63 protein-coding genes and 2 pseudogenes (1 of these 65 running past the window's edge) are annotated in these 86,116 nt (G+C 63.7%); 40 read left to right on the top strand and 25 right to left on the bottom strand.

Annotation, left to right across the window (positions count from 1 at the left end; genetic code table 11):
- Positions 1–924, bottom strand: a pseudogene (locus CHB97_RS12550) (heme utilization protein); the annotation flags it as partial.
- A 444-nt stretch (positions 925–1,368) separates the two neighbouring features.
- On the opposite strand from CHB97_RS12550, the gene CHB97_RS12545 reads away from it, so the two are divergent.
- Together CHB97_RS12545 and CHB97_RS12540 are read left to right on the top strand one after the other, a co-directional pair.
- Complete coding sequence (locus tag CHB97_RS12545; RefSeq protein ID WP_089288309.1) at positions 1,369–3,492, top strand: peptidase domain-containing ABC transporter; 2,124 nt, start codon at positions 1,369–1,371, stop codon at positions 3,490–3,492.
- Positions 3,493–3,503: 11 nt separating this feature from the next.
- Positions 3,504–4,916 carry an HlyD family type I secretion periplasmic adaptor subunit gene (locus CHB97_RS12540; RefSeq protein ID WP_160105804.1) on the top strand — a complete coding sequence of 471 codons (1,413 nt, stop codon included), beginning with the start codon at positions 3,504–3,506 and terminating at the stop codon, positions 4,914–4,916.
- 472 nt (positions 4,917–5,388) lie between these two features.
- Here CHB97_RS12540 and CHB97_RS12535 read toward each other — a convergent pair whose 3' ends face one another.
- The 3 genes from CHB97_RS12535 to CHB97_RS12525 are packed head-to-tail and all read right to left on the bottom strand — an operon-like array spanning position 5,389 to position 10,268.
- On the bottom strand, positions 5,389–7,230 hold the full coding sequence (locus CHB97_RS12535) for a tetratricopeptide repeat protein (RefSeq protein ID WP_244562529.1): 1,842 nt from the start codon (positions 7,228–7,230) through the stop codon (positions 5,389–5,391).
- A 38-nt stretch (positions 7,231–7,268) separates the two neighbouring features.
- Positions 7,269–9,248, bottom strand: a complete 1,980-nt coding sequence (locus CHB97_RS12530) for a hypothetical protein (protein ID WP_160105800.1) — start codon at positions 9,246–9,248, stop codon at positions 7,269–7,271.
- A 54-nt stretch (positions 9,249–9,302) separates the two neighbouring features.
- Complete coding sequence (locus CHB97_RS12525) at positions 9,303–10,268, bottom strand: UDP-glucuronic acid decarboxylase family protein (RefSeq protein ID WP_089288305.1); 966 nt, start codon at positions 10,266–10,268, stop codon at positions 9,303–9,305.
- Between the two features lie 198 nt (positions 10,269–10,466).
- On the opposite strand from CHB97_RS12525, the gene CHB97_RS12520 reads away from it, so the two are divergent.
- Positions 10,467–11,165 (top strand): hypothetical protein, encoded by a 699-nt coding sequence (locus tag CHB97_RS12520; RefSeq protein WP_143271318.1) that lies wholly within the window; start codon positions 10,467–10,469, stop codon positions 11,163–11,165.
- A 6-nt stretch (positions 11,166–11,171) separates the two neighbouring features.
- Here the strand turns inward: CHB97_RS12520 and CHB97_RS12515 are convergent, their stop codons facing one another.
- Entirely contained in the window at positions 11,172–11,573 is a 402-nt protein-coding gene (locus CHB97_RS12515; protein ID WP_089288303.1) for a hypothetical protein, read from the bottom strand.
- A gap of 355 nt (positions 11,574–11,928) precedes the next feature.
- Between CHB97_RS12515 and CHB97_RS12510 the strand changes: the two genes are divergently transcribed.
- Positions 11,929–13,026: a methyl-accepting chemotaxis protein gene (locus CHB97_RS12510; protein ID WP_089288302.1), complete on the top strand. Its 1,098-nt coding sequence runs from the start codon at positions 11,929–11,931 to the stop codon at positions 13,024–13,026.
- Positions 13,027–13,079: 53 nt separating this feature from the next.
- Here CHB97_RS12510 and CHB97_RS12505 read toward each other — a convergent pair whose 3' ends face one another.
- Both CHB97_RS12505 and CHB97_RS12500 read right to left on the bottom strand, forming a co-directional pair.
- Positions 13,080–14,684, bottom strand: a complete 1,605-nt coding sequence (locus CHB97_RS12505; protein WP_244559515.1) for an alkaline phosphatase — start codon at positions 14,682–14,684, stop codon at positions 13,080–13,082.
- Between the two features lie 113 nt (positions 14,685–14,797).
- Complete coding sequence (locus CHB97_RS12500; RefSeq protein ID WP_089288329.1) at positions 14,798–16,855, bottom strand: PhoX family phosphatase; 2,058 nt, start codon at positions 16,853–16,855, stop codon at positions 14,798–14,800.
- 260 nt (positions 16,856–17,115) lie between these two features.
- On the opposite strand from CHB97_RS12500, the gene CHB97_RS12495 reads away from it, so the two are divergent.
- The 4 genes from CHB97_RS12495 to CHB97_RS12480 are packed head-to-tail and all read left to right on the top strand — an operon-like array spanning position 17,116 to position 21,827.
- Entirely contained in the window at positions 17,116–18,129 is a 1,014-nt protein-coding gene (locus tag CHB97_RS12495) for a BMP family protein (protein ID WP_089288301.1), read from the top strand.
- Positions 18,130–18,168: 39 nt separating this feature from the next.
- Positions 18,169–19,740 carry an ABC transporter ATP-binding protein gene (locus tag CHB97_RS12490; RefSeq protein WP_244559514.1) on the top strand — a complete coding sequence of 524 codons (1,572 nt, stop codon included), beginning with the start codon at positions 18,169–18,171 and terminating at the stop codon, positions 19,738–19,740.
- A gap of 1 nt (position 19,741) precedes the next feature.
- Complete coding sequence (locus CHB97_RS12485) at positions 19,742–20,851, top strand: ABC transporter permease (protein ID WP_089288299.1); 1,110 nt, start codon at positions 19,742–19,744, stop codon at positions 20,849–20,851.
- A 4-nt stretch (positions 20,852–20,855) separates the two neighbouring features.
- Complete coding sequence (locus tag CHB97_RS12480) at positions 20,856–21,827, top strand: ABC transporter permease (RefSeq protein ID WP_089288328.1); 972 nt, start codon at positions 20,856–20,858, stop codon at positions 21,825–21,827.
- Between the two features lie 24 nt (positions 21,828–21,851).
- Here the strand turns inward: CHB97_RS12480 and CHB97_RS12475 are convergent, their stop codons facing one another.
- The 3 genes from CHB97_RS12475 to CHB97_RS12465 form a co-directional block, all read right to left on the bottom strand.
- Positions 21,852–22,502: a response regulator transcription factor gene (locus CHB97_RS12475; RefSeq protein WP_089288298.1), complete on the bottom strand. Its 651-nt coding sequence runs from the start codon at positions 22,500–22,502 to the stop codon at positions 21,852–21,854.
- Between the two features lie 227 nt (positions 22,503–22,729).
- On the bottom strand, positions 22,730–24,451 hold the full coding sequence (locus tag CHB97_RS12470) for an MFS transporter (protein ID WP_089288297.1): 1,722 nt from the start codon (positions 24,449–24,451) through the stop codon (positions 22,730–22,732).
- Positions 24,452–25,207: 756 nt separating this feature from the next.
- A complete protein-coding gene (locus CHB97_RS12465; RefSeq protein WP_089288296.1) occupies positions 25,208–25,591 on the bottom strand; it encodes a hypothetical protein in 384 nt (127 codons plus the stop codon).
- A gap of 669 nt (positions 25,592–26,260) precedes the next feature.
- Between CHB97_RS12465 and CHB97_RS12460 the strand changes: the two genes are divergently transcribed.
- The 6 genes from CHB97_RS12460 to cheB are packed head-to-tail and all read left to right on the top strand — an operon-like array spanning position 26,261 to position 33,757.
- Positions 26,261–26,758 (top strand): chemotaxis protein CheW, encoded by a 498-nt coding sequence (locus CHB97_RS12460; RefSeq protein ID WP_200819916.1) that lies wholly within the window; start codon positions 26,261–26,263, stop codon positions 26,756–26,758.
- On the top strand, positions 26,755–28,206 hold the full coding sequence (locus CHB97_RS12455; protein ID WP_089288295.1) for a protein-glutamate O-methyltransferase CheR: 1,452 nt from the start codon (positions 26,755–26,757) through the stop codon (positions 28,204–28,206). Before CHB97_RS12460 ends, CHB97_RS12455 begins: the two co-directional genes overlap by 4 nt.
- Positions 28,203–28,823, top strand: a complete 621-nt coding sequence (locus tag CHB97_RS12450) for a chemotaxis protein CheW (RefSeq protein WP_089288294.1) — start codon at positions 28,203–28,205, stop codon at positions 28,821–28,823. The genes CHB97_RS12455 and CHB97_RS12450 overlap by 4 nt, the downstream gene beginning before the upstream one ends.
- 2 nt (positions 28,824–28,825) lie before the next feature.
- Entirely contained in the window at positions 28,826–30,436 is a 1,611-nt protein-coding gene (locus CHB97_RS12445; RefSeq protein WP_160105798.1) for a methyl-accepting chemotaxis protein, read from the top strand.
- 22 nt (positions 30,437–30,458) lie between these two features.
- Entirely contained in the window at positions 30,459–32,699 is a 2,241-nt protein-coding gene (locus CHB97_RS12440) for a response regulator (RefSeq protein ID WP_089288292.1), read from the top strand.
- 11 nt (positions 32,700–32,710) lie between these two features.
- Positions 32,711–33,757: a chemotaxis-specific protein-glutamate methyltransferase CheB gene (gene cheB / locus CHB97_RS12435; RefSeq protein ID WP_089288291.1), complete on the top strand. Its 1,047-nt coding sequence runs from the start codon at positions 32,711–32,713 to the stop codon at positions 33,755–33,757.
- Positions 33,758–33,778: 21 nt separating this feature from the next.
- Here the strand turns inward: cheB and CHB97_RS12430 are convergent, their stop codons facing one another.
- Together CHB97_RS12430 and CHB97_RS12425 are read right to left on the bottom strand one after the other, a co-directional pair.
- On the bottom strand, positions 33,779–34,030 hold the full coding sequence (locus CHB97_RS12430) for a BrnA antitoxin family protein (RefSeq protein WP_089288290.1): 252 nt from the start codon (positions 34,028–34,030) through the stop codon (positions 33,779–33,781).
- 281 nt (positions 34,031–34,311) lie between these two features.
- The gene (locus CHB97_RS12425; protein ID WP_089288289.1) at positions 34,312–35,238 is read right to left on the bottom strand and encodes a LysR family transcriptional regulator; all 927 of its coding nucleotides are present in this window, start codon (positions 35,236–35,238) and stop codon (positions 34,312–34,314) included.
- A 96-nt stretch (positions 35,239–35,334) separates the two neighbouring features.
- On the opposite strand from CHB97_RS12425, the pseudogene CHB97_RS26820 reads away from it, so the two are divergent.
- A pseudogene (locus CHB97_RS26820) lies at positions 35,335–35,682 on the top strand (DUF4260 domain-containing protein); the annotation flags it as partial.
- Between the two features lie 18 nt (positions 35,683–35,700).
- Here CHB97_RS26820 and CHB97_RS12415 read toward each other — a convergent pair.
- Genes CHB97_RS12415 through CHB97_RS12390 form a run of 6 tightly spaced genes read right to left on the bottom strand, consistent with a single transcriptional unit; the run spans position 35,701 to position 43,786 of the window.
- Positions 35,701–36,417: a class I SAM-dependent methyltransferase gene (locus CHB97_RS12415; protein WP_200819915.1), complete on the bottom strand. Its 717-nt coding sequence runs from the start codon at positions 36,415–36,417 to the stop codon at positions 35,701–35,703.
- A complete protein-coding gene (locus CHB97_RS12410; protein ID WP_089288287.1) occupies positions 36,414–37,460 on the bottom strand; it encodes a glycosyltransferase in 1,047 nt (348 codons plus the stop codon). Before CHB97_RS12410 ends, CHB97_RS12415 begins: the two co-directional genes overlap by 4 nt.
- A complete protein-coding gene (locus tag CHB97_RS12405) occupies positions 37,457–38,914 on the bottom strand; it encodes a B12-binding domain-containing radical SAM protein (protein WP_089288286.1) in 1,458 nt (485 codons plus the stop codon). The genes CHB97_RS12410 and CHB97_RS12405 overlap by 4 nt, the downstream gene beginning before the upstream one ends.
- Positions 38,911–39,717, bottom strand: a complete 807-nt coding sequence (locus tag CHB97_RS12400) for a class I SAM-dependent methyltransferase (protein WP_089288285.1) — start codon at positions 39,715–39,717, stop codon at positions 38,911–38,913. The genes CHB97_RS12405 and CHB97_RS12400 overlap by 4 nt, the downstream gene beginning before the upstream one ends.
- Positions 39,714–42,254: a radical SAM protein gene (locus CHB97_RS12395; RefSeq protein WP_089288284.1), complete on the bottom strand. Its 2,541-nt coding sequence runs from the start codon at positions 42,252–42,254 to the stop codon at positions 39,714–39,716. Before CHB97_RS12395 ends, CHB97_RS12400 begins: the two co-directional genes overlap by 4 nt.
- Positions 42,251–43,786 carry a B12-binding domain-containing radical SAM protein gene (locus tag CHB97_RS12390; RefSeq protein WP_200819914.1) on the bottom strand — a complete coding sequence of 512 codons (1,536 nt, stop codon included), beginning with the start codon at positions 43,784–43,786 and terminating at the stop codon, positions 42,251–42,253. Before CHB97_RS12390 ends, CHB97_RS12395 begins: the two co-directional genes overlap by 4 nt.
- Before the next feature lie 258 nt (positions 43,787–44,044).
- On the opposite strand from CHB97_RS12390, the gene CHB97_RS12385 reads away from it, so the two are divergent.
- Genes CHB97_RS12385 through CHB97_RS12375 form a run of 3 tightly spaced genes read left to right on the top strand, consistent with a single transcriptional unit; the run spans position 44,045 to position 48,595 of the window.
- On the top strand, positions 44,045–45,235 hold the full coding sequence (locus tag CHB97_RS12385) for an efflux RND transporter periplasmic adaptor subunit (protein WP_089288283.1): 1,191 nt from the start codon (positions 44,045–44,047) through the stop codon (positions 45,233–45,235).
- Complete coding sequence (locus CHB97_RS12380) at positions 45,232–47,184, top strand: MacB family efflux pump subunit (RefSeq protein WP_089288282.1); 1,953 nt, start codon at positions 45,232–45,234, stop codon at positions 47,182–47,184. Before CHB97_RS12385 ends, CHB97_RS12380 begins: the two co-directional genes overlap by 4 nt.
- Before the next feature lie 7 nt (positions 47,185–47,191).
- Positions 47,192–48,595, top strand: a complete 1,404-nt coding sequence (locus CHB97_RS12375) for an efflux transporter outer membrane subunit (RefSeq protein WP_160105796.1) — start codon at positions 47,192–47,194, stop codon at positions 48,593–48,595.
- Between the two features lie 55 nt (positions 48,596–48,650).
- Here the strand turns inward: CHB97_RS12375 and CHB97_RS12370 are convergent, their stop codons facing one another.
- Positions 48,651–49,424 (bottom strand): ferredoxin--NADP reductase, encoded by a 774-nt coding sequence (locus CHB97_RS12370; RefSeq protein WP_089288280.1) that lies wholly within the window; start codon positions 49,422–49,424, stop codon positions 48,651–48,653.
- 351 nt (positions 49,425–49,775) lie between these two features.
- On the opposite strand from CHB97_RS12370, the gene cysG reads away from it, so the two are divergent.
- From cysG to cysC, 7 genes are read left to right on the top strand one after another with little or no spacing between them, the layout of a single operon-like run.
- Positions 49,776–51,182, top strand: a complete 1,407-nt coding sequence (gene cysG / locus CHB97_RS12365) for a siroheme synthase CysG (RefSeq protein WP_200819913.1) — start codon at positions 49,776–49,778, stop codon at positions 51,180–51,182.
- 28 nt (positions 51,183–51,210) lie between these two features.
- The gene (locus tag CHB97_RS12360) at positions 51,211–51,537 is read left to right on the top strand and encodes a DUF2849 domain-containing protein (protein ID WP_089288279.1); all 327 of its coding nucleotides are present in this window, start codon (positions 51,211–51,213) and stop codon (positions 51,535–51,537) included.
- 31 nt (positions 51,538–51,568) lie between these two features.
- A complete protein-coding gene (locus CHB97_RS12355) occupies positions 51,569–53,284 on the top strand; it encodes a nitrite/sulfite reductase (RefSeq protein WP_089288278.1) in 1,716 nt (571 codons plus the stop codon).
- Entirely contained in the window at positions 53,271–53,780 is a 510-nt protein-coding gene (locus CHB97_RS12350) for a DUF934 domain-containing protein (protein ID WP_089288277.1), read from the top strand. The genes CHB97_RS12355 and CHB97_RS12350 overlap by 14 nt, the downstream gene beginning before the upstream one ends.
- Positions 53,777–54,490, top strand: coding sequence for a phosphoadenylyl-sulfate reductase (locus tag CHB97_RS12345; RefSeq protein ID WP_371333025.1), 714 nt, complete (start codon positions 53,777–53,779; stop codon positions 54,488–54,490). Before CHB97_RS12350 ends, CHB97_RS12345 begins: the two co-directional genes overlap by 4 nt.
- A gap of 17 nt (positions 54,491–54,507) precedes the next feature.
- Positions 54,508–55,326 carry a sulfate adenylyltransferase subunit CysD gene (gene cysD / locus CHB97_RS12340; protein ID WP_029012744.1) on the top strand — a complete coding sequence of 273 codons (819 nt, stop codon included), beginning with the start codon at positions 54,508–54,510 and terminating at the stop codon, positions 55,324–55,326.
- Between the two features lie 24 nt (positions 55,327–55,350).
- The gene (gene cysC, locus CHB97_RS12335; RefSeq protein WP_089288276.1) at positions 55,351–57,276 is read left to right on the top strand and encodes an adenylyl-sulfate kinase; all 1,926 of its coding nucleotides are present in this window, start codon (positions 55,351–55,353) and stop codon (positions 57,274–57,276) included.
- A 36-nt stretch (positions 57,277–57,312) separates the two neighbouring features.
- Here cysC and CHB97_RS12330 read toward each other — a convergent pair whose 3' ends face one another.
- A complete protein-coding gene (locus CHB97_RS12330; RefSeq protein WP_160105794.1) occupies positions 57,313–60,447 on the bottom strand; it encodes a ligand-binding sensor domain-containing diguanylate cyclase in 3,135 nt (1,044 codons plus the stop codon).
- Positions 60,448–60,924: 477 nt separating this feature from the next.
- Here CHB97_RS12330 and CHB97_RS12325 point away from each other — a divergent pair, with 477 nt between their 5' ends.
- The 6 genes from CHB97_RS12325 to CHB97_RS12300 all read left to right on the top strand — a co-directional run bounded on the left by CHB97_RS12325 (position 60,925) and on the right by CHB97_RS12300 (position 67,139).
- Positions 60,925–62,178 carry a diguanylate cyclase gene (locus tag CHB97_RS12325; protein ID WP_160105792.1) on the top strand — a complete coding sequence of 418 codons (1,254 nt, stop codon included), beginning with the start codon at positions 60,925–60,927 and terminating at the stop codon, positions 62,176–62,178.
- Positions 62,178–63,029 carry a metallophosphoesterase gene (locus tag CHB97_RS12320; RefSeq protein ID WP_089288273.1) on the top strand — a complete coding sequence of 284 codons (852 nt, stop codon included), beginning with the start codon at positions 62,178–62,180 and terminating at the stop codon, positions 63,027–63,029. Before CHB97_RS12325 ends, CHB97_RS12320 begins: the two co-directional genes overlap by 1 nt.
- A gap of 37 nt (positions 63,030–63,066) precedes the next feature.
- Positions 63,067–63,282 carry a hypothetical protein gene (locus CHB97_RS12315; RefSeq protein WP_089288272.1) on the top strand — a complete coding sequence of 72 codons (216 nt, stop codon included), beginning with the start codon at positions 63,067–63,069 and terminating at the stop codon, positions 63,280–63,282.
- A gap of 151 nt (positions 63,283–63,433) precedes the next feature.
- Positions 63,434–64,723: a 4-aminobutyrate--2-oxoglutarate transaminase gene (gene gabT / locus CHB97_RS12310; RefSeq protein WP_089288271.1), complete on the top strand. Its 1,290-nt coding sequence runs from the start codon at positions 63,434–63,436 to the stop codon at positions 64,721–64,723.
- Between the two features lie 28 nt (positions 64,724–64,751).
- Complete coding sequence (locus CHB97_RS12305) at positions 64,752–66,212, top strand: NAD-dependent succinate-semialdehyde dehydrogenase (RefSeq protein ID WP_089288270.1); 1,461 nt, start codon at positions 64,752–64,754, stop codon at positions 66,210–66,212.
- A 24-nt stretch (positions 66,213–66,236) separates the two neighbouring features.
- A complete protein-coding gene (locus CHB97_RS12300; protein WP_089288269.1) occupies positions 66,237–67,139 on the top strand; it encodes a LysR substrate-binding domain-containing protein in 903 nt (300 codons plus the stop codon).
- 417 nt (positions 67,140–67,556) lie between these two features.
- Here the strand turns inward: CHB97_RS12300 and CHB97_RS12295 are convergent, their stop codons facing one another.
- Complete coding sequence (locus tag CHB97_RS12295; RefSeq protein WP_089288268.1) at positions 67,557–67,991, bottom strand: helix-turn-helix domain-containing protein; 435 nt, start codon at positions 67,989–67,991, stop codon at positions 67,557–67,559.
- 588 nt (positions 67,992–68,579) lie between these two features.
- Between CHB97_RS12295 and CHB97_RS12290 the strand changes: the two genes are divergently transcribed.
- The 6 genes from CHB97_RS12290 to CHB97_RS12265 all read left to right on the top strand — a co-directional run bounded on the left by CHB97_RS12290 (position 68,580) and on the right by CHB97_RS12265 (position 74,015).
- Complete coding sequence (locus CHB97_RS12290; RefSeq protein ID WP_160105790.1) at positions 68,580–70,256, top strand: methyl-accepting chemotaxis protein; 1,677 nt, start codon at positions 68,580–68,582, stop codon at positions 70,254–70,256.
- Positions 70,253–70,453: a hypothetical protein gene (locus CHB97_RS12285; RefSeq protein WP_089288266.1), complete on the top strand. Its 201-nt coding sequence runs from the start codon at positions 70,253–70,255 to the stop codon at positions 70,451–70,453. Before CHB97_RS12290 ends, CHB97_RS12285 begins: the two co-directional genes overlap by 4 nt.
- Before the next feature lie 74 nt (positions 70,454–70,527).
- A complete protein-coding gene (locus CHB97_RS12280; protein ID WP_089288265.1) occupies positions 70,528–70,938 on the top strand; it encodes a hypothetical protein in 411 nt (136 codons plus the stop codon).
- A gap of 72 nt (positions 70,939–71,010) precedes the next feature.
- A complete protein-coding gene (locus CHB97_RS12275) occupies positions 71,011–71,568 on the top strand; it encodes a cupredoxin domain-containing protein (protein WP_143270857.1) in 558 nt (185 codons plus the stop codon).
- A 12-nt stretch (positions 71,569–71,580) separates the two neighbouring features.
- Positions 71,581–73,287, top strand: a complete 1,707-nt coding sequence (locus CHB97_RS12270) for a copper resistance system multicopper oxidase (protein ID WP_089288264.1) — start codon at positions 71,581–71,583, stop codon at positions 73,285–73,287.
- Positions 73,288–73,301: 14 nt separating this feature from the next.
- Positions 73,302–74,015: a copper resistance protein B gene (locus CHB97_RS12265; RefSeq protein WP_089288263.1), complete on the top strand. Its 714-nt coding sequence runs from the start codon at positions 73,302–73,304 to the stop codon at positions 74,013–74,015.
- Between the two features lie 249 nt (positions 74,016–74,264).
- On the opposite strand, the gene CHB97_RS12260 is transcribed toward CHB97_RS12265, so the two are convergent.
- Positions 74,265–77,738, bottom strand: coding sequence for an autotransporter domain-containing protein (locus CHB97_RS12260; protein ID WP_089288262.1), 3,474 nt, complete (start codon positions 77,736–77,738; stop codon positions 74,265–74,267).
- Between the two features lie 259 nt (positions 77,739–77,997).
- On the opposite strand from CHB97_RS12260, the gene CHB97_RS12255 reads away from it, so the two are divergent.
- Positions 77,998–79,341 carry an MFS transporter gene (locus CHB97_RS12255; protein WP_089288261.1) on the top strand — a complete coding sequence of 448 codons (1,344 nt, stop codon included), beginning with the start codon at positions 77,998–78,000 and terminating at the stop codon, positions 79,339–79,341.
- Between the two features lie 37 nt (positions 79,342–79,378).
- Here the strand turns inward: CHB97_RS12255 and CHB97_RS12250 are convergent, their stop codons facing one another.
- A complete protein-coding gene (locus tag CHB97_RS12250; protein ID WP_089288260.1) occupies positions 79,379–80,998 on the bottom strand; it encodes a tyrosinase family protein in 1,620 nt (539 codons plus the stop codon).
- Between the two features lie 242 nt (positions 80,999–81,240).
- Complete coding sequence (locus CHB97_RS12245; RefSeq protein WP_244559513.1) at positions 81,241–82,080, bottom strand: IclR family transcriptional regulator; 840 nt, start codon at positions 82,078–82,080, stop codon at positions 81,241–81,243.
- Positions 82,081–82,444: 364 nt separating this feature from the next.
- On the opposite strand from CHB97_RS12245, the gene CHB97_RS12240 reads away from it, so the two are divergent.
- Both CHB97_RS12240 and CHB97_RS12235 read left to right on the top strand, forming a co-directional pair.
- Positions 82,445–83,455: a sulfotransferase family protein gene (locus tag CHB97_RS12240; RefSeq protein WP_244559512.1), complete on the top strand. Its 1,011-nt coding sequence runs from the start codon at positions 82,445–82,447 to the stop codon at positions 83,453–83,455.
- A 63-nt stretch (positions 83,456–83,518) separates the two neighbouring features.
- Positions 83,519–85,207, top strand: a complete 1,689-nt coding sequence (locus CHB97_RS12235; RefSeq protein WP_089288258.1) for a methyl-accepting chemotaxis protein — start codon at positions 83,519–83,521, stop codon at positions 85,205–85,207.
- Between the two features lie 52 nt (positions 85,208–85,259).
- On the opposite strand, the gene CHB97_RS12230 is transcribed toward CHB97_RS12235, so the two are convergent.
- Positions 85,260–86,116, bottom strand: the 3' portion of a protein-coding gene (locus CHB97_RS12230; protein WP_089288257.1) for an oligogalacturonate lyase family protein. Its footprint extends 448 nt past the window's final position; only the last 857 of its 1,305 coding nucleotides appear in the window; the start codon falls outside the window, past its right edge — the gene reads right to left on this strand; its stop codon occupies positions 85,260–85,262.

The following is an 86,116-nucleotide window of genomic DNA, read 5'->3' as shown; positions in this document are numbered from 1 at the left end:
AATCTGGGCCGAGGTCAGCGAACGCAGCTGGTTCGTCGTCAGATTGCCAATCTGGTCCGTCGTCAGCGCGCCCATCTGGGTGCTGCTCAGGCCCGCAATCTGGCTTGTCAGCAAGCCGGACAATTGCGTCGTCGTCAGCGCAATCACGGCCGTCGTCGTCAGTGCATTCAGCTGGGCCGTCGTCAGACCCGGCATCTGCGTGGCGACCAAGCCCGACAACTGGGTCGAGGTCAGGGTCGCAAAGTCCGCGGTCTCAAGACCCCGGATCTGCGTCGTCGTCAGCGCACCAAGCTGCTCGGAGGTCAGAGCGGCCGTCTGATCGGTAGTAAAGCCGGTCAGCTGGGCCGTCGTCAGACCACGGATCTGCGTCGCCGTCAGCGCCGCGAGATCCGTCGTCTCCATCGCGTTAAGCTGATCAGTTGACAGCGCGGCAAGCTGACCCGTCGTCAGACCTGGAAGCTGATCCGTGGTCAATGCCACGAGGTCTGTCGTCTCAATGCCGCGAATTTGGGTGGTCGTCAGCGAACCAACCTGCGTCGTCGTCAGCGCCGCGACCTGGGTGATCGTCAGACCTGCAACCTGCGCCGTCGTCAGCGCACGCACCCAATTGGTGGTCAGGGCGGCCACCTGATCGGTAGCAAGAGCCCCAATCTGGGTCGTAGACAGGCTGGCGATGTTGCTGGTCGTCAAGGCCGAAAGAAGCGTCGACGAAAGCCCGGCCACAGCAGTCGTACTGAATCCTACCACCTGGGTGGAGGCGAGACTGGCCATCTGTGATGTGGCCAAAGCCTGCAGCTGCTCTGTGGTTATGGCACCCACCTGCGTCGAACTGAGCGACCGCAACTGGGTCGAGGTCAGCGATGCGATAGTGGTGGTGTTCAACGCTGCAATTTGCGTTGTCGTGAGGAAAGACAAGACCGACATGGCTGTTGCTCCGACGCCCAGGTTTACTTGGAGGAACAAGTCAAGACACGGTGCTGCCACACCATCGCCTGCGACTTTACAAGTCCACCCCCGCAGATAGACTCTAAACCCAAGACAACTGGAGCCTGACGCCGGATACACACAGCTAGCGTGAAGCGCGCTACGCGCACCCACCGACAGCCGAGTCATTCCCCTTTTGGAGTAAGGCACCCAAATTTTTTGGGCCTGTTTGGATAGAATACCCCTTTTGTGCAGGAGTCAAGGCGCAATTCTATTGAGGATTTATGTCGAGCCGACAGAACGCAGAATTGAGGCTCTCCAGTTCACGGTCGGGAAGGATAAATCCGACTATGAGGAGTTTTCTCTCGTGAAATGCGGAGAATCCCATTAATTTCGGATTGATAGGTTTACCCCTCGGAAAATAGGCCTCCCTTGTCCCCCCATATGTCGGCCTTGCGCTGCCTTTTCCTGATTGCCATGCATCATGGGATTCAGCTTGCGCCAGAAGAGCTTCCCGTCAGTGGCGCCAATGATATCAAGGGATCCACCCTGAAAGCCATGCGGGCGGTGGGCCTGAAGGGGCGGGTATTGGAGCGCTGCAGCTGGGAAAAGGCGGGCCAGCTTGGAACCGCCTACCCCGCCTTTGCGATTCGTAAGGATGGCACCTGGGTGGTTTTGGCCCATGTGGTTACGGCGGCCGACGGGCAGCGTTTCGCCGCGATATTGGACCCGACTATCGAACATGAAGGTGTGAAGCTGCTGACCGCTGAGCAGTTCATGGCGGACTGGAGCGGCACGCTTGTCATCTGCAAGCGGGTCTATACGCTGACGGATGAGAATCAGCCCTTCGGCTTGCGCTGGTTCATGCCCGAAATTGTTCGCCATGCCAGATTGTTCCGCGGGGTCGCCATCGCCGCCCTGATGGCCAATCTTATCGGGCTGGGCATCCCTTTGCTTTTCCAGGTTCTCATTGACAAAGTCGTCAGCCATCAAAGCTATCAGACCCTGTTTGCGGTCGTTCTGATCTTCATCATCCTGACAGTGTTCGACGGCTTCTTCAGTTATGTGCGCCAGAACCTGATGCTGCTGGCGTCAAACAAGATTGACGCCAGACTCACCTCCCGCACGTTTCAGCATCTGCTGGGCCTGCCCCTGTCCTTCTTTGAAACCAATACAGCGGGGGTGCTGGTACGGCACCTGCAGCAAACAGAGAAGCTGCGGCATTTCCTGACCGGTCGGTTGTTCCAGGTTATCCTGGATGCGGCCACTTTGCCGATTCTCATTGTTCTGTTGGTCTTCTATTCAGGTACTTTAACCTGTGTTGTGATGGCATTTTCTGTCGCCATCGCCTGCGTCATCGGCGGTATGGTGCCACGCTTTCGTGCCGAGCTGGATCGTCTCTACCAAACGGAAGGCGCACGCCAAGCCCATTTGGTTGAAACCATCCATGGGATGCGGGCCGTCAAATCACTGGTGCTGGAGCCATTGCGTCAGCGTGAGTGGGACAACAAGGTGGCGCAGGCCGTGCGTCGGCATGCCTCCGTCGGCCGGATCGCGGCGCTGGGTACTGTCACGACCGGCGGCTTGGAAAAACTGATGCAGATCAGTGTATTGGCTGTCGGTGCTGTAGAAGTTTTTAATGGAAGCCTCAGCCTTGGTGCGCTGGTCGCTTTCAATATGTTGTCGGGCCGCGTGACCGGTCCTCTCGTTCAGATGGTCGCCTTGATCAATGAGTATCAGGAAGCCTCCTTGTCGGTGAAGATGTTGGGAACCGTAATGAATTCGGTTCCGGAACGATCAACCCGGACCCGTCCATCGCGGCCTGTCATCACCGGCAATATTAATTTCGACAGCGTAACGTTCCGCTATAATCCTGCATCAAACCCGGCATTGAAGCAGGTCTCATTCGCCGTTGAAGAGGGGCAGGTCATCGGGGTTGTCGGTCGTTCCGGCTCGGGAAAGACAACGATCACGCGGCTGATTCAGGCGATTCACAGCCCCCAGGAAGGCATGATTCAGCTGAACGGGGTTGATCTGCGCTATATTGATCTTAATCACTTGCGCCGCTCCATCGGCGTCGTGCTTCAAGACAACTTGCTGTTCCGCGGCACCATTCGGGACAATATCGCCGCCGCGCGGCCGGACGCCCAGATGCCGGAGATCTTGGAGGCGGCACGGATGGCAGGCGCAGACGAATTCATCAATCGATTGCCGATGGCCTATGATACGTTCGTGGAAGAAAACGCAGCGAATTTCTCTGGTGGACAGCGGCAACGAATCGCCATCGCGCGGGCCTTGCTTACACGCCCCCGATTGCTGATCTTTGACGAGGCGACCAGCGCCCTTGATCCGGAAAGCGAAGCAATAGTTCAGCGAAACCTGTCCGATATTGCCCGGGGGCGCACCATGATCATTGTGTCTCACCGCCTCTCCTCCCTGGTCACAGCGGACAAAATCATTGTGCTGGAACAGGGCGAGTTGGTGGATTTCGCGCCCCATTCCGTGCTGCTTGAACGCTGTGAGATTTATCGGCACCTATGGCAAACCCAGACGCAGCACATCCAATGAACGCGCCCCTGATGAAGAAGCTGGTTCCGGCCATCCTGCGGCGGCGTCCTGCTGCGGGTCCGCCAACAATGGTGACCCCAGAGGCTTTGCCCTTTCAGGAAGACCTGGAAGAGGTGATTGCCGAGCCGCCCCCCCCGATTCTAGGCAGCCCCCATCTGGCAGTCGCCGGCTTGTTCGTTCTATTGATCATCGTTTCCGGCATCGTCGAAGTCGACACGGTGGTGGCCGGCTCCGGCCGCCTGCTGTCGGAGAGCCCGGCCATTGTTCTCCAGCCCCTCGAACGGTCCATCGTTCGGGAAATCAATGTCAAACCTGGGGACGCGGTTAAAAAGGGGCAGGTGCTGGCAACCTTGGATCCAACCTTCGCCGGCGCTGATCAAGCCAGCCTCACGGCCCAGCAGAAATCCTTGATCGCCCAATTGCAAAGGCTGCAGGTAGAGGTTTCCGGGCAGCCTTTGCCGGCTGCGATGGAGCAATCCAACGACCCGGACATCCTTTTGCAGGTCAATCTCTATACGCAGCGGCAAGCCCAGTATAATTCCACACTTGCCTCGTTTGACGGAGAGATTGCCAATCTCAAGGCCAGCCTGCGTACAGCCCAGGATGATCGCGGCTCCTTGAGCGAGCAGCTTGCGGTGGCACGGGATGTTGAGAATTTGCGCGACGAACTTTTCCGCGGACAGACAGGCTCGCGGCTGCAGCTGCTTGATGCCCGGTCCACGCGGCTGCAGGTGGAGCGCAGTCTGCAGAATACCATCAACAAGCTGAACGAACTGAATTCAAGCCTGTCCGCGAAATTGGCACAGCGGCAGTCATTTATTGACCAATGGCAACGGGAGTTGCTGGAGGAACTGGTGCGGGTGCGCACACAGGCCGTACAGATTGACGAAGCCTTGACTAAGGCGGTGCGAATCAGCGACTTGGTCAAGCTGACAGCCCCGCAGGATGGTATTGTTCTGGAAGTCGCCAAGCGATCGGCAGGATCGGTTGCCCGTGAGGCTGAGGCCCTGATCTCCATGGTGCCCAGCAATGTGCCGCTGATGGCGGAGATCACCATCCGGTCATCCGATGTCGGCTATACTAAGCCAGGTGATGTGGTCGAAGTGAAGGTCGATGCCTTCCCCTTCCAACGTCATGGCATGCTTAAAGGCAAGTTGCTGTCAGTCAGTCAGGAATCCTTTGCCCCAAATGGGGCCATTGAGCAGACAGACGCGCAGCGTGCTCCCCTGCCCGCTGACGGTGGGGCGGTGCATCGGGGCCGGATTGAATTGCTGTCAACCCATCTGACCAACATGCCGGACGGGGCACAAGTGAGCCCCGGCATGACCGTGCGCGCCGAAATCAAAGTGGGGCATCGGACAATCCTGTCCTACTTCCTCTATCCGATCACCCGCGGTTTCAGCGAAGCCATACGGGAACCCTGAGAGTCCGTCTGAAAAATTTTCCTTCTTTCTCAACATCTTAATGTTTTAATCCCGTCACCCATGCTGCGGCCGGGGTCCAGTTTCGTAGAGCAAAGCGCCTGTGATTCTGGACCCCGGCCACAGCACGGGTGACGGTAGCGTTTGAAGATAAGACGTGTAAGACGTTGAGATAACGTGAAACTTTCCGGACGGACTCTGATACCAATCTCCCTTGATCGTGACCGATCCAGGGAGATTTCGCGTTCCCTCACGCGCCGGGCGCTGCCTCCGGCGGGTTGGTATGATACCATATCCTGTGTCATTCGAATCGCTGACCGGCCAGGAAGTGCCGGCATATTCCGCCGCCAACCTGTTTCAGGCACCTTTTAGCGCTGAAGCCGCCCTTACCGCCGATCCATCTCCCGGTTAATTAAGCACAGCAGGATTGGCTGAAGGCGAAAATCGCCGCCAGCCAATCCCATAGGGCCTGCGATCACGAAGGACGTTTCAGAACCCGTTCCATCGCCGCCTCAAACTGACGGGTGAACCGTTCAGTATTGCCGATGCTGCGCATCCAGGCCTCACCGCCATCCAGCTGTGACCGCAAGGAACGATAACGCACCGGGTCATGCGCCAATGACACAGCCAGATCGACGTAATCCGCGCGGTTGGTGGTGACCAGTTCAGGCAACCCGACGGCCGTCAGCAAGGCGCTGGCCATACGGGATGCAAACGTCTCCCCCTGCAATGTCAGCAAGGGCAGCCCCACGCGCAGGGCATCACTGGCCACGGTACCGGCATTATAAGGCGTGGTATCCAGGAACAGGTCGGCCAGAGCCATGCGAGCCCGATAATGATCGGGCGCAACCCGGCCGGCAAAGATTAGCCTTTCCGGCCCGATTCCCCGATTGGCAGCCTGCAGAAGGATATTCTGCCTAGCCTTTTCATTATCACTCACCAGCCACAACAGACCATGTTCCACCCGACGCAGGATTTCCATCCAGGCATCGAACATCTCTTCATTCAGCTTGTAATGATTGGAAAAGGAACAGAAGATAAATTTGTCCGCCGGCAATTTCTCTTCTTCCCGACTGACCGGCGGAAGATTAGGCGGACGGCTGTCATTCGCTTGGTAAAGATCATCAAGATAAAGCGGCTTTGGGTGGTACTGGTGCGCGATTTCCGGCGGAATGACATGCCGATCGGCGATAAGATAATCCAATTCAGGGATGGGCAGGCCGCCAATATATCCCAGATATGTTGCCTGCACCGGCGCCGGCTTCCAGCGCAGGGTTTCCATCCGGGCCCCCTTGGTCAAGCCGTTGAGATCGATCAGAATATCAATCTCGTCCGCACGAATGCGCTGGGCAACCTCAGCGTCGCTGAGATGGTTGACCGGAATATGGTGATCCAGGGCGGCAATGACCCGGCGCCGAATGTCGCTGCCATCCTCTCGGGACGAGCAATAACCAAAAACCTCGTACTTAGACCGATCGTGGCGCTCAAACAATTCAACAATCAAAAAGCTCATCGCATGAGCACAGAAATCTGACGACATATAGCCGATGCGGATACGGTCATGCCGATATCCCTGGGGCGGTGCCAGCAGCTGCGGGGCGGCCGGGACTTTACGGTTCAGCCATTCCGCCGTTATTTGCATCTGATCTTCAACACGATCAAACAAGGAGAGCGCCGCCAGGGGACCGCAATGGCGCTTTACCTCTGCCGGTGTCATGCCGGGAAGCGCGGGACCGAAAACCGGCCAGGCGCAGATGGCCTGCCGGTTGAGACTCCAATGCTGTATCGCATCAGGCTGATGCGGATTGGTCAGCAAGGAGCGATAAAGCGTCTGCTGCGACGCATCAAGGTCACGCTTTTCCTCCAGGACGCGGCCGATCTGATTGAGCAGCATGGTCCGCGCCTCATCAGGCTGCAAAGCGCCCTGCCAGATCGCCAGCGCGCCGTCGAGGTCACCCGATCCGCTCTTGATAATCCCCAGATTATAGGAGGCCTGATACAGATCGGGCTTCAGCAGCAATGCGTTCTGGTACGCGGTGATGGCGGTCGTCCGATCACCGGCAGCAGAAAGCTCGACACCCAGATTGAACCAGATGCCGGCCGCACCGACCGCTGTGTTGCCATGAACCTCCAGCCACAGCTTATAAATTTCCACTGCAATCGCCGGCGTATAGGGTCGGGCCGCAGCGACCAACGCACTCAACTGGGCAAAGTCAAGCTGCGGCATGATGCTGCGCAGCCACACCTGTTCCCCCAATGGCATGGCAGCCACATTGGGGCGACGGATGATCAGGGTAAATTGCGGGGCAAATTCCATGGTCACGGCCATGTCTCCATCTATCCGTCAGAATCGGTTCAAAGCGGGGTGGGGGCAGGCCACAGGCGCTGATCATAGGGTATGGGAGAATAGCTGTGCCGACGGGCCAATGCGGCCCGATAGCGTTCTTCATAATCGGAAATAAAGCTGAATTCCGCCGTTTCGTGATCCAGCGCGGCCCCAATCTCCAGATAGAGATCAAGATTGGTCAGATCGGGTTGCGGCACCCTGCCCTCCTGCCATTCCTGCCAGAGATGTTCACACAACGCCTCCATCTCCCGAACGAACAGGTCAGTATCAAACAGCACGCAACTGTCCCGCTGCGCCCGCAGCTTGTCCCGCACCGCCTGCCGCCGCGCCTGGTCACGCCCCAGTTCCACCGCCAGACGCACATAGGAATCCGGGCTGTCACAAACCAGCTCGGGCATACCGGCAGCCCGGACCAGGCTGGCGCAAACGCGGGAGGCAAAGTTCCGCCCTGGGACGGTAATCACCGGCACACCCATCCACAAGGCATCAGACGCCGTGGTATGTGCCCCATAAGGCAGACTGTCCAGGAAGAGGTCGGCCAGGGCATAGCGTGCCAGATGCGCCGCGTTCGGCAGGCTGGGCGCAAAGATCAGACGCGCCGGATCAACCCCCAGACGCTCCGCCTCCTCACGCAGGCGTTGCTCCACAACCTCCTGGCCACACAAGACCCAGAGCACTGAATTATCGACCTGCCTCAACACCTCCATCCAGCGGGCGAAGGTGAAAGGCGAGATTTTCTGCGACCCATTGAAGCTGCAAAAGACCACGGCATCTTCCGGCAAGCCCGCCTCTGCACGCGTCGGCGTTTTCGGGTCTATGACACGCCGCCGGTCATTGGGTTGGTAACAAGGCAGCCGCACGACTTTTTCCGAACAATATTTTTCCAGGGCCGGCGGGATGATGGTGTCGTCAGCAATAATGTACTGATGATAGGGCGTGCCCATCGTGCCGGCATAGCCAAGCCAGTTCACAATCACCGGTGCCGGCCGCCGCGCCAACATGCGGGTACGGCCGTCCTTGGTATGACCATTGATATCGATCAGAATATCAATCTGCTTTTCACGGATCAGCGCCGCCGCCTGCTCATCATCCAGCCCATTAATGTCAAACCAATGCTCCACGCTGTCGCGGATACGGGCCTTGATTGGATCCTCTGCCTGGAAGCCGCAGAAAAAGGCAAAGACTTCCACCTTACTGCGGTCATGCAGGGCCAACATCTCCGCCGTCAGATAGCCGATGGCATGGGCCCGCAAGTCCGATGACAGATAGCCTATGCGCAGTCGGCCGTCAGCGGCGCGGGGGCGGTCACGATATTCCTCCAGGTCATGAAATGTCTGGGCCCACCCCACTTCCTTGCGACTATAATCAAACGCGGCGGCCAGATTGAGCATCGGGTCATCGGTATAGATCGCCATGCTCAGCGGGGCCAGGACGCCGATCATCTGTGGCGCGGTCAATCCCGCCACGGGGTTGATGACCGGCCAACGGCAAAGGCGCTGGCGGGCCGAAACGTAATGCTGAATGACTTCGCGCTGATCGGCATGGGTTTCCAGCGAAAGGCGGAGCACATCCTCCGACTCCGGTGTCCGGTTCAGCTTGGTCAGCACGCGCGCCCGCTGCTTCAGGGCGGTCATCCGGTAGTTCATGGCCGCATCATTGACCGACCCGGTCAGATTGACGGCATTGTCCCAAAATTGCAGGGCCAGCTCATCCGCGCCCAGCCGTTCCAGCACAGAACCGAGATTGATATGGGCGGGAACCAGATCCGGCTTCACCCGGATCGCTTCATTATAAGCATGCAAGGCGGCCTGATCATGACGGAGATCACCCAGCAGCACCCCGTAATTGAACAGAACAACCGATAACAATGGATCATTCGGATGACAATCGATCCATGTCTTGTAAAGACTGACTGCTTCATTCGTGGTGCCGCTTGCCACCAGTTTGTTGGCACCGGCCATGACATCGAGCGCGCTTAGATGCTGCACTTCCATTCCCCGTTATCTACGGATCGCGCCAAAAAAGTCTCTGCCCCCCATTGCTCAGGCCGTGAAGGCACCCTGGCGCAACTGGTCGGCGAAATAGGCAATGGTGCGCGTCAACCCTTCCTCCAGATGAATGGTAGGGGCCCAGTTCAGCAGGGTCCGGGCCTTGGTGATATCCGGGCACCGCTGCAGGGGATCGTCCTGCGGCAGGGGTTTGACAATGAAATCTGATTTGGTACCGGTCAGACGCACCACCGCCTCCGCCAACTGGCGGATGGTATATTCACCAGGATTGCCGATATTGATCGGCCCTGTCACCTCATCCGGGGCCGCCATCAGGCGAATAAACCCTTCAATGAGATCATCGACATAGCAGAAGGAACGCGTCTGCGAACCATCACCATAGATTGTGATCGGATCCCCCTGAAGGGCCTGGACGATAAAATTGGACACGACTCGTCCGTCGTTGGGATGCATACGCGGGCCGTAAGTATTGAAGATACGGGCAACCCGGATATTGACCCCATTCTGCCGGTGATAATCGAAAAACAGCGTTTCTGCGCAGCGCTTGCCCTCATCGTAGCAGGCGCGGGGACCGATGGGATTGACGTTGCCGCGATATTCCTCCGTCTGGGGATGAACAGTCGGATCGCCATAAACTTCGGATGTGGAGGCCTGAAAGATCTTTGCCTTGGTCCGCTTGGCCAGCCCCAGCAGGTTGATCGCACCATGCACCGAGGTTTTGGTCGTCTGCACCGGGTTGAACTGGTAATGGATGGGCGAGGCCGGGCAGGCAAGATTGTAAATCTCATCCACCTCAACGAAGAGGGGGAAGGTGATGTCGTGGCGCATCACCTCAAAGTGCGGATTGGACAACAGGTGCAGGATATTATCGCGTGAACCCGTGAAAAAATTATCCACACATAATACATCGGCCCCATCAGCCAGCAAACGCTCACAAAGATGCGAGCCAAGAAAACCAGCCCCACCCGCGACGAGAACCCGCTTGCGTGCACGCTTCATGACGATCCTTATGGTTTATCTGCCGCCTTTGGCATTGAAGAATCTCGGGGCCACCGACCCCTAAGCCTTTTGTTTATACCCACAGTTGATGGTGGATGCCACGACTTAAGCTGAAATGCCAAGGTTAAGGCGGATGATTGGGACTTGGCACCTTTGGCGACCAACAGTATTGGTTGCCCACGGATCAAGGGGGTGACTGTGGTCAGGGTTCTGCGGAATATCGGGATCGGTTTATTGCTGCTGGGGTTGGCCGGTTGTACGACGCACAGCCCACCGGCGGCACCCGCCGACCCGGAACTGGTATTCTGGGAAAGCATCCGCAACAGCCAGAATCCGGCGGAATTTCAGGCCTATCTTAATGCCTATCCCCACGGGCGTTTTGCTGAACTGGCACGTCTGCGCGTCAAACCATCCCCGGCGCCCGCCCCCAGCCCCACCCCGGCGGCGCCCAAGAAGCCTGCGGCCAAGCCACAGGCCAAGAACAATGTCCGCCCGCCGCCGCCTGCCCATCGCCAGGGGGAGCCGGCCATTGTGGATGCCCCGGCCCCGCCGGTGATGTGGGCGAAGATCGAAGCCTTGAACGGGGAGGCGGGGCCGGCCCTGCGCAGCCAGCTGATGGATTGCTGGACGCCCCCCGCCGTCCCGGCCGGCAACGGCAATATGCGGGCGGAGATCGGGGTTTATTTCGATGATGCGGGCCAAGTGCGCGGCGCTGCCTTTTTGGCCGGCAACAAGGATATGAGTGATCCGATCTTCGCCAGCTTCGTCCAAAGCGCCCTGGCCGCCCCGATGGATGCGGCCTGCCGGACAAGCCTGCGCCTGCCCAAACAGGCCGGTGATGCGGACAACCAGCGCCGGGGCGTGGTGATGCTGTTCGCCCTGGACAGCCCGCCGTGACGCGCCTCAGCGCAGGGCGTTGCTGATCAGGTAATTGGCATAATCCACCGGCTTCAGCCGGATGGGTGCCCGCTCGCTCTCCCCTTCCAAGGCGCGGGCCAGCACGATATGGCGCTGCACGTCATTATCCGTCAGCTTGTACAGTCCCAGTTCCCCCTTGATGCGGGGATAGTAGGTGGGGTCCACCTGCTTCTGCCGCTTTGCCAGACGTTCCAGCACTGCGCTCTCGTCCAGATCGGTTTCCACCTGCTTCAGCAGCTTCCAATCGGTTTCACCCGCCATGCCCTTGGCCAGCAGGGCCGCCGGGTCGCCGTCGCAGACCCCAACCTTGAAGATATTCTTGCCCAGCCCGACATCAGAGGCCCATTGGCAGATATTGGCGCTGCGCGCCACATAGAGTGCGGCCATTCCCGTTTCCCTTGGCGAGGGCCGGCACACGAACCGGCATCTGTCTTGCGCTATAGCATGAAAATGGCCTGTGTCCAGCCGTTCCACGCCCCGATTCTTCAATCGGGAGCGCCGTACCAGTGCCGCCCAGAAATCAGGCAATCGAGACCAGCGGCGCCGCCAAAGCAGGCAACACCGCCCGGAAACACTGAAAAACCCGTATCTTAAATTTCCTTTCCTTATCGTTAAGTGCCTAATATTTGGACTGGTTATTCATAAAATCACTGATAATATTCAAACTCTGAAAGCTCCAGCAAAGGAGCACCTTAATAATAATCGTAACAAATCAATCCAACAGGTACAGCGCGTGACGAGCATGACGATGAATCTGGCGCGACCAGAACTGAATTCAACCTTTACCAGCGGCAATGCGGCCTCACCGGAAACCATCATTGCCCTGGCCCGTGAAGTGGCCGACGTTTCAGCGCAGCGCACCGGCGCCATCGGTGACATTACCCGTCGCACGAAAATACTGGCCCTGAATGCCAAGATCGAGGCGGCGCGGGCCGGCAGCCATGGCGCCGGCTTCGGTGTTGTTGCGGCGGAGGTACAATCGATTTCCAGCGAGATCGATGAAGCCGCCAGCCGGATGCGGGATGAGATTGTCGGCAGTGCCCACCGGCTGCATCGGCTGGGGCAGGAACTGGTGGGCTCCATCCGGGGGCAACGCCTGGCCGATCTGGCGCTGAACATGATCGATATTATCGACCGCAATCTCTATGAACGCTCCTGCGATGTGCGCTGGTGGGCCACCGACAGCGCCATGGTCCAGGCCCTGGAAGCACCTTCGGCAGCAACGGCGACCTATGCGGCCGAACGGCTGGGCGTGATCTTGAAATCCTACACCGTTTATCTGGATATCTGGGTGGTGGATGCCAATGGACAGGTCATCGCCAACGGCCGCCCCCAGCGCTATGGGGTGCGGGGCCAGTCGGTGGCCGACCAGGATTGGTTCCGCAACGCCATGGCCACCCGCCATGGTGGGGAATTCGCCGTGGCCGATGTGGCGATCAATCCGGCCCTGGCGGGGCAACCGGTCGCCACCTATGCCACAGCCATCCGCGCCGGCGGGGCAGAAACAGGCCGTCCGCTGGGTGTGCTGGGCATCTTCTTTGATTGGGCCCCCCAGGCCGGAACCGTGGTCGATGGCGTGCGGCTGACGGAGGATGAACGGCTGAGCAACCGCACCAAATGCCTGATCGTGGACAGCAATTTCCGGGTGCTGGCAGCCTCTGACCGGGCTCTTTTGGCCACAGGAACCTATCCGCTGAAAACCGGCGGGCGCGATACGGGTTATTATCAGGCCGACGACGGCACCATGGTGGCCTTCGCCCTGACGCCCGGCTATGAAACCTACAAGGGGTTGGGCTGGTATGGCCTGATCGTGCAGAAGCCGCTGGAAACCGTGGCATAAAGGTTCTTTGCCCTGACGCGCCGACAGGGTCGGCGCGTCAGCATGGTTGGGGCTCAGGCCTTCTGAACCCCCGGCTTCTTGGGATCAACGGCAAATTTAGCGCGGGTGGAGAGCTTGCCCCCCCGCTCCGTCACCTTGTCCAACACCTTGAATTCCATCTCGAACCGCTTGTGGTTCACGTCACAGATGCCATAGCCGCGCTGATCATTGATCAGCTTGATATGCGGGTTTTCCGCCAGCATCCCCTTGGCATTGGGGCGCATGTCGCTGCCATCCCCGCCCGAGGAGATGGAGGTGACGACGAACTCCGTCGCCACGACGGGCGTCGACGGGTCCATCGGATCCAGCTTGAGGTCGCCGGCGAAATTCTGGTGCTCATCGCCGGTCAGCACCACCGTATTGCGGATGTTATTGTCGCTGAGATGCCGCAGCAGCCGCTTGCGGGCCACGCGATAGGGATCCCAGCTATCCATGTTGCGGATATCCTCCGGCCCCGGCTCCCGGTCGCAGGCCATCATCATCACCTGCTGGGCCAGGCTGTTCCAGCGCGCAGTGGATTTGGCCATATTGTCAAACAGCCAGGCTTCCTGCCGGTCGCCCAGCACGGTCAGGGCGGGGTCATCCACCGCCGGACAGGCGGGACGGAAACCATCATTGCAGGGCTGGTCGCTGCGATATTGGCGGGTGTCCAGCACATGCATGTCCAGCAGGTCACCAAAGGTAAAGCGGCGGAACAACTGGATATCCGGCCCATTGGGAATGGAACTGCGGCGCAGCGGCATATGTTCATAATAGGCCTGGGCGGCGGCGGCCCGGCGCAGGCGGAAAATTTCTGGCGGCGTGCCGTCCTTATCGAAATCGCTGACCCAATTATCGACGATTTCGTGATCGTCCCAGACGGTGATCCAACTGGCCGCCATATGGGCCTGCTGCAGATCGGTATCCATCTTATAGACGGCGTAACGGCGCCGGTAATCATCCAACGAAAAGGATTCCGGCAATCCTGTCAGGCGAGGCGTCGGCTCGGCCCGGTTGGTATTGCGGCTGAAATAGAAGGGGCGACCGCCGCTTTCATAAATGTAATCGCCATAATGATAGACGAAATCCAGCTCTTCCCGCGCCAGCAGATTATAGGCGGTGAAGAAACCCTGTTCGTAATTCTGGCAGCCGACCACGCCGAAGCGCAGCTTCTGCAAAGGCGCGCCAGCCGCCGGCGCCGTGCGCGCCACGCCTTGCGGCGACCGCTCCCCGCCGCAGCGGAAACGGTAATAATAGGGGCGGCCGGGCTGCAGCCCCGTCACTTCCACATGCACGGCATGGCCCAGTTCGGGATGGGCCTTGGCTTGCCCCTTGGCGGCGATATTCTTGAACTGGTCGTCGGTCGAGACTTCCCAGTTAACCAGGATGACTTCCTTGGCCATGCCGTAATCGGGTTCCAACGGGCGCGGGGCCAGCCTTGTCCAGATGACGAAACCATCCGGCCAGGGATCACCGGAAGCGACACCCAACTGGAACGGATAATCCAGGAAATTCATCTGCCCGAAGGCCGGGCGCACCATGGATGGCACCGCCAGGGCCGCCACGGCGGCACCGCCGGCAAGGCGCAGCAACTGGCGGCGGGTGGCAAGCAGGGGCGCGGGCAGGACGGGCTTCATCATCGAACCTGACAGAAAGAGAAAAGGCGGCCCATGAAGACCGCCGCCAAAGGGCTTCTGCCATCAAAGACATGGCGAAGACAAGGGGGCGTGCGACCGCACGCCCCCTGGATAGGTTACACCCCGATCGGCCCGCCGCCCTTGCGGCTGACCACCACCACGGACGGGCGCGGCGGCAGAGTGGGCTTGAAATCCGGCCAGCGGGTGCCGGGATCGGCGAAGGTGGCGCGGCCGCCGCTCTTCGTCACCTTCTCCACCCCATCGGCACCGGGGTGCTGGACGGAAAGGAACAGGGCCGAATCATCCGGGTTGAAGCTGGGGCCGGTCATCTCCGCCCCGATCGGCACGCGGAAGAACATGCGGGCGGTGCCGCGCAGCGGGCCTTCGGTTTCCACCGCCCAGATGCCATCGGCATCCCCGCTGGTCCATTGCCACTTATTGCCCTGGTCGGTGCCCACCCACAGGCGGCCCATGCTGTCGAAGGCGCAATTATCCGGGCAGGCGAACCAGCCATTGGCCGTGGTGGCGGCGTTGAAGCTGGCACCCGTCTTCGGATCGGCCGGGTTGCCGGCCTTCAGCAGGATTTCCCACTTATAGGTGCTGGCCGTATGGTCATCGCCGGGCGGCAGCATTTCCACGATATGGCCCCAGCTATTGGCCGGACGCGGATTGGCCGGGTTCACCTGGGCCTGCACCGGGTGGATCGGGTCAGCCTTGGCCCGGTCATCATTGTTGGTCAGCATCACATAGACGCGGCCGGTCTTGGGATTGACCTCGATATCCTCCGGCCGGTCCATGCGGGTGGCACCCAGATGGGTAGCGGCCAGCCGCGCGCTGATCAGCACATCGCCCTGATCCTTGAAGCCATTGGCGGCTGTCAGCGGCCCCTGGCCATGCACCAGCGGCAGCCAGGTAACGCTGCCATCGGCATCGAAGCGGGCAACGGACAGCGTGCCCTCCTCCAGCAGTTTCATGTTGGCCTTGCGGTCGGCCGGGTTGAACTTGCCCTTGGAGACGAAGCGATAGACATGCTCGAACTTCTGATCATCGCCCATATAGACGATGACATGGCCATCCTTGTTCAGATGCACCCCCGCCCCTTCATGCTTGAAGCGGCCGAGCGCCGTCAGCTTGCGCGGGGTGCTGGTGGGATCATAGGGATCGATTTCCACGATCCAGCCGAACCGGTTGGCCTCATAAGGCTCCTTGTTGACATCGAACCGCTCATCGAACCGGCCCCATTGATAGAAGGGGGACGGGATGGTCATGCGGTCATAATTGCGCTGTTCCGGGTGGGACTGGTCGATCTTGCCCATGAAATAGCCGTCGACATTCTCCTCTCCCGACAGAACCGTGCCCCAGGGGGTGACACCGCCGGCACAGTTATTCATCATGCCGATGACGGTACGGCCCGACGGGTCGGCCTTGGTCTTCATGCGGGCATGGCCGGCGGCGGGGCCGGTGATCGTCATCGCCGTCTTCAGGGCGCTGATGCGGCGGTTATATTTGCTGCCGCGCACATAGGCCCATTTGCCATCCTTGCCGCGCTTGATCTCGACGATGGAGCCGCCATGGGCGGCCATCTCGATCTCCGCCATCTCTTTCGTGATCGCTTCGGGGGCGTAACGATCCTGGCCTTCCGGCACCAGGCCGGGGAACATCAGTTCGGCAATCGTATATTCATGGTTCACCCACAGCAGGCCGTGATCGGCGCTGTTGGACCCCAGCGGCAGCGGCATGAAGGCGGTGAAGTCGTTATTATAGCCGAACTGCTTCAACTGGCTGTCGGCCGTCTGCTTATAGGGGTCGAATTCCGGGCTGTCGGCGAACAAGGGCTCCCCCCAGCGCAGCAGCACATCGGCATCATGGCCGGCGGCGACATGGTGGTGATCATCCACCCCGCGCGTGATTTCCTCAAACACAAAGCTGAAACCGTCCTTGCCCGCCTTGCCAGCGGCGGGGGCGGCCTGGGCGGCGGCATCGGCGATCCCGTCGGGCAGCGGTACGGCCGGACCAAAGGCGGCGATGGCCGCCGTACCCAGCAGGCCGCGCAGGATGTTGCGGCGGCCGAGACGCTGTTGCACCACCTCGCCGAAGGTCGGTTCGCTCTCCGGGCTGCTGCCGCGATTCTGGACCGCTTCGAACTCTTCCAGGGTGATGCTGTCAACGGACATGGGCCGGAAACTCCAATAGGCCGGAACCGGGCCAAGGGCCGGGCCGGTGGCGTCAAACATATGTCGCCGCTTATAGCCCCATGATGCTACAGTTATTTGACAGTCTGGCCGGCCGGCATCCTCTGTCCGGCCGCGAAACAAAATATCCACCACATCTTGCCCCCGCCCGACGAACTGGCTAGCTTGTGCGGCTGGTGTGATGGTGGCGTCCCAACCTTTGCGAGGGTGGGCGCGTACAGCCTTTTTTCGGAACGGTGCCGATGAATTTTTTTCGCCGTGCCGCCTGCGCGGCCGCTCTGACCCTGTCTGTTGTCGCAGCCGCCCCCGGCGCTGAATCCGAGAAGACATTTGCCCCTGCCATCGTCTTTGACATGGGCGGCCGGTTCGACAAATCCTTCAATGAAGGGGCCAACCAGGGGGCGGAGCGATTCCGGGCCGATACCGGGGTCAATTTCCGCTGGTTTGAGATCACCAACGAGGCGCAGCGGGAACAGTTCCTGCGGCGGCTGGCCGCGCGCAACGCCAAGGTGATCGTCGCCGTCGGCTTTTCCATGGCGCCATCGGTGGAAAAGGTGGCCCGGGAATATCCCGATGTCCGCTTCACCCTGATCGACGGGGTGGTCGACCTGCCCAATGTGCAGTCGGTGGAATTCGCCGAACATGAGGGTTCCTATCTGGTCGGCGTGCTGGCGGCCATGGCGTCAAAGACCGGTACGGTCGGATTCGTCGGCGGCATGGATATTCCGCTGATCCGCCGGTTCGTCTGCGGCTATGAGCAGGGCGTGAAGGCGACCAGGGCCGATGCCAAGGTGATTTCGAACATGGCCGGTTCAACGCCGACCGCCTGGGCCGACCCGACGCGTGGCAGCGAACTGGCGAAAAGCCAGATGGACCGGGGCGCGGATGTGATTTTCGCCGCCGCCGGCCAGACCGGCCTGGGCGTGCTGCAGGCCGCCGCCGATGCCGGCAAGCAGGGCATCGGCGTGGACAGCAACCAGAACCACCTGTTTCCCGGCCATGTGCTGACCAGCATGATCAAGCGGGTGGATGTGGCGGCCTATAACGCCTTCAAGGGCGTGATGGACGGCACCTGGAAACCCGGCCATCAACGGCTGGGCCTGACAGAGGAAGGCGTGGGCTGGGCCCTGGATGAGAATAACCGGTCCCTGATCACCCCGGAAATGCTGGCCGCCGTGACCAAGGCGGCGGATGAAATCAAGGCCGGCACCCGCCATGTCGTGAATTACAGCGACAAAGATAGCTGCGTCTATTAAGGCCCATCGGTTGAACACCCAACACCACGGATGCACGCAGTGACCGTCACGCCGGCCCCGCATTCTGCCCCGAAACCCGCCCATGAATGGGCGGTGGAGCTTGTCGGCATCGACAAGCGCTTCGGCCCTGTCCATGCCAACAAGGACGTCACGCTTCGCTTCGCCCCTGCCTCCATCCACGGGCTGGTGGGGGAGAACGGGGCTGGCAAATCGACCTTGATGAGCATCCTGTACGGCTTCTACCAAGCCGATAGCGGCCAGATTCTGGTGCGGGGCCGGGAAGTGGCGATCAAGGGATCGCAAGACGCCATCGGCCTTGGCATCGGCATGGTGCACCAGCATTTCATGCTGGTGGAAACCTTCACCGTGCTGGAAAATCTGCTGCTGGGGCACGAGGGCGGGCCGCTGCTGGCCCCCGCCGTGGCCCGCGCCCGCAAGGAGGTGGAGGCGCTGGAGCGCACCTTCGGCCTGGAAGTGCCGCTGGATGCGCTGGTCTCCGACCTGCCGGTGGGCGTGCAGCAGCGGGTGGAAATCCTGAAGGCGCTCTATCGTGGCGCCGATGTGCTGATCCTGGACGAACCGACGGCCGTGCTTTCCCCGCCAGAGGTGGCGCAACTGTTCCGCATTCTGGAACGGTTGCGGGCGGAGGGGCGCACCGTGGTGCTGATCACCCATAAGCTGAAGGAAATCATGGCCATCACCGACCATGTGTCGGTGCTGCGCCGGGGGGCGGTGGTGGCGGAATTTGCCACGGCGGAGACCAACCGGCAGCAATTGGCCGATGCCATGGTGGGCCGCAAGGCCAATCTGGAGGTGGAAAAGGCCCCGGCGGCGGCCGGGCCCGTGCTGCTGGCAGCCGAAGGCGTGAATGTGGTGGATGCGCGCGGCGTCACCACCTTGAAGAATGCCAGCCTGACCGTGCGGGCCGGGGAGATTGTCGGCGTGGCCGGCGTGGCCGGCAATGGCCAGTCGGAATTGCTGGAAGTGCTGTCCGGCATGTTGCCCTTTGCCAGCGGTACGCTGACGATAAAGGGGGAGACGCTGAAAGCCGGCAGCGCCTATGACCCGGCCGATGCCCGGCGGCGCGGTCTGGCCCATGTGCCGGAAGACCGGCTGAAACTGGCCGTGGTGAAGGAGTTTCCTGCCGCACAGAGCGCCATCCTGGGCTATCACGACGATAAGCCGCTGGGGCGTGGCTGGCGGCTGGATTGGAAGCGGGTCACCGCCAAGACGGCGGAACTGATGGAACGGTTCGATGTGCGCCCGCGCGATCCGTCGCTGCGCACCGCCCTGTTCTCCGGCGGCAACCAGCAGAAGCTGGTGATGGCGCGGGAGATGGAGAAGGAGCCAGACATTCTGCTGGTCGGCCAGCCAACGCGCGGGGTGGATATCGGCGCCATCGCCTTCATCCACAAGCAATTGGTGGGCTTGCGCGACCGGGGCAAGGCGATCCTGCTGGTTTCCGCCGAACTGGATGAAATCATGGCCCTGTCGGACCGCATCCTGGTGATGTGCGATGGGGAGATTGTCGGCGAATTGTCCGCCGCAGAGGCCACGGAAAGCCGTATCGGCAGCATGATGGCCGGCGTCAGCGCCGGCGAGGAACAGTAAGATGAGTGCGGGAACCGGATCGGATAATCTGCCCTGGTGGGCAACGGCTGTGCTGCTGCCCGTCATCAATGTCGTGCTGGCGCTGATCGTCTCGGCCATCGTCATCCTGGCCATCGGCGAAGACCCGCTGGGGGCCATGTGGACGATGGTGCAGGGCGCACTCGGCACCAGTGAGGGGCTGGGCTATACGCTCTATTATGCCACCAGCCTGATTTTCACGGCGCTGGCCGTGGCGGTCGCCTTCCATGGCGGGCTGTTCAATATCGGGGGTGAGGGGCAGGCCTATCTGGGCGGGCTGGGCGTGGGCCTGGTCTGTCTGGCCGTGGGCGACATGCCCTGGTATCTGGTGCTGCCGCTTTCCGTGCTGGGCGGGGCCGCCTTTGGCGGCCTCTGGGGCGCCATTCCAGGATATCTGCAGGCCTATCGCGGCAGCCATGTCGTGATCACCACCATCATGTTCAACTTCATCGCCTCCTCGCTGATGGTTTACCTGATGGTGAATGTGCTGATCCGGCCGGGCCAGATGTCGCCGGAAAGCGCGCAGTTCGACAAGGCGACCTTCCTGCCGCTGGTGCAGGATATGGCGGCCGCCATCGGCATCCAGATGAACCCGTCGCCGCTGAATTTCTCCCTGTTTCTGGCGCTGGCTGCCTGTGTGCTGGTCTGGGCCTTCATCTGGCATACGCGCTGGGGCTTTGCCCTGCGCACCGTGGGCGCCAATGAAAATGCCGCCCGCTATGCCGGGATCGACCCGAAAAAGGTGATCATCATCGCCATGGCCCTGTCCGGCGCGCTGGCCGGCCTGCTGGGCGTGAATGAAATCCATGGCGTGCAGCATCGTCTGTTGCTGAATTTCCCGGCGGGCATGGGTTTCACCGGCATCGCCGTGGCCCTGATGGGCCGCAACCATCCCGCCGGCATCGTGCCCGCCGCCATCCTGTTCGGGATGCTGTACCAGGGCGGGACGGAGCTGATTTTTGACTATCCGTCCATCAGCCGCGAGCTGGTGGTGGTAATCCAGGGCGTGGTGATCCTGTTCGCCGGCGCCCTGGAACATATGTTCCGGCCGGCACTGGTCCGGCTGTTCACGCCAAAGCCGGCGGGGGTGTGAGATGATGGACAGCTATTTCTGGCTGCTTTCCCTGCTGGACAGCATGTTTCGTCTGGCGACCCCGCTGCTGCTGGCGGCCCTGGCGGGCTTCTTCTCCGAACGGGCCGGGGTGGTGGATATCGGGCTGGAGGGCAAGATGCTGATGGCGGCGTTCGCCGCCGCCGCCACCGCCGCCTTCACCGGGTCCGCCGGGCTGGGCCTGCTGGCCGCCATCGGCGCATCGCTGGTGTTGGCGCTGCTGCACGGTTTTGCCTGCATCACCCATCGCGGCAATCAGGTGGTCTCCGGCGTGGCGCTGAACATCACCGCCATGGGGCTGACGGCCGTTCTGGGCAATGCCTGGTTCGAAATGGGGGGCCGTACCCCCAACCTGCCGGCCACGGCCCGTTTTGGCGAACTGACCCTGCCGCTGGCGGAGACGCTGCGCGGCATTCCGGTGCTGGGATCGTTTTATTACGAGGTGATCAGCGGCCATAATATCCTGGTCTATCTGGCCATGGCGCTGGTGCCGCTGACGGCCTGGGTGGCCTATCGCACCCGTTTCGGCCTGCGCCTGCGCGCCGTGGGCGAAAACCCAGCCGCCGTGGATACGGCGGGCATTTCCGTGCCGGCCCTGCGTTATCAGGCGGTGCTGATCGCCGGCCTGCTGTGCGGCATTGCCGGCGCCTATCTTTCCACCGCACAAGGGGCGGGCTTCCAGACCAATATGACCGCCGGCAAGGGCTATCTGGCGCTGGCCGCCCTGATCCTGGGCAAGTGGAAGCCGGTGCCCACCCTGCTGGCCTGCCTGCTGTTCGCCGCCGCCGACGCGCTGCAAACCCGCCTGCAAGGCGTGGTGATGCCGGGGCTGGGTGAAGTGCCGGTGCAACTGATTGAGGCGCTGCCCTATCTGCTGACCGTGCTGCTGCTGGCCGGCTTCATGGGCAAGGCCATTCCGCCCAAGGCTAGCGGCCGGCCTTATGTGAAGGAACGGTAAGGGCGTTCAAAAAACGGCGTGGGCTCAAGCCTCCGCCGTCTCTCCCCCACCGGAAAGCGCCAGCTTGCTGGCCACAATGGCCGCCTGGGTACGGCTGACCACACCCAGGCGGCGCAGGATGACGGTGACATGGGCCTTCACCGTCGTTTCCACCACGCCCATCTCATAGGCGATCTGCTTGTTCAGCTTGCCCTCCGCGATGCCACCCAGCACGCGCAATTGCTGCGGCGTCAGGCCGGCCACGCGGGCGGCCATGTCACCATCGCCCGGCACGGCCGGGCCTTGGGTGGGCGGCAGCCAGATATTGCCATCCATCACCGCCTTGATCGCCTCGCCAATATGGGTGATGGGGGCGGATTTCGGCACAAAGCCAGAGGCACCATAGTCCATGGCGCGCTGAATGGTGGTGGCATCCTCCATCGCGGAGACCACAATCACCGGCACGGCAGGAAATTCGTTACGCAGCAAGGCCAGCCCGATCAGCCCGTTCATGCCGGGCATATGCAGGTCCAGCAGCACGGCATCGATATTATCTTCTCGCTTCAAGGCCGCCTCCACCTCCGGGAAGTTCGCCGCCTCCACTGTTGTCAGTCCCGTAATGGCACCGGTCACCGATTGGCACAGGGCCGCGCGCATCAACGGATGATCGTCGGCCACCAGAATGCGGAATGCCATACCCTGATCCCCTCCCCTGGGATGCTCACCGGGGCTTCGTCGCCCCATTCTTTCTTCAGGTAACGACCAAGTATCGCCATTATGGACAAGGGGGCCACCCATTATCCACGGTCGGCGGCTGATCTTAAGGGTGGATCGGCCCAATACGGAAGGGGGAATGGCGATAAAAAGAAAGGCGGACCGCAACCGCGGCCCGCCCAGGCTGGAGCATCAGGGGAATGGGACGATCAATCGTCGGCGTAGATGTCGATGTCCTTGGTTTCCTTCACAAACAGCGCACCGATGACGAAGGTCACGGAAGCGATGATGATCGGGTACCACAGGCCATCATAGATATTGCCGGTGGCCGCCACGATGGCGAATGAGGTGGTGGGCAGGAAGCCGCCGAACCAGCCATTGCCGATATGATAGGGCAAGGACATGGACGTGTAGCGGATGCGGGTGGGGAACATCTCCACCAGCATGGCGGCGATCGGCCCGTAGACCATGGTGACATAGATGACCAGGATGGTCAGCAGCACCACCACCATGACATAGTTGACCTGGGCCGGGTCAGCCTTAGGCGGATAACCGGCGGCCTTCAGCGCATCGGCCACAGCCTTTTCAAAGGCGGCACCAGCGGCCTTGGGGTCGGTCGGGCCGGCATGGCTGCTGGGACCGTGGGAGAGGGAAACCTCCGTCTTGGTGGCGACGCCGGTGGCGTCATAACTGTCGATCACCGTTGTGCCGACGCGGATCTGGGCCAGGGTGCCGGCGGGGGCCGCCTCGTTGCTATAGGGCACACCCTTCTTCACCAAAGCCGCCTTGGCGATATCGCAAGAGCTGGTGAATTTGCTGGTACCAACCGGGTTGAACTGCACAGAGCACTGGGCCGGATCAGCCACCACAACGATGGGGGAGGTGGCAACCGCCTGTTCCAGCGCCGGGTTGGCGAAGTGGGTGATGCCCTTGAACAGCGGAAAATAGGTGATGACGGCGATGGCAAGGCCCGCCAGGATGATCGGCTTGCGGCCGATCCGGTCGGACAGGGTACCAAAGATGATGAAGAAGGGGGTGCCGATCAGCAGGGCCGCAGCAATCATCAGGTTCGCGGCAGCCGCATCTACCTTCAGCGTCTGGGTCAGGAAGAACAGGGCATAGAACTGGCCCGTGTACCAGACCACTGCCTGACCGGCGACCAGACCGAACAGGGCCAGCAGCACGACCTTCAGGTTCTTCCAGTTGCCGAAAGCTTCCGTCAGCGGCGCCTTGGAATGCTTGCCCTCTTCCTTCATCTTCTTGAAGGCCGGGCTTTCATTCAGCATCAGACGGATCCAGACCGACACGCCCAGCAGCAGGATGGAGACCAGGAACGGGATACGCCAGCCCCAGGTGTCAAAATCCTCCGCGGACATTGACATGCGGCAGCCCAGGATCACCAGCAGCGACAGGAACAGGCCCAAGGTTGCCGTGGTTTGAATCCAGGCCGTATAGTTGCCGCGGCGACCATGCGGGGCATGTTCGGCCACATAGGTGGCGGCACCGCCATATTCACCGCCCAGCGCCAGACCTTGCAGCATACGCAGGGTGATCAGGATCACCGGGGCCGCAATGCCGATGCTGGCATAGTTGGGCAGGATACCGACGATGAAGGTCGAGGCACCCATGATCAGGATGGTGACCAGGAACGTATATTTACGGCCGATCATGTCGCCCAGACGACCGAACACCAGCGCGCCGAACGGGCGCACGGCGAAGCCGGCCGCAAAGGCCAGCAGGGCGAAAATGTAAGCCGCCGTCTCATTCACACCTGAGAAGAACTGCTTGGCGATCACCGCCGCCAGCGAACCATAAAGGTAGAAGTCGTACCATTCGAAAACGGTGCCGAGCGAAGAGGCGAAAATCACCTTCTTCTCTTCCTTGGTCATGGGGGCGGGGGTTACCGCACCACCTGCTGTTACATTTGCCATATGCCCTCCCAGAAGTCGCGACGTGTCTCGGACGTTCATCGCTCGGCGTCTTATGAAGCGCCGTTGGCGGCGTCTGACCGCCGTCCATGCCGATCGATGCTGCTACGATGTGACACAGTTGCAGAAGCGGCAGCCCCGACCTTGGTCGGGAAGGTTAATGTGACAGTGCTTTGACAATACAAGGATTTTTGGTGCGGCGCAGCAGGCGTCCACCCAGGGATGCCGCTTCGGCAAATCATCATGGGACCGCAGCAGCAACAGGCTGCGAACCAAAACAGCCTTATATCAAAGAGATAATGGCACATTGCCGCCATGCGACAGGCGCAAATCGGCCACGCATCGAGCGAGGATCAAGGAAGCGTTTCCGATACGAAACCTATATCGCACCGCAACAATTTTGCCGACCATTGGATGGGGGCATCTGCCGCCGCCCCTCCCGACATTGGTCGGGCCTTTCATAAACCAGGGGAATTTTCGCCCCACCCGCGGTGTGCTGCGGCAAATCAGGCCAGAATCGCGCGAGTGGTAAAATGAAAAAGGATGCGGGCACCGGCGGTACCCGCATCCCCTTCGAAACCTTGCAAGCGTCGGAAAGTGACGTCTTATGCTGAGTTGCGATGAGTTCTCCTCATCGCAACTCAGTACGGCGGCGACTGCCGCCGCGCCGCACATGCGGCGTAGCCAAGCCAACGGAGTTGGCGCCGGCGATTGAGGGCCATGATCAGAACCATAGGTTCTGATCATGGCAATAGAGTATTACTTGGCGGCAACCTGGGACTGCTGGCCCTTGAAGGCGCGCAGTTCGCTGTTGAAGCTGCCAACGGTCATCTCCAGACGGTCAACCACCTGGTCGCGGTGGGCGGCGATGGCGGCGCGATAGGCAGGCTGAGAGAGGTAGGCGGTGGAGATATCGGCATTGTCAACGCAGCTGAGATAGTTGGCAGCCTTGTCGGCATAGCCACGCACGGCAGCGGCAGTCTGGCGCATCGCCTGTTCGGTGGCGGACTTGCCCTCAATCACAGCCGGAGCGGCCGGGGCTTCACCGCAGACGCGCTTGATGGCGGTCGGGGCGGCATTGGACTGGCCAACAGCCAGCAGAGCAACGGCGGAAACGAAAAGAGCGGTGTAGATCGTCTTCATAGCGATACTCACAAGGTTGAACGGGGGCGGATGCCACCGACGTTATGGGCCCTGTACGTTCGCTCCCTGAAAAATGGGTCTGTCTTAACTGCGCACCCTTGTTGTGCTTTGCACTATAGCCATATCGCAGTGCAGCGAAAAGGGCATTTACCATATAAATGGCCCGCTAATGATACTAGCGATCATGCAGCTGATGCATGACTTAAAAATAGCTAAAATCCTCAGATAATCCATATCGTTTGTAACGATACTACCTGTTTATCCGGCCGATTGGGGGGCTTCACGCTTACCCGTATTCTTGCTGCAACTGCGATTATGCTCTCATCCCGCGCCGGGTCACTGAGGCAAAGGGGCTAGGTCAGCGGGTTCACGGGCAGCGGCAATGGGCCCACATAAGCAAATCCCACGGCCTGCAGTCCAGACTTGGAAAGGGCTGATCCAGCAGGTGGGCAGCCAGCGCCCCAAACCCTGTGCCGCATTAAATGGACCAGGATGCGAAGAGCCATTGATCATGGCTCCCGGTATATGCATGTTGCCTCTGGTATCAGACGCCGCCATCGGGCGGCAGGGCTTGGGTGCATGGACGCGCGTCGGCGACCGTCGAGACGAGCGAGGGGCCGTAAGCCAGGGCCTTCCATCATCAATCAGCAGGGAACAGAGGCGTTCGGCATGGGTGATTTCCAGGACGGCATCCCATCGACCGCCATGGTCGATCTGTTGTTGTTCACACTGGATGACCGCAGCTATGCGCTGCGGCTGGAACGGGTGGCGCGGGTGGCCCCGCTGGTGGATATCACGCCACTGCCGGCCGCCCCTGCCATCGTGCTGGGGGTGATCGATGTCGCCGGGGACATTCTGCCGGTATTGGATATCCGCCAGCGTTTCGATCTGCCGCCCCGCCGGCAACGGCTGGAGGATGCGCTGGTGATGGTCCACGCAGGCCAGCGCCTGGTTGCCCTGCTGGTGGACCATGTGACCGGCACCATTCAATTGCCAGCGGCATCGCTGGTGCCGGTGGAAGGGGTCGTGCCCGGCACACGCTATTTTGACAGTGTCACCCGGCTGGCTGAGGGGCCCGTCTTCATCCATGATGTGGACCACTTCCTGTCGCTGGCAGAGGCCGCCGCCCTGGATGACAGCCTTGGCCGACAGCGGGGCGATGCATGAGCATCAGTGGCGATGGCGGCGTGCTGACGGCGTTCAGCCAGTTCCTGGAAACGCGCACCGGTCTGCACTATGCCCCCGAACGGCGGGCGGAACTGGGCCGGGCGGTGGACATCATGGCCAAGGAGCTGGGCTTCCCGGATGCGGCCGCCTGTATGCAGCATTTCCTGGCGACAGAGCCGACGCGGGAACAGATTGAAATCCTGGCCAGCCATCTGACCATCGGCGAAACCTATTTCTTCCGTGAACCACAAAGCTTCAAGGCCCTGGCGGAGACCGTGCTGCCGCCGCTGATCGCGGCGCGCCGGCAGGCGGGCACGCGGCATCTGCGGATCTGGAGTGCCGCCTGCAGCACGGGCGAGGAAGCCTATTCCGTGGCCATGCTGCTGGACGGGTTGATCCCGGATATTGCCCTTTGGAACATCACTATCCTGGCAACCGACATCAATCCCCGCTCCCTGCGCCGGGCGACAGAGGGGCGATACGGGGAATGGTCCTTCCGGGGCGTTGATCCGGCCGTCCGGCAGAAATATTTCGAGGCCCAGGACGGCAGGCAGGTGATCCTTCCCCGCATCCGCCGCATGGTCAGCTTTGCCTATCATAATCTGGCAGAGGATCTTTATCCGTCCGTCACCAGCAACACCAATGCGATGGACATCATCTTCTGCCGCAATGTGCTGATGTATTTCAGCTTTGACCGGGCGCGGCAGGTGGTGGCCAATCTGCATAATTCCCTGGTGGAAGGCGGGTGGCTGGTGGCCAGTTCGGTCGAAGGGTCGACAGAACTGTTCCAGCCCTTCGTCAATGCCCAATTGCCAGGGGCCACCTTCTACCGCAAGGCGGCAGGTGCCGCCGCCCTGCCATCGGTGCCCCCCTCAACGCTGGTGGTGCCGATACTGCCGGCACCGCCCACCCTGGCCCCTGCCCCTCCGCCCTTGTCCCCCCAGGGGCCGGATGATCTGCTGGCCCAGGTGCAGCCACTGTACCAGCAGGGACGCTATCGGGAGGCTATCGCCCTGCTGCGGGCCGATCCGGTGGTGCTGGAGGCCGATGGTACCGCCCTGGCCATGCTGGCCCGGCTGCACGCCAATGAAGGCCGCCTGGAAGAGGCAGCGCTTTGGTGTCAACGGGCGCTGAGCCTGGACCGAACCGCCCCGGAGCGGCATTACCTGCTGGCCATGATCAGCCAGGAGCGCGGGGAGCTGAAACAGGCCGCCGAGGCCCTGCGCCGTGCCCTGTTTCTGGACCCCGGCTTTGTGCTGGCCCATTTCGCCCTGGCACGGTTGGCCCTGGGGGAAGGCCGGGTGGTCGATGCCCGCCGGCATTATCGCAATACACTGGATTTGTTGCGCCGCCACGCGCCGGAGGACACATTGCCTGAATCCGACGGGCTGACCGTCGGCCGTCTGACGGAGATCATCCGCGTCGCCAGCGCCGAGGTTGGGTTATGAGTGAGAGCAGGATCGACTGGACCGCGATGCATCTGCGCCTTGCCGCCGCCCGTGAAGGGCTGGCGCGCGGGTTCGAGCCGGGGGAGGCGGAGACAAGCCGCCGGTTGCGGGAACGCGCCCGGCAACTGGCCCGCAAACCGGTGGAGCCGGCAGATGCGGCCGCGCAGCTCACCCTGCTGGAATTCCAGCTACAGGGTCGGCCCTTTGCCGTGGAAGGCCATCTGGTGCGGGAGGTGGCGACGGAACTGCGCCCCACCCCGGTGCCCTGCACCCCATCCTTCCTGGCCGGCATCTTCTATCTGCGCGGACAGGTGGTCTCGGCCATCGATTTCGGCCTGCTCTGCGGCCTGCCAGCGACGCCGGAAGCCGATGCCATCATCGTGCTGGAACAGGGGAAGCGGATGCTGGGCCTGCTGGCAGAACGGGTGATCGGCATGACCAGCATCGCCCGTGACCAGATCGACAACCTGCCGGCAACCGTTCAACAGGGCCGGCGTTTTTTCCATGGCATTTCACGGACCGGTACCATCCTGCTGGATGGGGCCGTGCTGTTCAATGATGACGACAATGGTTTCGCACAAGCGGGCCTGCCGGGACCGGCGACAAGGGGGCAATGATCATGCGCATCACCGTGGGCACGAAAATCTGGGGCAGCCTGTGCATGGTGCTGCTGGTTCTGCTGGTGGTCGGCGGCGTCTCCCTGCGGGTGACCGATCGGCTGACCGCCGACGCCGCCTGGCGCAGCCACACCTATCAGGTACAGGGCGCCATCACCGAACTGCTGTCCATCATGCAGGATGTGGAGACGGGGCAGCGCGGCTTCCTGATTACCGGCGACCCGAAATTCCTGGAACCTTATGAAAATGCGCTGGGCCGGCTGCAGCCGGGGGTCCGCAGTTTGCGTAATCTGATCGCGGATAATCCGGATCAGGTGCGCAATATGGACCGGGCGGAGGAATTCATCGCGGTGAAAACCGAATCCATGCGCATGAATGTGGATATCCGCCGCAACCAGGGTTTCCAGGAAAGCCAGGCGGCGGTGATGACCCTGCGGGGCCAGAAGGCGATGGATGATTTCCGCGGCGTCATTGCCCAGATGCACGCGGTGGAAGACACCCTGCTCCGCCAGCGGGAGGCGGAGCTGGAGGATACGACCGAAATGGCGCGCGCCAGCGTGATCGGCGGCGCGCTGATCGCCGGCCTGCTGGTGCTGGCCTCCGGCCTTTATCTCAGCCGCAACATTGCCACCCCGTTGCAGGAGATCACCCGCATTGCGGAGCGGATCGGCACCGGCGATCTGACCGTGACGCTGACACCCTCCAGCCGCACGGACGAGGTGGGCATCCTCTCCGACACCTTCATGCGGATGACGCGCAGCCTGCGGCAACTGATGCAGGAACTGTCGGAAGGCATCAATGTGTTGGGATCGGCCGGCAGCCAGATTGTCAGCACCACGGCCCAGGTGGCCGCATCGGCGGCAGAGACGGCCACGGCCCTGGCGGAAACCTCCTCCACCATGGAGGAGGTGCGCAAGACCTCCCAGCTTTCCACCGAAAAGGCCCGCCATGTCGCCGATACGGCCCAGGCGACGGCACAGATCTCCGCCACCGGCAAGCGGGCGGTGGAACAGAGCATCGCCGGCATCAATCTGGTGCGCGACCAGATCGGCGCCATCGCCGAGGCGGTGATCAAACTGTCTGAACAGAGCCAGGCCATCGGCACCATCGTCGCCTCCGTCAATGATCTGGCCGAACAATCCAACCTGCTGGCCGTCAACGCCGCCATCGAGGCGGCGCGGGCGGGCGAACAGGGCAAGGGTTTCGTGGTGGTGGCCACGGAGGTGAAAAGCCTGGCCGAACAGTCCAAGGAGGCAACGGCCCAGGTCCGCGCCATCCTGACCGATATCCAGAAGGCCACGGCCACCGCCGTGCTGGCCGCCGAACAGGGCTCCAAGGCGGTGGATGCCGGGGTACGCCAGTCGCTGGAGGCGGGCCAGGCCATTGAGAACCTGGCCCACAATATCGCCATTGCCACCCAGGCCAGCACCCAGATCGTCGCGTCGAACCAGCAGCAGCAGGTGGGCATCGATCAGGTGGCGCTGGCCATGGACAGCATCCGGCAGGCCAGCACCCAGAATACCGTGGCCACCAAACAGGCGGAAACCGCGGCGCATAATCTGAATGCGCTGGGGCACAAGCTGAAATCGCTGGTCAGCCAGTATCGCGCCTGACGGGCGGCGACGGGGACGGTCCATGAACAGCAGGAATGAACAGCTTCTGCAACGGCTGCTGGCCATGTTCACCGTGGAAGCGGAGGACCATGCCACCGCCCTGGGTGCGGCACTGCTGGAACTGGATCGCGGCGTGGCCGAGGAGCGGCGGCGCGAACTGGTGGAAAAGATCTTCCGGCAGGTGCATACGCTGAAGGGCGCGGCGCGCACAGTCAATCTGGGCTCCCTGGTCGCGCTCTGCCATGCGCTGGAATCGCTGCTGGCCCTGGTGAAGCAGGGCAACATGGCGCTGGATGGCGACCTGCGGGAGCTGCTGCATCGCAGCCTGGGGGCCATCCGGGTGATGATCCCCGGCGGGGGCAATGGCCCCAGCCCGGCCGATCCGCCGGGGCTGGACCGGCTGGTTGGCGATATCAACCACAAGGCGGGCGCGCCGGGCATGGCCAGCCCGCCGCCCCCGCCCCTGCCGCCACCCATTCCGGCCCCTGCCCCGCCGGTGGCGACCGTGGCGGAAATCCCCGCTGCCGTGCCGCCTGTGCCGGAGCAGGCGGCGGCCCACCGACCGGTGAAGCAGACGGTGCGGGTACCCATCGCCCAGCTGGACCGGCTGCTGCATCAGGCGGAGGAGCTGATCGGGGCCAAGCTGTCCGGCGCGGAGCGGGCGGCCATGCTGCGCGGGCTGGGACGGGAACTGGGGGAGCGCACGCGCAGCCGGAGCCGGTTGGGCCGGGCCGCCCAGGCTGACCATGACGCACAGACGCTGGCCTGGCTGGGATCGCGCTTGAGCAAGCTGGCCACGGAGGCCGATCAGGAGGCGCGCGGGCTGGCCAAAAGCGTGGACGGGCTGTTGAGCGGCACCAAACAGGTGCTGATGCAGCCCGCCACCAACCTGCTGGATCTGGTGGCGCAGAATGTGCGCGAACTGTCGCGCGAACAGGGCAAGGATATCCAGCTTGTCGTCGCCGGGGAAGGGCTGGAGCTGGACCGGCGGGTGCAGGAGGAGCTACGCGATGCCCTGCTGCACCTGATCCGCAATGCCATCGGCCATGGGCTGGAGACGCCGGCTGAACGGTTGGCCCAGGGCAAGCCGGGCCAGGGCACCCTGTCGATCAGCCTGGCCCCGCGCGATGGCGGCCGGGCCGAGATCACCATCAGCGATGATGGGCGCGGCATGGATGGGGGTCGGCTGGTGGCGGAAGCCATCGCCCAGGGCGTGGTGGATGCAGAGGAGGCGGCAGCCCTGAACCAGGGGCAAATCCTGGCACTGGCTTTCCAGTCCGGCCTGTCCACCAGCAGCGGGTTGACCGACCTGTCCGGCCGGGGGCTGGGGCTGGCCATCGTGCAGGAAAAGGTGGAACGGCTGGGCGGCACCATCGCGGTGGAAACCGCCCCCGGTGCGGGCACCAGCTTCCGCCTGCTGCTGCCGGTGACGATGGCGGCCTTCCGCGTGGTGATGACGCGGGTGGGCACGCAATGTCTGGCCCTGCCCACCAACCGGGTGGAGCGGGTGGCGCGCATTCCCTGGCGGGCGGTGGAGCTGGTGGACCAGCGGGAGGTGGTGCGGGTGGATGGCAAGGCCGTCGGGCTGGTCCGGCTGGCCGACCTGTTGCGCCTGTCGGGCGGGCCGGAACCGGAAGGGGAATTCCGGCATTATCTGGTGGTGGCCGCCGCCGGCCAGCGTATCGCCATTGAGGTGGACCAAATTATCGGCGAAACCGAAATCCTGATGAAAAGCCTGGGCTGGCCCCTGGCGCAGGTGGCCTGCGTCGCCGGGGCCATCATGCTGCCGTCGGGCGGGCTGGGCTTTGTGCTGAATGTGCATGAGTTGCTGCGCAGCGCGCTGCGCCAGGATTTCCCCACGCGCCCGGCCCGCAGCCTGACCAGCATGGCGGCCCCGGCGCGCAAATCCATCCTGATCGCCGAAGACAGCATCACCGCCCGCACCCTGTTCAAACACGTGCTGGAAGCGGCCGGATACCGGGTGCGCACCGCCGTTGACGGGCTGGAAGCCTGGGGTCTGCTGGCGGAGGAAAGTTTCGACTTGATTGTCTCTGACGTGGAAATGCCGCGGATGAGCGGGTTTGAACTGACCGGCAAAATCCGCCACGATCCCCGGACGGCCGACCTGCCGGTGATCCTGATTACCTCGCTGGAAACGCGGGAGGATAGGGAACGTGGGGTTGATGTCGGTGCCAGTGCCTATATCGTGAAGAAAAGTTTCGACCAAAGCGACCTGCTGGATATGATCGGTCGCCTGCTTTAAGGACGCGCGTTGTGATTAAGGTTCTGGTCGCCGAAGATTCCCCCACGATACGGGCCTTCCTGGTCAGTATTCTGGAAACCCAGCCCGACATGCGGGTGGTGGGCGCCGTTTCCAGTGGCGAGGAAGCGGTGGCGGCCGTACAGGATCTGAAGCCCGACGTGGTGACGATGGATATCCATATGCCCGGCATGGATGGTTTCACCGCCACCCGCCGCATCATGGAAACGCTGCCGGTGCCCATTGTCATTGTGTCCGGCATGATGACCGACCAAGTCGCCGCCACCTTCCGCGCGGTGGAGGCCGGCGCGCTAGCCTTTGTGCGCCGGCCGGCCGGCATCGGCCATGTGGACCATGATGCGGAGGCGGCCGATCTGGTGATGACCGTGCGGCTGATGTCGGAGGTGAAGGTGGTGCGCCGCTGGCGCCGCCCGCCACCGCTAGGCAGCCTCCCCCGCGCCGGGACGGGCACGGGGGAGGTGGCCGGCGGGCGCAGCCGGCCCCGGCTGGTGGCCATCGGTGCGTCCACCGGGGGACCGATGGCGTTGCAGACCATCCTGTCCAGCCTGCCGGCAGATTTCCCCCTGCCCATTCTGGTGGTGCAGCATATTGCCAATGGCTTTGTCGAAGGCTTTGCCGAATGGCTGCGGCTTTCCAGCGCGCTGGAGGTGCAGGTGGCACGCGATTTCACCGGCACAATGCCCGGCCATGTCTATCTGGCGCCGGATGACCGGCATCTGGGCATTGACCGCAACGGGGTGATCCGCCTGTCCGACGCCGCGCCGGAAAGCGGCCTGCGCCCCGCCGTTTCCCACCTGTTCCGCAGCGTGGCGGACCAGTTCGGGGCAGAGGTGGTGGGCGTGCTGCTGTCAGGCATGGGGGCCGACGGCTCCGCCGAACTGGCCCATCTGCACGCGCTGGGGGCCACCACCATCGCCCAGGACAAGGCCAGCTCCGTGGTCCATGGAATGCCCGGCGTCGCCATCGACATGGGCGGCGCCAGCCATGTGCTGAACCCGACGGAGATCGGGGCGAAGCTGGTGGGGCTGGTGCGGGGGTAGGGGGAAGGGCTGCTACGCCCGTCACAACCCCGCAGCTTTACGCAGCGTTTCATTGATGCGGCTTTGCCAGCCGGGCCCCGTGGCCCGGAAATGATCCACCACCGCCGGGTCCAGGCGCAGGGTCAGTGCAACTTTGGGTGCTGGCGATTTCGGCCGCCCACCCTTGCGCGCCCGCGCTTCGGCAAACTTCACCTGCCATTCTGGTGTAGACAGATCAGGTGCGTCGTCCGGGTCAATCCAGGTAGGGTCCAAAAGCTCGTTGCTCGCGGTCATTGGCTTTCCTCATGCTGATGATGCGGCGCGCATCACCGCGCGGTAAGGGTTTTTGTAGTACAAAAACCAGATTGCTATTGCCTTGCAAGATTTCTCCCTCTGGTACTGCGCCCACACGAGACGCCCGGCCATTTCTGGCCGCCGGCCCAGCAGCGATCAGTCCTTGGGAGCCGGCAGGCCAGACCGGTTGGGTAGCCCATCCTACGCAACACTGCGCAACACATTTTCACTCACCGTTGCGCAGCCCCCTCCCCCAGGCACAAAACCCCACACTAGGACTTTCACCCTATCACATCCCCACCCCCCGCACAATCCGCCGGCCCCCGGCCCAGCATTTCCGCCAGTGCATTGCCCAGGAAATCGGCGACGCGGCGGATGCGGGGGTTGGTGCGGACGTCTTCCTGCATCACCAGCCAGACCGGCAAGGAGGGGCAGCGCAGCGGCAGCGGGACATGCAGCAGGTCTGGCTGGCGGCGGGCGAGCAGGTGCTGGGCGAAGCCAAGGCCGGCGCCGGCCAGCAGCAGGTGCCAATACAGCATCTGATCATCACAGCGCAGGGCGAAATCCTCCCGCGCCAGGGACAGGCCGTTTTCGGCCGCCAGCCGGATGATCATGTCGCTGCGGTCGAAACCCAACAGGGTATGGGCCGCCAAATCCGGCACGGTTTCGGGCAAGCCGTGGCGGGCGGCATAATCGCGGCTGGCGAACAGGCCGATGGGGGTGTCGCCCAGCTTGCGGGCGATCAGGGCTTGCTGCGTCGGGGCCACCATGCGGATGGCGATATCGGCATCCCGATGCAGCAGGTTCTGAATCGTATCGGATGCCACAATCTCCACCTGAATAAGCGGTTCCGCCTGCCGCAGGGCGACGATCAGGGGCGGCAGCAGCAGGTTGGCCACCACCACGGACGCGGTCAGGCGGACCGTGCCGCGCAGGCCCTGGGCCTGCCCCTGGGCCTTGAAACCCAGACGCTGGGCGGCCTGCCCCATGGCGCGGGCATCATCGATCAGGCGCAGTGCCGCCTCTGTCGGTTGCAGCCCCCGGATGGAGCGGATGAACAGCAACATGTCCAATTGCCGCTCCAGCTCCCGGATATGGCGGCTGAGGGTGGGCTGGGTGGTGCCACTCTGCGCTGCCGCCGCCGAAAGGGAGCCGGTTTCCATCACCGCCAGAAAGGAACGCAGCAGGGCCCAGTCAATGTCTTTCATTTTTGGAAGCCTTTTATCAAATCATCGGTCATTTTCATGCATCAGTGAATAGCGGAGATTGGCGATATTCACCACCCGCAACCGTAAGGATCCATCATGCCGGGCATGGTCAATGGCGCGCCAAAGGCCGTGCTGCATCTGGAGGCGTTGGGCCTGTTTGCCGCCACTCTCTGGGCCTATGGGCATCAGGGCGGGAATTGGGGATTGTTCGCGGCGCTGTTCCTGCTGCCCGACCTGTCCATGCTGGGCTATCTGGCCGGGCCCCGGGCGGGGGCGCGGCTTTACAATCTGTTTCACGCCTATCTGCTGCCGGCGGCGGGGCTGGCCTGGGGCCTGGGGGCGGGGTGGGACTGGGCCAGCCATCTGGCGCTGATCTGGATCGCCCATATCGCCCTGGATCGCGCGCTGGGCTTCGGCCTGAAATATGAACAGGGGTTCCGGCTCAGCCATCTGGGCGGAGGGTTAGGACTGCCGCCCCACCCGCAGCAGCCAGGTCATTTCCAGCCAGGACCGTCTGGCATGGACAAGATGCAGGCCCAGCCCGTGGCCGGCCAGGATGGTGCTGATGGTTTCCACCGCGCAATCCTCTGACAGCAGCATCAGCAGTTCGGTGCGGGCAAGGTCCAGGGCGGCCAGTTGCGGGACCAGACGGTGGAAATAGGCGAAATCATCGCCGCAATACCAGGCGCGTTCGGCCATGCTGGCGGGGTCGCGCGGGTAATAGGGTGGGGTGATAATGATCAGATCAAAGGCATCCGGGGCAAAGCTGGTGGCCTGATCCGCCAGCACAGGGTGAAAGGGCAGGCCATTGCGGGCGGCATTCAGGCGCGCATTGGAAAGGGCCGCCGGGTTGATGTCGCTGGAAACCACCCAGGCGCCGGCGCGGGCCAGGAACAGGCCGACCAGCCCGGTGCCGCAGCCCAGATCCAGCACCCGCCGCCCGGCAAGGTTGCGGCCCGGAAAGCGGCGGGCGAAATGATCCAGCAGCACGGCGGTGCTGACGGTGGGGCCGGGCGGGAAAACGCCGGGCTGCACCAGGATATCCAGCCCATGCCGCCGCCAGCGCCGTTCCACCGCATAATGCCGGCGGAACCAGCGCTGCAGCAGCGGCGTCAGCGGGCGCAGAATCAACCGGCGCAGGCCCGCCAGCCAGCGGTTGCGGCGGGGCAGCGCCATCATGCCAGCAGCCCCTGATAAAGCTGGGTATAGGCTTCCACCGTCTGTTCGATGGGCCAGAGGCGGCGCGGCGGCGGCGGATCGTCCGCCAAGGCGGCCAGGGCCGCTGCGGCCAACCCGTCCTCCCCCACCGCCAGCCGGAAACCGGGATCGGCGCTGGACGGGGCAATGCCGACGGCACGCGACACCACCATGGCCCCGCGCGCCCGTGCCTCTGCCATCACCATGGCGAAGCTTTCAAACGCGGCCGTATGCAACAGCACCCGGCTGCGCGCCATCAGGTCGAACACAGCGGTACGCGGCAGGCGGCCGGTGAAGCTGAGATTGTCGGCCACCCCCAATTGCCGGGCCAGTGCCTCCGCCGGTTCCAGCAACGGACCCCAGCCGGCCCAGCAGGCCCGCAGGGTCGGGTGCGGCACCACCAACTGGGCGACAATGCGGACAAAGGCCAGCGGGTCTTTCACCGGGATCAGGTTGCCCACGGCCAGCAGATCGATTTCCCGTGGGCAGGCCGGCTGTTCCACCGGGGCCACACCCCAGGGGATGACATGGCCGACATCCGGCCCGCCATTTTCCAGCAGCACCCGGCGCTGATAGGCGCTGACCGCCACGCCGGTGACACCCGGCTTGCCCAGCAGGCTGTGCCAGCGGCCGATGTGCCGCACCTCCTGCCCCATCAGCGTCACCACCAGGGGGGCACCGCAAAGCCGGGCCGCCAGCCGGGCCACCCCGGCGCATTCCCCCAGCCAGAAGGCATGGATCAGATCAAACGGCCCCGCCTGATGCAGGGCGGTCAGCAATTGCGCCTGGGCCAGCAGCCGGCGGGGCAGCCGGGCATTATCCCCACCGATGGGCAGCACATCCAGCCCATGCCATTGATAGGGCGTGCGGCGGGCCGGGTAATGCAGGGCAAAGATGCTGATCCGCCAGTCGGGATGGGCAGCGCGCAGGGCCAGCACATAATCCTGCAGGGCGGGGATACAATCACTGTCCTGTTCATCGGCCGGGAAGCCCGGCGTCACCAGGGCGATGTGACGCGCACTCATCCCGCCGCCCCCGCCGGGGCGGTGGTGCTGCAGGACAGGGCCCGCACGTCCGGCCGCCCCGGTACCTGCCAGCGGGCGATCAGCATCCCCGCCCGCGACCGCCAGGCCCGCAGCTTCAGCCGCAGGGCGCGGGGATGCAGGCGGTTCTTCTCCTGGTCCCAGGCCACCTCATGCGTCAGATAGGCCAGGGCATGGGCGTAATAGCGTTCCGAATAGGTGCGGGGGAACCGGTTTTCCCGGTCGCTGCCCTCGGCAAAGTCAGGCGAGGTGACGTGGGGCGACAGTTCGCTGTAAAGCTCCGTCCCCTTGATCGGATAGGCCAGCGTGACCGTATAGCGGTCGGGCCGGGCATTTTTCAGATATTGCAGGGTGTTGAGGATATCCACCTCCTCCTCCCCCGGATAGCCCAGCATCAGGAAGGTGCCGGTTTCAATCCCCGCCTCGCTGGCCGCACGGATCATGGCGGTGGCCGCCTCTACCGTTACCTGCCGGTTCATGCTGTCCAGAATGCGCTGGGAACCGCTTTCGGCCCCGATCCAGACCCGGATACAGCCGGTGCGGGCCAGCAGCTCCACCACCTCCGGGCTCATCCGGTCGGCGCGGGTGATGCATTCATAGCGGATGCGCAGGCCGGCAGCGTCCAGCGCCTCGGCAAATTCCCGCAGCCAGCGGTGATTGACGGTGAAGACATCATCGACAAACCAGAACTGGTCCGGCTGGTAGAGCCGGGTCAGTTCGGCCAGTTCGGCCACCACCTTGTCAGCCGCGCGGCGGCGATAGCTTTTGCCGTACACGGCGCGGCTGCACCAGGAACAGCTATAGGGGCAGCCGCGCTGGGTGGAAACGTTGAGCGAGGTCTGGCCATGCGCGCCCCGCCAGGCCCGGAAATAGGGGGACAGGTCGATGCGATGGCGGGCCGGAACCGGCAGTTCATCCAGCTTGGGCAAGTGCGCGCGGGATGGGGAGAAGGCCGCCTGCCCATCCGCCCCGCGATAGGCCAGCCCCGGAATCCCGGCCAGCACGGCGGGGTCGGCCAGATCGGCATCGGGCAGGGCGGCGATGGCGGCCATCGTCTCCTCCCCCTCCCCCACCACCAGCAGATCGACGCCATGGGCCAGATAATCAGCGGCGTTATAGCGCCCGTCCGGCCCGCCCAGCACCACCTTGATGCCGGCGTGCAGGGGCGACGCGCGCAACTGGCGGATCAACCGCAGCACCACCTTGCGGGTCATCAAGGTGACGTAGAAGGCCACCATGCGCGGACGCAACTCATCCATCCGGGCCAGGAAGGCGGGCTCCGTCAGGAAGGTATTGTCGATCACCTCATGCACCACGCTCTGGCGATCCAGCCAGGCGGAGATGGACAGCAGGCCCAGCGGTGGATAGGGCCGCATGATCTTCTGTTCCACCGGGTCATCGGCGAGGAAGTAACCGTGGGAGAGGACGAGGCTCATCCCTGTCTCCGAAATTCCAGCAACATGTGATCGGATATCCCGGCCAGCAGCGGCCAGCCGGGCAAGGCGCGGTCAAGGCGTTCCAGCCGGTCCACCAGGGCGGGGCGGTTGGTAAAGACCGGTTCCAGCGCGCTGGGCGGCACCGCCAGACCGATGGGGCGGACGGCCACACAGTCAAAATCGGCGGCGAACATGCGGCGCAGCCGGTCCGGCCCATAATACCAGATGGGGAAGCTGGCCGCCCCCACCCGCGCCGTCACCGGCCCACCGCCCAGGCGGCGGAAGGCGGCGCGCGGGTGCAGGCGGGGCAAATGCCACGCCACCTCCCACAGGCAGAGCGGCGGCATCACCACCAGCACCACCCGCCCGCCGGGCCGCACGATGCCGGCCAGTCGCCCGGCCAGGGCGGCCAGATCATCGGGCGACAGGCAGTTCAGCCCACCGAAATTGGACAGGACCAGATCGAACTGCCGGCCCAGCAGGGACGGCGACAGCATCTGTGCCGCCAGCCGGGTGGTCTGCACCAGATGGCCCAGCCCGGCCCTGGCGGCTTTACGCGCCGTCTGCACCAACATGCCGGTGGAAATATCGGTGGCCAGCACCTGATAGCCACGGGCGGCCAGATGCACCGCATCTTCCCCCGTGCCGCAATTGATCTCCAGCACGTCCGCCGGGCGGCCCAGCGCGTTCAGCACCGGTTCCAGATGCGACCAGACAAGGTTGCGCTGCGCCCGGCCAACCCGGCTGCGGGTGAAATCATCGTCATAGCTGTCGGCAGCCTGATCGAAGGCGGCGTCGGTCATGATGCCGCCCCCGCCGTTTCCGCTGCCGCCATCACCGGGGCATCACCGCGCGGTTTTTCCAGCCGCAGCCGCAGGGCGCCCAGCGCCAGCGGCAGGGCCTGGCGGGCCAGCACCGACAGGGCGCGCAGCCGCCCGCCCGGCAATGCACCGCGCAGCACCTTCACCGCCCGCGCCCAGGCGACGCGGCGATGCACGTAACGGTGCAGATGGCGATAGAAATTGGGCCGATAGGCGCCGGGGAACATCAGGTCCAGATCGTCGCTATGGGTCCAGTTGGTCTTTTCCCCCAAGGCCGCCCGCATCCGTTCATAGAAGACCGTTCCAGGCAGCGGGTAGGAGACGGAAATGCCGATCTGATCGGGCAGCAGCCCCGTCACCATGGCGATGGTGCGGTCGATATCGGCGCGGGTTTCACCGGGATATCCGAACTGCAGGAAGAAGGCCGACCGCATCCCCAGCGCCCGGATGCGCGGCACCAGCGCGTCAATCTGGGCGCGGGTGATGCCCTTGTCCATGGCATCCAGAATGCGCTGAGAGCCGCTTTCCGCCCCGATCCAGACGGTATCCAGGCCGGACGCGGCCAGCGCTTCCAGCGTGTCACCCTTGGCCAGCAGATCAGCGCGTGACTGGATGGTGTAGGAAAAACGCAAACCGCGCTGTTGCACCAGTTCGGCAAAGCGCTGAATCCAGCCGGGTTTCAGGCCGAAAATATCATCGGTGATCCAGAAATGATCGGGCTGATAGGCTGCGATCAGATCGGCGATTTCATCCACCACGCTTTCCGGGGAGCGGGAATTATAGCGGCTGCCATAGATGGGCTTTGCACACCAGTTGCAACTGAACGGGCAGCCGCGCGTGGTGGAGATGTTCAGCGAGAAACGGCCATGCGCCTGCCGCCAGATGCGGCGATACGCCTCCATATCCACCAGATCCCAGGCCGGGCGCGGCAGCGCATCCAGATCGCGCAGCACGGCGCGGCGCGGGGTGGCCACAGGCGTGGCCAGCTTGGCCACCTCCCCCGCCGCTGCCGGCATCGGCTGCGCGTGGATAATGCCCTCGATCCCATCCAGCGGCTGGCCTTCCTGAAGGGCTGCCAGCACGGCGCGCAAGGTCGCCTCCCCCTCGCCCTTGATCACGGCATGGGCACCGGCGGCCAGGTAAAGGTCGGCATGGTCGGCGGCATCGGAACTGCTGACCAGCACCTTGGCCCCACGCGCACGGGCCAGGGAGACCATGCCCAATGCTGCCTCCCGCATCCGGGTCAGGCACATCTTGGTCAGATAGTTGAAGCCATCTTCATAGATCACCACGGTGCCGGGGCGTTCCCCATCCACCAGATCGACAAAGCCGCGTTCATTTTCCGCCAGACCGGCATCGAACAGGGAGACGTTATAGCCGGCCTGCCGCGCCACAGCGGCGGCATAGAGCGTGCCCAACGGCGGATAGGGCTGGGCCGCCCGCCACTGCTTTTCATCAAAACGATAGAAAAAGGCCGAGGCCACCAGCAGACGGGAGCGGTCCACCCCACGGTCGATCAGCATGTCACCCTTATTCTCCAGCCGGTCCAGCGTATCCTGATAGGAACGCAGGATGCGGTTGCGCCAGTCACGCGTGTGCAGCTTGGCCACATGGCGGGTCATCTGCATGGCGCCGCGCGCTTCCAGCGCCGGCAGGGCCGGCACCTTGCGGCGCACCCAATAACGGGTGAGATGCAGCAGGGCACGGTCGATCAACCCGCCCCAGGGGCCGGCGAAGAGCTTCTCCGCCCAGGGACGGGGAAAGGCCGCTGCCTCCCCCGCCGGGGCGGGCAGCAGGGCGGCCGGGCGGGCCTTGGCCACCCATTTGTTGCGGCTGTGCAGTTCATCCAGCAGGGCGGTGCCGGCCACCGGGATCATGCTGGCGGTTTCCACCGCCGTGAACGGGTCGCGCAGCGGCAGATCCAGCGTATCGGCATCGACCAGATAATTGGCGCACAGCAGATCGGGATCGGGCAGGCGATGCACCTTCCACTGGATCAGCGTGCGCGCGATCCACAGCCGGCCCGGCTGGGCAATGATGAAATAGTCAAAATCACCATCCGCCGCCATCACGCCTTTGGAGAGCGAGCCAGAAATCCCCACGGCCCGCACGAAGGGGATGCGCATCAGGCTGCGGCCCATGGCCAACGCGTCGGGCATCACCTGGCGGGCGCGGGCGGCCGTATCAGCGCGGCGCGCCACCCGCGCCGCAATCTCCGCCAGGGCGAAGAAGGGGCCGGGCGGCAAAATCCATTGCGGGTCCAGGGCGGCATCCACCCCATCCAGCCGCTGGACCAGACCCAGCGCCACCAGCCGGTCCAAACCATCCGCCAGGGCCGCCGGTTCCATATCCGGCAGGTCGATCCAATGGCCGATTTCCGCCGCCGTCAGCGGATGGCGGAACAGGTCATGATAGGCCAGCACGCGCAGGATGGCAGAACCCACCCGGCCCATGCCAGGGATGGAACGGCCGATATCATCATTGGCCGGGATCAGTGCGAGGGGCAGCATGTTGTTCATGGGCTGGTCGCCTCCTCCGCCCGAAATCCCTCGATCTCGGGCCGCGTATAGCGGAGCAGTTTCTGGAAAACCTTGAGTTCCAGGGGCTTGGCGTAAAGCTGCAAGCCATAGCGCAGGGCCGCCAGCAGCGGCATCAGCCGGCGGTTCAGCGGACCGACGGTAAAATCCGTGCGGGTGGGGTAGCGCGCATTCAGCACGGTTTCAAAATCATGGATGTGCCGCACCATGGCCGGCGTCAGCCAGGGGGTCAGCGGGTTGCGGTGCAGGTCGAAATTCTCCCAGGCCGGCGTCAGCCACTCCTCCAGGCTGGATGGGAAGGCGAAACCGGCCTCCACGATCTGCCGGTGCAGGTCGCTGCCCTCCGTCGGCACGGGGCTGTAGATATAAAGAATGATCTCCGTCGCCGGGGCCTGGCGCTTCAATTCGCGGATGAAGCCGATATCGCGGTGGATCTGCGCCCAGACCTCGGCTTCTGTCGGCTTGGGGAAGCCCAGCACGAAGGAATATTCCGGGATGATGCCAAAGCCCGCCAGACGGCGGGCAAAGCGCAAAATCTGTTCGCCGGACTGTTTGCCGCCCTTGTCGATCTGGGCCAGGATACTGTCATCCCCGCTTTCGGCGCCGAAAAAGATCATCCGGCAGCCGGCGCGATGCATCAGCGCCAGCGTCTCATCGCTATATTTGTCGATCGTGTCGATGCGGCCTTCGCCCCACCAGATAACGCCCTGGCCCTGCATGGCGCGGGCAAATTCCACCACCCGCTTTTCCGAGACGAAGAAATTATTGTCGGTGAATTCGATGGCATCCACGCCATGGGCATCGCGCACCCGCAGCACATCCTGCGCCACCAAGGCCGCGGAGCGCGATTTCCAGCGGCCCTGATAGATCGGCACCACGGCGCAGAAGGAACAGGTGAAGGGACAGCCGAAGCTGGTATGCATGGCATGGGTACGCCACCCCAGGAAGGTACGCGGCAGATAGCCTGCCATCGGATAGCGGCGTTCCAGCAGGTGCAGCGGCAGGGGAGGCACGGCATCCGGGTCGGGGATGGCACCGCGCGACACGCGCAGCAGATTGTCACCGCGCAGCAGGATCAGCCCCGGCACCTTGTCCGGGGCCTGCCCCGCCTCCAGCGTCTCCAGCAGGGCCGGGAAGGCCAGATCGGCCGGCCCGTCGATGATGTAATCCACCCAAGATGAGCGCAGCACGGCATCGGGCTGGTTGGAGGGGAAATAGCCGCCCCAGATGATGGTGACGTCCGGGAAATGTTCGCGCACCTGGCGGGTGATCGGCACGGCCTGGCGCAATTGCGGCCCCGGCATCACCGTGGCCCCGAAATAACGGTAACGCCCGCTGGCCAGCAGGTCACGGATGGTGGGCCAGGGATCGGCCTCCCGGTTGCCATCCACCAGTTCAACGGCAAAGCGGTCACCCAGGCAGGCGGCCAGATGCAGGATGCTGTTGGGCACGCGGGGCCGGCTGGTGGCCCAGGGGTTGAACAGGATGATGCCGGGCAGGGAAAGGCTGGACATGGATCAGGCCCCCGCCCCCGGCGCGGCACAGCGCCGGGCCGGAACGGCCTGCCTGTCCGTGCTGAAATCCACCTGATGCATCACCTGCCTCCCATACCGTCGGACCCTTGACGGATGGGGGCCGGGGATTATTCCCGGCGGCGGCAGAAAATTTTTGAAACAGAGTGGAAACAATATTTACAGTGCAGCAATTTCACTTCACCGGCGGATTGATGCTACACCTTCGGCGCGTCAGGCTTTCCCGACAGGTGTCTTCGAATGCGCAAATGGATTTTGGTGGCGGTTGTATTGGCAGCCGTTGCCGCCTTGCTGTGGTTCAAACCCTGGCACAAGGAAGGACCGCCCAAGGATCTGACGGCAACGGTCCGGCGGGGTGACATCAGCGACACGGTTTCCGCCACGGGCACGCTGGAACCATCCAAACTGGTGCAGGTCGGTGCCCAGGTGACGGGGCAGCTGAAGGCGCTGCATGTCGTGCTGGGCGACCGGGTGGCCAAGGGCGACCTGATCGCCGAGATCGATTCCATCCAGCAGCGCAATGATCTGCGGGTGGCCCGCGCTGCCCTGGCGGAAGCCGAAGCCTCGCTGAAATCCCGCCAATACCAGCTGGACAAGGCCGAGCGCACGCTGAAGCGCCAGCGCACGCTTTATACCGGCAATGCCGGGTCAGGGGCCGATTTCGACGATGCGGAAATCGCCGTCGACGTGGCCCGCGCCGATCTGGCTCTGGCCAAGGCGCAGATTGAGCGCGCCACGGTGGAAGTGGAAAAGGCGGAGGCCAATCTGGGCTACACCCGGATTGTCGCCCCCATGGATGGCCGCGTGCTGGCGCTGGCGGTCAAGGCCGGCCAGACGCTGAGTGCAGCACAGACCATCCCGGTCATCGGCGTCATCGCCGAGACCGACACCATGACGGTGCGCGCCCAGGTGTCAGAGGCCGATGTGGCCAAGATCAAACCCGGCCAGAAATTATGGTTCAACACGCTGGGTGACCGGCGCACCCGGCATGAAAGCACGGTGCGCGCGGTGGAACCCGCCCCCACCTCCATCCTGACCGCCGGGCAGGAAGGGCTGAGCAGCGCCAGCAGCCAGAGCACGACATCGCAGGCCGTCTATTTCAACGTGCTGTTCGATGCGCCCAACCAGGGCGGCAGCCTGATGCCGATGATGACGGCGGAGGTGCATATCACCACGGCCGGGGTGGAAAAGGCCCTGATCGCGCCCATGAGCGCCTTTACCGGCCCCGGTGCCGATGGGCTGTACCGCGCCCGGCTGCGCGGCCCCGATGGTAAGCGGGTGGAACGCAAGGTCAAGCTGGGCCTGACCAACCAGGTGGAAGGCGAAATCCTGGACGGCGTGAAGGAAGGGGAAGTGCTGCTGCTCTCCACCGGGATGGAAGGGCCGGGGGGCGCACCGGGGGCGGATATCGATATGGGTGGGGATGAATGACGGCCAGGCTGGAACTGTCCGGCATTACCCGCCTGTACCAGACCAGCGGGGAAACCGTGGCAGCCTTGGACGGCATCGATCTGGTGATCGAGCCGGGGGAAATGGTCGCCATTGTCGGGGCCTCGGGCTCCGGCAAATCCACGCTGATGAATATTCTGGGCTGCCTGGACCGGCCCAGCGGCGGGCATTACAAGGTGGGCGGCGAGGATGTGGCCAACCTGTCGCCCGACGGGCTGGCCCGGCTGCGGCGGGAACATTTCGGCTTCGTCTTTCAGCGCTATCACCTGATTTCCGGGCTGACGGCGGCGGGCAATGTGGAATTGCCCGCCATCTATACCGGTGAACGGTCGGAAAGCCGGCGTACCCGCGCCCATGCCATCCTGGAACGGCTGGGCCTGGGCAGCCGGCTGGCCCACCGGCCCAACCAGCTTTCCGGCGGCCAGCAGCAGCGCGTGGCCATCGGCCGCGCCCTGATGAATGGCGGCGGCGTCATTCTGGCCGATGAACCGACCGGCGCGCTGGACAGCCGCACCGGTGAAACCGTGCTGGCCTTGCTGAAGGAGCTGAACGCCGAAGGCCGCACCATCATCATCGTCACCCATGATCACGGGGTGGCGGCCCATGCCGACCGGGTGGTGGAAATCGCCGATGGCCGCATCCTGTCCGACAGCGGCCGGCCGGTGGAACGGGCGGCCCCGCCGCCACCCGTACCCAAGGCCGCCAACCCGTTCCGCCCGCTGGCGGCCATCGGGTTCAGCATCCTGGGCGCCATGGCCATGTCGATGCGGGCCATGGCGGCGCAGAAGCTGCGCACCGCCCTGACCATGCTGGGCATCATCATCGGCATCACCGCCGTGGTGGCGGTGGTGGGGCTGGGCGAAGGGGCGCAGCGCCGGGTGACGGCGGAGTTGAGTGACCTGGGCACCAACACGCTGGGCATCTATCGCGGGCGGGGCTGGGGCGACATGAAGGCGGCCCGCCTGTCCAAGCTGACCCTGGCCGATGCCGATGCGCTGGCGGCCCAGCCCTATGCCGATGGGGTGACGCCGGAAATGTCCGGCTCCGTCACCGCGCGCTATGCCGCCAATTCCGCCACCATGTCGGTGACGGGGGTCGGGCTGGATTATTTCCGCGTCAATGGCATGAAGCTGAAATCCGGCCGGCTGCTGACGGCAGCCGACCTGAACGGCGTGCAGCCCAGCATCGTGCTGACGGACAAGACGGCGGAAAGCCTGTTCAAGGGGGAGCCGGGCGACCCGATCGGCCGCATCATCCTGGCCGGCCAGGTGCCGGCCACCGTGGTGGGCATCATAGAATCCAACCGCCAGGGCATGGGCGGCGGCAGCCGGGCCACCGGCTATATGGCCCATACGGCCCTGCGCGCCCGGCTGACCGGCAGTGCCGACCTGGATTCCATCACCGTGCGGCTGAAGGATGGGGTGGACAGCGCCAGGGCCGAAAAGGCGCTGAGCACCCTGCTGATCCAGCGGCATGGCACCAAGGATTTCAACATCTTCAACAGTGACCAGATCCGCAAATCGATCCAGCGGACCACGGCCATCTTCAGCCTGATGATCTCCGCCCTGGCCGGGGTGGCGCTGGTGGTGGGTGGCATCGGGGTGATGAACATCATGCTGATCGCCGTGACGGAGCGGACACGTGAAATCGGCCTGCGCATGGCGGTCGGCGCCCGCCAGTCCGACATCATGATCCAGTTCCTGATCGAGGCCATTGCCGTCTGCATGGTCGGCGGGTGTACCGGGCTGCTGATCGCCTTCGGGCTGGGTGGCCTGTTCAATTCCGCCAATTTCGGCCTGTCGATCATCATCACCCCCGCCGCCATTCTGCTGGCCTTCCTGTCCACCATGCTGATCGGCCTGATCTTCGGCTTCCTGCCGGCGCGCAAGGCCGCGCGGCTGGACCCGGTCGATGCCCTGTCACGGGATTGAACAACCGATGCGCGCCCGCCTGCTGCCCTGTCTGATCGCCCCGCTGCTGCTTTCCGGCTGCCTGACCACGCCCGCAACTTATCAACGCCCGCCACTGCCGGGCGGGCTGGACTGGCAGGGTGAACAGCCCGCCGGCACACCGGCATCCCCTGCCCCAACCGCGCCGGTGCCGGCGCCGGCCGATCCCTGGTGGCATTCCTTCGGCGATCCGGGGCTGAATGCCCTGATGCCGGTGGTGCTGGAGGCCAATAATGACGTGTTCAGCGCCGCGCTGCGCGCCCGGCGCGCCCTGCTGGAGGCTGATCTGGCCGGTGTGCCCCGCATTCCCAGCCTTTCCGGCTCCGTCAGTACCGGGCGCAACATGCCTTTGTCGGGCGATGGGATAGCGCGCAACAATGTCGGCACCAGCCTGGGCCTGTCCTATGAGGTCGATCTCTGGGGCCGCATCGCCGCCAGCCGAGGGGCAGCGGGGATGGAGGCACTGGCCTCGGCCGAAGATGTGGAGACGGCGCGGCTGACGGTGATTGCCGCCACGCTCTCCACCTGGTGGCGGCTGGCCCATGCCAACCAGTCCATCGCCAGCGCGCGGGCCGGGCTGGAAACCACCTACCGCACACGGGAGATCGTCGCCACCATGCTGCGGGCCCGCACGGCGTCGGAGCTGGAACGGCTGGAGATGGAACAGACGGTGGAAGCGCAGCTTTCCAGCCTCGCCGCATTGGAGCGGGAGCGGGATGCCCAGCGCGCCGCCCTGGCCGTGCTGCTGAACGGGGCAGCCAATCCGGCAGCCGAACCGCAGATGCTGCCGCAAGGCGCGCTGCCGCCGCTGGCCCCCGGCCTGCCCGCCAGCCTGTTGTCACGACGGCCGGACCTGCGCGCGGCCGAGCTGCGGCTGCGCGCCACGCTGCGCCGCACGGATGAACGCAAGGCCGGCTATTTCCCGGCGCTGACCTTGTCGGGCAGCCTGTCCACCAGCGGAGAGAAGCTGGCCGAATTTCTGACCAATCCGGTCGGCGCGCTGGCCAGCCAGATCAGTATGCCCTTCCTGAACCTGAAGGAAATGGGGCTAAACCTGAAGGTCTCCCAGGCGCAGTATGAGGAGGCGGTGGCCAGCTTCCGCGGTACCGTGCTGACGGCCCTGTCGGAAGTGGTCACCGGCCTGTCAGCGCGCGAAACCCTGCAGCGCCAGGATGATCATCTGGCCCGGTCGCTGACCCTGCAACGGCAGGTACAGGCGCTGTATGATGTGCGGCTGCGGGCCGGTGCCGTGCCGCTGCGCACCTTGCTGGAAGCGCAGGAGCGCACCCGCACGTCCGAAAATGCTGTGATCGACAACCGGCTGGCCCGCCTGCTGAATGAGGCGACGCTTTACCGGGCGCTGGGGGGCAGCCCGGCTGCCCCGGTCGAATAAAGCCCGCACCTGGGGACATGGCACGTTCAAGTGCCCTGTCCCCAGGTGCTTGATCTTACTTCTCCACAAACGCCTTTTCGATCACGTAATCGCCGGGCGTGTGTGCAGCGCCTTCCTTGAAGCCGCGTTCCTGCAGCAGTTCCACCGTCTCCGCCAGCACGGCCGGGCCGCCGCAGATCATCACCCGGTCGGTTTCCGGGTTCAGCGGCGCGGCCTTGATATCCTCAAACAGCTTGTGATTGCGGATCAGGTCGGTGATGCGGCCCTGGTTGCGGAAGGCTTCACGGGTGACCGTGGGGTAATAGGTGAGCTTTTCTTTCAGCTGTTCGCCAAAGAACTCATTATTCGGCAGCTCATTGGTGATCAGGTCGTGATAGGCCAGTTCCCCCACCTCGCGGCAGGTATGGGTCAGGATCAGCCGGTCATATTGTTCATAGAGTTCCGGATCGCGGATCAGGCTCATGAACGGGGCAAGCCCGGTGCCGGTAGAGAACATGTAAAGGTTCTTGCCGGGCTTCAGGCTGCTGGTCACCAGCGTGCCCACCGACTTGCGGCCATGGATCACCGTGTCGCCCACCTGGATATGCTGCAGGCGGCTGGTCAGCGGGCCGTTGGGCACCTTGATCGACAGGAACTCCAGATGTTCCTCGTAATTCGGGCTGACGATGGAATAGGCGCGGGTCAGCGGCTTGCCATCGACCATCAGCCCGATCATCACGAAATGCCCGTTCTCAAACCGGAAGGCCGGGTCGCGCGTGCAGGTGAAGCTGAACAGCGTGTCGGTCCAATGGTGGACGGACAGCACCTTGCCTTCGATGAACGCGCTCATAACTCGACTTCCTTCAATCCGGCGGGTGGGGTCATGGGCGATGACAGAGTCCCGGCACCCTGATGCGATGCACTATCAGCTAAAATACATAGGCGTTGCGTTCAACAGCCTATTTCACATCAGAATGTGCAGCATGTGCATGGCTGCTGTGACGCCCAACAGCAGCATTAACGTATATGATAATCATTATCAACGCAATTTCGTTGATTTTCCTCGATTTTTTGTCCGAATGGGAAACTCTATATTTAACGTAGGGATATTGGAGAAATAATATTTCACCTCGACAAGCGGCGCTGCACATCCCAAACCATTGGCTATGCCGCGACTGCGGTAAGGGAGGGATGGGTTACCATGGCGTTGCGTGGTTTTCCGGTGACATTGCCCCTGGAGGGGCAGCCGGTACTGGTGGTAGGAGGTGGTGAACTGGCGCTGCGCAAGGCGCGGCTGGTTGCCAAATCCGCCTGCCGCCTGACCATCGTGGCCCCTAACCCCTTGCCGGCTTTGGTTGCCCTGGCTTCGGAAATTCGTGAGCGGGATTTCACACCTGCCGATCTGGAAAATCATCGGCTGGTCTTTGCCGCCACCGATGAAGAGGCGGTGGATATTTCGGTGGCCGAAGCAGCGCACAAGGCCGGCGTGCTGGTCAATGTGCCGGACAAGCCGCGACTCTGCAGCTTCATCATGCCGGCCATCATTGACCGCGAACCGATCAGCATCGCCATTACCAGCGGCGGGGCCAGCCCGGTGCTGGTGCGCCGCCTGCGCGAACGGCTGGAAGCCGCACTGGAACCGGGCTTGGGCAAGTTCGCCCGCTTTCTGGACGGGTTCCGCAGTGCGGTGAAGGCCACCCGTGATGATGAAACCGCCCGCCGCCGCTTCTGGGAAGCGGTGATTGACGGGCCGGTGGCCAAATCCTTCCTGGCGGGGGACGAAAAAGCCGCCCATGAAAAGCTGATGCTGGCGCTGAACGATGCCCAGTTCGGCCAGCAGGCCGGCGGGCGCGTGGCGCTGGTGGGCGCCGGCCCCGGTGACCCGGACCTGTTGACCCTGCGCGCGCTGCGCGTGCTGCAGGATGCCGACGTGGTGGTGCATGACAAGCTGGTGGATGAGCGGATCATGGATTATGTCCGCCGCGACGCCCGCCGCCATTATGTCGGCAAATCCAAATCCCATCACACGATGAGCCAGGAGGCCATCAACCAGTTGCTGGTGGCCGAGGCCAAGGCCGGCCACCGCGTCGTGCGGCTGAAGGGGGGCGACCCCTTCATGTTCGGGCGCGGCGGGGAAGAGCTGGAAGTGCTGCGCGCCGAAGGCATTCCGGTGGAAATCGTGCCCGGCATCACGGCGGCACTCGGCTGCGGGGCGTCCACCACCATCCCCGTCACCCACCGCGACCATGCACCGGGCGTCACCTTTGTGACCGGTCATGGCAAGGATGGCGAACCGGATTTGGATTGGCAGGCGCTGGCCCGGCTGCGCCATACGCTGGTGATCTATATGGGGCTGACGGCAGCGGGTGCCATTGCCCGCCGGCTGGTAGAGGCCGGCATGTCCGGCGATACCCCGGCGGCCCTGGTGGAAAAGGGCACCCGCCCGGACCAGAAGCTGGTGGTGGGCACGCTGGAAGCCTTGCCCGATCTGGCGGCCGCCCACGGGCTGACGGGGCCCGCCATCATCATTGTCGGTTCCGTTGTCACGCTGGCCGACCCCGCCCGCATTACCGAACTTGTCCCGGCGCATCTGCGCCAAGCCGTCTGACGAAAGCAGCAGGAAGGTCGATCCCCAAATGTTGGTCAAAGCCAAGGGTGCCCAGCAATCCATCACCGGCAGCCGTCTGATTGACGGTGTGGCTGTCTGGCTGGGTGCGGGCAATCAGTGGGTGGAGCGTGTGGCCGATGCCGCCATTTTCGAAGGCGAGGCCATTGCCCAGGCGCTGGATACCGCCAAGGCGGACGAAAAGCGGCAGATCGTCGTCGATGTCTATCCGCTGGATGTGGAAGCCACAGCCGATGGCACCCGCCCGCTGCATATCCGCGAACGCATGAAGGCCATCGGCCCCAGCGTGCGCCGTGACCTGGGCAAGCAGGTCACCGGCCCGACGCCCGCCCTTTGATCCATGACCGGTAACCTAGGCTTATACCCCCATGCCTGACACGACCGTGACCAGCCCCCGCAGCAATCAGCCGGCAGACGCGCACGCCGCCGTTTACCGTTATGACGAGTTCGACAAGACCTTCATCTTTGAGCGGGTGGAGCAGTTCCGCGCCCAGGTGGAACGCCGCCTGAAGGGCGAGATCACGGAGGAAGAGTTCAAGCCGATCCGGCTGATGAACGGGCTCTACCTTCAGCTTCACGCCTATATGCTGCGGGTTGCCGTGCCCTATGGCATGTTGGACAGCACCAAGCTGCGCCGTCTGGCCCGCATTGCGCGCGTCTATGACAAGGGCTATGGCCACCTGACCACCCGGCAGAACATCCAGTTCAACTGGCCGGAACTGAAGGACATTCCCGCCATTCTGCATGAGCTGGCGGAAGTGGATATGCACGCCATCCAGACCAGCGGCAACTGCATCCGCAATGTCACCACCGACCAGTTCTGCGGGGCGGCGGCGGATGAGCTGGTGGACCCGCGCGTCTATGCCGAAATTCTGCGGCAATGGTCCACGCTGCACCCGGAATTCACCTATCTGCCGCGCAAGTTCAAGATCGCCATTTCCGGCGCGCCGAACGACCGCGCCGCCGTGCAGATCCACGATGTCGGCCTGATCGCCAGGAAGAACGAGGCCGGCGAGATCGGCTTCACCGTCTATGTCGGCGGCGGGCTGGGCCGCACGCCCTATCTGGCCACCAAGGCGCGCGACTTCGTGCCGGTGCCGGAAATCCTGGGCTATCTGGAAGCGGTGCTGCGCACCTATAACCAGTTGGGCCGGCGCGATAATATCTACAAGGCGCGCATCAAGATCACCGTCAATGAGATGGGGCCGGAAAAGTTCATCGGCCTGATCGAAGAGGAATATGCCCGCCTGCCCCGGCAGAAATATTATCTCGACCCCGCCATCGTCGCGGCGATTGAGCAGCATTTCACGTCCCCGCCGTGGGAAAGCCTGCCGGCGGTGTCGGAGAAGTTCGAGGCGGCCAAGGCCGCCGATCCGGCTTTCGCCCGCTGGACCCGCAGCAACCTGAGCGCCCACCGGGCACCCGGTTACGCCATTGCCACCATCAGCGTGAAGCCCATCGGCGGTATCCCCGGCGATATTGAGGCGGACCAGATGGAAGCGGTGGCCGATCTGGCCGAACGCTACAGCTTTGGGGAGCTGCGCGTCAGCCACGAGCAGAATCTGGTGCTGGCCCATGTCAAACAGGATGACCTGTATGATCTGTGGCAGGGGCTGGACAAGGTGGGGCTGGGCACGGCCAATGCCGGCCTGATCTCCGACATCATCGCCTGCCCTGGCCTGGATTATTGCGCCCTGGCCAATACGCGCTCCATCCCCATCGCGCAGGAAATTTCCGAGCGCTTTGCCGATCTGGACCGCCAGCATGATCTGGGTGAGCTGAAGATCAAGATCAGCGGCTGCATCAATGCCTGCGGCCATCACCATGTCGGCCATATCGGCATTCTGGGCGTGGATAAGAAGGGCGAGGAATTCTTCCAGATCCTGCTGGGCGGCGATGCCACCAATACGGCAGCCCTGGCGGAGATTGTCGGCCCCGGCTTCTCCTATGACGAGATCGTCAATGCGGTGGAAACCGTGGTGACCACCTTTGTCGGCCTGCGTCAGCCGGGCGAACGCTTTATCGACACGTTGGCCCGTACCGGCCACGCCCCGTTCAAGGAGGCCCTCTATGCCCGTGCTTGATCATGGTCAGGAGATCGAAGACCGCTGGACCGATCTGGCCGATGATGCGGCCCTGCCCGCCGAAGGTGGGGTGATCGTTTCCCTGGAACGCTGGCGGGCGGAGCGCGATGCGTTGATCGCGCGCGGCCAGCCGGTGGGGGTGCGGTTGAAATCCAATCAGTTGGCCACGGAACTGGCGGATGATCTGGCCCATCTGGGTGTGGTGGCCGTGGAGTTCCCCAAATTCCGCGATGGCCGCGCCTTTTCCGCCGCCCGCGAGCTGCGGGAGCGGTTTGGCTACAAGGGCGAAATCCGCGCCTTCGGCCATATCATCCCCGACCAGTATCAGTTCCTGACCCGGTTGGGCGTGGATACGGTGGTGGTGCCGGCCGATCGCGTCGGCCCCGCCTGGGCCCATGCGCTGACAGAAATTTCTATCGCCTATCAGCCGGCTTTGCAGGATCACGGCACCGTCTCCCTGCTGCGCCGGCATCTGAAGGCAGAGGTCGAGGGATGAGCATGAAAGCGCTGGCCGCGAAGGCGCGCGATTTGACCGCCGCCTATGGCCATCTGGAAGGCGAGGCGCTGCTGCGCCCGCTGATCGAAGAGGTGTTCAAGGGCCAGCTGGCGCTGGTGTCGTCCTTCGGGACGGAATCGGCGGTGCTGCTGCACCAGATTGCGCAGATTGACCCGTCGCTGCCGGTGCTGTTCGTCAATACCCGCAAGCTGTTCGGGGAGACGCTGCGCTATCGCCGCACCCTGGAACAGCGCCTGGGCCTGACCGGTATCCGCGAGCTGTCGCCGACGCCAGAGGCGGAGGCGACGCACGACAAGGATGGCGTGCTGTGGCGGGCCGATAACCTGGCCTGCTGCGATTTCCGCAAGGTGAAGGTTCTGGATGCGGGCTTGGCCCCGTTTGACGCTTGGATCACCGGACGCAAACGCTATCAGGCCACCACCCGCATCGAACTGCCCTTGTTTGAGGCGGCGGATGGCCGGATCAAGATCAACCCGCTGGCCGGTTGGGACCGGGCGGATGTGGAAGCCTATCTGGACCGGTATGACCTGCCCCGGCATCCGCTGGAGGAGGATGGCTATCCTTCCATCGGCTGTATGCCCTGTACCGACCGGGTCGCCCCCGGTGAAGACATTCGAGCCGGCCGCTGGCGCGGCCAGGAAAAGACGGAATGCGGAATCCACCTGCCGCTTTCCCCGATAAACAGCTAAGGGGTGGGAGCCTCCAAATGAGCAGCCTCGATCAACAGCATCTCGACCATCTCGATCAACTGGAAGCCCAGAGCATCTATATCCTGCGCGAGGCGCGTGTACGCCTGAAGCGGCTGGGTCTGCTCTGGTCGCTGGGCAAGGACAGCAATGTCCTGATCTGGCTGTGCCGCAAGGCCTTCTTAGGCGAGCTTCCCTTCCCGGTGGCGCACCTGGATACCGGCCTGGAATTCCCGGAATCGTACGAATTTCGTGACCGGTACACCAAGGAATGGGGCCTGAACCTGATCAAGGATGAGTGCCCGCCGATTGAGATGACGGACCCGACCCTGCCGCCGGGCACCCGTGTGGCGGCGCGCAAGTCGCTGGGTCTGGCGGCGGCCCTGGAAAAGTACCAGTTTGACGGGCTGATCACCGGCATCCGCCGCGACGAGCAGGCCACCCGCGCCAAGGAACGCATTTTCAGCCCGCGCGGGCTGGATGGTTCCTGGCAGGCGGCCAACCAGCCGCCGGAATTCTGGGACCAGTTCACCATCGAACGCGCACCCGGCACCCATATGCGCGTGCATCCGCTGCTGGCCTGGACCGAGTTGGACGTGTGGCGCTATATCCAGCGGGAAGAAATCCCCCTGGTGCCGCTCTATTTCGCCAAGGATGGCAAGCGCTTCCGCTCGCTGGGTGAAATCGGCATCACCTTCCCGGTGGACAGCAACGCCAGCACCATCGAGGAAATCATCGAGGAACTGGAGAATACCCGCACGCCCGAACGCGCCGGCCGGTCCATGGACCATGAGGCCGAAGACGCCTTCGAACGCCTGCGCACCACCGGTTATCTCTAAGCCTTCGCGGAAAAGAGCAAGATCATGGCACCCGCCGCTACCCTGGCCGCCCCGCGCGCCGAAGCCCCGGTCCTGGCCCCCCGCAAGGCCCAGGCCCCCTATCCGATCGTGATTGTCGGCCATGTCGACCATGGCAAATCCACCCTGATCGGTCGTTTGCTGCATGATACCGACAGCCTGCCGGAAGGCCGTCTGGCCGAATTGCAGAAGGTTTCCAGCCAGCGCGGGCTGGAACTGGAATGGTCCTTCCTGCTGGACGCCTTGCAGATCGAACGTGACCAGGGCATCACCCTGGATACCACGCGCATCTGGTTCAAAACAGCCAAGCGCCCCTATGTCATCATCGATGCGCCGGGCCACCGCGAATTCCTGCGCAACATGGTGACGGGGGCGTCGGGTGCCGATGCCGCCGTGCTGGTGACGGATGCCGAACGCGGCGTGTCGGAACAGACCCGACGCCATGCCTATCTGCTGTCGCTGCTGGGCGTCACCAAGGTGATCGTCGCCGTCAACAAGATGGACCTGATGGGCCATGCGGAGGCGGCGTGGCAGGCGGTGAAGGACGAAGTTTCGGCCTATCTGGCCAAGCTGGGGATGCAGCCGCTCTATGTCATCCCGCTGTCGGCGCGCCATGGCGACAATATCGCCACGCGCAGCCAGCAGATGGGCTGGTATCAGGGGCCGACCCTGCTGGAAGCGCTGGATTTGCTGACCCCGCCGGCAGGCCGGGCCGATGCCACCTTCCGGATGCCGATCCAGGACGTGTATCGTCGCGGCGACCGCCGTATGGCCGTGGGCCGGATCGAGACGGGCCGCATCCGCTTAGGCGACAAGGTGGAAATCGCCCCCACCGGCCAGCCGGCCACGGTGGCCAGCATCGATACCGGTCGCGGCGATGGCGAACAGTTCGCCCGCGCCGGCCAGTCCGCCGCCATCTCCTTCATTGAAGATGCGGCCCTGGCGCGTGGCCAGATCATCGCGCCCGCCGGCCATATGCCGCATCTGGCGCTGGCGCTGCGCGTGCGGGCCTTCTGGCTGGACAGCGAACCGCTGGTCGTCGGTTCCCGCCTGACCCTGCGCCTGACCACGGCCGAACATGCCGTGGTGGTGGAGAAGTTCGAACGCATCGTCGATGTGGAAAACCTCAACGATGCTGACACCCAGGAACTGGGCCAGGGCGGTATCGCGGAGATTGTGCTGCGCAGTGCGGCCCCCATCGCCTTTGACCCCCATACCGATCTGCCGATCACCGGTCGCGCGGGCCTTGCCCGTGGCACCCGCATCGTCGGTGGGGCCGTGGTGCTGGGGGCGGCGGAGAATGCCGCCAGCGTTAAAGGCCCGGTGACGGCGGTTGACAGCTCCGTTGACCGTGCGGCGTTTGAGGCGCGCAACGGCCATCGCGGTGGTGTGCTGTGGCTGTCCGGCCTGTCGGGTGCCGGCAAGTCCACCGTGGCCATGGGCGCGCAGCGCCGCCTGTTCGACGATGGCTGGCGCGTGCTGGTGCTGGATGGCGACAATCTGCGCAAGGGCCTGAACAAGGATCTGGGCTTCAGCCCGGCCGAGCGGCTGGAAAATGTCCGCCGCGTGGCCGAAGTGGCCAAGCTGATGGCGGAAAATGGCAGCGTCGTGCTGGTCAGCCTGATCTCCCCCACCGCGGAACTGCGCGCGCTGGCGCGCTCCATCATCGGTGACGGGTTCCATGAAGTGTGGGTGAAGGCCGACGTCAATACCTGCGCCCAGCGTGACCCCAAGGGCCTTTACGCCGCCGCCCGCGACGGCAAGATCGCCCAGTTCACCGGCGTGTCCGCCCCGTTCGAGGCCCCGACCAGCCCCGATCTGGTGCTGGATACGGCGGAATTCGACATCCCCACCACCACCGAACTGCTGATCGCCCATATCCGCCGCAACCTGGCCCTGGACCAGGCCGACGGTCACGCTGTGGGTATTTAAATGTGACAGGGGGCGGCCGTCACAGGCCGCCCCTTTTTATGCTGATGCCGCCGCAGCGGCGTTGGACGCATCGTCGGCGACCACCACCCGGTCGCGGCCCTGCTGCTTGGCGACATAAAGCGCGGCATCGGCCCGGCCCAGCAGGTGGGCAATGTCCCCATCCGCGGCCTGGAAACTGGCCACCCCCAGGCTGGCCGTCACCCGCACGGCCAGCCCTTCATGGCTGATCGGCAGGTCGCTGATCACCCGGCGCAGCCGTTCCGCCAGTTCCTGCGCCTCTGCCAGCGGGGTTTCCGGCAGCAGCACGGCCATTTCCTCCCCGCCATAGCGCGCCACCCGGTCGGTGGAGCGCACCGCCGCCAGCAGACGGCGCGCCGCCTCCTGCAAGGCGACGTCGCCCATGGCGTGGCCATGCGTGTCATTGATGCGCTTGAAATGGTCCAGATCAATCAGCAGCAGGCTGAGCGGGCGGGCATAGCGGGACGCCCGCTCAATCTCCGCCTGGGACAGTTCATCGAACCGCCGCCGGTTCAACAGACCGGTCAGCGGGTCGGTGCTGGCCAGCCGCTGCAGCTCGGCATTGGCGTCCATCAGGTCACGGGTGCGGTCCGCCACCACCGATTCCAGGCGTCGGCGCTGGTGACGCAGGGCGGCCGTGCGGGCCTGCACCAGCAGCGCCACCAGCCCCAGCCCCAGCAGAAGGGCCGCCGCCTTTGCCCACAGGGTCTGGTACCAGGCCGGCAGCACCTTCACCGCCAGGGAGCGGATGCTGGCCCCCCATTGCCCATCCTTGTTGGTGGCCCGCAGCCGCAGCACATAATCACCGGGCGGCAGGTTGGTATAGGTGGCCGTCCGGCTCAAGGCATCAGCCTGCACCCAGCCCTCATCAAAACCGCTGAGATGATAGGCATAGCGCACCGAATCCGGCCCGGCAAAATCCAGGGCGGCAAAGGACAGGGCCAGCGTGCGGCTGTGCGGCGGCAGTATAATCTGGGCCGGGCTGCTGGGCGGGCGACCGGCAACCGCGCTGACGGCATTATTCAAGCCCGCGGACGGCACCGGCCGATTATCGATCCGCATATCCGTCACCACCAGCGGCGGCTGATAGGTCCAGTCGCGCAGCCAGGCCGGCCGCGCGATGCTGAGCCCTTCCCGCCCGCCGAACAGCAGGGCGCCATCCGGCAGGGCGGCACCGACGGCCATGCTGGCCCCATGCACCCCCACCCCATCATCCAGATCAAAGGCCCGCACGCTGAGGGTTTCCGGATCGATGCGGGCCAGCCCGCCTTCCGTATTGGCCCAGACGCGGCCATCGGCATCCTGCACCAGGGCATGGACACTGTCGCCGGGCAGGCCGCTGCGGCTGTTGACCTGATGGAAGCGGAAATACCCCTCACCGGCGTTCTTATCCTGAACGCTGATACCGCCGCCCAGCGTCCCCACCCAGAGCTGTCCGTTCCGGTCATGGAGCAGGGCGGTGATGAAATTATGCGCCAGCGAGCGCAAATCCCAGGAACGGTTCTGCACCCGCCGCAGCCGGCCCTGACTGGTATCCAACAGATGCAGGCCATTATGGGTGCCGACCCAGATGGCCCCGCCAGGGGCCTCTGCCAGCACGCGCACCCGATCATCGGACAGGCTGCCTTCATCATCGGGATCATGCCGATAACGGGTGACAGCACCGCTGGCCGGTTCGTAGCGGATCAAGCCATCGCTGGCCAGCCACAGGGCGCCTTCCACCGGCAGAATGGCGTAAACCGGCAGCAGGTCCAGGCCAGCCGGCAGGGGCACCCGCTCCACCCGCCCGGTCTGCCGGTTATAGCGGACCAACCCCAGCAGGGTGCCGATCCAGACATCGCCCGCGGCATCCTGCGCCAGGGAAAGCACCGTGGCACGCGGCAGTGCCGCACCATCGCCGGTACCCGGCAGCAGCCAAGAATGGCGGCCGCTGGCCGGGTCCAGCCGTTCAATCCCCTGCCCTTCCAGCCCCAGCCATACTTCCCCCTCGCGGGTGGTCAGGGCAGAGCGTACCAGCGCCTGCCGGGGGGCGGCAGCCGGACCCGGCAGATAGAAGACCGAGAGAATGCCGGTATTGGCAGGATTATGCACATTCAGCCCGCTGCCCCACGTGGCAACCCAGATCAGCCCGGCCCGGTCGCGCAGCATCATATGAACGATGTCACCGCTGAGGCTGGTGCCCAGTGCTGGATCGTGGCGGATGGGCCGCACCGTGCCCGTCGCCTCCTCCAGTTCCAGCAGACCGCCGGGGCTGGTCGCCAGCCAGATGCGGCGACGGGAATCGCCCCCCGCGATGGGCGGCAAATCCTGGAAAGCCTGGATCACATGATGATCTGTCATCTGATCCGTTGCCAACCGGACATCATAAAGGCGCACCGTCTGGCGCGCCGGATCATGGCAGAGCACGGAACCCGACCGGGTGGCCACCCATAAGCGGCCCTGATCATCGCTGAACAGGGCGGAAATGGCGGCATCATCGGGCAACCCTGCCTGCCGCAGCAGGGCCCCGGCATCCTGAAACGCGGGGTCAGCTTGCGTCTTCCGCCGCAGGCCGCGGCTGGTGCCGATCCACAGCACGCCATCATGGTCAACCTGCAGGGCCGTTACATCAATGCCCATCCCCGCCATCACGGGCGCCGGCCCTTCCAGGGGAACGGTTTGCAGCACGCCGCTGTCAGGGTTCATCCGCACCAGGCCGGCGCGCGTGGCCAGCCATAAATCCCCTTTTAAATCCTCTGCGATGCGTTCCACCGGCACCTCGCCCCGGCCACCGGCATGGACGGCGTAGCGCGCAAAGCCGCCCGTGTCCGGCACATAGCGGACAAGACCGCCCGTGTTGGTGGCCACCCACAGCCGCCCCGCCCGGTCCACATGCAGGGCATTGACATAGCCATCGGGCAGAGAGGCAGGGTCACGCGGATCGGGCTGGAACAGGGTGAAACGATAGCCATCATAACGGGCCAGCCCCACCGGCGTGCCCACCCAGATAAATCCCGCCCCATCCTGGGCAATAGCGGTCACGATATCGCCGGGCAAGCCGCGTTCCCGCCCCAGGCGCTGGAACATCACCGCCGACTGATCTTCCCAATAGCGCTCAGAAGCCGGCGCCGCCATTGATCCGCCCGCCAGCAGCAGGCAAGCCGACAGCACCATCCAGGCCCGGTATCCAAACCACCGCCTGAACCCTGCCAGAATATTAAAGATCAATGCTTTGGCTTTTCTGTTCATCTCTTGCGCATACCGCCCCCGCATAGGGGCAGCCATGAATGAAGGATCGTCCTGTACGTCGCTTATGGCAGATGGCGTGCCCGGATATTTTGGAACATACAAAGAAAATCATACTGAGTTATTAAAGAAGCCGTCCAAAACGGCCTATGGTGGCATGTGGCAACGCTGCAAAATCCCCGTGCCCATGCTATACCAAACCACGATGGGCAGAACCCATCGTGGTTTGGTAATGCTGCGACTGCCGCCGCGCGGCACGTGCCGCGTGAAGCCAAGCCAACGGATGTTGGCGCCGGCGTTTGAGGGCATTGATCGGAACCAATAGGTTCTGATCAAGGCAACGGCGTATGGTCCTGTTGCCGTTTTGGAATGAAGGCCGCCCGTTGCCGGCGGGTGGATCAAACGATGCGCACGATATATTTCCTCGATGATGGCCCGTGCCTCGGGGATAGCCTGATCGATTTCCTACAACTCTACGGATATGCGGTCCAGTTTTTTGACAATCCTGCGCAGCTGGCCGCCGGGATGGCAGAGGCGGTGCCGGATGCGGTCATTCTGGGTGCGAGCCAGCAGCCGCTGGCCGAGCATATGCCGGCCCTGGCCGATCTGGTGCCCCGTGATGCGGCGGGGCAGACGCGCTGCCCGCTGATCATCACGGCGGATCAGCAGGATTTCGCTGCCCGGCTGGCGGCCGTGCGGGCCGGGGCGGCGGCGTTCCTGGGCCAGCCGGTTGACCCGCAGACATTGCTGGAACGGCTGGATGAGCTGACGGACATGCAGCCGCCGCAACCTTTCCGCATTCTGCTGGTCGAAGATGATCCGGTGATGGGGCAGGTTTATCTGGCCGCCCTGACCCAGGCGGGGATGCAGGTGCGCAGCATCGCCGATCCGACCCTGGTGATCGAGGCGATCCATGACAGCGACCCCGACCTGCTGATCACCGATCTGAACATGCCGCAATGTTCCGGCCTGGAACTGGCGGCGGTCATCCGCAGCCATGCGGATTTGACCGCCTTGCCCATCGTCTTCCTGACCGGGGATGCCGGGCAGGACAGCCGGCGCAGTGCCGTCAACCTGGGCAGCGACGCCTTTCTGACCAAGCCGGTGCAGCTGGGCGATCTGGTGGAGACGGCGCGGGCCCGCGCCCGGCGGGCACGGGCGCTGCGTGCCCTGATGGTGCGCGACAGCCTGACCGGCACCCTGAACCATGGCAGCATCAAGGAGATGCTGGTCAGTGAGCTGGGGCGGGTCCGGCGGGAGGGAGACGCGCTCTGCCTCGCCATGATCGATATCGACCATTTCAAGCAGGTCAATGACAGCCGGGGCCATGCCAGCGGCGACCGGGTGATCAAATCCCTGGCCCGGCTGCTGCGCCAGAACCTGCGCCGCAGCGACCATATCGGCCGCTATGGCGGGGAGGAATTCGCCATCATCCTGCCGCGCACCCCGCTGGCCGATGCCCAGCGCCGCCTGGACGCGCTGCGGGTGCAGTTTGCCCAGCTGGTGCAACCGCACAGAATAGGGGATTTCCGCGTCACCTTCAGCGCCGGCATCGTGCAGGATGACGGGCAGGCCGAGGCCGGCACCCTGATTGAGGCGGCCGACGCCGCCCTCTATGCCGCCAAACGGGCCGGGCGCAATCGGGTGGTGGTGGGCTGATGCGGCTATGGGCCATCGCCGACCTGCATCTGGCGGCGGCGGAAAATCGCGCCGCCCTGGCCAGTCTGCCGGACCATGGCGATGACTGGCTGATTCTGGCCGGGGACGTGGCCGAACGGCCGGACCATCTGGACGACGCTTTCAGCTTGCTGGCCCAGCGTTTCGCCCGGCTGATCTGGGTGCCGGGCAATCATGAGCTGTGGACCCTGCCCGGCCCCGACGGCCCCCTGCGCGGGCAGGCAAAATATCAGGCCATGCTGGATGTGGCCCGCCGCCATGGGGTGCTGACCCCGGAAGACCCCTACCCTGTCTGGCCCGGCCCTGGCGGGCCGGTGCTGATCGTGCCGCTGTTCCTGCTCTATGATTACAGCTTTCGCCCGGCGACGGTGGCGGCTGCCGATGTGCTGGCCTGGGCCTGGGAACATCGGCTGCGCAGCGCCGATGAGGTGCGATTGTCACCCGCCCCCCATGACAGCCGCGCCGCCTGGTGTGCGGCCCGGGTGGCCGCCACGGCGGAGCGGCTGACGGCAGAACGCCCGCCCGAAATGCCCACCATCCTGGTGAACCATTTCCCGCTGCGGGCCGATCTGGTGACATTGCGCCGCATTCCCCGATTCAGCCCCTGGTGCGGCACGGTGCGGACGCAGGACTGGCACCAGCGGTTCGGCGCTGTGGTCTGCGTGCATGGCCACCTGCATGTGCCGGCCACCCATTGGCGTGACGGGGTGCGGTTTGAAGAGGTCTCCCTGGGCTATCCCAAACAATGGCAGCCGCACGGGCGGGGGCCGGAACAGGCGCTGCGGCTGATCTGGCCCCCGCCCGTGACCGATAGGGGAGCAACGTTGTTATGATAGGATGGGTCACTCACCCACTGTGAAAGCTCTGCCCATGCGCGCCGCCATCCTGCTGATCCTGGTCGCCGGCCTGCTGCTGGGCCTGCTGGCCTATGCCGCCTTTCACCTGACCATGGGGCTGGAACCGCTGCCGCTGGCGGCACGCGGCGCCATGGCGGCGGCGATTATCGGGGCGCTTGGCCTGTTCATCCTGTTCACCACGCTGCAACGCCGTCAGCGCCGGCGGGATCGGGAAGAGGGGCGGGAGTGAAACGCCCCCGGCGCGATCATGTCTGCCGGACCGGCTGTCCGTTCAGCCTTTTGGTGTATTTTATGCACCATAGATGACGCATTTCGCACTTTAAGCGACGGCCGATCCGGCGTGATATCGGGACATCTTCACCCATCGCCGGACCTGACCGATGCCCACGCCCACCGCCAGCAATGCCGATCTTCTCCGCCGCCGCAGCGCCGCCGTGCCGCGTGGTGTGGCCACCGCCTTCCCCATCTATGCCGACCGGGCGGAGAATGCGGAATTGTGGGATGTGGAAGGCAATCGCTTTGTCGATTTCGCCGGCGGCATTGCCGTGCTGAATACCGGCCACCGGCATCCCAAGGTGATGGCGGCCGTGGCCGCCCAGGCCGAGCGGTTCACCCATACCGCCTTCCAGGTGGCTGCCTATGACAGCTATATCGCGCTGGCGGAGGCGCTGAACGCGCGGGCCCCCTTCAAGGCCCCGGCCAAGAGCATCCTGTTCACCACCGGGGCGGAAGCGGTGGAAAATGCGGTGAAGATCGCCCGCTGCGCCACCGGCCGCAACGGCGTCATCACCTTCAGCGGCGCCTTCCATGGCCGCACGCTGATGACCATGGCGATGACCGGCAAGGTGCTGCCCTATAAGCGCGGCTTTGGTTCCATGCCGGCGGAGGTCTATCACCTGCCCTTCCCCGTGCCGCAGAATGGCGTCACGGTGGCCGACAGCCTGAAGGCGCTGGATTTCCTGTTCGCCGCCGATATCGGCCCCGACCGGGTGGCCGCCATCGTCATTGAGCCGGTGCAGGGCGAAGGCGGGTTCCACCCGGCCCCGGTGGAGCTGCTGAAGGCCCTGCGGGAGATTTGCGACCGTCACGGCATTCTGCTGATCGCCGACGAGGTGCAGTCCGGCTTTGCCCGCACCGGCCGGCTGTTCGCCATTGAACATAGCGGCGTGGAACCCGACCTGATCACCATGGCCAAGTCGCTGGCCGGTGGCTTCCCGCTGTCCGGCGTGCTGGGCAAGGCGGAGATCATGGATCGGGTGGAGCCGGGTGGGCTGGGCGGCACCTATGCCGGCAGCCCGCTGGCCTGCGCCGCCGCCCTGGCCGTGCTGTCGGTGATCGAGGAAGAGGGGCTGTGCGCCCGCGCCGATGCCATCGGTGAGACCATCAAGGCCCGGCTGGAAACGTTCGCCACCCGCAATGATCTGGTGCCGATCACCGCCATCCGTGGCCTGGGCGCGATGATCGGCTTTGATATCGTCACCGACCGCACCGGCGGCGCGCCGGACAAGGAGACGACGGCGCGGGTGACCGCCAAGGCGCTGGCCGAAGGGTTGATCCTGCTGTCCTGCGGTACGCATGGCAATGTCATCCGCATCCTGGTGCCGCTGACGGTGGGCGATGCCGTGCTGGCGGAAGGGCTGGCCAAGCTGGAACGCGCGCTCACCCTGTGACCCGCAGCGCCTACCGGAGACGATTGACATGAGCAGTTTTCTGAACGATCCGGCGCTGCTGCGCGGGCAGGCCTTCATCAATGGCGTCTGGTGTGACGCCGATGATGGCGGTCGCTTCGATGTGGCCAACCCGGCCAGCGGTGCCGTGCTGGGCCAGGTACCGGCCATGGGTGCGGCGGAAACCGCCCGCGCCATCGCGGCGGCCAACGCCGCCCTGCCGGCCTGGAAGGCGCGCACCGCCAAGGATCGCGCCGCCCTGATGATGCGCTGGCATGATCTGATCCTGGCCGCCAAGGAAGATCTGGCCCGGCTGCTGACCCTGGAGCAGGGCAAGCCGCTGGACGAGGCGCGGGGCGAAATCGGCTATGGCTTGAGCTTTATCGAATGGTTCGCGCAGGAAGCCCGGCGCGTCTATGGCGATATCGTGCCGACGCACAAGCCGGGGGCCCGCCTGCTGGTGCTGAAGGAGGCGGTGGGCGTGGTAGGGGCCATCACGCCCTGGAACTTCCCCAACGCCATGATCACCCGCAAGATCGCCCCCGCCCTGGCAGCCGGCTGCACCGTGGTGCTGAAACCGGCCGAATCCACCCCGCTGTCGGCCCTGGCCCTGGCGGTGCTGGCGGAACGCGCGGGCTTCCCCGCTGGCACCATCAATATCGTCACCGGCGATCCGGTGGGCATCGGCCGGGAACTGACGGCCTCGCCCATCGTGCGCAAGCTCTCCTTCACCGGGTCCACCCGGGTGGGCAAGCTGCTGATGGGGCAGAGTGCTGATACGGTGAAGAAACTGTCGCTGGAGCTGGGCGGCAATTCCCCCTTCATCGTTTTCGATGATGCCAATCTCGATACCGCCATTGCCGGGGCCATGGCCTCCAAATACCGCAATGCCGGGCAGACCTGTGTCTGCACCAACCGCTTCTATGTGCAGGATGGCGTCTATGATGCCTTCGTGGACCGGCTGGTGGCGGCGACGGAGGCATTGACAGTGGGGGATGGCTGTCAGCCCGGCATCCAGCAGGGGCCGATGATCAATGCGGCCGCCATCGCCAAGGTGCAGGAACTGATCGCCGATGCGGTGGCCAAGGGTGCCCGCGTGCTGACCGGTGGCAGCCCCCATGCGCTGGGCGGCTGCTTCTTCCAGCCCACCGTCATTGTCGATGTAACGCCGGAAATGCGGCTGGCGCGGGAAGAGATTTTCGGCCCCGTCGCCGCCATCCAGCGCTTCCAGGACGAGGCCGATGTGGTGGCCCGCGCCAATGATACCGAGTATGGTCTGGCCGCTTATTTCTATAGCCGCAAGCTGGCCCGCATCTGGCGGGTGGCGGAAGCCCTGGAATATGGCATGGTCGGTGTCAATGAAGGGCTGATCTCCACCGAAACCGCACCGTTCGGCGGGGTGAAGCAGAGCGGGCTGGGCCGTGAAGGCAGCAAATATGGCATCGATGAGTATCTGGAGACCAAATATCTCTGTCTGGGTCTGGATGAGTGAACCGGCCGGCGGGCAGGGGGGGAGATGAAAATTCCCCCCCTGCCTGCCCTGCGTGCCTTTGAAGCCGTGGCCCGGCACGGCAATGTCCGCCGTGCCGCTGAAGAGCTGGGGCTGGACCATACGGTCGTCAGCCGCCATCTGCGCAGCCTGCAGGAACTGGTGGATGCCCAGTTGGTCCGCACCTCCCGCCAGGGGGTGGTGCTGACCCAGGCGGGCAGCGACTATGCCGCCCGTATCCGTTCAGCGCTGGCCGACATTGCCGATGCCACCCGCGATGTGTCGCAGGAAAAGCGGTCGGCCAGCCTGACCATTGGCTGCCTGCCCGGCTTCGCCCTGCGCTGGATGACGCCGCGCCTGCCGGATTTTCAGCGCCTGCATCCGGAAATCGATATTTCGTTGCGGCCGGGCGATATCAAGCCTGATCTGGCCGATGATACGCTGGATGCCCAGATCGGCTATGGTGCCCCGGCCACCGGTGACATGCGGGTCGCCGTGCTGGCGCGGCCGCGCGTCTTCCCCGTGGCTAGCCCCTTCTGGCTGGAAAAGCACCCGACCCTGGCCGATGATCTGGGCGGGCTTGCCACCGCCCCACTGATCCATGAGGAAAGCCATGAGCAATGGCGGGTCTGGTTCGCCGCCGCCGGCCTGACGGCGCCCAAGGAACTGCGCGGCCCGAAATTATGGCACGCGCATCTGGCGGTGGAGGCGGCCCGGCTGGGCCAGGGCGTGGCCCTGGCCAATGAGCTGATCTGCGGGGCCGATCTGGCCAGCGGCGGTCTGGTGGAACTGGGCACATCCGCCGTGGTGATGCAGCCCTATGTGCTGTTCGCCCGCCCCCGCCGCTGGAACGAGCCGGCGCTGGCCCGATTCCGCCGCTGGCTGGTGGCCCAGGTGCGCCAGGATATGGGCAGTGCGCGGCGTGCGTGAGGGGTCCGACGATTTTTCATCACATTATAGCGGAAAATCGGATTCTCGGGAGATTTCGTGTTCCCTCTGCGTCTGTCTGGAAGGTTTTCATTCATTATCAAAATCTTATACCAACCCGCCTAAAGGCTGACCTTTAGGCGGGTTGGAGGCCGGCGACCGCCGGCCCGCGCCACGTGGCGCGTAAGCCAAGCTGCCGGAGGCAGCGCCCGGCGCGTGAGGGAGCGCGAAATCTCCCTGGATCGGTCACGATCAAGGGAGATTTGTATTACTGTATCCTTACCGTCACCCCGGCGAAGGCCGGGGTCCAGAATCACAGTCGCATTGTTCTACAAACCTGGACCCCGGCCTTCGCCGGGGTGACGGTGAAAAAACTGAAAATCGCGTAATATCAACGGTCATAACTCATGCCCCTTGGCGTCATTCCCCCGCCGCCTTCTCATCCAGACGCAGCGGTCCCTGCGGGATGCTGGCCGCAGCGTGCTGCAGCGTCATGGTGTAAAGTCGGGCCACCAGCTGGCCTTTTTCTTGCGCTGTCAATGGTTTACCAGCGCCTTGCTCCCGCCGCTCCACCGTATGGATCATGGCCGCCAGCAGGATATCGTCGATCACCACGGGAGCTGTAGCGTTGGGCGCATGACCATGCATCATCTCCCCTTGCCCCAGCAGCAACCAGTTAATATCCACCCCCATGGCCGCCAGTTCGGTCAGCCATTCCAGCTTGGGTGGACCTTGGTCGGTTTCGTAGCCATTATAGGTGGAGGCTGGCAAATTCAGCCTCTCCGCCATCTGCGCACGGGTGGAAAAGCCAAAATGACGCCGAATGGCCCGCAGCCGGGCAGCGACGCTGTTCATCGCACGCCCCCCGACGGGTGGTGGCCGAATATCTGCCTGCCAATGTTTCCTCCCGTCAGGCGGGAGTGAAAATTTAGTTTAAAATCGAAAAATGACTCCCATTTTCCGTTGCGATTCGATTTTTTGGTTTGTAAGCTGCTCGCCATGGCATGGATCTTCAACACAGGGGATGTGATGGCATCTGCCAGGTGGCAGGACCGAAACAGGGAGCAATCATCAGTATCGCGCTTCATGAGGCAGCCACTCACCCTGGCGGCAGCTTGTTGCATTGCCTGCCCTGGCGGTTAGCACGCCCTGGTTTTTCCAACTGCGGTAGAGGCTTGCCGTTGCCAATTTGATGCGTCTATCCCGGTCGCGTGTAAATTGGTCCTGATGCCTATTTCGTATAGCAGCAGGCCGTCTCCTGAATTTAGACCGGTTTTCCGCCCGTTCAAATGGTTAAGCGGTAGCGGACCTCCGTGTCTTGTCAACAAACAAAAATCCAGCCAGTGGGAACCAAGGAAACTTGGAAAGGGCGATGGGGTGCGACCGCATCGACGCCGCAGGCCCATACCGTGTCTGCCGTCGCTGCACGAGGAAGGGCTGGAAATGTTGGACAATATTCGAATCAGATCGAAAATTCTGTTGGTTCTGGTGTTCATGGCGGCCGTTTCCGGCGTCATCACCGTGACCGGTACGCTGGGATTGGGCAATATCGCCGCCGCCGTGGAGGGCATCAGCGTTACATCCGATGAAATCCTGTATGGTGCCCGCTTCCGCCGCATCGCGGTGGAAATGCAGCAGCAGGAATACCGGCTGGCGCTGAAGCCGGACAGCCTGTCGGAAATCCGGCAGAATCTGGCGAAAATCCGCCAGGATTTCATGGAACAGCACCAAGCTGCCAAGGTCACCGGCGATGCTGAACAGCAAAAGAAGCTGGCCGAAATCCTGCGCACCTTCGGCGAGTATGAGAAAATCCAACGCAAAACGCTGGAACTGGCGGCAACGCCGGGAACCCGCCAGGACGCATTGCTGGTCGCCATCGATGCCGAGGCCGGCGCCCAGGCAGAATGGACCAGCGATGTCATGGATTATGTCAATTATACCAACGCCAAAGGCAAGAAACTGGCCGCCTATGCCGATGACACGGCCGATACTTCCTTGCTGGTGATGATCCTGGTGGCGGTCGGCGGGATTGTTCTGGGCATTGCCGGCGGCATCTGGGTCGCGCAAACCGGCATCATCACGCCGATGGCCGCCATTGTCGGCTGTCTGCGCCGACTGGCGGATGGTGACAGCAAGGTGGAGCTGTTCGGCACCAGCCGCCAGGATGAGATCGGCGCCATTGCCGGCACGGCAATCGTCTTCAAGCAGAACGCCCAGGCACGGGAGACGCTGGAAGCGCAACAGCGCCAGGAACAAGCCGCCAAGGAGGAACGGGCCCGCGCCATTGATGCAATGATTTCCCGTTTCGACAACGAAATTTCGCAAGCCCTCGGCGTGCTCAGCGGGTCGGCCACGGAGCTGGAGGCGACGGCGCAGTCGCTGTCTTCCGCCTCTGAACAGGTTTCCCAGCAATCCGGCATCGTCGCCTCCGCCACCGGGCAGGCGGCGGCCAATGTGCAGACCGTGGCCGCCGCCACGGAGGAGATGACCGGATCGATCCAGGAAGTGGCCCGCCAGATGACCGGTGCCCGCGATATTGCCCGCACCGCCTCGCAGGAGGCCGAGCAGGCGCAGGAAAGCATCCAGAGCCTGAACGAGGCCGGCCAGCGCATCAATGATGTGATCGCCCTGATCGAAAGCATCGCCGGGCAGACCAACCTGCTGGCCCTGAACGCCACCATTGAGGCCGCCCGCGCCGGGGAGGCCGGAAAGGGCTTTGCCGTGGTGGCATCGGAGGTGAAGACCCTGGCCAACCAGACTGCCCGCGCCACCGACGATATCCGCACCCAGATCACCCTGATGCGCGACAGTATCGACGGATCGGTACAGGCGATCAGCCGCATCGCCCAGGTGATTTTCCGCCTGAACGAGGTCTCCGCCACGGTCGCCGGCACGGTGGAAGAACAGACCGCCGCCACCGGGGAGATCAGCCGCAATGCCGCCGAGGCCGCCACCGGCACGCAGGAAGTCTCCCGCACCATCAGCGGCGTGCGGGAGGCGGCGGAAAGTTCCGCCGCCGGTTCGGTACAGGTGCTGGGTGCCTCGCGTGAGCTGGCCCAGCAGGCCGCCACCCTGCGCCAGGCGGTGGAGACCTTCATCCGGGGTGTAAAGGCGGCATGACGAATCCGCCGACAGCAAAAATACTGGCGGGGGCAGACAGCGCCCCCGCCAGCACCCCGCGCCGTCAGCACAGTTTCAGTCTGGCGGAACGGGTGGCCCGGTTGGCCTGGATGGAATGCGCCGACGGCGCCACCCGCCGTGACCTGGCCGCCCGTGCTGCCCGGAAGGCGGCGGATAAGGTGGACAAGACGGAATAGCCGGTCCCCGTGGCACCATGCCGCCGCCGGCCCAGGCTTGCGGTCCGTCCTGGGGCAGCCTATCTTTCCCAGCGATGAGACGGTTTGATCGGATATGGCGGCGCCATGCCGCGCTGCGCCTGCTGGTGGTGCTGCTGGGGTTGCTTGCCCTGGCGGTGATGCCGGTACGCGCCCTGTCCGTCAATGCGGCTCACCATGCGGCCCCAATACCTGTCGGCACCATGGCCGCCATGGAGGATCAGGACTGTCCGCTGCATCAGGCGGCCCAACAGGCCGCTTCCCACCAGGACCATGGCAAAGCCATGCCGGATAATGCCGGCAAAGGGGCCGGCCCCTGTTGTGTGGCCTGGTGTGTGGCGGCCGCCTTGCCGGGATCGCCGCTGCCGGTGCTGTTCCCGCCGCCGGCCCGGCTCAGCCCGCCAGCCGCCCTGGCCGACCATGATGGCCGGCACCCTGCCCCGCCTTTGCGGCCACCGCGTGGGTGACGTGCGGGGGTGGCTTGCCGCCGCCCCGCCCTTCCCCCGACGCCTAAACCCCGTAAAGACGGAGCCTTTCCCATGAAGGCCAAATTCTCCAGCGCCCTGCTGGCGCTGAACCTGTTCGTCATTCCCGCTGCCTTTGCCCAGCACCAGCAGCATCAACAGGCGGCCCCCGCCGCCAATACCGACACCGCCATCGGCCAGCCGGGCAAGGCAGAAGCCGCCCGCCGCACCATCGCCATCACCCTGTCCGACATGGCCATCGATCCGGCCCGGATCGCCGTGCAGCCGGGGGAGACGGTGCGTTTCCAGGTCACCAACAAGGGCCAGCTGCTGCACAGTTTCGTCATCGCCAGCCAGGATGGCCATGGTGAACGGCAGGCCATGATGGGCATGATGCTGGACCATGGCATGGTCACCGATACCGCCATCGTGCCCGCCATGATGAATATGAAACATGACGGCCACGCGATGGCGCATGACCATACCGGGCTGGTGCTGGTGGAACCGGGCAAGAGCGCTGAACTGGTCTGGACCTTCCCGCAGGGCGGGGTGATCGAGGCCGCCTGCGACATGCCCGGCCATTATGAGGCGGGCATGGTCTCCCGCCTGACCATCGGTCATGACGGTCATTGAGCGGGGGCCGACATGTCGATCAAGCAAGCGGGCCTGTCTCGGCGCGACGCCCTGAAACTGGCCAGCGCCGCCGGTCTGGCGGGGGTGGCCATGGTCTATCCCGGCCGCCGCGCCTTTGCCGGGCTGACGGAAACCCGTCTGGTGGTGGCGGAAAACCGCATCACCATTGATGGTGACAGCTTCCCCGCCATCACCATGGGCGGTGGCGTCCCCGGCCCGACGCTGTATTGGCGGGAGGGAGAGGAAGTGCTGGTGCAGGTGGAGAACCGGCTTTCCGAGCCCACCTCCATCCACTGGCACGGGCTGCTACTGGAAGGGGTGATGGATGGGGCGCCCGGTTTCAACGCCTATAGCGCCATCGGGCCGGGGGAGAGCTTCACCTATCGCATCAAGCTGCGCCAGTCCGGCACCTATTGGTATCACAGCCATTCCGGCGGGCAGGAACAGCGCGGCATGTATGGCGCCATCGTCATCGCCCCCGCCACGCCGGACCCGGTCAAGGCCGACCGGGACCATGTGCTGCTGCTGTCCGACCATACGGCGGACCACCCGGACCATATCCTGCGCAAGCTGAAGGTCAGCGAAGGCTATTACAACCGGGGCAAACGTACCCTGTCCGACCTGTCGGCGGATATCGACCGCGACGGGCTGGCCGCCGCCTGGAAGGACCGGCGCGACTGGGGCGACATGCGCATGGACCCGACCGATCTGGCCGATGTCACCGGTTATCGCTTCCTGGTCAATGGCAAGGGCATCGGGGATAACTGGACGGCCCTGTTCAAGCCGGGGGAGCGGCTTCGGCTGCGCATCATCAACGGATCGGCGATGAGTATCTTTGACGTGGCCATCCCCGGTCTGGCCATGATCGTGGTGGCCGCCGACGGGCAGAATGTGCTGCCGGTGAAGGTGGATGAATTCCGCATCGGCGTCGGTGAGACCTATGACGTGATTGTGCTGCCGACGGAGGATCGCGCCTATACGCTGATGGCGGAGCCGATCGACCGCAGCGGCTATGCCCGCGCCACCCTGGCCCCACGGGAGGGGATGCAAGGGGAGATTCCCCCCCTGCGGCCCCGCACCCTGCTGACCATGGCCGATATGGGGATGCATGGCGACCATGGCGGCATGGATCACAGCAGCATGAATCATGGGGCAATGGACCATAACACCATGGACCATTCATCAATGGATCACGCCGCCATGGGGCACGCCATGCCGATGACACCAGCAGCCCAGGAAGGGCCGCCCAGAGGCTGGGAGCAGGCCGGCACCCCGCCGGGCAAGCGCGCCCTGCGCTATGCCGATTTGAAAGCCTTCAGCCGCAATCCGGATGCGACAGCGCCGACGACGGAAATCATCCTGCGGCTGACCGGTATCATGGAACGCTATATCTGGACCCTGAATGGCCACAAGTTCGACCATGGCGACCCGATCCGGGTCCGCTATGGGGAGCGGGTGCGGCTGCGCTTCATCAACACCACCATGATGGCCCATCCCATGCACCTGCATGGCATGTTTTTCGAGCTGGAGAACGGCCAGACCGACCGGATGCCGCGCAAACATGTGGTGATCGTGCCACCGGGCAAGGAAGCATCGGTGGTGCTGACCGCGAACGAGCCGGGGGACTGGCCGCTGCATTGCCACCTGCTGTTCCATATGAATGCCGGCATGATGACGCGCTTCATCGTCGATCCCCCCGCCCCTGCGGCGCGGTCGTGACGGGAGGGGAGATAATGATGAAAAGGATGATCAAGGCCGCCCTTGCCATGGCGGCACTGGCCCTGCCCCTGCCCGCCCCGGCGATGGAAGGGCATGGCGACATGCTGATCTGGCAATTCACCATGGATCAGCTGGAACAACGCTGGCAGAAAGGCCAGGACAGCACGGCCTGGAAAAGCGACGGCTTCATCGGCGGTGATGTGGCCAAGCTGCGGCTGAAAAGCGAGGGCGATGTCAGCGATGGCACCGTGGACCATCTGGAGGTCCAGGCGTTGTACAGCGTGATGGTGCATGATTTCTGGGATTTCCAGGCGGGTATCCGCCAGGATTTCCGACCCCAGCCACAGACAACCCATCTGGCCATCGGCTTCCAGGGGCTGGCCCCGCAATTTCTGGAGGTGGATGCCCAGGCCTTCCTGTCCGAGCGTGGCGATGTGACGGCACGGCTGGATGTGGAAACCGACCTGCTGCTGACCCAAAAACTGATCCTGCAACCCCATGCGGAGGTGGAACTAGCGGCACAGAAGGTGGCGGAGACCGCAACCGGTGCCGGGGTTTCAGAGATGAAACTGGGCCTGCGGCTGCGCTATGAGCTGGTAAAGGAATTCGCCCCCTATATCGGCCTAGCCTGGGAACGCAAACTGGGGGAGACGGCACGGCTGGCCAAGGCCGACGGGCATGACGCGGACGATCTGCGCTTTGTCACCGGCCTGCGTTTCTGGTTCTGAAACCTGTTCCGGTTAGAATAGCCCCCTGGGGCCGGCTGCGCTTCCCTTTACGCACAGCCGGCCCTGGATCAGCCTTGCCGCAAGCGGCCTCATACCAATCCGCCGAGGGCTTGACCCTTGGCGGATTGGAGGCCGGCGACCGCCGGCCCGCCGCACATGCGGCGTAAGCCAAGCTGCCGGATGGCAGCGCCCGGCGACTGAGGGTAGCTGAAATCTCCCTGCATCGGTCACGATCAAGGGAGATTGGTATCAATCAAAGCGCCAGCGGATACCACCGGACAGGGTCTGGCGATCACCGCCGCGCCTTTCCTCAAGATCAACCCGCATAAAACCTTCCAATCCCGGCTCCAGACGTGCGGCCAGGCCGGCCCCTAGAATGGCGGCATCGCGGCCGACCGCTTCACCCGCCAGGGTGAAAGCACCGCCATCCAGCCAGGCCCGACCAGAGGCGGCAACATCGCGAAAATCATGGTCCCAGCGCAGCGTCACCTCCGGTTCCAGGCTGATGCCGCCCGCAGTAAATGCCTGCCATATGGCGCGCAAGCCGATACCGCTGCGCCAGGAGCGCAGGTCGAGACCGTCAACCATCAGGCCGGAGGTACCAGCCCCCGTCTCCACAAACCCGTTGCGATGAGCCTGGTCGAAGCGCAGGCTGACCGCCGGCTCAACCAGGAGATTATCCGCCGCCCAGCGATAGCCGGCGGATACGCCCACCCCCACCATATGTCCCTTCCCGTCAGCCTCCGCCCTGCGGTCCAACCCGCTCAGGCGGATGGGGCGGCGGCTGTCAGCATCGCTGAGACCCAGGGCAAGGCTTGCTTCGCCGAAGAAAGCACCGGCGGTGAAGCCGCCATAACCCGCCAGAAGCATCACATCCTGGCTGGCATGGCCTGCCCCGCCATCGACGCTGGAACGGACATAGCCAGCGGACATACCCAGTTCAATATTGTCGGCAACCCTTGCATCAATACCGGTTGTGAAGCCGGCAATATCCAGATCAACAGCGCCCCGTGCGCCGGAACCGACAATGGCGCGTCCCCATAGGCCCGGCACCGCATCGGCCGCACCAGCAACAGCGGTGCGCCCCTGCCCCTCCCCGACCGACTGCATGGTCGCCGGGCTGAATTGCAGTGACAGCGAACCGCGCCGGGTGGCGGCCATGCGGTCACCCAGCAGATCGCCGAAAAGGCGCATTGTATCCAACCCGGCACCCACCATTTCAGCATGGATGGAGCCCGCCAGCTGATCAAGCGCGGCGGCCAGTTCCGCCGGCCTGGTGGCGTAAAGCCCGCCATAAAATGCATCACGATCCGTGAAATCGCGTGTACCCGCATTTGGCCGCGTCTTGTCCAGCGCGGCGGCGACGGCATTTTGCGCAGGTGACAGTCCCGGCAGGGCCGCATATGTCGCGGGTGTCACCCAGAGTGTCACCGCCTGCGCGCCATAGACGAGATCGAAACGGGCATCGGTGGGCAGATCGGCGACCGGCTGTTGCAGAACCTGGAAGCTGCCCGCAACGCCGCCCGCAGCCTGGATAATGGTGAAATGCTGCCCCACGGCCGGGATAAAGGGTGATTGATCGGCCAGCATGAATCCACGCGTCACCGGGGTCAAGCTGCCGGCGGCCGTAAAGACCCCACCCACCAGCAATTGATCATAGCCATCCGGCACGGCACCGGCACGGATACCCCCCAGCTCCACCCGCAGATCGGCCCTGTCGCCGCTGCTGACCACGGAACCGGTCACCGTCAGGGTACCGATCGAAAGACCAGGCGACAGGGTGCCGGCATTGAGCAGCGCGCCATCAATACCGCCGTCACCCGATAATAGTGCGCCGGGTGATACGCTCACCATGCTGGTACGCAGCATGGCCGTCACCTGCAGGCGCCCCTCCTCCACACGGGTGGTACCGGTCAGGCTGCTGTCGGCGGAAAGGGTCAAGGTGCCCGTCCCGCGTTTCTGTAAGCTGTTATGCCCCGTCAGCGTGCCGGTGAAATCCAGATTGTCTTTGCGGTCGAAAAGAAGGCTGCCGCTATCGCCAGGCAGAAGGTTGGCGGCGTACCAGGCAATCCCTTCATAGGCATAGCCTTCCGCCGTAAACCCTTCCGTCAAGGAGGGGGTATAGAGATGATCCCCCAGCGCAACGGAATGAAACCGATGAACAGGCGAGGCACCCGACATGGGTTGCGTCAGGCCGGTGAAAACCGCGCCGGTTTCAGCATAGCCGCTGCCATCCTGGCGCAAACGGCTGATTTCTTCATTATTCAGCGTGTAGATATGGTCACCGGCCGCCACCGACTGGAACTCGATCACCGGCTTTTTGCCGGGCCCCGCCGCCTCATTGGAAAAAGGCACGCCCTGTTCGGTATAGCCGGCCGCCAGCAGCGCGGCTGCCTGCTGGCTGCTGGCCGTATAAACCGTATCGGCTTTACCGGGATGATAGAGCCGGAACACCACCGGCAATCCATCCGCCTTGTCATAGGCGGAAAGCTGTTGCGCGGCATAGCTGACGGTCGATAGCTGGTCCAGACCGTTACTGATGGCCAGGGTCTGCGCACTGGCCGGTCGGGTATAGGTGACGCCCGGTGTCGGTGTGCGCCCAGGGCCGCCGGGCGTGTAGATATCGCTGTAACCGGGCACCGCTGAGGTGGGAATGCTGACATTGATCAGGCTGCGGATGGCCGTTTCGTCACCATTCAGGATGATATCAATGTAGTTATCATTGTCGTTGCGGTAATAGGGGGCGGGAATGCCGGTGGCGGACGGCCCCAGCTCAGCCAACCCGACCACCGTTACTTTCCCCAACCCCGCCCCCAGATCATAGGTGACGCCCGCACGGTCCAGGGTAACCAGTTTTCCACTGGCATCCCGTGCCTGCAACTGGAAGAACCGGGCGAAATCCCCCGGCATGATGGGCGAGACCCCATCCGGGGAGAAACCGCCCGTGGTCATCAGGCGCAGCCGGTAGGTCGCTTGACCCGGATAGAGCGTCGCGCCATCGTTCAAGATACCTGCCGTCAGCGTGGCGGGCCCGGCATCCCCGACCGAGGAAAAGCGGCTGACACGCGCGGCCAGCAGGCTGGGACCGGTCACATAAGGATTTCGGCTGTTGGCAGTCAGCCCCACGGCCGATTGCAGGCCGTTCGGGCCAATCAACTGCAACGGCTTGTCATCGGCCACGATCTCCACCGACACCGGGTAGATGGCGCCGGCCGTGCCGGGGGTCAGACGGTTTCCAAACTCCCCGAAAACCACGACAATGTTGCGTTCATTATAGTCGAAATTCGGGTTCAGCGCTGCGGCCTGCGGGGTCACCACCTCGCCTGTATTCAGGCGGATGGCAATGTCGGTGGGGGCGAGCGTACCGGGCAGCACGGGCCAGCTGAACACAATTGGCAAGGCGTCGCCACGCACCACCGCAGCGCCAAATCCGCCCATCACCAGACCGCTGGACGGCTGGCCAGAGGTCAGGTTACGCAAGGGTGGGGTGGGGGTGAGGGTGGCCCAATCGCGGTTGATACCCGCCCCGGCAGCGGCGGCCAGCGCCAGACCGCCCGGACCATCCAGACCCGGAATGCCCACGATCCCTTCGAATCCCAGGTCGGCCGACAAAATCTGTGCCGTTGTCGACCAGATATCGGCATTAATGACGATGTCGCGCTGTAATTCAACATAAGCGGGAGAAACGATGGGCGCAGCGGCTGTTGCAGGCAAAACATCCATGGTCGGCGGCACCCCGTCTGGTTGCAGAATCGTAATAAATAAGCAAATTTTAACAATGTTTACCTGCAAATCACCATCCTGTCATCCCGCAACCGATCATCCCAAACCGTCGATTGCAGTTTGGACAGGGGATGAAGTGCCGACCCGGCCTGGGACCGCAGCGCCGTCGGCGCGGATATCAGCGGTCATCGTTGCTGATCGCTGATATAGTCCCCCGGATAAGCCCGAAAACGGGTACGGTGACAGGGGATGGAACGCGATGCGGGCTCTCGGGCTTGGCGGCAAGATCGGCTATGGGATCGGGGATTTCGGGCTGAACCTTTATTGGCAGTCCATCCTGGTCTTCATCGTCTTTTTTCATGTGGATGTGCTGGGGCTTTCCGCCTGGACGGCGGGGGTCTGTTTCTTCATCGCCGGTCTGTGGGATGCCGCCATGGACCCGCTGATGGGGGCCCTGTCGGACAAGACGCGCAGCCGATGGGGGCAATATCGGCCCTTCATCCTGCTGGGGGCGGTGCCGCTGGCGGGCGCCTTCACCCTTTGCTTCAGCCCGCCCTCCTGGCTGGTGCCGGGCAGTGCGGCCATGGTGGCTTTCGCGCTTGCCAGCCATATGCTGCTGCGAAGCTGCTACAGTGTGGTGAGCATTCCCTATTCGTCCCTGACAGCGGCCATCACCAGCGATACGGAGGCCCGCGCCAGCCTGACCGGGTGGCGGATGCTGTTCGCCTTCATGGGCTGTACGGCGGTGACGGCGCTGCTGCCCTTACTGGCGGCATGGTTCGGCCAGGATGGCGGCAATGGCTATGGGTCAGCCGCCGCCATTGTGGGCGCCGTGTCGGTGGTGGCCCTGCTGATCTGCGGGCTGTCGGTACGCGAACAGGCGCGGCCGGCTGTGGTGATGCCGGCGGCAGCTGAAAGGGGCGGCAACGGTTTCTGGGCCGCCATCGGGCGCAACGGTCCCTTGCTGCGGCTGATGGCGGCGACGCTGGTGATGCAGCTGGGGCTGGGGGTGCTGCTGCGCAACCTGCCCTATCTGATGAAATATGATCTGGGCGATGCCGCGCTTTCCGGCACGGCCCTGCCCTGGCTGACGCTGCTGGGCGTGGCCAGCGTGCCCGTCTGGGTGACGGTGGCCAAGCGCTGGAACAAGCGCATCCTGTGGCAATGGGGCAGTGCGGTGGCAGCGCTGGGGGCGCTGGGGCTGATGCTGGAACGCGGGCTGTGGCCGACGCTGATCTGCATCGGGCTGGTCTTTATCGGCCATACCGCGCATGGGGTGGCCACCTGGTCGATGCTGCCGGACACGGTGGATTATGGCCAATGGCGCAGCGGGCGGCGGGACGAGGCGAAGATTTACGGCATCGCGTCCTGCGTGCTGAAATTATCGCTGGGGGCATCGGGCATTGTCGCCGGCTGGGCTTTGGACTTGGTGGGGTTCGTGCCCAATGCGGAGCAGGCCCCGCAGACGCTGGAACAGTTCCGCCTGCTGGCGGGGCTGCTGCCGGCGGCAGGGCTGGCAGCATCGGCAGCGCTGATCTGGCGCTATCCGCTGGATGCCCAATCCCACCGGCAGATTCTGGGACGGCTGGCAGCCGGGGCGTGAGGGGAAGCCCCCCACGCCCCGGCCGTTCAGTTCGCCCTTACCGGCTGTGGATTTCCACGGCCAGCAGCTTGGGCGCCGGGAAATCCGGCTGGATGGTCGGCGGGGCCAGACGGACATCCAGTTTAGCCCCCGGTGAGCGGGCAAAGCGGGAGGCCGCCAACCGATCCGGCAGCGGCACCACGAAGGTGACGCGGTTGCCACCATTATGCGCGGCGTGGGCGGCATGGGCCGGACCATGGGCCGCCAGACCACCGAAGAAGGAGACGGTGCCAGCATAATAGGGGCTGTCCGCCGCCACCGTTTTCACATCCGCCGGGGCATTGACCAGCACATCGAACTGACGCGGCGCATCCATGGCGGTGGGCCGTTCAAAGGTGATGGTGGCGATCATCCGGCCCGCCGGCGCGGAAAGGCTGACCGTGCCGCCATCCTGTGAAGCGCCCAGCAGCAACGGGGCCGCACCTTCCGCCACCTTGGTGGCGGTGGGCACATAGGGCACCAGCTTGTCATACCGATAACCGAAGCGGGCAGCGTGGATGTAATCCCCCGCCTTGCCATTCAGCACATATTTGCCATCAGCATCGACAAAGAACAGGAACGGGTCTTTATCGAAATCGACACGATCCGCCCCCGTCGGCAAATCGGGCAGGCCATATTTCTGCTGCTTGGCCGACCAGCTTTCCCACAGACGATCCATATTGGCATGGTGCAGGAAGAAGATGGGATCAACCGGCGACAGGTTGTTGGTCATGTTTCCATAGGGACCGGGATTCCAATTACCTGGAGCATCGAAGTAACCACCAATGAAATTATGCACATGATTGTGCGGCTTCCCCTCCAGTATAGAAAAAAATCCTGTCTTCGATGGAGCATCATTGTGTGAAGCGGTACGGATACTGGTAAAGCTGGTTTCTGGAGATGAGGCGTTGAATTGAGCTGGCGCCAGCCCGCCATTCACATCATTAAAGCTACACTCACCAGCCAATTTAGGCGGCAGGGCGCGGTTATCAATGGGAACGTAACGGGCCTTTTCCGTAATGGCGAAAGCCTGATCGCCGATACTGAACTTCTGGTTGACGGGATCCCAGCCCATCACCGCCTTCCACAGATCATCGAAACTTTCATAGCCACGCAGCTTCTGCTGCGCCAACTGATCGGCGTTGAGCGTGTTCCAGTAAGCCTGAATGGCGGGCTTCACCTCCCGCTCAAAGGTCGGCAAATCTTTGGTGTATTTGGCATAAGCCTCATTCGTCGGTGTCAGCACACCGGCGAACATGGATAAGGGCAGTTCCTGCAATTCCGACCAATCCCAATAGGGGAAGGCGAATTCCGGGTTGCCGGAAAGCTTGCGCACCGTCTGTTCGAAATAACCGACATAGCCCCGGTGCCAGACATAGAACCACCAGTTGCCATGCGGGCAATCCATCATATGCACGAAGGCATTGCGGAACCAGTTGTGCGGGTGCGAGAGCGGCAGGTCCAGCATCTTGCGCACGGCCACGGCATAGCTTTTCAGCATGTCCTGGCCCTTTTTGCTGGTCACATTATAGCGCACCCAGCGGAAAGGATTTGGCAGTGCCGCCGCCGGCACGCTGAGCGCGCCCAAACCAGCAATTGCAGCCGTACCGGCCAACAGGCCACGACGTGAAACGCGCATTTCAGGTTCCCCTCCCGATCGTTAGAAGCGCAGGGAGGATATTACCAACACACCTATAAATCACCTGATTTTACATCTTTTGGTCGATATCCCCCCTATGCATACACGGATGTGCAATTGCTTCTTTTACGAAGCGCGGTAGCAGGTCCACCAATGTCCCGCATAATGCTGGTCATCTGCGCCGATGAGCGCGTCCAATCTTCCTGCTTGTCAGCCGAGCAGCTGAAGATGATGGCGCTGCATCAGCGCCGCCGCGGGCCGCCCTCGCTCCAGCCCATGCCCCGGCTGATCTGGCGGGCTGTTTCCTTCACCGTCTCCACCAGTTCCTGCATCCGCGCGTCGCTCATATATTGTGCGGCGCTGGACAGGCTGATGGCGGCGATGATCTTGCCATTGGCGCCCCGGATGGGGGCGGCAACGCAGCGGATACGGTCTTCATTCTCTTCCAGATCAAAGGCATAGCCGCCGGCGGCATAGGCCTGCATCCGCTTCAGCCAGACCGGCCAATCATCCATGGCCCAGTCACGATCCGCAAAGAAATGCCGCCAGCGGGCCTCTGTCTCATCCAGGATCAGGGCCTTGCCCAGACCGGTGGAGGCAATGGGATGACGTTCCCCAACGCGGGAGCCGATTTCGATGCGGCGGCGGCCAGGGATCTTGTCCAGATATAGCGCATGGTCGCCATCCAGAATGCCCAGATGCACCGTATCCTCGGTGGCGGCGGCCAGATCTTCAATATGCGGGCGGGCAACACGCGGGATATCCATCTGCCGCTGCGCCAGATAGCCCAGTTCCAGCAGCTTCGGCCCCAGCTGATAGCCTTCACGCGGGGTCAGCACCAGAAAGTCCCGCTCCACCAGGGCGGCAGCCAGCCGATGGGTGGTGCTGCGGGTCAGGTCCAGCCGCTGCGCCAGCTTGGCCAGGCTGATCGGGCCCTCTGCCACCGCTTCCAATACATCCAGGCCGCGCAGCAGGGTCTGGCTGCCGCTGGGGGTGGCCTTCTGCTGGGCCTCTGCCTCTTCATGGGCACCATTGCCAAGGGCGGTCACGCTGGTCATCGGCTTCGCTTTGCTGTCTCTCATTTTGCGGAACAACATCCCATAAATCCGCCAACACAACAAGCGACGGCGCAACATTATCGCCCTGGGCGTCCGGCGACGTCTCCCGAATGCCCGGTGACGGTCGTCCCCACTAAGTGGAAATCCTGCGTGACGATACGCCTGAAGGGCAACGGTGTCTCAATCCGTTTCCGATAATGAAACAAAAATCACGGATCGGAACGATATATTTTCAAGAAATATTCCGATTTGGAACCGAATATTGAAATACTCAAAAGGGTGTATTTTTCATAATTTGATCCATTAAGTTTGCGTTAACTAACGCAACCTACCATAAAATAGAAACATATATTTCGTACACGCGTATGCAGTTGAACCCCGAGAGGTGATGATGACCGCGCGTTCAAACCCCTATGGCGACCTTTCTGCGCTGGCAGCACGAATCGAGGGGGAAGATCCCCAGCTCTACAATCTGCTGCTACCGGCCGACGGTTTTTTTCAGAAAGCAGAGACCAGCCAGCGCCGCCTGACCGATCAGGTGGCGGCGGCGCTGCGGGAGAGTTTCGCCGGCTGGAATGCGGCGGATTTCCCCACCCTTTACTGCGCCTGGGGCCGGGCGCGCACAGGCTCCACCGCGCTGGCCAACCTGTTCGGCACAGCGGGCCTGCCCTCCTATTATCAACCGGTGAAGGCGTTGATGCGCCAGTTCCTGGCCGGCGACGCCGTCAGCCCCTGGCAACCGCCGCGTGAGAATTTTTTCTGCAAGGATGTGGCCGGCCCCTATACGCTGGCGGAATGCCTCTATATCCCGGCGCAGATGCTGGTGGAGGCGGGGTACCCGCCGGAGAAGCTGCACCTGGTGATTCTGGACCGCCAGCCGGAACGGTCGCTGGGATCATGGCTGCGCAAATGGTCGGGCCGGCTGGAGCGGGAGCGGTTGCTGGCGCATTTCGTCTGCGCCTCACTGAACACGCTGCGGGTGGAGGCCCATGCGCGGCGTTACGGCATCGCCGTCACCCATTATGTTTATGAAGCAGCGCAGGAACCGACCCTGGCGATTCCGGCCCTGTTCAACCGGCTGGGCCTTGGGCCGGCTGCCATCGCCGCCGCGCTGAAGGAATGGACCCCGCTGGACAGCCTGGATGCCGAAGGCTCCCGCGTCATCTTCCCCGTGGAGCCGGATGCCTATGTCGTGCCGGGGCTGCATCAGGCCGATGCCGATGGCTATCGCTACCGCCCCGGCACCTGCGACGGGGTGACCCAGGAGGACCGGGCGCTGCTCTACATGCTGGGGGTGGAAGCCGCCTATCAGCGCAATGCCCGGGCCTGCCGGCATGAGCTGGGCCTGCCGGCCCGCCTGTTGACACAGACCATGCCACCCATCGCCGCCGTGGCGTGACGCCCCCTGCCCCTTCTTCTCTCGCCCAACCGCCTGTTCCCCCCTGAACAAGGAATCGCCATCATGCTGAGCAACCTGAAAATATCGCATCGGCTGCTTCTCTTCGTGCCGGTATTGGCCGTGGCGCTGATCCTGGCTGTTGGCTCCGGCCTCAGCACCCTGCGCACCACCCTGGTGCAAGACCGCCAGCAGGAACTGATCCAGATCCTCACCATCGTGCGCGGCATCGCCCAGAACTGGCATGATCGCGAACAATCCGGTGAGATGACCCGTGAACAGGCGCAAAAGGGGGCGGGTGACGATATCCGCAAGCTGCGTTTCGGCAATGGCGAATATATCTATATCAATAATTATGATGGGGTGACCGTCGTCCACGCCAAGCGGGACTTCGAAGGCAAGAATCGGATGGGTTTCAAGACCGCCGACGGGGTGGAAACCGTGCGGCTGGGCGTGGAGGCGGCCAAGAAGGGCGGCGGCTTCTTCACCTATAATTTCTCGCGCCCCGGTGTGAATGGCGGGGAGGCGGTCAATGTGCCGAAGCTGAGCTACAGCCTGGGGTTTGAGCCCTGGCAGTGGGCCCTGGGTACCGGCGTTTATATTGACGATATTGACGAAACCTTTAATGCCATCCTGGTGAAGATGCTGCTGCTGGCCGCCGCCATCCTGCTGACGGGCAGTGCCGTGGCCGTGCTGCTGGCCCGCTCCATCGCCCGGCCGCTGACCATGATGACCGACCGGATGGGCCAGCTGGCCGATGGCGATCTGGCTGTCGAAATCCCGCTGTTGAGCGACCGCAACGAAATGGGCCGGCTGGCCCAGGCGCTGGACGTGTTCAAACGCAATGGCCTGCGCGCCCAGGAACTGACCCGCGCCCAGCAGGCCGAGCAGGAGGCCAAGGAACGCCGGCAGGTGGCGGTGGAGAAGTCACTGGCTGATTTCCAGGACAAGGCGGCCCATATTGTCGGCAATCTGGTCGATGCCTCGGAAAAGGTGCGCAATCACTCCTCCGGGCTGGCCAGCATGGCGCAGCAGAGCCGCGGCCTGATCGATGGCGTCAATCAGGCGGCATCGGAAACCACCAGCAATGTGCAGATGATCGCCAGTGCGGCCGAAGAACTGGCCGCCGCCGTGGGCGAAGTGAACCAGCAGGTCACCCGCTCCACCGACATTGCCGAACGCGCCGTGCATGAGGCGGGGCAGACCAGTGCCACCATGGGCGGTCTGGCCGAAGCGGCACAGAATATCGGCTCCATCATCCAGGTGATTTCCGATATTGCCAGCCAGACCAACCTGCTGGCACTGAACGCCACCATCGAGGCGGCGCGCGCCGGGGAGGCCGGCAAGGGCTTCGCCGTGGTGGCATCGGAGGTTAAGACACTGGCCAGCCAGACCACCAAGGCCACCGACGAAATCCAGTCCTATGTCACCGGCATCCAGCGGGAAACCCACCGCGCGGTCGAGGCCATCGACAATATCGCCCGCGTGGTGAACGATATGCGGACCATTGCCACCGGCATCGCCTCGGCCATGGAACAGCAGGGTGCCACCACGGCCGATATTGCCCGCAATATCAATCAGGCCGCCATGGGCACCCAACAGGTTTCGGCCAATGTGGTGGGTGTTGCCGGGGCGGCGGAACAGACGGCCCAGTCGGCCAATTCGCTGAACGGCGCCTCGGAAGATCTGCGCCGTGACGCGGAAACGCTGAATACGGAGATTACCAGCTTCTTCAACCGCTTGCGGGCGATCTGATGAAAGGCGGCGGCGATGGGCCAGCAAGAGCCCATCGCCGCCGCACCATCGCCTATCGTCCTGCAGCCTTGGCCACTTCCACGGCGTAGGTATAGACCTCCCCGTGCATGTTGGCGCGGAACACCACCCATTTGCCGTCGGGCGTGAAGGTGATGTTCGGCTCCATCCGGTAATCATGGTCTTTCATGTTCACCAGTTTTTCCGCCCGCAATATGCCGGGTCGGATCAGGTTGGCGGCATCCGGCGCGCTGATGCCGGCCACATCGGGGATGCTTTCCGGCCGGAACAGGTAAATCCATTTCCCGTCCCTGGCCTTGGCCACCATCTCCGCATCGCCGCCATCGCCGGCAAACAGGGTGCCGTCGCGGCTGACATTATAATGCACCGACCATTCATCGCGGGTCAGGTGGTACCAGGTGCGCTTGCCCGTGGCGATCTCATACCCGGCCAGCCAGAAATCCTCGCCGCGTGGGGTTTGCAGGTCGTACCAGATCATCTTGCCGTCGTGGCTGAAGAATTCGTGACCGGCGATTTCCATATTCATGCTGCGGTTATGCACCTTGGTCAGGCCCGTGCCATCGGTGCGGATCAGCCAGATCCGGTCCACCTTGTGCCACGGCCCTTCATGGCAGAACATCAGCAGGGTGGGATCATTGGGTGAAAACTGCACATGGTTCAGCCAGTCCTTCGCGGCGTGAACCACCTTGCGCTCACCGGTTTTGATGGAGAGGGTGAAAATCTCCATCGGGATGCGGGCTTCCAGCCGGTCATTCAGCCGCACCTCCTTGGCATCGGCGAAGCTCAGCGGTTTGCCGTCCGGGCCGGTGGCGGCGTAATGATCGTCGAACTTGGTGGTGTTCTGCTTGGGCGCGCCCGGCTGCAGCGCAAAATCCCGTTCCGCCCAGGTGC

The sequence above is a fragment of the Azospirillum sp. RU38E genome (assembly GCF_900188385.1).
GTDB lineage: Bacteria > Pseudomonadota > Alphaproteobacteria > Azospirillales > Azospirillaceae > Niveispirillum.
This window is presented reverse-complemented; position numbering and strand designations above follow the sequence as displayed.

What these genes read in the sequence shown, in the direction of transcription:
- CHB97_RS12545 (WP_089288309.1), top strand. Translation starts at nt 1,369, where the DNA reads ATGTCGGCCTTGCGCTGCCTTTTCCTGATTGCCATGCATCATGGGATT.
- CHB97_RS12540 (WP_160105804.1), top strand. Translation starts at nt 3,504, where the DNA reads ATGAAGAAGCTGGTTCCGGCCATCCTGCGGCGGCGTCCTGCTGCGGGT.
- CHB97_RS12535 (WP_244562529.1), bottom strand. Translation starts at nt 7,230, where the DNA reads ATGGAATTTGCCCCGCAATTTACCCTGATCATCCGTCGCCCCAATGTG.
- CHB97_RS12525 (WP_089288305.1), bottom strand. Translation starts at nt 10,268, where the DNA reads ATGAAGCGTGCACGCAAGCGGGTTCTCGTCGCGGGTGGGGCTGGTTTT.
- CHB97_RS12515 (WP_089288303.1), bottom strand. Translation starts at nt 11,573, where the DNA reads ATGGCCGCACTCTATGTGGCGCGCAGCGCCAATATCTGCCAATGGGCC.
- CHB97_RS12510 (WP_089288302.1), top strand. Translation starts at nt 11,929, where the DNA reads ATGACGATGAATCTGGCGCGACCAGAACTGAATTCAACCTTTACCAGC.
- CHB97_RS12505 (WP_244559515.1), bottom strand. Translation starts at nt 14,684, where the DNA reads ATGATGAAGCCCGTCCTGCCCGCGCCCCTGCTTGCCACCCGCCGCCAG.
- CHB97_RS12500 (WP_089288329.1), bottom strand. Translation starts at nt 16,855, where the DNA reads ATGTCCGTTGACAGCATCACCCTGGAAGAGTTCGAAGCGGTCCAGAAT.
- CHB97_RS12495 (WP_089288301.1), top strand. Translation starts at nt 17,116, where the DNA reads ATGAATTTTTTTCGCCGTGCCGCCTGCGCGGCCGCTCTGACCCTGTCT.
- CHB97_RS12485 (WP_089288299.1), top strand. Translation starts at nt 19,742, where the DNA reads ATGAGTGCGGGAACCGGATCGGATAATCTGCCCTGGTGGGCAACGGCT.
- CHB97_RS12480 (WP_089288328.1), top strand. Translation starts at nt 20,856, where the DNA reads ATGGACAGCTATTTCTGGCTGCTTTCCCTGCTGGACAGCATGTTTCGT.
- CHB97_RS12475 (WP_089288298.1), bottom strand. Translation starts at nt 22,502, where the DNA reads ATGGCATTCCGCATTCTGGTGGCCGACGATCATCCGTTGATGCGCGCG.
- CHB97_RS12470 (WP_089288297.1), bottom strand. Translation starts at nt 24,451, where the DNA reads ATGGCAAATGTAACAGCAGGTGGTGCGGTAACCCCCGCCCCCATGACC.
- CHB97_RS12465 (WP_089288296.1), bottom strand. Translation starts at nt 25,591, where the DNA reads ATGAAGACGATCTACACCGCTCTTTTCGTTTCCGCCGTTGCTCTGCTG.
- CHB97_RS12460 (WP_200819916.1), top strand. Translation starts at nt 26,261, where the DNA reads ATGGGTGATTTCCAGGACGGCATCCCATCGACCGCCATGGTCGATCTG.
- CHB97_RS12455 (WP_089288295.1), top strand. Translation starts at nt 26,755, where the DNA reads ATGAGCATCAGTGGCGATGGCGGCGTGCTGACGGCGTTCAGCCAGTTC.
- CHB97_RS12450 (WP_089288294.1), top strand. Translation starts at nt 28,203, where the DNA reads ATGAGTGAGAGCAGGATCGACTGGACCGCGATGCATCTGCGCCTTGCC.
- CHB97_RS12445 (WP_160105798.1), top strand. Translation starts at nt 28,826, where the DNA reads ATGCGCATCACCGTGGGCACGAAAATCTGGGGCAGCCTGTGCATGGTG.
- CHB97_RS12440 (WP_089288292.1), top strand. Translation starts at nt 30,459, where the DNA reads ATGAACAGCAGGAATGAACAGCTTCTGCAACGGCTGCTGGCCATGTTC.
- CHB97_RS12430 (WP_089288290.1), bottom strand. Translation starts at nt 34,030, where the DNA reads ATGACCGCGAGCAACGAGCTTTTGGACCCTACCTGGATTGACCCGGAC.
- CHB97_RS12425 (WP_089288289.1), bottom strand. Translation starts at nt 35,238, where the DNA reads ATGAAAGACATTGACTGGGCCCTGCTGCGTTCCTTTCTGGCGGTGATG.
- CHB97_RS12415 (WP_200819915.1), bottom strand. Translation starts at nt 36,417, where the DNA reads ATGATGGCGCTGCCCCGCCGCAACCGCTGGCTGGCGGGCCTGCGCCGG.
- CHB97_RS12410 (WP_089288287.1), bottom strand. Translation starts at nt 37,460, where the DNA reads ATGAGTGCGCGTCACATCGCCCTGGTGACGCCGGGCTTCCCGGCCGAT.
- CHB97_RS12405 (WP_089288286.1), bottom strand. Translation starts at nt 38,914, where the DNA reads ATGAGCCTCGTCCTCTCCCACGGTTACTTCCTCGCCGATGACCCGGTG.
- CHB97_RS12400 (WP_089288285.1), bottom strand. Translation starts at nt 39,717, where the DNA reads ATGACCGACGCCGCCTTCGATCAGGCTGCCGACAGCTATGACGATGAT.
- CHB97_RS12395 (WP_089288284.1), bottom strand. Translation starts at nt 42,254, where the DNA reads ATGAACAACATGCTGCCCCTCGCACTGATCCCGGCCAATGATGATATC.
- CHB97_RS12390 (WP_200819914.1), bottom strand. Translation starts at nt 43,786, where the DNA reads ATGTCCAGCCTTTCCCTGCCCGGCATCATCCTGTTCAACCCCTGGGCC.
- CHB97_RS12385 (WP_089288283.1), top strand. Translation starts at nt 44,045, where the DNA reads ATGCGCAAATGGATTTTGGTGGCGGTTGTATTGGCAGCCGTTGCCGCC.
- CHB97_RS12380 (WP_089288282.1), top strand. Translation starts at nt 45,232, where the DNA reads ATGACGGCCAGGCTGGAACTGTCCGGCATTACCCGCCTGTACCAGACC.
- CHB97_RS12375 (WP_160105796.1), top strand. Translation starts at nt 47,192, where the DNA reads ATGCGCGCCCGCCTGCTGCCCTGTCTGATCGCCCCGCTGCTGCTTTCC.
- CHB97_RS12370 (WP_089288280.1), bottom strand. Translation starts at nt 49,424, where the DNA reads ATGAGCGCGTTCATCGAAGGCAAGGTGCTGTCCGTCCACCATTGGACC.
- cysG (WP_200819913.1), top strand. Translation starts at nt 49,776, where the DNA reads ATGGCGTTGCGTGGTTTTCCGGTGACATTGCCCCTGGAGGGGCAGCCG.
- CHB97_RS12360 (WP_089288279.1), top strand. Translation starts at nt 51,211, where the DNA reads ATGTTGGTCAAAGCCAAGGGTGCCCAGCAATCCATCACCGGCAGCCGT.
- CHB97_RS12355 (WP_089288278.1), top strand. Translation starts at nt 51,569, where the DNA reads ATGCCTGACACGACCGTGACCAGCCCCCGCAGCAATCAGCCGGCAGAC.
- CHB97_RS12350 (WP_089288277.1), top strand. Translation starts at nt 53,271, where the DNA reads ATGCCCGTGCTTGATCATGGTCAGGAGATCGAAGACCGCTGGACCGAT.
- CHB97_RS12345 (WP_371333025.1), top strand. Translation starts at nt 53,777, where the DNA reads ATGAGCATGAAAGCGCTGGCCGCGAAGGCGCGCGATTTGACCGCCGCC.
- cysD (WP_029012744.1), top strand. Translation starts at nt 54,508, where the DNA reads ATGAGCAGCCTCGATCAACAGCATCTCGACCATCTCGATCAACTGGAA.
- cysC (WP_089288276.1), top strand. Translation starts at nt 55,351, where the DNA reads ATGGCACCCGCCGCTACCCTGGCCGCCCCGCGCGCCGAAGCCCCGGTC.
- CHB97_RS12330 (WP_160105794.1), bottom strand. Translation starts at nt 60,447, where the DNA reads ATGGTGCTGTCGGCTTGCCTGCTGCTGGCGGGCGGATCAATGGCGGCG.
- CHB97_RS12325 (WP_160105792.1), top strand. Translation starts at nt 60,925, where the DNA reads ATGCGCACGATATATTTCCTCGATGATGGCCCGTGCCTCGGGGATAGC.
- CHB97_RS12320 (WP_089288273.1), top strand. Translation starts at nt 62,178, where the DNA reads ATGCGGCTATGGGCCATCGCCGACCTGCATCTGGCGGCGGCGGAAAAT.
- CHB97_RS12315 (WP_089288272.1), top strand. Translation starts at nt 63,067, where the DNA reads ATGCGCGCCGCCATCCTGCTGATCCTGGTCGCCGGCCTGCTGCTGGGC.
- gabT (WP_089288271.1), top strand. Translation starts at nt 63,434, where the DNA reads ATGCCCACGCCCACCGCCAGCAATGCCGATCTTCTCCGCCGCCGCAGC.
- CHB97_RS12305 (WP_089288270.1), top strand. Translation starts at nt 64,752, where the DNA reads ATGAGCAGTTTTCTGAACGATCCGGCGCTGCTGCGCGGGCAGGCCTTC.
- CHB97_RS12300 (WP_089288269.1), top strand. Translation starts at nt 66,237, where the DNA reads ATGAAAATTCCCCCCCTGCCTGCCCTGCGTGCCTTTGAAGCCGTGGCC.
- CHB97_RS12295 (WP_089288268.1), bottom strand. Translation starts at nt 67,991, where the DNA reads ATGAACAGCGTCGCTGCCCGGCTGCGGGCCATTCGGCGTCATTTTGGC.
- CHB97_RS12290 (WP_160105790.1), top strand. Translation starts at nt 68,580, where the DNA reads ATGTTGGACAATATTCGAATCAGATCGAAAATTCTGTTGGTTCTGGTG.
- CHB97_RS12285 (WP_089288266.1), top strand. Translation starts at nt 70,253, where the DNA reads ATGACGAATCCGCCGACAGCAAAAATACTGGCGGGGGCAGACAGCGCC.
- CHB97_RS12280 (WP_089288265.1), top strand. Translation starts at nt 70,528, where the DNA reads ATGAGACGGTTTGATCGGATATGGCGGCGCCATGCCGCGCTGCGCCTG.
- CHB97_RS12275 (WP_143270857.1), top strand. Translation starts at nt 71,011, where the DNA reads ATGAAGGCCAAATTCTCCAGCGCCCTGCTGGCGCTGAACCTGTTCGTC.
- CHB97_RS12270 (WP_089288264.1), top strand. Translation starts at nt 71,581, where the DNA reads ATGTCGATCAAGCAAGCGGGCCTGTCTCGGCGCGACGCCCTGAAACTG.
- CHB97_RS12265 (WP_089288263.1), top strand. Translation starts at nt 73,302, where the DNA reads ATGATGAAAAGGATGATCAAGGCCGCCCTTGCCATGGCGGCACTGGCC.
- CHB97_RS12260 (WP_089288262.1), bottom strand. Translation starts at nt 77,738, where the DNA reads ATGGATGTTTTGCCTGCAACAGCCGCTGCGCCCATCGTTTCTCCCGCT.
- CHB97_RS12255 (WP_089288261.1), top strand. Translation starts at nt 77,998, where the DNA reads ATGCGGGCTCTCGGGCTTGGCGGCAAGATCGGCTATGGGATCGGGGAT.
- CHB97_RS12250 (WP_089288260.1), bottom strand. Translation starts at nt 80,998, where the DNA reads ATGCGCGTTTCACGTCGTGGCCTGTTGGCCGGTACGGCTGCAATTGCT.
- CHB97_RS12245 (WP_244559513.1), bottom strand. Translation starts at nt 82,080, where the DNA reads ATGAGAGACAGCAAAGCGAAGCCGATGACCAGCGTGACCGCCCTTGGC.
- CHB97_RS12240 (WP_244559512.1), top strand. Translation starts at nt 82,445, where the DNA reads ATGATGACCGCGCGTTCAAACCCCTATGGCGACCTTTCTGCGCTGGCA.
- CHB97_RS12235 (WP_089288258.1), top strand. Translation starts at nt 83,519, where the DNA reads ATGCTGAGCAACCTGAAAATATCGCATCGGCTGCTTCTCTTCGTGCCG.